General features: G+C 46.1%; 123 protein-coding genes (2 of these 123 cut by a window edge). 77 read left to right on the top strand and 46 right to left on the bottom strand.

The window, feature by feature from the left end; all coding sequences use genetic code 11:
- The 35 genes from rpoB to rplQ form a co-directional block, all read left to right on the top strand.
- On the top strand, positions 1–2,320 hold the 3' portion of the coding sequence (gene rpoB, locus FG11_RS00345) for a DNA-directed RNA polymerase subunit beta (RefSeq protein WP_047532504.1). It extends 1,853 nt beyond the left edge of the window; only the last 2,320 of its 4,173 coding nucleotides appear in the window; the start codon falls outside the window, past its left edge; its stop codon occupies positions 2,318–2,320.
- A gap of 11 nt (positions 2,321–2,331) precedes the next feature.
- A complete protein-coding gene (gene rpoC, locus FG11_RS00350) occupies positions 2,332–6,594 on the top strand; it encodes a DNA-directed RNA polymerase subunit beta' (protein WP_020183646.1) in 4,263 nt (1,420 codons plus the stop codon).
- A 174-nt stretch (positions 6,595–6,768) separates the two neighbouring features.
- Positions 6,769–7,155: a 30S ribosomal protein S12 gene (gene rpsL, locus FG11_RS00355; RefSeq protein ID WP_020183647.1), complete on the top strand. Its 387-nt coding sequence runs from the start codon at positions 6,769–6,771 to the stop codon at positions 7,153–7,155.
- 94 nt (positions 7,156–7,249) lie between these two features.
- Positions 7,250–7,720 (top strand): 30S ribosomal protein S7, encoded by a 471-nt coding sequence (gene rpsG, locus FG11_RS00360; RefSeq protein WP_020183648.1) that lies wholly within the window; start codon positions 7,250–7,252, stop codon positions 7,718–7,720.
- 76 nt (positions 7,721–7,796) lie between these two features.
- Positions 7,797–9,887 carry an elongation factor G gene (fusA, locus tag FG11_RS00365; protein WP_020183649.1) on the top strand — a complete coding sequence of 697 codons (2,091 nt, stop codon included), beginning with the start codon at positions 7,797–7,799 and terminating at the stop codon, positions 9,885–9,887.
- A 37-nt stretch (positions 9,888–9,924) separates the two neighbouring features.
- On the top strand, positions 9,925–11,115 hold the full coding sequence (tuf, locus tag FG11_RS00370) for an elongation factor Tu (RefSeq protein WP_020183638.1): 1,191 nt from the start codon (positions 9,925–9,927) through the stop codon (positions 11,113–11,115).
- 63 nt (positions 11,116–11,178) lie between these two features.
- Positions 11,179–11,487: a 30S ribosomal protein S10 gene (gene rpsJ / locus FG11_RS00375; protein ID WP_020166880.1), complete on the top strand. Its 309-nt coding sequence runs from the start codon at positions 11,179–11,181 to the stop codon at positions 11,485–11,487.
- A gap of 113 nt (positions 11,488–11,600) precedes the next feature.
- Positions 11,601–12,251 carry a 50S ribosomal protein L3 gene (gene rplC, locus FG11_RS00380; protein ID WP_020183650.1) on the top strand — a complete coding sequence of 217 codons (651 nt, stop codon included), beginning with the start codon at positions 11,601–11,603 and terminating at the stop codon, positions 12,249–12,251.
- Positions 12,251–12,877, top strand: a complete 627-nt coding sequence (gene rplD, locus FG11_RS00385; RefSeq protein WP_020183651.1) for a 50S ribosomal protein L4 — start codon at positions 12,251–12,253, stop codon at positions 12,875–12,877. The genes rplC and rplD overlap by 1 nt, the downstream gene beginning before the upstream one ends.
- On the top strand, positions 12,874–13,188 hold the full coding sequence (gene rplW, locus FG11_RS00390) for a 50S ribosomal protein L23 (protein ID WP_020183652.1): 315 nt from the start codon (positions 12,874–12,876) through the stop codon (positions 13,186–13,188). The genes rplD and rplW overlap by 4 nt, the downstream gene beginning before the upstream one ends.
- Before the next feature lie 11 nt (positions 13,189–13,199).
- Positions 13,200–14,033 (top strand): 50S ribosomal protein L2, encoded by an 834-nt coding sequence (gene rplB / locus FG11_RS00395; RefSeq protein WP_020183653.1) that lies wholly within the window; start codon positions 13,200–13,202, stop codon positions 14,031–14,033.
- A 5-nt stretch (positions 14,034–14,038) separates the two neighbouring features.
- On the top strand, positions 14,039–14,314 hold the full coding sequence (gene rpsS / locus FG11_RS00400) for a 30S ribosomal protein S19 (protein ID WP_020183654.1): 276 nt from the start codon (positions 14,039–14,041) through the stop codon (positions 14,312–14,314).
- Between the two features lie 10 nt (positions 14,315–14,324).
- Positions 14,325–14,663: a 50S ribosomal protein L22 gene (gene rplV, locus FG11_RS00405; protein WP_020183655.1), complete on the top strand. Its 339-nt coding sequence runs from the start codon at positions 14,325–14,327 to the stop codon at positions 14,661–14,663.
- 1 nt (position 14,664) lies between these two features.
- A complete protein-coding gene (gene rpsC / locus FG11_RS00410; RefSeq protein WP_020183656.1) occupies positions 14,665–15,387 on the top strand; it encodes a 30S ribosomal protein S3 in 723 nt (240 codons plus the stop codon).
- Complete coding sequence (gene rplP / locus FG11_RS00415; protein WP_020166872.1) at positions 15,371–15,787, top strand: 50S ribosomal protein L16; 417 nt, start codon at positions 15,371–15,373, stop codon at positions 15,785–15,787. Before rpsC ends, rplP begins: the two co-directional genes overlap by 17 nt.
- Positions 15,788–15,803: 16 nt before the next feature.
- Positions 15,804–15,998 carry a 50S ribosomal protein L29 gene (gene rpmC / locus FG11_RS00420; protein WP_015831303.1) on the top strand — a complete coding sequence of 65 codons (195 nt, stop codon included), beginning with the start codon at positions 15,804–15,806 and terminating at the stop codon, positions 15,996–15,998.
- Between the two features lie 2 nt (positions 15,999–16,000).
- The gene (rpsQ, locus tag FG11_RS00425) at positions 16,001–16,258 is read left to right on the top strand and encodes a 30S ribosomal protein S17 (RefSeq protein WP_020183657.1); all 258 of its coding nucleotides are present in this window, start codon (positions 16,001–16,003) and stop codon (positions 16,256–16,258) included.
- Positions 16,259–16,472: 214 nt separating this feature from the next.
- Positions 16,473–16,841, top strand: coding sequence for a 50S ribosomal protein L14 (rplN, locus tag FG11_RS00430; protein ID WP_020183658.1), 369 nt, complete (start codon positions 16,473–16,475; stop codon positions 16,839–16,841).
- A 23-nt stretch (positions 16,842–16,864) separates the two neighbouring features.
- Positions 16,865–17,182: a 50S ribosomal protein L24 gene (rplX, locus tag FG11_RS00435; RefSeq protein WP_020183659.1), complete on the top strand. Its 318-nt coding sequence runs from the start codon at positions 16,865–16,867 to the stop codon at positions 17,180–17,182.
- Between the two features lie 8 nt (positions 17,183–17,190).
- Positions 17,191–17,730: a 50S ribosomal protein L5 gene (gene rplE / locus FG11_RS00440; protein ID WP_047532517.1), complete on the top strand. Its 540-nt coding sequence runs from the start codon at positions 17,191–17,193 to the stop codon at positions 17,728–17,730.
- A gap of 3 nt (positions 17,731–17,733) precedes the next feature.
- Positions 17,734–18,039, top strand: a complete 306-nt coding sequence (gene rpsN / locus FG11_RS00445) for a 30S ribosomal protein S14 (protein ID WP_025223666.1) — start codon at positions 17,734–17,736, stop codon at positions 18,037–18,039.
- 15 nt (positions 18,040–18,054) lie between these two features.
- Positions 18,055–18,450, top strand: coding sequence for a 30S ribosomal protein S8 (gene rpsH / locus FG11_RS00450; protein ID WP_020183662.1), 396 nt, complete (start codon positions 18,055–18,057; stop codon positions 18,448–18,450).
- A 10-nt stretch (positions 18,451–18,460) separates the two neighbouring features.
- Positions 18,461–18,994, top strand: coding sequence for a 50S ribosomal protein L6 (gene rplF, locus FG11_RS00455; RefSeq protein WP_020183663.1), 534 nt, complete (start codon positions 18,461–18,463; stop codon positions 18,992–18,994).
- A 43-nt stretch (positions 18,995–19,037) separates the two neighbouring features.
- Positions 19,038–19,391, top strand: coding sequence for a 50S ribosomal protein L18 (rplR, locus tag FG11_RS00460; RefSeq protein ID WP_020183664.1), 354 nt, complete (start codon positions 19,038–19,040; stop codon positions 19,389–19,391).
- A gap of 15 nt (positions 19,392–19,406) precedes the next feature.
- On the top strand, positions 19,407–19,916 hold the full coding sequence (rpsE, locus tag FG11_RS00465; protein WP_020183665.1) for a 30S ribosomal protein S5: 510 nt from the start codon (positions 19,407–19,409) through the stop codon (positions 19,914–19,916).
- Positions 19,917–19,918: 2 nt separating this feature from the next.
- Positions 19,919–20,116, top strand: coding sequence for a 50S ribosomal protein L30 (rpmD, locus tag FG11_RS00470; protein ID WP_020183666.1), 198 nt, complete (start codon positions 19,919–19,921; stop codon positions 20,114–20,116).
- The gene (gene rplO, locus FG11_RS00475; protein WP_020183667.1) at positions 20,116–20,553 is read left to right on the top strand and encodes a 50S ribosomal protein L15; all 438 of its coding nucleotides are present in this window, start codon (positions 20,116–20,118) and stop codon (positions 20,551–20,553) included. The genes rpmD and rplO overlap by 1 nt, the downstream gene beginning before the upstream one ends.
- 16 nt (positions 20,554–20,569) lie before the next feature.
- The gene (gene secY, locus FG11_RS00480) at positions 20,570–21,889 is read left to right on the top strand and encodes a preprotein translocase subunit SecY (RefSeq protein ID WP_020183668.1); all 1,320 of its coding nucleotides are present in this window, start codon (positions 20,570–20,572) and stop codon (positions 21,887–21,889) included.
- Between the two features lie 11 nt (positions 21,890–21,900).
- Entirely contained in the window at positions 21,901–22,119 is a 219-nt protein-coding gene (gene infA, locus FG11_RS00485) for a translation initiation factor IF-1 (protein WP_020183669.1), read from the top strand.
- Between the two features lie 30 nt (positions 22,120–22,149).
- Positions 22,150–22,263 carry a 50S ribosomal protein L36 gene (gene rpmJ, locus FG11_RS13365; protein WP_081620790.1) on the top strand — a complete coding sequence of 38 codons (114 nt, stop codon included), beginning with the start codon at positions 22,150–22,152 and terminating at the stop codon, positions 22,261–22,263.
- Positions 22,264–22,372: 109 nt separating this feature from the next.
- On the top strand, positions 22,373–22,735 hold the full coding sequence (gene rpsM / locus FG11_RS00490) for a 30S ribosomal protein S13 (protein WP_020183670.1): 363 nt from the start codon (positions 22,373–22,375) through the stop codon (positions 22,733–22,735).
- 55 nt (positions 22,736–22,790) lie between these two features.
- Entirely contained in the window at positions 22,791–23,180 is a 390-nt protein-coding gene (rpsK, locus tag FG11_RS00495; protein ID WP_020166857.1) for a 30S ribosomal protein S11, read from the top strand.
- Between the two features lie 26 nt (positions 23,181–23,206).
- Positions 23,207–23,836, top strand: a complete 630-nt coding sequence (gene rpsD, locus FG11_RS00500) for a 30S ribosomal protein S4 (RefSeq protein WP_020183671.1) — start codon at positions 23,207–23,209, stop codon at positions 23,834–23,836.
- 55 nt (positions 23,837–23,891) lie between these two features.
- Positions 23,892–24,878 carry a DNA-directed RNA polymerase subunit alpha gene (locus tag FG11_RS00505; protein ID WP_020183672.1) on the top strand — a complete coding sequence of 329 codons (987 nt, stop codon included), beginning with the start codon at positions 23,892–23,894 and terminating at the stop codon, positions 24,876–24,878.
- A gap of 37 nt (positions 24,879–24,915) precedes the next feature.
- The gene (rplQ, locus tag FG11_RS00510) at positions 24,916–25,305 is read left to right on the top strand and encodes a 50S ribosomal protein L17 (RefSeq protein WP_020183673.1); all 390 of its coding nucleotides are present in this window, start codon (positions 24,916–24,918) and stop codon (positions 25,303–25,305) included.
- Between the two features lie 65 nt (positions 25,306–25,370).
- Here the strand turns inward: rplQ and FG11_RS00515 are convergent, their stop codons facing one another.
- The gene (locus tag FG11_RS00515; protein WP_047535582.1) at positions 25,371–25,589 is read right to left on the bottom strand and encodes a glutaredoxin family protein; all 219 of its coding nucleotides are present in this window, start codon (positions 25,587–25,589) and stop codon (positions 25,371–25,373) included.
- Positions 25,590–25,704: 115 nt separating this feature from the next.
- Between FG11_RS00515 and mgtE the strand changes: the two genes are divergently transcribed.
- Positions 25,705–27,141 (top strand): magnesium transporter, encoded by a 1,437-nt coding sequence (gene mgtE, locus FG11_RS00520; protein WP_020183675.1) that lies wholly within the window; start codon positions 25,705–25,707, stop codon positions 27,139–27,141.
- Between the two features lie 18 nt (positions 27,142–27,159).
- Entirely contained in the window at positions 27,160–28,440 is a 1,281-nt protein-coding gene (locus tag FG11_RS00525) for a mechanosensitive ion channel family protein (RefSeq protein ID WP_047532519.1), read from the top strand.
- A gap of 72 nt (positions 28,441–28,512) precedes the next feature.
- Here FG11_RS00525 and rpmG read toward each other — a convergent pair whose 3' ends face one another.
- From rpmG to coaBC, 5 genes are all read right to left on the bottom strand, one after another.
- Entirely contained in the window at positions 28,513–28,668 is a 156-nt protein-coding gene (gene rpmG / locus FG11_RS00530; RefSeq protein WP_013441158.1) for a 50S ribosomal protein L33, read from the bottom strand.
- Positions 28,669–28,680: 12 nt separating this feature from the next.
- Positions 28,681–28,917: a 50S ribosomal protein L28 gene (rpmB, locus tag FG11_RS00535; protein ID WP_020183677.1), complete on the bottom strand. Its 237-nt coding sequence runs from the start codon at positions 28,915–28,917 to the stop codon at positions 28,681–28,683.
- 125 nt (positions 28,918–29,042) lie between these two features.
- Positions 29,043–29,495, bottom strand: coding sequence for a dUTP diphosphatase (gene dut, locus FG11_RS00540; protein WP_025223670.1), 453 nt, complete (start codon positions 29,493–29,495; stop codon positions 29,043–29,045).
- Positions 29,496–29,614: 119 nt separating this feature from the next.
- Positions 29,615–31,693, bottom strand: a complete 2,079-nt coding sequence (locus tag FG11_RS00545; protein ID WP_235276310.1) for a TonB-dependent receptor family protein — start codon at positions 31,691–31,693, stop codon at positions 29,615–29,617.
- Between the two features lie 175 nt (positions 31,694–31,868).
- A complete protein-coding gene (gene coaBC, locus FG11_RS00550) occupies positions 31,869–33,056 on the bottom strand; it encodes a bifunctional phosphopantothenoylcysteine decarboxylase/phosphopantothenate--cysteine ligase CoaBC (protein ID WP_025223672.1) in 1,188 nt (395 codons plus the stop codon).
- A 101-nt stretch (positions 33,057–33,157) separates the two neighbouring features.
- Between coaBC and FG11_RS00555 the strand changes: the two genes are divergently transcribed.
- Genes FG11_RS00555 through FG11_RS00565 form a run of 3 tightly spaced genes read left to right on the top strand, consistent with a single transcriptional unit; the run spans position 33,158 to position 35,152 of the window.
- Positions 33,158–33,922 (top strand): hypothetical protein, encoded by a 765-nt coding sequence (locus FG11_RS00555; protein WP_047532525.1) that lies wholly within the window; start codon positions 33,158–33,160, stop codon positions 33,920–33,922.
- 44 nt (positions 33,923–33,966) lie between these two features.
- Complete coding sequence (gene radC / locus FG11_RS00560) at positions 33,967–34,641, top strand: RadC family protein (RefSeq protein ID WP_020183682.1); 675 nt, start codon at positions 33,967–33,969, stop codon at positions 34,639–34,641.
- A 16-nt stretch (positions 34,642–34,657) separates the two neighbouring features.
- Positions 34,658–35,152: a hypothetical protein gene (locus tag FG11_RS00565; RefSeq protein WP_020183683.1), complete on the top strand. Its 495-nt coding sequence runs from the start codon at positions 34,658–34,660 to the stop codon at positions 35,150–35,152.
- Here the strand turns inward: FG11_RS00565 and FG11_RS00570 are convergent.
- The 10 genes from FG11_RS00570 to FG11_RS00615 form a co-directional block, all read right to left on the bottom strand.
- The gene (locus tag FG11_RS00570) at positions 35,149–37,893 is read right to left on the bottom strand and encodes a nitrate reductase (protein WP_052184886.1); all 2,745 of its coding nucleotides are present in this window, start codon (positions 37,891–37,893) and stop codon (positions 35,149–35,151) included. The genes FG11_RS00565 and FG11_RS00570 overlap by 4 nt on opposite strands.
- A 32-nt stretch (positions 37,894–37,925) precedes the next feature.
- Positions 37,926–38,231: a nitrite reductase small subunit NirD gene (nirD, locus tag FG11_RS00575; protein ID WP_025223674.1), complete on the bottom strand. Its 306-nt coding sequence runs from the start codon at positions 38,229–38,231 to the stop codon at positions 37,926–37,928.
- Between the two features lie 35 nt (positions 38,232–38,266).
- Positions 38,267–39,955: a bifunctional protein-serine/threonine kinase/phosphatase gene (locus FG11_RS00580; RefSeq protein ID WP_047532527.1), complete on the bottom strand. Its 1,689-nt coding sequence runs from the start codon at positions 39,953–39,955 to the stop codon at positions 38,267–38,269.
- A 27-nt stretch (positions 39,956–39,982) separates the two neighbouring features.
- Positions 39,983–41,194 carry a nitrate/nitrite transporter gene (locus FG11_RS00585; protein ID WP_025223676.1) on the bottom strand — a complete coding sequence of 404 codons (1,212 nt, stop codon included), beginning with the start codon at positions 41,192–41,194 and terminating at the stop codon, positions 39,983–39,985.
- 109 nt (positions 41,195–41,303) lie between these two features.
- Positions 41,304–43,730 carry a nitrite reductase large subunit NirB gene (gene nirB, locus FG11_RS00590; protein ID WP_020183688.1) on the bottom strand — a complete coding sequence of 809 codons (2,427 nt, stop codon included), beginning with the start codon at positions 43,728–43,730 and terminating at the stop codon, positions 41,304–41,306.
- Between the two features lie 208 nt (positions 43,731–43,938).
- Positions 43,939–45,432, bottom strand: coding sequence for an alginate export family protein (locus FG11_RS00595; protein ID WP_047532530.1), 1,494 nt, complete (start codon positions 45,430–45,432; stop codon positions 43,939–43,941).
- A 76-nt stretch (positions 45,433–45,508) separates the two neighbouring features.
- Positions 45,509–46,345, bottom strand: a complete 837-nt coding sequence (locus tag FG11_RS00600; RefSeq protein WP_047532532.1) for an ABC transporter ATP-binding protein — start codon at positions 46,343–46,345, stop codon at positions 45,509–45,511.
- Positions 46,346–46,369: 24 nt separating this feature from the next.
- The gene (ntrB, locus tag FG11_RS00605; RefSeq protein WP_047532539.1) at positions 46,370–47,245 is read right to left on the bottom strand and encodes a nitrate ABC transporter permease; all 876 of its coding nucleotides are present in this window, start codon (positions 47,243–47,245) and stop codon (positions 46,370–46,372) included.
- A 122-nt stretch (positions 47,246–47,367) separates the two neighbouring features.
- A complete protein-coding gene (locus FG11_RS00610) occupies positions 47,368–48,681 on the bottom strand; it encodes a CmpA/NrtA family ABC transporter substrate-binding protein (RefSeq protein WP_047532540.1) in 1,314 nt (437 codons plus the stop codon).
- 199 nt (positions 48,682–48,880) lie between these two features.
- A complete protein-coding gene (locus tag FG11_RS00615) occupies positions 48,881–49,459 on the bottom strand; it encodes an ANTAR domain-containing response regulator (protein WP_020183693.1) in 579 nt (192 codons plus the stop codon).
- A 328-nt stretch (positions 49,460–49,787) separates the two neighbouring features.
- On the opposite strand from FG11_RS00615, the gene FG11_RS00625 reads away from it, so the two are divergent.
- The 3 genes from FG11_RS00625 to FG11_RS00635 are packed head-to-tail and all read left to right on the top strand — an operon-like array spanning position 49,788 to position 52,285.
- The gene (locus FG11_RS00625; RefSeq protein ID WP_047532542.1) at positions 49,788–51,839 is read left to right on the top strand and encodes a carbon starvation CstA family protein; all 2,052 of its coding nucleotides are present in this window, start codon (positions 49,788–49,790) and stop codon (positions 51,837–51,839) included.
- 12 nt (positions 51,840–51,851) lie between these two features.
- A complete protein-coding gene (locus FG11_RS00630; RefSeq protein WP_047532543.1) occupies positions 51,852–52,031 on the top strand; it encodes a YbdD/YjiX family protein in 180 nt (59 codons plus the stop codon).
- A complete protein-coding gene (locus FG11_RS00635) occupies positions 52,022–52,285 on the top strand; it encodes a TIGR03643 family protein (RefSeq protein WP_020183697.1) in 264 nt (87 codons plus the stop codon). The genes FG11_RS00630 and FG11_RS00635 overlap by 10 nt, the downstream gene beginning before the upstream one ends.
- On the opposite strand, the gene FG11_RS00640 is transcribed toward FG11_RS00635, so the two are convergent.
- Together FG11_RS00640 and lgt are read right to left on the bottom strand one after the other, a co-directional pair.
- Positions 52,282–52,464 (bottom strand): hypothetical protein, encoded by a 183-nt coding sequence (locus tag FG11_RS00640; protein ID WP_020183698.1) that lies wholly within the window; start codon positions 52,462–52,464, stop codon positions 52,282–52,284. The two genes, FG11_RS00635 and FG11_RS00640, sit on opposite strands and share 4 nt — an antisense overlap.
- A gap of 202 nt (positions 52,465–52,666) precedes the next feature.
- The gene (gene lgt, locus FG11_RS00645) at positions 52,667–53,455 is read right to left on the bottom strand and encodes a prolipoprotein diacylglyceryl transferase (RefSeq protein WP_025223683.1); all 789 of its coding nucleotides are present in this window, start codon (positions 53,453–53,455) and stop codon (positions 52,667–52,669) included.
- 59 nt (positions 53,456–53,514) lie between these two features.
- On the opposite strand from lgt, the gene ilvD reads away from it, so the two are divergent.
- The 3 genes from ilvD (at position 53,515) to FG11_RS00660 (ending at position 56,852) form a co-directional block, all read left to right on the top strand.
- A complete protein-coding gene (ilvD, locus tag FG11_RS00650) occupies positions 53,515–55,368 on the top strand; it encodes a dihydroxy-acid dehydratase (protein WP_025223684.1) in 1,854 nt (617 codons plus the stop codon).
- 19 nt (positions 55,369–55,387) lie between these two features.
- Complete coding sequence (locus tag FG11_RS00655) at positions 55,388–56,311, top strand: D-hexose-6-phosphate mutarotase (RefSeq protein WP_088177913.1); 924 nt, start codon at positions 55,388–55,390, stop codon at positions 56,309–56,311.
- Between the two features lie 217 nt (positions 56,312–56,528).
- Positions 56,529–56,852: a c-type cytochrome gene (locus tag FG11_RS00660; protein ID WP_020183702.1), complete on the top strand. Its 324-nt coding sequence runs from the start codon at positions 56,529–56,531 to the stop codon at positions 56,850–56,852.
- A gap of 58 nt (positions 56,853–56,910) precedes the next feature.
- On the opposite strand, the gene FG11_RS00665 is transcribed toward FG11_RS00660, so the two are convergent.
- The 9 genes from FG11_RS00665 to FG11_RS00705 all read right to left on the bottom strand — a co-directional run bounded on the left by FG11_RS00665 (position 56,911) and on the right by FG11_RS00705 (position 67,006).
- Positions 56,911–58,260 carry a sodium-dependent transporter gene (locus FG11_RS00665; RefSeq protein ID WP_047532544.1) on the bottom strand — a complete coding sequence of 450 codons (1,350 nt, stop codon included), beginning with the start codon at positions 58,258–58,260 and terminating at the stop codon, positions 56,911–56,913.
- A gap of 13 nt (positions 58,261–58,273) precedes the next feature.
- Positions 58,274–59,605, bottom strand: a complete 1,332-nt coding sequence (locus FG11_RS00670) for an alanine/glycine:cation symporter family protein (protein WP_020183704.1) — start codon at positions 59,603–59,605, stop codon at positions 58,274–58,276.
- 63 nt (positions 59,606–59,668) lie between these two features.
- Positions 59,669–60,985, bottom strand: a complete 1,317-nt coding sequence (locus FG11_RS00675) for a M18 family aminopeptidase (protein WP_047532546.1) — start codon at positions 60,983–60,985, stop codon at positions 59,669–59,671.
- Entirely contained in the window at positions 60,982–61,914 is a 933-nt protein-coding gene (gene hemF / locus FG11_RS00680) for an oxygen-dependent coproporphyrinogen oxidase (RefSeq protein ID WP_020183706.1), read from the bottom strand. The genes FG11_RS00675 and hemF overlap by 4 nt, the downstream gene beginning before the upstream one ends.
- A 15-nt stretch (positions 61,915–61,929) precedes the next feature.
- Positions 61,930–63,198 (bottom strand): phosphoribosylamine--glycine ligase, encoded by a 1,269-nt coding sequence (purD, locus tag FG11_RS00685; RefSeq protein WP_047532548.1) that lies wholly within the window; start codon positions 63,196–63,198, stop codon positions 61,930–61,932.
- A 50-nt stretch (positions 63,199–63,248) separates the two neighbouring features.
- Positions 63,249–64,832: a bifunctional phosphoribosylaminoimidazolecarboxamide formyltransferase/IMP cyclohydrolase gene (gene purH / locus FG11_RS00690; RefSeq protein WP_047532550.1), complete on the bottom strand. Its 1,584-nt coding sequence runs from the start codon at positions 64,830–64,832 to the stop codon at positions 63,249–63,251.
- 114 nt (positions 64,833–64,946) lie between these two features.
- Entirely contained in the window at positions 64,947–65,180 is a 234-nt protein-coding gene (locus tag FG11_RS00695) for a helix-turn-helix domain-containing protein (RefSeq protein WP_020183709.1), read from the bottom strand.
- A complete protein-coding gene (gene dusB, locus FG11_RS00700; RefSeq protein WP_020183710.1) occupies positions 65,180–66,223 on the bottom strand; it encodes a tRNA dihydrouridine synthase DusB in 1,044 nt (347 codons plus the stop codon). The genes FG11_RS00695 and dusB overlap by 1 nt, the downstream gene beginning before the upstream one ends.
- 147 nt (positions 66,224–66,370) lie before the next feature.
- On the bottom strand, positions 66,371–67,006 hold the full coding sequence (locus FG11_RS00705; protein ID WP_025223692.1) for a TetR family transcriptional regulator: 636 nt from the start codon (positions 67,004–67,006) through the stop codon (positions 66,371–66,373).
- Positions 67,007–67,199: 193 nt separating this feature from the next.
- Here FG11_RS00705 and FG11_RS00710 point away from each other — a divergent pair, with 193 nt between their 5' ends.
- The 3 genes from FG11_RS00710 to FG11_RS00720 are packed head-to-tail and all read left to right on the top strand — an operon-like array spanning position 67,200 to position 73,031.
- A complete protein-coding gene (locus tag FG11_RS00710; RefSeq protein ID WP_047532552.1) occupies positions 67,200–68,387 on the top strand; it encodes an efflux RND transporter periplasmic adaptor subunit in 1,188 nt (395 codons plus the stop codon).
- Positions 68,388–68,398: 11 nt separating this feature from the next.
- Complete coding sequence (locus FG11_RS00715; RefSeq protein WP_020183713.1) at positions 68,399–71,515, top strand: efflux RND transporter permease subunit; 3,117 nt, start codon at positions 68,399–68,401, stop codon at positions 71,513–71,515.
- A gap of 52 nt (positions 71,516–71,567) precedes the next feature.
- A complete protein-coding gene (locus FG11_RS00720) occupies positions 71,568–73,031 on the top strand; it encodes an efflux transporter outer membrane subunit (protein ID WP_235276311.1) in 1,464 nt (487 codons plus the stop codon).
- Here FG11_RS00720 and FG11_RS13370 read toward each other — a convergent pair.
- A complete protein-coding gene (locus FG11_RS13370; protein WP_081623279.1) occupies positions 73,015–73,287 on the bottom strand; it encodes a YkgJ family cysteine cluster protein in 273 nt (90 codons plus the stop codon). The genes FG11_RS00720 and FG11_RS13370 overlap by 17 nt on opposite strands.
- A complete protein-coding gene (locus FG11_RS00725; protein WP_020183715.1) occupies positions 73,269–74,012 on the bottom strand; it encodes a competence/damage-inducible protein A in 744 nt (247 codons plus the stop codon). Before FG11_RS00725 ends, FG11_RS13370 begins: the two co-directional genes overlap by 19 nt.
- Positions 74,013–74,136: 124 nt before the next feature.
- On the opposite strand from FG11_RS00725, the gene FG11_RS00730 reads away from it, so the two are divergent.
- Complete coding sequence (locus tag FG11_RS00730) at positions 74,137–75,306, top strand: diguanylate cyclase domain-containing protein (RefSeq protein ID WP_369751679.1); 1,170 nt, start codon at positions 74,137–74,139, stop codon at positions 75,304–75,306.
- Here the strand turns inward: FG11_RS00730 and FG11_RS00735 are convergent.
- Positions 75,303–75,962 carry an MOSC domain-containing protein gene (locus FG11_RS00735; RefSeq protein ID WP_047532556.1) on the bottom strand — a complete coding sequence of 220 codons (660 nt, stop codon included), beginning with the start codon at positions 75,960–75,962 and terminating at the stop codon, positions 75,303–75,305. The two genes, FG11_RS00730 and FG11_RS00735, sit on opposite strands and share 4 nt — an antisense overlap.
- 90 nt (positions 75,963–76,052) lie before the next feature.
- Positions 76,053–78,815 carry a DNA polymerase I gene (gene polA / locus FG11_RS00740; RefSeq protein ID WP_047532558.1) on the bottom strand — a complete coding sequence of 921 codons (2,763 nt, stop codon included), beginning with the start codon at positions 78,813–78,815 and terminating at the stop codon, positions 76,053–76,055.
- A gap of 185 nt (positions 78,816–79,000) precedes the next feature.
- Between polA and FG11_RS00745 the strand changes: the two genes are divergently transcribed.
- The 4 genes from FG11_RS00745 (at position 79,001) to FG11_RS00760 (ending at position 81,994) form a co-directional block, all read left to right on the top strand.
- Positions 79,001–79,726 carry a TIGR00730 family Rossman fold protein gene (locus FG11_RS00745; protein ID WP_020183720.1) on the top strand — a complete coding sequence of 242 codons (726 nt, stop codon included), beginning with the start codon at positions 79,001–79,003 and terminating at the stop codon, positions 79,724–79,726.
- Positions 79,727–79,809: 83 nt separating this feature from the next.
- Positions 79,810–80,169 carry a DUF2782 domain-containing protein gene (locus FG11_RS00750; RefSeq protein ID WP_020183721.1) on the top strand — a complete coding sequence of 120 codons (360 nt, stop codon included), beginning with the start codon at positions 79,810–79,812 and terminating at the stop codon, positions 80,167–80,169.
- 53 nt (positions 80,170–80,222) lie between these two features.
- Positions 80,223–81,149: a homoserine kinase gene (locus FG11_RS00755; protein ID WP_047532560.1), complete on the top strand. Its 927-nt coding sequence runs from the start codon at positions 80,223–80,225 to the stop codon at positions 81,147–81,149.
- 47 nt (positions 81,150–81,196) lie between these two features.
- Positions 81,197–81,994, top strand: coding sequence for a BPSS1780 family membrane protein (locus FG11_RS00760; protein WP_047532563.1), 798 nt, complete (start codon positions 81,197–81,199; stop codon positions 81,992–81,994).
- A 72-nt stretch (positions 81,995–82,066) separates the two neighbouring features.
- Here FG11_RS00760 and FG11_RS00765 read toward each other — a convergent pair whose 3' ends face one another.
- From FG11_RS00765 to FG11_RS00800, 8 genes are all read right to left on the bottom strand, one after another.
- A complete protein-coding gene (locus FG11_RS00765) occupies positions 82,067–84,232 on the bottom strand; it encodes a UvrD-helicase domain-containing protein (RefSeq protein WP_025223700.1) in 2,166 nt (721 codons plus the stop codon).
- Positions 84,233–84,557: 325 nt separating this feature from the next.
- A complete protein-coding gene (gene ung / locus FG11_RS00770) occupies positions 84,558–85,259 on the bottom strand; it encodes a uracil-DNA glycosylase (RefSeq protein ID WP_442922016.1) in 702 nt (233 codons plus the stop codon).
- Positions 85,260–85,297: 38 nt separating this feature from the next.
- Positions 85,298–85,615 carry a hypothetical protein gene (locus FG11_RS00775; protein WP_020183726.1) on the bottom strand — a complete coding sequence of 106 codons (318 nt, stop codon included), beginning with the start codon at positions 85,613–85,615 and terminating at the stop codon, positions 85,298–85,300.
- Positions 85,616–85,761: 146 nt separating this feature from the next.
- Positions 85,762–86,283 (bottom strand): superoxide dismutase family protein, encoded by a 522-nt coding sequence (gene sodC / locus FG11_RS00780; RefSeq protein ID WP_047532567.1) that lies wholly within the window; start codon positions 86,281–86,283, stop codon positions 85,762–85,764.
- 208 nt (positions 86,284–86,491) lie between these two features.
- A complete protein-coding gene (locus tag FG11_RS00785; RefSeq protein WP_081978161.1) occupies positions 86,492–87,040 on the bottom strand; it encodes an REP-associated tyrosine transposase in 549 nt (182 codons plus the stop codon).
- Positions 87,041–87,204: 164 nt separating this feature from the next.
- Entirely contained in the window at positions 87,205–87,957 is a 753-nt protein-coding gene (locus tag FG11_RS13155) for a HEPN domain-containing protein (RefSeq protein ID WP_052184887.1), read from the bottom strand.
- 157 nt (positions 87,958–88,114) lie between these two features.
- Positions 88,115–89,752: a chaperonin GroEL gene (gene groL, locus FG11_RS00795; protein WP_025223704.1), complete on the bottom strand. Its 1,638-nt coding sequence runs from the start codon at positions 89,750–89,752 to the stop codon at positions 88,115–88,117.
- A 77-nt stretch (positions 89,753–89,829) separates the two neighbouring features.
- Positions 89,830–90,117: a co-chaperone GroES gene (locus tag FG11_RS00800; RefSeq protein ID WP_020183730.1), complete on the bottom strand. Its 288-nt coding sequence runs from the start codon at positions 90,115–90,117 to the stop codon at positions 89,830–89,832.
- Between the two features lie 187 nt (positions 90,118–90,304).
- Here FG11_RS00800 and FG11_RS00805 point away from each other — a divergent pair, with 187 nt between their 5' ends.
- From FG11_RS00805 to FG11_RS00820, 4 genes are all read left to right on the top strand, one after another.
- A complete protein-coding gene (locus tag FG11_RS00805) occupies positions 90,305–90,898 on the top strand; it encodes a hypothetical protein (RefSeq protein ID WP_052184888.1) in 594 nt (197 codons plus the stop codon).
- Positions 90,898–91,956, top strand: coding sequence for an aldo/keto reductase (locus FG11_RS00810; protein WP_047532569.1), 1,059 nt, complete (start codon positions 90,898–90,900; stop codon positions 91,954–91,956). The genes FG11_RS00805 and FG11_RS00810 overlap by 1 nt, the downstream gene beginning before the upstream one ends.
- Before the next feature lie 79 nt (positions 91,957–92,035).
- Positions 92,036–92,377 (top strand): zinc ribbon domain-containing protein YjdM, encoded by a 342-nt coding sequence (locus FG11_RS00815; RefSeq protein ID WP_047532571.1) that lies wholly within the window; start codon positions 92,036–92,038, stop codon positions 92,375–92,377.
- Positions 92,378–92,483: 106 nt separating this feature from the next.
- Positions 92,484–93,608 (top strand): phospholipase A, encoded by a 1,125-nt coding sequence (locus tag FG11_RS00820; RefSeq protein ID WP_052184889.1) that lies wholly within the window; start codon positions 92,484–92,486, stop codon positions 93,606–93,608.
- A 28-nt stretch (positions 93,609–93,636) separates the two neighbouring features.
- Here FG11_RS00820 and FG11_RS00825 read toward each other — a convergent pair whose 3' ends face one another.
- A complete protein-coding gene (locus FG11_RS00825; RefSeq protein ID WP_020183735.1) occupies positions 93,637–95,565 on the bottom strand; it encodes a peptidase U32 family protein in 1,929 nt (642 codons plus the stop codon).
- 102 nt (positions 95,566–95,667) lie between these two features.
- Here FG11_RS00825 and bioA point away from each other — a divergent pair, with 102 nt between their 5' ends.
- The 6 genes from bioA to FG11_RS00855 all read left to right on the top strand — a co-directional run bounded on the left by bioA (position 95,668) and on the right by FG11_RS00855 (position 100,489).
- Positions 95,668–96,987, top strand: a complete 1,320-nt coding sequence (gene bioA / locus FG11_RS00830; RefSeq protein ID WP_047535600.1) for an adenosylmethionine--8-amino-7-oxononanoate transaminase — start codon at positions 95,668–95,670, stop codon at positions 96,985–96,987.
- Positions 96,984–98,381: a D-alanyl-D-alanine carboxypeptidase/D-alanyl-D-alanine endopeptidase gene (gene dacB, locus FG11_RS00835; RefSeq protein ID WP_047532574.1), complete on the top strand. Its 1,398-nt coding sequence runs from the start codon at positions 96,984–96,986 to the stop codon at positions 98,379–98,381. Before bioA ends, dacB begins: the two co-directional genes overlap by 4 nt.
- Positions 98,382–98,554: 173 nt before the next feature.
- A complete protein-coding gene (locus FG11_RS00840; RefSeq protein WP_047532576.1) occupies positions 98,555–98,869 on the top strand; it encodes a hypothetical protein in 315 nt (104 codons plus the stop codon).
- Between the two features lie 117 nt (positions 98,870–98,986).
- Positions 98,987–99,457 carry an FKBP-type peptidyl-prolyl cis-trans isomerase gene (locus FG11_RS00845; RefSeq protein ID WP_025223712.1) on the top strand — a complete coding sequence of 157 codons (471 nt, stop codon included), beginning with the start codon at positions 98,987–98,989 and terminating at the stop codon, positions 99,455–99,457.
- Between the two features lie 199 nt (positions 99,458–99,656).
- Positions 99,657–100,088 (top strand): OsmC family protein, encoded by a 432-nt coding sequence (locus FG11_RS00850; RefSeq protein ID WP_020183740.1) that lies wholly within the window; start codon positions 99,657–99,659, stop codon positions 100,086–100,088.
- Complete coding sequence (locus FG11_RS00855; protein WP_047532578.1) at positions 100,088–100,489, top strand: VOC family protein; 402 nt, start codon at positions 100,088–100,090, stop codon at positions 100,487–100,489. Before FG11_RS00850 ends, FG11_RS00855 begins: the two co-directional genes overlap by 1 nt.
- Before the next feature lie 7 nt (positions 100,490–100,496).
- Here the strand turns inward: FG11_RS00855 and FG11_RS00860 are convergent, their stop codons facing one another.
- From FG11_RS00860 to FG11_RS00875, 4 genes are all read right to left on the bottom strand, one after another.
- Positions 100,497–100,823, bottom strand: a complete 327-nt coding sequence (locus FG11_RS00860; protein WP_025223714.1) for a DUF2322 family protein — start codon at positions 100,821–100,823, stop codon at positions 100,497–100,499.
- A gap of 45 nt (positions 100,824–100,868) precedes the next feature.
- A complete protein-coding gene (coq7, locus tag FG11_RS00865; protein WP_047532580.1) occupies positions 100,869–101,492 on the bottom strand; it encodes a 2-polyprenyl-3-methyl-6-methoxy-1,4-benzoquinone monooxygenase in 624 nt (207 codons plus the stop codon).
- A gap of 9 nt (positions 101,493–101,501) precedes the next feature.
- The gene (locus FG11_RS00870; protein ID WP_047532581.1) at positions 101,502–102,692 is read right to left on the bottom strand and encodes a (Fe-S)-binding protein; all 1,191 of its coding nucleotides are present in this window, start codon (positions 102,690–102,692) and stop codon (positions 101,502–101,504) included.
- A 134-nt stretch (positions 102,693–102,826) separates the two neighbouring features.
- Entirely contained in the window at positions 102,827–104,248 is a 1,422-nt protein-coding gene (locus FG11_RS00875) for a S41 family peptidase (RefSeq protein WP_020183745.1), read from the bottom strand.
- A gap of 137 nt (positions 104,249–104,385) precedes the next feature.
- Here FG11_RS00875 and FG11_RS00880 point away from each other — a divergent pair, with 137 nt between their 5' ends.
- A complete protein-coding gene (locus tag FG11_RS00880; protein WP_047532583.1) occupies positions 104,386–104,688 on the top strand; it encodes a SelT/SelW/SelH family protein in 303 nt (100 codons plus the stop codon).
- Between the two features lie 101 nt (positions 104,689–104,789).
- Positions 104,790–105,251 (top strand): ferritin-like domain-containing protein, encoded by a 462-nt coding sequence (locus tag FG11_RS00885; protein WP_020183747.1) that lies wholly within the window; start codon positions 104,790–104,792, stop codon positions 105,249–105,251.
- Between the two features lie 137 nt (positions 105,252–105,388).
- On the opposite strand, the gene FG11_RS00890 is transcribed toward FG11_RS00885, so the two are convergent.
- Together FG11_RS00890 and FG11_RS00895 are read right to left on the bottom strand one after the other, a co-directional pair.
- Positions 105,389–105,919 carry a C40 family peptidase gene (locus FG11_RS00890; protein WP_047532589.1) on the bottom strand — a complete coding sequence of 177 codons (531 nt, stop codon included), beginning with the start codon at positions 105,917–105,919 and terminating at the stop codon, positions 105,389–105,391.
- 60 nt (positions 105,920–105,979) lie between these two features.
- Positions 105,980–106,267, bottom strand: a complete 288-nt coding sequence (locus FG11_RS00895; RefSeq protein ID WP_020183749.1) for a hypothetical protein — start codon at positions 106,265–106,267, stop codon at positions 105,980–105,982.
- A gap of 182 nt (positions 106,268–106,449) precedes the next feature.
- Here FG11_RS00895 and FG11_RS00900 point away from each other — a divergent pair, with 182 nt between their 5' ends.
- The 11 genes from FG11_RS00900 to FG11_RS00950 form a co-directional block, all read left to right on the top strand.
- Entirely contained in the window at positions 106,450–108,378 is a 1,929-nt protein-coding gene (locus tag FG11_RS00900) for an ATP-dependent DNA helicase (RefSeq protein ID WP_047532590.1), read from the top strand.
- A gap of 4 nt (positions 108,379–108,382) precedes the next feature.
- On the top strand, positions 108,383–109,846 hold the full coding sequence (locus FG11_RS00905; RefSeq protein ID WP_047532592.1) for a hypothetical protein: 1,464 nt from the start codon (positions 108,383–108,385) through the stop codon (positions 109,844–109,846).
- A gap of 13 nt (positions 109,847–109,859) precedes the next feature.
- Positions 109,860–110,276, top strand: coding sequence for an alternative ribosome rescue aminoacyl-tRNA hydrolase ArfB (arfB, locus tag FG11_RS00910; RefSeq protein ID WP_047532594.1), 417 nt, complete (start codon positions 109,860–109,862; stop codon positions 110,274–110,276).
- A 43-nt stretch (positions 110,277–110,319) separates the two neighbouring features.
- Positions 110,320–111,009 carry a tRNA (adenosine(37)-N6)-threonylcarbamoyltransferase complex dimerization subunit type 1 TsaB gene (gene tsaB / locus FG11_RS00915; RefSeq protein WP_047532596.1) on the top strand — a complete coding sequence of 230 codons (690 nt, stop codon included), beginning with the start codon at positions 110,320–110,322 and terminating at the stop codon, positions 111,007–111,009.
- A complete protein-coding gene (gene rimI, locus FG11_RS00920) occupies positions 111,006–111,482 on the top strand; it encodes a ribosomal protein S18-alanine N-acetyltransferase (RefSeq protein WP_047532597.1) in 477 nt (158 codons plus the stop codon). The genes tsaB and rimI overlap by 4 nt, the downstream gene beginning before the upstream one ends.
- On the top strand, positions 111,479–112,087 hold the full coding sequence (locus tag FG11_RS00925) for a hypothetical protein (RefSeq protein WP_047532599.1): 609 nt from the start codon (positions 111,479–111,481) through the stop codon (positions 112,085–112,087). Before rimI ends, FG11_RS00925 begins: the two co-directional genes overlap by 4 nt.
- Positions 112,088–112,204: 117 nt before the next feature.
- Positions 112,205–112,804, top strand: a complete 600-nt coding sequence (locus FG11_RS00930; protein ID WP_020183755.1) for a LemA family protein — start codon at positions 112,205–112,207, stop codon at positions 112,802–112,804.
- On the top strand, positions 112,782–113,708 hold the full coding sequence (locus FG11_RS00935; protein WP_200884588.1) for a TPM domain-containing protein: 927 nt from the start codon (positions 112,782–112,784) through the stop codon (positions 113,706–113,708). Before FG11_RS00930 ends, FG11_RS00935 begins: the two co-directional genes overlap by 23 nt.
- 1 nt (position 113,709) lies before the next feature.
- Entirely contained in the window at positions 113,710–114,219 is a 510-nt protein-coding gene (locus FG11_RS00940; protein WP_047532601.1) for a TPM domain-containing protein, read from the top strand.
- Complete coding sequence (locus FG11_RS00945) at positions 114,188–114,811, top strand: hypothetical protein (RefSeq protein WP_235276312.1); 624 nt, start codon at positions 114,188–114,190, stop codon at positions 114,809–114,811. Before FG11_RS00940 ends, FG11_RS00945 begins: the two co-directional genes overlap by 32 nt.
- An 89-nt stretch (positions 114,812–114,900) precedes the next feature.
- A protein-coding gene (locus FG11_RS00950) for a proline--tRNA ligase (protein ID WP_047532603.1) crosses the window boundary here: on the top strand, positions 114,901–115,343 show its 5' portion. It continues 1,267 nt past the right edge of the window; 443 of the gene's 1,710 nt are visible here — the first part of the coding sequence; the start codon lies at positions 114,901–114,903; the stop codon falls past the right edge of the window.

Here is a 115,343-nt window from a genome sequence, read left to right on the forward strand (position 1 = left end):
TGTAGACGACAATAAAGTCACAGATAACATTGAGTTTTTATCTGCCATTGAAGAAAGCCAATACATGATCGCGCAAGCGAATACAGCATTGGATGCCAAAGGTGGCTTTAAAGAAGAGTTAGTGTCTTCACGTCATCACAATGAGTTTACGATGACGCAGCCTGAACGTGTGCAGTACATGGACGTGGCGCCAAGTCAAATTGTGTCAGTGGCGGCTTCATTGATTCCGTTCCTAGAACACGATGACGCGAACCGTGCATTGATGGGTGCCAACATGCAACGTCAAGCCGTGCCATGTCTGCGCGCTGAAAAAGCCGTAGTGGGTACAGGCATTGAGCGTACGGTAGCGGTTGACTCCGGTACGACAGTACAAGCACGCCGTGGCGGTATTGTGGATTACGTGGATTCAAGCCGTATTGTGGTCCGTGTACACGATGCTGAAGCGCAAGCTGGCGAAGTAGGTGTAGATATTTACAACTTAATCAAATATACACGTTCTAACCAAAATACCAATATTAACCAGCGTCCGTTGGTGAAGGTGGGTGAAGTGATTTCACGTGGTGATGTGGTCGCAGATGGTGCGTCAACAGACATGGGTGAGTTAGCACTTGGCCAAAATATGTTGGTAGGCTTTATGCCTTGGAACGGTTACAACTACGAAGACTCGATTTTGATTTCAGAGCGCGTAGTGGCTGATGATCGCTATACTTCAATCCATATTGAAGAGTTGTCAGTGGTAGCACGTGATACTAAATTAGGCCCTGAAGAAATCACGCGTGATATCTCCAACTTGTCAGAGCGTATGCTCGGTCGTTTGGATGACTCAGGCATTATTTACATTGGTGCTGAAGTAGAAGCTGGCGATGTGCTGGTAGGTAAAGTGACACCAAAAGGTGAAACCACACTGACACCGGAAGAAAAATTGCTGCGTGCGATTTTCGGTGAGAAAGCCTCTGACGTAAAAGATACTTCATTGCGTGTGCCATCTGGCATGAGCGGCACAGTCATTGACGTGCAAGTATTTACGCGTGAAGGTATTGACCGTGATGCACGTGCACAACAAATTATTGATGACCAGCTTAATGATTACAAACAAGACTTGGCTGACCAAATGCGTATTGTGGAAGACGACACCTTTGGCCGTATCAGTCGTTTGTTAGCGGGCAAAGCCGCCACTGGCGGTCCTAATAAGCTAAAAAAAGGGGATGCATTAACACCCGAGTATTTAGCCTCTGTCGGTCGCTATGACTGGTTTGATATTCGTTTAAGCGACGAAGATGCAGCACGTCAATTAGAGCAATTGAAAGACAGCTTAAGCCAAGCACGTATCGAATTTGACAACAAGTTTGAAGAGAAAAAACGTAAATTGACGCAAGGTGACGAATTGCCACCAGGCGTACAAAAAATGGTAAAAGTATACTTAGCCGTTAAACGTCGTATTCAGCCTGGTGACAAAATGGCCGGCCGTCACGGTAACAAGGGTGTGATTTCAAAAATCTGCCCGGTAGAAGATATGCCACACATGGCAGACGGTACACCATTAGATATCGTGCTGAACCCACTAGGTGTTCCATCACGGATGAACATTGGTCAAATTTTGGAAACCCACTTAGGTTGGGCTGCCAAAGGTTTGGGCAAACGCATTGGTGATATGTTGCAAGCGGAAACCAAAGTGGCTGAGATTCGTCAGTTCTTAGACAAAATCTACAACAGCAGCACAGGTAAAAAAGAAGACATTGCATCATTCACTGATAAAGAAATATTAGAACTTGCGCAAAACTTGAAATACGGTGTGCCATTTGCAACGCCAGTATTTGACGGTGCAGCCGAGTCTGATATTAAAGCGATGTTGGATTTAGCATTCCCTGATGATGACGAACACACGAAGAAACTGCAATTCCACGCGGGTAAAACCCAAGTGAAATTGTTTGATGGCCGTACTGGCGATGCGTTTGAGCGTCCAGTGACTGTAGGTTACATGCACGTATTGAAATTGCACCACTTGGTGGATGACAAGATGCATGCACGTTCTACTGGTCCTTACTCACTTGTGACACAACAACCATTGGGCGGTAAAGCACAATTCGGTGGTCAACGTTTTGGTGAGATGGAGGTTTGGGCATTGGAAGCGTATGGTGCGTCATACACCTTACAAGAAATGCTGACCGTCAAGTCAGATGACGTCAACGGCCGTACCAAAGTGTATGAAAATATTGTGAAGGGCGAACACAAAATCGATGCTGGTATGCCAGAGTCATTCAATGTGTTGGTGAAAGAAATTCGTTCACTCGCTATCGACATCGATTTAGATCGTAATTAAGGAGAATTCAGATGAAAGCTCTATTAGACTTATTTAAACAGGTAACACAAGAAGAAGAGTTTGATGCAATTAAGATTGCATTGGCTTCGCCTGAAAAAATTCGCTCATGGTCTTATGGTGAAGTTAAAAAGCCAGAAACTATTAACTACCGTACCTTCAAGCCTGAGCGTGATGGTTTGTTCTGCTCAAAAATCTTTGGCCCGATCAAAGATTATGAGTGCTTATGCGGTAAATACAAACGCTTAAAACACCGTGGTGTGATTTGTGAAAAGTGTGGCGTTGAAGTCACGCTTTCTAAAGTGCGTCGTGAGCGTATGGGCCATATTGAATTGGCTTCACCAGTTGCGCATATCTGGTTCTTAAAATCGCTCCCAAGCCGTCTGGGTATGGTGTTAGACATTGCGTTGCGTGACATTGAGCGTGTGCTTTACTTTGAAGCATTCATTGTGATTGACCCAGGCATGACACCGCTGACACGTGGTCAATTGCTGACGGAAGATGACTATCTCGCAAAAGTAGAAGAGTACGGTGATGAGTTCAATGCAGTGATGGGTGCAGAAGCGATTCGTGAATTGCTCCGCACTATGGACATCAATGACCAGATCGAAATCCTGCGCCGCGATCTAAGCGAAACTGGTTCAGAAGCGAAAATCAAGAAAATCGCTAAACGCTTGAAAGTGCTAGAAGCCTTCCAAAAATCTGGCATTAAACCAGAGTGGATGATTCTTGAAATCTTGCCAGTGTTGCCACCAGAGCTACGTCCATTGGTACCATTGGATGGCGGTCGTTTTGCAACGTCTGACTTGAACGATTTGTATCGTCGCGTGATTAACCGTAACAACCGTTTAAAACGCTTGTTGGAGTTAAAAGCACCTGAAATCATCGTACGTAACGAAAAACGTATGTTGCAAGAAGCGGTCGACTCATTATTAGACAATGGTCGTCGCGGTAAAGTGATGACAGGCGCTAACAAGCGTCCGTTGAAATCGCTCGCAGATATGATTAAAGGTAAAGGCGGTCGTTTCCGTCAAAACTTGCTTGGTAAGCGTGTGGACTACTCAGGTCGTTCAGTGATTGTGGTTGGCCCACAATTGAAACTGCATCAATGCGGTTTACCAAAAAAAATGGCGTTGGAATTATTCAAACCATTCATCTTCCATAAGTTGGAAGTGTTGGGTTTAGCGACCACCATTAAAGCAGCGAAGAAAAAAGTAGAAGAAGAAGGACCAGAAGTATGGGATATCCTCGAGGACGTGATCCGCGAGCATCCGGTACTATTGAACCGTGCGCCTACTTTGCACCGTTTAGGTATTCAAGCGTTTGAACCAGTATTGATTGAAGGTAAAGCCATTCAATTGCATCCACTCGTGTGTTCAGCGTTCAACGCCGACTTCGACGGTGACCAAATGGCGGTACACGTGCCATTGAGCTTAGAAGCGCAAATGGAAGCACGCACTTTAATGTTGGCATCCAACAACGTATTGTCTCCAGCCAACGGCGAACCAATCATTGTGCCTTCACAAGATATCGTGTTGGGTCTTTACTACATGACGCGCGAAAAAGTGGCGGCACGTGGCGAAGGCATGATTTTCAGTGATGTGAAAGAAGTGCAGCGTGTATTCGATCAAGGTTTGATTGATTTACATGCCAAAGTCACTGTACGTATCCGTGAATTCGAGATGGACGTAGAAGGCAATAAAACTGAAAAAATCAACCGTTATGAAACGACGGTGGGTCGTGCCTTATTGTCACAAATCTTGCCTGCTGGTTTGTCTTACAGTTTGATTGACAAAGCATTGAAGAAAAAAGAGATTTCAAAACTGATCAATGCGAGCTTCCGTAAAGTAGGTATTCGTGAAACTGTTATTTTTGCTGATAAATTGATGTACACAGGCTATACCTATGCGACTAAAGCAGGTATCTCCATCAGCATTAACGATATGTTGGTACCACCAGAAAAAGGTCAATTGATTGCTGCTGCAGATGCAGAAGTGAAAGAAATTGAAGACCAATACGTGTCTGGCTTGGTCACGCAAGGTGAGCGCTATAACAAAGTGGTCGATATCTGGGGTCGTGCAGGTGACAAAGTGGCAGATGCCATGATGAAACAACTGCGTGAAGAAGATGTGTTAGACAACGATGGCAACACAGTCAAAAAAGATGGTAAAGCCTTACGTCAAGAATCATTTAATGCGATTTACATGATGGCTGACTCAGGTGCGCGTGGTTCTGCAGCGCAGGTACGTCAGCTGGCCGGTATGCGTGGCTTGATGGCGAAACCAGATGGTTCGATCATTGAAACACCGATTAAAGCGAACTTCCGTGATGGCTTGAACGTGTTGCAGTACTTTATTTCAACCCACGGTGCACGTAAAGGCTTGGCCGATACTGCGTTGAAGACAGCGAACTCTGGTTACTTGACACGTCGTTTGGTGGATGTAACGCAAGACTTGGTGGTGACTGAGACTGATTGTGGTACGGTTGAAGGTTTAGTGACTAAAGCCTTGGTAAAAGGCGGTGAAGTGGTTGAGCCATTGCATGACCGTATCTTGGGTCGTACAGCCGCTTTAGACATCATCCATCCAGAGACGCAAGCTGTGGTATACCCAGCCGGCACACTGTTGACTGAAGATGAAGTAGAGAAAATCGATGCGTTAGGCATTGATGAAGTGAAAGTGCGTACAGCGCTGACTTGCGATACACGTTACGGTATTTGTGCAACATGTTATGGCCGTGACTTAGGTCGTGGTAAGTTGATTAGCATGGGTGAAGCGGTAGGCGTGATTGCAGCACAATCTATTGGTGAGCCTGGTACACAGTTGACCATGCGTACGTTCCACATCGGTGGTGCTGTATCGCGTGCAGCTTCAGTATCACAAGTAGAAAGTAAATCTAACGGTATATTAAGCTTTACCTCTACGATGCGTTACGTGACTAACTCACGTGGCGAGCAAATTGTGATCTCACGTAATGGTGAAGTCATTATTGCGGATGATAATGGTCGTGAGCGTGAGCGTCATAAAGTGCCTTACGGTGCTACATTGACAGTGACCGATGGTAAAACAGTCAAAGCTGGTCAAGCGTTAGCAACATGGGACCCACATACCCGTCCAATTATTACGGAATATGCGGGCCGCATTAAGTTTGAGAACGTAGAAGAAGGCGTGACCGTTGCGAAGCAAATTGATGATGTGACTGGTTTGTCATCCTTGGTGGTGATTGATCCGAAACAACGTGCTGGCCAATCTAAAGGCTTACGTCCACAAGTGAAATTGCTGGATGCTGTTGGTAATGAAGTGAAGATTGCCGGTACAGAGACAAGCGTGAACGTGACGTTCCAACTGGGTTGTATTATTACGGTGAAAGATGGTCAAGATGTAGGCGTGGGTGAAGTATTGGCCCGTATCCCACAAGAGTCATCTAAAACGCGTGATATTACCGGGGGTCTTCCACGTGTGGCTGAGTTGTTTGAAGCACGCTCACCAAAAGATGCCGGTATGTTGGCGGAAGTCACTGGTACCGTATCGTTTGGTAAAGATACCAAAGGTAAGCAACGTTTAGTGATTACAGACTTAGATGGTCAATCTAGCGAATTCTTGATTGCTAAAGATAAGCACGTGACAGCACATGATGGTCAAGTGGTGACTAAAGGTGAGACGATTGTGGACGGCCCAGCTGATCCGCAAGATATCTTGCGCTTACAAGGTCGTGAAGCATTGGCGCGTTACATTATCGATGAAGTGCAAGACGTATATCGCTTACAAGGCGTAAAAATTAACGATAAACACATTGAAGTGATTGTGCGTCAAATGTTGCGTCGTGTACGTGTGACAGATGCAGGTGATACCAGCTTCATTCAAGGTGAGCAAGTAGAACGTGCAGACTTGTTGTCAGAGAATGAACGCGTGATTGCGCAAGATAAACGCCCAGCAACGTTTGAGTATGTGTTGTTAGGTATTACTAAAGCATCGTTGTCTACGGATTCATTCATCTCAGCCGCATCGTTCCAAGAGACTACACGTGTCTTGACCGAGGCAGCGATTTTAGGCAAACGTGATGATTTGCGTGGCTTGAAAGAGAACGTAATTGTGGGTCGTTTGATTCCAGCCGGTACCGGCTTGGCCTACCACGAAGCGCGTAAACGTGCGGCGATTGCAGCGTTGACGCCAACAGTAGCAGAGCCATCGGCAGCAGCGATTGCAGCGGAAGCCCTGTTCACTGGAACAGATGAGGTTGTAGAAGAAACACAAGTGATTGAAACGCCAGCCGAGTAATTGAATGTTTGGGATGTGTTTAGTGGAATTAGCGCTTGACACATCCTGCTGCACTAAATAGAATGCTTGGTTTTTTAGAATAGCCTTATTGTCCGCAATGAGGCCGTTCTGTTTTGATTTAAATATATTTTTTGTAAAAGTTATTTTTATAGATATTCATAGAGGTTATAGGCAATGCCAACCATTAATCAGTTAATTCGCAAACCACGCGTTCAAGTGGTCACCAAAAGCAAGGTGCCTGCATTAGAAGCGTGTCCGCAAAAACGTGGTGTGTGTACCCGTGTGTATACCACAACTCCTAAAAAGCCTAACTCTGCGTTACGTAAAGTGGCTAAAGTGCGTCTTACCAACGGCTACGAAGTTATTAGCTATATCGGTGGTGAAGGCCATAACTTGCAAGAGCACAGTGTGGTGCTTATCCGTGGTGGTCGTGTAAAAGACTTGCCGGGTGTGCGTTACCACATGGTGCGTGGTAGTTTGGATACGGCCGGTGTTAAAGACCGTAAACAATCACGTTCTAAATACGGTGCTAAACGTCCAAAAGCTGCTAAAGCAGCATAGTTACTGTTTGTGTAGTGTTATTACATTGAAAGCGGCTGAGATGCCTTGCTAAAGCACTTGCTAGCAAAACTTATTAAATTGAATAGAGAAAATTATGCCAAGACGTAGAGAAGTCCCCAAACGTAACATTCTTCCGGATCCAAAATTCGGTAGCCAAGAAGTGTCAAAGTTTGTCAATGTGCTGATGACTGGTGGTAAAAAGTCAGTTGCAGAACGTATTTTATACGGCGCATTTGATCAAGTGACCGCAAAAAGTGGTAAAGACGCGTTGGAAGTGTTTACAGTTGCATTGAATAACTTGCGTCCATTGGTTGAGGTAAAAAGCCGTCGCGTAGGTGGTGCTAACTATCAGGTGCCTGTTGAGGTGCGTCCAAGCCGTCGTAGTGCGTTGGCGATGCGTTGGTTACGTGATGCTGCACGTAAGCGTGGTGAGAAATCAATGGGTCTGCGTTTAGCGGCTGAGTTGGTGGAAGCTTCTGAAGGTCGTGGTTCTGCAATGAAGAAACGTGAAGAAGTTCACCGTATGGCAGAAGCGAACAAGGCGTTCTCACACTTCAGATTCTAAGTGTCTAAGTGTGGTTGAAAATTGGTTGTTCGCTCTTTAAGAATTTAGATTGAATTGATAGCAAAGGTATAGAATCGTGGCTCGTAAAACCCCTATTGAACGCTACCGTAATATTGGTATTTCTGCACACATTGACGCTGGTAAAACAACGACAACTGAGCGTATTCTTTTTTACACAGGCGTAAACCACAAAATTGGTGAAGTGCATGATGGTGCGGCCACCATGGACTGGATGGAGCAAGAGCAAGAGCGTGGTATCACGATTACCTCTGCGGCCACGACCTGTTTCTGGAAAGGGATGGCTGGTCAATTCGATCAACACCGTATTAACATCATTGACACCCCTGGGCACGTAGACTTCACGATTGAAGTGGAGCGTTCTATGCGTGTACTGGATGGCGCATGTATGGTGTACTGTGCGGTAGGTGGTGTGCAGCCACAATCTGAAACTGTTTGGCGTCAAGCCAACAAGTATAAAGTGCCGCGTTTAGCGTTCGTCAACAAGATGGACCGTGCTGGCGCTAACTTCTTCAAAGTGTACGATCAAATGCGTGCACGTCTTAAAGCTAATCCTGTGCCGCTTCAAGTGCCTATCGGTGCTGAAGACAAATTCGAAGGTGTGGTTGACTTGATCAAGATGAAGGCCATCTTCTGGGATGAGGCTTCACAGGGCATGAAGTTCGACTATCGTGATATCCCTGCCGATTTAAAAGCAGATTGCGACAAATGGCGCTCAAATATGGTGGAAGCGGCAGCGGAAGCCAATGAAGATCTGATGAATAAATACCTAGAAGAAGGTGAGTTATCAGAAGAAGACATCTTGCTGGGTTTGCGTACACGTACCATCGCTTCTGAAATCGTACCAATGATGTGTGGCTCAGCCTTTAAAAACAAAGGCGTGCAAGCCATGTTGGATAAGGTGATTGAATTGATGCCTGCGCCAACCGATATTCCGCCAACACGTGCAGAAGATGAAGATGGTAAAGAAATGTTCTTGAAGGCGTCTGATGATGAGAAATTCTCAGCATTGGCTTTCAAAATCATGACAGACCCGTTTGTTGGTCAGTTGATCTTCTTCCGCGTGTACTCTGGCGTGGTGAATGCTGGTGACACTGTATACAACCCGCTAAAAGGTAAAAAAGAGCGTATTGGCCGTATTGTGCAAATGCATGCGAATACGCGTGAGCCGCTTGAAGAAGTGCGTGCGGGTGACATTGCAGCTGCAGTTGGTTTGAAAGAAGCAACCACAGGCGATACCTTGTGTGCATTGGGTCAAGAAATTATTCTTGAGCGTATGATTTTCCCTGAGCCTGTGATTCACGTTGCGGTTGAGCCAAAAACAAAAGCTGACCAAGAAAAAATGGGTATTGCTTTAAACCGTTTGGCACAAGAGGATCCTTCTTTCCGTGTGAAAACAGATGAAGAGACTAACCAAACCATTATTTCTGGTATGGGTGAGTTGCACTTGGAAATTCTGGTGGACCGTATGAAGCGCGAGTTTGGCGTGGAAGCTAACGTGGGCGCACCACAAGTGGCTTACCGTGAAGCATTCAAGAAAACGATTGAAATCGAAGGTAAATTCGTTAAGCAATCCGGCGGTAAAGGTCAATACGGTCACGTTTGGCTCAAAATGGAACCAAATGAAGCTGGTAAAGGCTTTGAGTTCGTGGATGCGATTAAAGGCGGTACCGTGCCGCGCGAGTTCATCCCGGCAGTTGAAAAAGGTTTGCGAGAAACCATTCCTTCAGGCGTGTTGGCAGGCTTCCCGGTTGTGGATGCAAAAGTCACCTTGTTTGACGGTTCTTACCATGACGTTGACTCGAACGAAAACGCTTTCAAAATGGCTGCTTCGATTGCATTTAAAGATGGTATGCGTAAAGCAGACCCAATCTTGCTTGAGCCGATGATGGCGGTTGAGGTGGAAACGCCAGAAGACTACATGGGTGATGTGATGGGTGACTTGTCATCACGTCGTGGCATGATTCAAGGGATGGATGACAGCGCCTCTGGCAAAATTATCCGTGCAGAAGTGCCATTGGCTGAGATGTTCGGTTATTCAACTGTAGTGCGTTCATTGTCGCAAGGCCGCGCAAGCTACAGCATGGAATTTAAGCATTACTCTGAAGCACCAAGAAACGTGGCTGATGCCATTATGAACAAGAAATAATTTAATTTTAAAGACATTAAGGTAAAGGAAATCAATCATGGCAAAAGGCAAATTTGAACGTACCAAGCCACATGTGAACGTCGGTACGATTGGTCACGTTGACCACGGTAAGACGACATTAACAGCGGCGATTACTACAGTATTGACCAAGAAATTTGGTGGTGAAGCCAAGGCTTACGATCAAATTGACGCGGCGCCAGAAGAAAAAGCACGTGGTATTACCATTAACACAGCACACGTTGAGTACGAGACAGCCACACGTCACTACGCACACGTAGACTGCCCAGGCCACGCCGACTATGTTAAAAACATGATTACCGGTGCTGCACAAATGGACGGCGCAATCTTAGTATGTTCAGCTGCTGACGGCCCAATGCCACAAACACGTGAACACATCCTGTTAGCGCGCCAAGTAGGTGTGCCATACATCGTTGTATTCCTGAACAAAGCAGACATGGTAGATGACGCTGAATTGTTAGAGTTGGTTGAAATGGAAGTACGTGACCTATTGTCTAAATACGACTTCCCAGGTGACGACACCCCAATCATCAAAGGCTCAGCTAAATTAGCTCTAGAAGGTGACCAATCACCAATCGGCGAACCAGCCATCTTCGCATTGGCTGACGCACTAGACAGCTACATCCCAATGCCAGAGCGTGCAGTTGACGGTACATTCCTGATGCCAGTAGAAGACGTATTCTCTATCTCTGGTCGCGGTACTGTAGTGACTGGCCGTATCGAACGCGGTATCGTTAAAGTAGGTGACGAGATCGAAATCGTTGGTATCAAAGACACATTAAAAACAACCTGTACAGGCGTTGAAATGTTCCGTAAGTTACTTGACCAAGGTCAAGCAGGTGACAACGTAGGTGTATTGTTACGTGGTACAAAACGTGAAGAAGTAGAACGCGGTCAAGTATTGGCTAAATCTGGTTCTATCAAACCACACACAAAATTCACAGCAGAAATCTACGTGTTGGGTAAAGATGAAGGTGGTCGTCATACACCATTCTTCCAAGGTTACCGTCCACAATTCTACTTCCGTACGACAGACGTAACGGGCGCTGTAGAATTGCCAGCAGGTACAGAAATGGTGATGCCAGGTGATAACGTATCGATCACTGTGACATTGATTGCCCCGATTGCGATGGAAGAAGGCTTACGCTTCGCGATTCGTGAAGGTGGTCGTACCGTTGGTGCTGGTGTGGTCGCTAAAGTCATCGCGTAATTTGTAGTTTAATTAAAGCGGCAGGCTGAAGTCTGCCGTTTCGCTCTTTATAAGGAAAAAAACATGGCTGCTCAAAAAATTCGTATTCGCTTAAAAGCATTTGACTATCGTTTGATTGATCAATCTGCTCAAGAGATTGTTGAAACTGCTAAGCGTACTGGCGCTGTGGTAAAAGGTCCTGTGCCATTGCCAACACGCATTGAACGCTTTGATATTTTGCGTTCACCACACGTGAACAAAACATCGCGTGACCAATTTGAAATCCGTACCCACCAACGTTTGATGGATATTGTGGATCCAACAGATAAAACTGTAGATGCTTTGATGAAATTGGATTTGCCAGCAGGTGTAGATGTAGAAATTAAGCTGTAATTACAACTAAATAATAGTTGTAAAATTTATGGGGGTTCGGTATAATCCGGCCTCTTTCATGGAAGTCGGTCAATTGTAATCGGCTTTTTTAACTAATAAATAAGGAATCGATCATGAGCTTAGGGCTTATTGGTCGCAAGGTGGGGATGACCCGCATCTTTACTGAGGAAGGCGCAAGCATTCCAGTAACGGTGCTAGAGGTTGTACCTAACCGTGTGACACAGATCAAGACTGTCGAAAGCGATGGCTATACAGGCCTTCAAGTTGCTTACGGCGAACGTCGTGCAAGCCGCATCAACAAAGCGCTAACTGGGCATTATGCCAAGGCTGGCGTGGCTGCTGGTGCAGGTATCAAAGAATTCAATGTTTCAGCAGATGTGCTTGGCAACTATCAGGTTGGTGGCAATGTTACTGTTGAAATTTTCTCTGCCGGCCAAATGGTGGATGTGACTGGTACGTCGATTGGTAAAGGGTTTGCTGGTGCTATCAAGCGCCACCACTTTAGCTCTAATCGTGCGTCACACGGTAACTCACGTTCACATAATGTGCCTGGCTCTATCGGTATGGCGCAAGATCCTGGTCGAGTATTCCCAGGTAAGCGTATGCCGGGTCATTTAGGTGATGTTAAAGTGACTACACAAAATCTAGAAGTAGTACGTGTGGATGCTGAGCGTAACCTCTTGTTGATTAAAGGTGCAATTCCTGGCTCTAAAGGTGGCGATGTTATTGTTCGCCCAGCTGTTAAAGCGAAAGGGGCTAAATAATGGAACTGAAATTAATCGATCAAAACGGTAAGGTTGCTAAAAAAGGCGTCGCTGTTTCTGATGTGACTTTTGGCCGGGAGTTTAACGAAGCTTTGGTGCATCAAGTGGTAGTAGCCTATATGGCGAATGCCCGTACAGCAACACGTGCTCAAAAAGGCCGTGATACTGTGGCGCATACTACACACAAACCTTATGCGCAAAAAGGCACTGGTAACGCACGTGCAGGTATGACTTCAAGCCCGATCTGGCGTGGAGGTGGTCGTGCATTCCCTAATTCCCCAAACGAGAACTTCAGCCACAAAGTAAACCGTAAGGCTTACCGTGCTGGTATGCAAACGATTCTGTCTGAGTTGGCACGTCAAGAGCGTATCGTGGTGGTGGAGGACTTTAAAGTCGAATCACCAAAAACCAAACAGTTCGTTGAGAAAATCAAGGGTCTTGGTTATGCGGAAGGTGTACTTCTGTTGACGGATGGTTTTGATGAAAACTTATATCTGTCATCACGTAATTTAACTAACGTGATGGTGGTGGAAGCGCAATATGCTGACCCAGTGAGCTTGGTGCGCTTTCCAAAAGTATTGGCCACTGCTGGTGCAGTGAAGAAACTTGAGGAGCTGTTAGCATGATGAACGCTATTACGAAAACTCAAGACCGTCTGTTGCAAGTGATCTTAGCGCCACAAATTACTGAAAAAGCAACTTATATTGCTGATAAGCATCAGCAAATCGCATTTAAAGTGCGCACAGATGCAACTAAAACTGAAATTAAAGCGGCTGTAGAGTTGGTCTTTAAAGTAGAAGTTGAAAAAGTTGCTGTGATTAATGTTGCAGGTAAGACAAAACGTGCCGGCCGCCGTATGGGTCAGCGTAGCGACTGGAAAAAAGCTTATGTAAGCTTGAAGCCAGGTCAAGAAATTAACTTCGCAGCGGGCGAATAAGGAGAGAAGACATGGCATTAGTTAAAGTCAAACCAACTTCCCCCGGCCGTCGTGGTGTATTGAAAGTTGTTACACCAGATTTGTACAAAGGCAAGCCACACGCGCCGCTGTTGGAAAGTCAAAGTAAAAACGCAGGCCGTAATAACAACGGTCGTATTACTACACGTCATCAAGGTGGTGGTCATAAACAGCATTACCGTTTAATCGACTTCCGTCGTAACAAAGATGGCATTCCGGCAACAGTTGAGCGTATTGAGTACGATCCAAATCGTACGGCTAATATTGCTTTATTGTGCTACGCAGATGGTGAGCGCCGTTACATTATTGCGCCGCGTGGTGTAGCTGCTGGCTCACAATTGGTGAGTGGTGCTGAAGCGCCAATCAAAGTGGGTAATGCATTGCCGTTGCGTAATATTCCTGTAGGTAGCACGATTCATTGTATTGAATTGCAGCCTGGTAAAGGTGCGCAAATTGCGCGTTCTGCAGGTACTTCTGTACAGCTATTAGCACGTGAAGGTGCGTATGCGCAGTTGCGTTTGCGCTCTGGTGAAGTGCGTCGCGTACATGTTGACTGTAAAGCAACATTAGGCGAAGTGGGTAATGAAGAGCATTCACTACGTTCAATTGGTAAAGCTGGTGCAATGCGCTGGCGTGGTGTTCGCCCAACCGTTCGCGGTGTGGTGATGAACCCGGTTGATCACCCGCACGGTGGTGGTGAAGGTAAAACAGCTGCTGGTATGAATCCAGTAAGCCCATGGGGTCTTAAAACTAAGGGTTATCGTACACGTAGTAATAAGCGTACTGATAACATGCGCGTTAGTCGTCGTCCAAGAAACGTAAGGTAATCGATATGGCACGTTCAATTAAAAAAGGCCCATTTGTAGATGGGCATTTGGTAAAAAAAGTAGAAGTTGCTGCGGCAGCTCGTGATCGCAAGCCAATTAAAACTTGGTCACGTCGTTCTACCATCTTGCCAAATTTTATTGGTTTAACCATCGCAGTGCACAATGGTAAGCAACATGTGCCTGTGTTGATTTCTGAAAACATGGTTGGTCACAAGCTCGGTGAATTTGCGTTAACACGTACATTCAAGGGTCACGCGGCTGATAAAAAAGCGAAGAAATAAGAGGCTAATGATGCAAGTAACTGCAATATTAAAAGGCGTTCACCTCTCTCCGCAAAAAGCGCGTTTGGTGGCCGATTTAGTACGTGGCAAGAAAGTAGATCATGCTTTGAATATTCTTAACTTCACCCCTAAAAAAGGTGCTGAGATTATTAAAAAAGTAGTGGAATCTGCAATTGCTAACGCTGAACACAATAATGGTGCTGATATTGATGAATTGAAGGTTACTTCAATTTATGTGGATAAAGGTATTGTGTTGAAAAGAATCCGTGCTCGCGCAAAAGGCCGCGCTGGGCGTATTACTAAACCAACCTGTCACATTCATGTGACAGTCGGCGACTCAAAGGCATAACATGGGACAAAAAATTCATCCAATTGGGTTCCGTTTGAGTGTTCAAAAAAATTGGGCCTCACGTTGGTACTCTAATAGCAAAAACTTTCCAGCGATGCTGCAGAGTGATATCAAAGTACGCGAATTCTTAAACAAGAAATTAGCAAGTGCAGCAGTGAGCAAGATTATTATTGAGCGTCCTGCAAAAAATGCAAAAATTACCATTTACAGTGCACGCCCAGGCGTGGTGATCGGTAAAAAAGGTGAAGACATTGAGTCATTGCGTTCTAGCTTGCAAGGTTTGATGGGCGTGCCTGTTCATTTAAATATCGAAGAAGTGCGTAAGCCGGAAATTGATGCGACATTGATTGCACAATCGATTGCACAACAACTAGAAAAGCGTGTGATGTTCCGTCGTGCCATGAAGCGTGCGATGCAAAATGCAATGCGTTTAGGCGCACAAGGCATCAAGATCATGAGTTCTGGTCGTTTGAACGGTATCGAGATTGCGCGTACTGAATGGTATCGCGAAGGTCGTGTGCCACTTCATACATTGCGTGCTGATATTGATTACGGTGTTGCTGAAGCGTCAACAACATACGGTATTATCGGTATTAAAGTATGGGTATTCAAAGGTGAAATTTTTGGTGATAACGCACAAGCACAAGCTGCGCAAGTGACTGCTGATGCTGAGCCAGAAAAAAAAGTAAGAAAGCCGAGGGCTAAAGATGCTACAACCGTCTAGACAAAAATACCGCAAGATGCAGAAAGGCCGTAACAAGGGCATTGCAACAACCGGTAATAAAGTAAGTTTTGGTGATTTTGGTTTAAAAGCCATTGGCCGCGGTCGTTTGACTGCACGTCAAATTGAGGCTGCACGTCGCGTGATGACACGTCACATTAAACGTGGTGGTCGTGTATGGATCCGTATTTTCCCAGATCAGCCAATTTCTAAAAAACCTGCTGAAGTACGTATGGGTAACGGTAAAGGTAGTACCGAGTACTACGTAGCACAAATCCAGCCAGGTAAAATGTTGTACGAAATGGATGGTGTGAGTGAAGAGTTGGCGCGCGAAGCGTTCAGACTGGCTGCTGCAAAGTTACCAATCGAAACGACCTTTATGACACGTCAAATTGGTAGTTAAGGAAAGGTAAGCTAAGATGAAAGCCACCGATTTAAGAGCAAAAAGTGTTGATGAGTTAAATGCTGAGTTGATTGAGTTGCGCCGTGCGCAATTCTCTCTACGTATGCAATTGGCAACGCAACAATTAAATAAAGTAGATCAGCTAGGTAAAGTGCGTAAAGATGTTGCGCGCGTTAAAACTGTATTGGCTGAGAAAGCGAAACAGGCATAAACATGACGGAAACAGCAAAAGTTGTACGTAGCTTAAGCGGTCGCGTAGTTAGCGATAAAATGGATAAAACCGTTACCGTGTTGGTTGAGCGTAAAGTTAAGCACCCAATGATTGGTAAAGTGGTTGTGAAATCAAATAAATTTCATGCCCATGATGAAAATAACGAGTGTAAAGAAGGTGACCTCGTGACTATCGTTGAGAGCCGTCCATTGTCTAAAACAAAGACATGGGTAGTGAGTAAAGTAGACGTAAAGGCTTAAGTCTTGAATGCCTAAAAATAGTTAGATATTCATCTTGCTATAGATGAAATCTATCAGTTATAATGTTGGACTTTTCGGCGCTCGTGTAACTTAATTTTAAGAAGCACATAAAGCAAGCGCCCCAATACTGACCGTGGTCTACTGGCCGTACTAAGATGCTAAGTCTTGTAACGGCCGGTGTTGGTTAAAACGGATTAAGTTGGAGATTATTCTCATGATTCAAATGCAGTCTCGGTTAGAAGTGGCCGATAACACTGGTGCGCGTTCAGTACAGTGCATTAAAGTGCTTGGCGGTTCAAAACGTCGTTACGCTAGCATAGGTGACATTATCAAGGTCAGCATCAAAGATGCTGCGCCGCGTGGTCGTGTAAAAAAAGGTGAGGTCTATAGTGCTGTAGTTGTACGTACAGCCAAAGGCGTGCGTCGTCCAGACGGTTCACTTGTAAAATTTGACACCAATGCCGCGGTTTTACTAAACAACAAATTAGAGCCAATTGGCACACGTATCTTTGGGCCGGTCACACGCGAATTGCGTAGTGAGCGTTTCATGAAGATTGTGTCTCTTGCGCCTGAAGTGTTGTAGTTCTAGGCATAAGGATAGTTAAGATGAGCAAAATTCATAAAGGCGACCAAGTAATCGTCAATACAGGTAAAGACAAAGGCAAGCGCGGTACAGTATTGCGCACGCTCGATTCTGGCCATGTGGTGGTTGAGGGCATTAATGTTGCAAAAAAACATGCCAAACCAAATCCGATGAAGGGTATCACTGGCGGTATCGTTAGCAAAGAAATGCCGATTGATGTTTCAAATGTTGCATTGTTCAATCCGGCGACGCAAAAAGCGGATCGCGTGGGTTTTAAAGTGTTAGAGGATGGCCGTAAGATTCGTGTTTACAAATCTAATGGCGAATCAGTGGACGCATAGGATAAATTATGGCGCGTTTAAAACAGTTTTATAAAGACTCAGTTGTAAACAAGATGACTGAGCAATTTGGTTACACTTCAGTGATGCAAGTGCCTCGCATTGAAAAAATCACCTTGAATATGGGCGTCGGCGAAGCGGTTGCTGATAAAAAAGTGATGGAACATGCAGTGGGCGACATGGAGAAGATTGCTGGTCAAAAAGCGATCGTGACCAAAGCCAAAAAATCAGTAGCTGCATTTAAGATTCGTGATGATTATCCTGTCGGTTGCAAAGTGACTTTGCGTCGTGAGCGTATGTACGAATTCTTAGATCGTCTGATTACTGTTGCTATTCCACGTATTCGTGACTTCCGTGGTATTTCTGGTAAATCTTTTGATGGCCGTGGTAATTACAACATGGGTGTAAAAGAGCAGATCATTTTCCCTGAAATCGAATACGATAAAATCGATGCCCTTCGCGGTATGAATATTACGATTACTACAACGGCTAAAACTGACGAAGAAGCGAAGGCATTGCTTGCTGCGTTTAGTTTCCCTTTTAGAGGTTAAGACATGGCTAAAACATGTATGACAGAACGCGAATTAAAACGTCGCGAAACCGTAAAGAAATTTGCAGCAAAGCGCGATGCTTTGAATGCCATCATCAATGATCAGCAAGCAAGTGCTGAAGATCGTCGTGATGCGCGTTTGAAATTGCAAGGTCTGCCACGTAACTCAAGCCCTGTGCGTTTGCGTAACCGTTGCGCATTAACAGGTCGCCCACGTGGTGTTTTCAGTAAATTTGGTATTGCGCGTAGTAAATTGCGCGATTTGATGATGAGTGGCCAAGTGCCAGGCGTCACCAAAGCTAGCTGGTAACGGAGGAGTAGATTTATGAGTATGAGTGATCCGATTGCCGATATGCTAACGCGTATTCGTAATGCGCAAAGTGTAAACAAATTAACCGTTTCTATGCCAGCATCAAAACTCAAAGGCGCTATTGCTAATGTGTTAAAAGATGAAGGTTACATCGAAGATTTTGCTGTACAAGCAAACGATGGTAAGCCGGTGTTGAATATCAGCTTGAAATACTACGCAGGTCGTCCCGTAATTGAGAAGATTGAGCGCGTAAGTAAGCCTGGTTTGCGTATTTACAAGGGTAGCCAAAACATCCCTAAAGTAATGAATGGTCTTGGTGTGACAATTGTGTCTACATCCAAGGGTGTAATGACAGATCGTAAAGCACAAGCAGCCGGTATCGGTGGCGAAGTGTTGTGCGTAGTGGCTTAAGGAGAAGCAAATGTCTCGTGTTGCTAAGAATCCTGTCGCCATTCCTGAAAAAGTGGAAGTGGTGTTAAATCCAACGCAAATTAACGTGAGTGGTCCATTGGGCAAGTTGTCTCATACGTTAACAGATGTGGTGACATTGACGCGTGATGGCGATGTGATCACAGTAAAAGCAAATAATGATACGCAGCATGCGCGTGCAATGTCAGGTACTTTACGTGCTTTGGTTGCCAACATGGTGCAAGGTGTGTCTGTAGGCTTTACTCGCAAACTAACTTTGGTTGGTGTTGGTTATAAAGCAAGTGCACAAGGTGCTGTGTTGAACTTGGAATTGGGTTATTCACACCCGATTAACCACAAGATGCCAGCCGGTGTCACCGTGCAAACGCCAACAGCAACAGAAGTTGTGTTGACTGGTGCAGACAAACAAGTGGTTGGTCAAGTAGCTGCACAAATTCGCTCATACAGAGCACCAGAGCCTTACAAAGGCAAGGGTGTGCGTTATGCAGATGAAGTGGTAGCTATTAAAGAAACCAAGAAAAAATAAGTAATTAGACTTAAAAACCTAAATTTAAACTAGGGCTTAGAAAATGAATAACGTAAATAACCGCTTGCGCCGTGCACGTAAAACCCGTGCCAAAATCGCCGAGTTAAAAGTTACACGTTTGAGCGTGCATCGAACAAATACGCATATTTATGCGCAAATTATTGCTGAAAGTGGCGATAAAGTGATTGTCAGTGCTTCAACAGTTGAGGCAGATGTGCGTAAAAAAGTTAAAAATGGTGGCAATGTAGAAGCTGCCGCTTTAATTGGCAAGCGTATTGCAGAGAAAGCAGTCAAAGCTGGTGTTACCACCGTTGCTTTTGATCGTTCAGGCTACAAATATCACGGCCGTATCAAAGCGTTGGCAGATGCTGCACGCGAAAACGGTTTGTCATTCTAAAAAGCGAGACAGATAATGGCTAGAGAAGTTGAACAACAACAGCAAACTGATGGTTTGCGTGAAAAAATGATCACAGTCAACCGTGTAAGCAAAACGGTTAAGGGTGGTCGTATCATGAGTTTCGCAGCATTGACTGTAGTCGGTGACGGCGATGGTGCTGTAGGCATGGGTAAAGGTAAAGCGCGTGAAGTGCCGGTTGCTGTACAAAAAGCAATGGACGAAGCACGTCGCGGCATGCTGAAAGTGAACTTGAACAACGGTACATTGCATCACGCAGTGACTGGTGTACACGGTGCGGCAAAAGTATTTATTCAGCCGGCTTCTGAAGGTACAGGCATTATCGCTGGTGGTGCAATGCGCGCTATCTTTGAGGTGATGGGTGTAACTAACGTGGTTGCTAAATGTATCGGTTCTACTAACCCTTACAACTTGGTGCGTGCGACTTTGAATGGTTTAGAGTCTATGAATACGCCAGCTGAAATTGCTGCTAAACGCGGTAAGTCTGTTGAAGATATTAGAGGTTAATCATGGCTAAAGCAAAAAAAGAAGTCTCCACTATCAAAGTGACGTTAGTACGTAGCTTGATTGGTCGTATTGAGGCGCATAAAGCCACTGTAAAAGGTTTGGGTTTACGTCGTATGCACCATACTGTGGAAGTTCAAGATACTCCAGCAATTCGCGGCATGATTAACGCCGTTAGCTATCTCTTAAAGGTAGAAGCATAATGCAATTAAATACGATTAAGCCTGCAGAAGGCGCAAAAAAAGAACGTCGCCGCGTTGGTCGTGGTATTGGTTCTGGTTTAGGTAAAACCGCAGGCCGTGGCCATAAAGGTCAAAAATCACGTACAGGTGGCTTTCATAAAGTAGGTTTTGAGGGCGGTCAAATGCCATTACAACGCCGTTTACCAAAGCGTGGTTTTAATTCCCTGACTAAAGGCAACACAGCGCGCGTACGCACTAGTGAGCTGTTGGAATTGGATGCAGACGTCATTGATATGTTGGCATTAAAAGCCGCTAAATTGGTATCTGGTAGTGTAAAAGCTGTCAAAGTATACCTGTCTGGTGAACTCAACAAAAAAGTGAAAGTACAAGGCTTGTTATTGACCAAGGGTGCACGTGCAGCCATTGAGTCAGCTGGCGGCCAAGTGATTGAAGCGTAATTAAAGAGACTCAGCTTTGGCACAAGACGGTATTTTAAGTACGATGAGTAAAATGAGTGAGCTGAAAAGCCGCTTATGGTTCGTGTTGGGCGCATTGGTTGTTTATCGATTGGGCGCCCATATTCCAGTGCCAGGTATTGATCCAACAATACTTAAGCAGCTGTTCGACTCTCAAAAAGACGGTATCTTGGGCATGTTCAACATGTTCTCGGGTGGTGCGTTGTCACGCTTTACCGTCTTTGCGTTAGGGATCATGCCTTACATTTCTGCATCTATTATTATGCAGTTGCTAACGGTGGTGTCACCTAAGTTGGAGCAGTTGAAAAAAGAAGGTGAAGCTGGCAGACGTCAGATTACTAAATATACGCGTTACGGTACTGTAGCGTTAGCAACCTTTCAGGCCTTGGGTATTGCCATTGCTTTGGAAGGTCAAGCTGGTCTTGTGTTAGACCCTGGCTTTAGTTTCAGATTGACTGCAGTGGTTACTTTAGTATGCGGTACGATGTTTTTGATGTGGCTGGGCGAACAAATTACTGAGCGTGGGATTGGTAATGGTATTTCTATTATCATTTTTGCCGGGATTGTAGCGGGCTTGCCGCATGCAGTAGGCAGCACATTGGAGTTAGCCAAAACGGGTGCGTTTTCAATCCCATTGGTGATGTTCTTGTTTGTGGCTATTTTATTGGTAACGGCGTTAGTGGTGTTTGTGGAACGTGGTCAACGTAAGATCACTGTGAATTACGCTAAACGTCAAGTAGGTAATAAGGTATTTGGTGGGCAAACAACACATTTGCCATTGAAGCTGAATATGGCAGGTGTGATTCCACCAATCTTTGCTTCAAGTATAATTTTGTTCCCAGCCACACTTGCTGGTTGGTTTGGTAGTAGCGAAAGTATGTATTGGTTGAAGGATATCAGCAGCAAGCTTGCACCTGGGCAACCGATTTATATTTTACTGTTCGCAGCAGCGATTATATTCTTCTGCTTCTTTTATACGGCGTTGGTATTCAACCCAAAAGAAACGGCAGATAACTTGAAGAAAAGTGGTGCTTTTGTACCTGGTATTCGTCCTGGTGAGCAGACCGCCAAGTACATCGATAAGATTATGGGGCGTTTGACTTTGGTAGGCGCGTTTTATATCACTTTAGTATGCTTGTTGCCTGAGTTTTTGATTTTGAAATTTAATACGCCGTTTTATTTTGGCGGGACGTCGTTGTTGATTATCGTTGTGGTAACGATGGACTTTATGACGCAAGTGCAATCTCATTTAATGTCTCATCAATATGAGGGGTTGCTCAAAAAAGCTAATTTTAAAGGTGGCGCCACAGCGCGTTAGCTAGAAGAAATATGGCGAAAGAAGACCGTATTGAGATGCAAGGTGAGATTCTTGAGAATCTCCCAAACGCCACTTTCAAGGTAAAACTAGAAAATGGTCACACAGTATTAGGTTATATTTCCGGAAAAATGCGCATGCATTACATTCGCATCCTACCGGGAGATAAGGTGACAGTTGAAATGACACCTTATGACTTAACAAGAGCGCGAATTACATTCCGCGTGAAGTAACTAAATTGATTTGGTAGCGAGAGGTAAATTATGAGAGTTCGTGCATCAGTAAAAACATTATGCCGTAACTGTAAAGTTGTGCGTCGTCGTGGCGTAGTACGTATTATTTGTACAGATCCACGCCATAAACAACGTCAAGGTTAATTGATGGTAACAGGCTGTTGTTAAGAATTGAATTATTCATTACAACCTGTTAAAATTTAAGGCTTTTTATTTGGTCGCTAGACATTGCGATTCGTTTTGGAGTTAAAGTATGGCTCGTATTGCTGGGGTAAATATCCCTAATAACAAACACGCAGAAATCGCGCTTACCGCGATTTATGGCATTGGTAGAAACACTGCTCAAAAAATTTGTGCGGCAGCAGGTGTTCTGGCAACTACTAAAGTAAAAGATCTGAATGACGCAGATGTTGAGAAACTTCGTGATGAAGTGGCGAAAGTTAAAGTTGAAGGTGACTTACGCCGTGAAATTTCTATGAATATCAAACGTCTGATGGACTTGGGTTGCTACCGTGGTGTGCGTCACCGCCGTGGGTTACCAGTACGTGGTCAACGTACTAAAACCAATGCACGTACACGCAAAGGCCCTGTTAAAGCTATTAAGCAAGCTAAATAGTGCATACATTAATCGTATAAATTTAAGTTAGATACATAGGTAAGGACAGTACAACATGGCAAAAGCTAATGTACGTGTAAGAAAAAAGGTTAAAAAGAACATTGCTGAAGGCATTGCCCACGTGCATGCTTCTTTTAACAATACAATTATTACAATCACTGATCGTCAAGGTAATGCGCTTTCATGGGCAACTTCAGGCGGTCAAGGCTTTAAAGGTTCACGTAAAAGTACGCCTTTTGCAGCACAGGTTGCGGCAGAAGTAGCTGGTAAATCAGCACAAGAATCTGGTGTTAAAAACTTAGAAGTGCGTATTAAAGGGCCAGGCCCTGGTCGTGAGTCAGCCGTGCGTGCATTAAATGCAGCAGGATTCAAAATCACGAGCATTACCGACGTGACACCTGTGCCACACAATGGCTGCCGTCCACCGAAAAAACGTCGCATTTAAGCGAATAAAGATTACTGGAGAATATTTTGGCTAGAAATTTAGACCCTAAATGCCGTCAATGCCGCCGTGAAGGTGAAAAACTGTTTTTGAAAGCTGAAAAATGCTTTACAGACAAATGTGCAATTGAAAAGCGCAATTTTGCCCCTGGTCAACACGGTCAACGCCGTAACTCACGTTTGTCAGACTACGGTGTGCAATTACGTGAAAAGCAAAAAGTACGTCGTATCTATGGTGTATTAGAAGCACAATTCCGCAGCTACTACGCTGAGGCAGATCGTAAAAAAGGTATTACAGGTGAAAACTTGTTGCAATTGTTAGAGTGTCGTTTGGACAACGTTGCATACCGTATGGGTCTAGGTGGTTCACGCACTGAAGCGCGTCAAATTGTGCGTCATAACAGTATTTTGGTAAATGGTAAACGTGTCAATATTCCTTCATACCAAGTAAAAGCGGGTGATGTGGTGTCTGTAGCTGAAGCGTCTAAACAACAGTTGCGTATTAAAGCTGCATTAGAAGCTGCAGAACAACGTGGTTTCCCTGAGTGGTTAGAAGTAGATGTGAAATCATTAAGTGGTAAGTTTAAAGCTAAACCACAACGTGATGAATTACCTGCAACCATCAATGAATCATTGGTTGTCGAGTTGTATTCTAAGTAATTTAGTGGTGTTCGTACTTAGTTATTACTCTTAACCTATTCATTCAAGGAAGTTTATGCAAAATAGTCCAACAGAATATTTGAAACCACGTGTTGTTGATGTAGAAGTGATTACACCTTTACGTGCTCGCGTTACGCTTGAGCCGATGGAGCGTGGTTTTGGCTATACATTAGGCAATGCGTTGCGTCGTGTATTGTTGTCGTCCATTCCTGGCTTCGCCATTACTGAAGTGAAAATTGATGGTGTGGTACATGAGTACTCAACAATTGATGGTGTGCAAGAAGATGTTGTAGACATCTTATTGAACCTTAAAGGCGTGGCACTAAAACTCAATACTAAATCAGAAACGATTTTGGTATTGAACAAGTCTGGCGAAGGCGTTGTTACAGCTGCCGATTTTGAAACTGGCCATGATGCTGAGATCGTGAATCCGAACCATGTTATTGCCCACTTAACCAAAGGTGGCAAGCTGAATTTGGAGGTGAAAGTGGAAATGGGTCGTGGTTATCAACCTGTTCCAGCACGCCAAAAAGTGAACCAAGAAGACCGCGTATTGGGCTTCATTATGGTAGATGCATCGTTCAGCCCAATCAATAAAGTGAGCTATCACGTTGAAAGTGCGCGTGTTGAGCAACGTACCGACTTAGACAAGTTGATTATGGATGTTGAAACCAATGGCATTATTGAGCCTGAACAAGCGATTCGCGATGCGGCTCGTATTTTGATTGGCCAATTGTCTGTGTTTGCAAACTTAGAGGGTGCACCTAGCGAAGTGGAAGTGAAATCTGCTCCGCAAGTAGATCCAATCCTGTTGCGTCCAGTAGATGATTTGGAATTGACAGTACGTTCAGCCAATTGCTTAAAAGCAGAAAATATTTTCTACATTGGTGATTTGATCCAACGTACCGAAAATGAGTTATTAAAAGCGCCTAACTTGGGCCGTAAATCACTCAATGAAATTAAAGATGTGTTAGCTTCTAAAGGCTTAACACTTGGCATGAAGCTTGAAAACTGGCCACCAGTTGGCTTAGAAAAAGCTTAATCCGTTTATTTGCAGTTAAAAGTTTAAGGAAGTTACTATGCGTCACGGTAATAGCAATCGTAAGTTAAATCGTACTAGCAGCCATAGAGCCGCTATGTTCCGTAACATGTCAGTTTCATTGTTGCGTCATGAAGTGATTAGAACCACTTTGCCTAAAGCAAAAGAGTTGCGCAAATATGCTGAGCCGCTCATTACTTTGGGTAAAGATGCAACATTGGCAAACCGCCGTTTGGCTTTTAGTCGCTTGCGTGATCGTGATATCGTTACTAAATTGTTCGGTGAATTAGGCCCACGTTACAATGCACGCAATGGCGGGTACTTACGTATCTTGAAATGCGGATTCCGTAATGGCGACAATGCGCCGATGGCCTATGTTGAGTTGGTTGATCGTCCAGACAACACGACAGAAGCAGTCACAGTAGAGTAATTGTTAAATTGCGATGTCAGTAAAAAGCCAGCCTATGCTGGCTTTTTTATTTTATACGCTAAGGTTTATTCTATTAACTTTAAAATATCTGAAGTGCTAAACGGCCAGTTTAATTCAGCCTGAGTGTCTAGACGTTTTAACACTGGGATAGTTGTGCCGTAGCGCGTGACAAGGTCGTCATCGTTAGCAATTTCAATCATTTGCACTGTAAGATTTATTTCATCTAGCATGGCTTCTGCCAACTCACATAAGTGGCAAGCATATGTTGTATAAAGTTGAATCATTAAATGTTGTGGGTTGTCCAAATTGATGCATTATTTCTAGTGGTTTTCATCGATTTTAATCTAAATTAAATCATAATAACGTATTGAGAAAAATAATACCTATCCTGGGATTGTGATGTCAGACAAACAAGAAATCAAAGAAAGCTTAAGCGAGAGCCTGCAACAGGTGATCTCGTTATTAGAAAAGCACAAGTTGGTGGAAAGTCTTGTACATAAGCAGGATATGCCTAAGCACGATCTGGTAGAAAGCTTGGTACATAAGCAAAATCTCAGCGAGTTGCAAAAGAAATTAGATGTACTCCACCCGGCAGACGTAGCCTATATTCTTGAGGCGCTACCCCTTGACGACCGCCTGAAAGTCTGGGATTTGGTTAAAGCTGAGCGCGATGGTGAAATTCTGCTAGAAGTGTCTGACGCAGTGCGTCAGACCTTGATTGCCGACATGGATAGCCAAGAATTGTTGGCAGCAGCAGAGCAGTTAGATACCGATGAACTGGCTGATTTGGCGCCGGACTTACCGAAAGATGTGTTGCAAGACCTGATGTTCAGCCTGGATACGCAGAACAGAGAGCGATTGCAGTCCGCGCTGTCATACCCAGATGATGCAGTTGGCGCGTTGATGGACTTTGATATTGTGACCATACGTGAAGACATCACGCTGGAGGTTGCGTTACGTTACCTCCGTAGATTGGGCTCACTGCCAGACCATACTGATAAACTGTTTGTGGTCGATCGTTCTGATATCTTGCGCGGCGTGTTGCCACTCAAACGTATGGTGGTGCACGAGCTAGATGTGAATGTTGCGGACGTGATGGCTGCCGATGCTGTCGTGTTTCATCCAGAGGATGTGGCGGATGAGGCGGCAAAAGCGTTTGAGCGTTATGACTTGGTGACGGCGCCCGTTGTGGACAGTAATAATAAGTTAGTTGGGCGTATTACGGTGGATGCGGTAATGGACTTTATCCGTGATGAAGCGGAATCCGACAAGCTCTCGATGGCGGGTTTGCGTGAGGAAGAAGACTTTTTTGCTTCAGTGTGGAAATCTGTGCAGAACCGTTGGGCATGGTTGGCCATCAATTTAATTACAGCATTAATCGCATCGCGTGTGATTGGCTTGTTTGAGGGATCTATCGAGAAAATTGTCGCGTTGGCCGCATTAATGCCGATCGTGGCGGGTATTGGTGGTAACTCGGGTAACCAAACCACAACGATGATTGTGCGAGGCTTAGCGCTAGGTCAAATTTCATCACACAATATGAATTCGCTCATTCAAAAGGAATTGGGTGTAGCGCTATTGAATGGTTTGATTTGGGGCGGTGTACTTGGGTTGATTGCCTATATTCTTTATGGAAATTATGAACTAGGCCTTGTGATGATGAGTGCAATGACACTCAACTTATTGCTGGCGGCCATTATGGGCGTCATGATTCCATTGGTCATGAATAAGTTTGGGCGCGATCCTGCAGTGGGGTCAAGCGTATTGATTACCGCCATGACAGATAGTGGCGGATTTATGATCTTTTTGGGCTTGGCCACCATCTTTTTGCTATAAATAACTGATATCACCTTTATGACGAATCCAGAAATAGAACTGATTTGGCAAGAAATTATGGCGGATTTCTCATCGCCAGCAGCGCTTTGGCAGTTGCTAATTATTGTGCTTGCCGTGGGGACTGCATTTGCAATCAATGGTGCATTGCGTGCTTATTTCATGAACCGGTTACAAGACAGTACCAAGCCTGTGCTGGGGGTTGTTAATCGTATTCTGTTCCCAATCAGCGCATTAATCATGGTGGGGCTTGCACGCTACATTTGCGCAGAGTGGATGCATGTCGGCATGCTTAGAATCGCAAGTAGACTATTGTTGGCAATGGCGGTGATTAGGGTGCTGGTGTATGCACTACGCTATATTTTTTCACCTAGCGGTTGGCTTAAAACATTAGAGCATGTGATTGCATGGGGGATCTGGCTACTGGTAGCGCTGCACTTGAGCGGTATTCTGCCGGAAATCGCTTTGGCGCTAGAAGATGTGAAGTTTAATATTGGTAAAAACCCGGTCAATCTATTGGTGGTATTACAAGGGATGCTCACTGTGGTGGCGACTATCTTTGTTGCGCTGTGGTTAAGTCGGCTCATTGAAAATAAGCTGATGCGTGCAGACCAAATCAATATCAATATGCGCGTAGTGCTCAGTAAGCTGGTGCGTATTGTATTCATCTTTCTAGCAGTGTTAATCGCCTTGTCAGCCGTTGGGCTCGATATCACACTGCTTTCCGTATTTGGTGGTGCTCTAGGTGTGGGGCTTGGTTTTGGCTTACAAAAAATCGCCAGCAACTATGTGAGCGGATTTATTATCCTGGTCGACCATTCGGTGCAGATTGGCGATTTAATTACGGTAGCTACGCATTACGGTGTTGTTAAAGAGCTGCGTTCACGCTACATGACACTGCGTAAGTTGGATGGCACAGAGGTGATTATTCCGAATGAGATGATGATTACTGAAGTGGTCATCAATCATACCTCGGCAGAACATAAGGGCCGGATACAAATGCCGATCCAAGTGGCTTACGATGCTGACCTAGATCAAGTCATTAAGCTCATGCGTAGTGTTGCAGAACAGCATTCGCGCACGCTTAAAACCAGTAACGTGGATGTGCATGTGAAAGGGTTTGGTGAAAGTGGTATTGATATGATGCTTTCATTCTGGGTGGCCGATCCTGAAGAGGGTTCTTCGGCATTGCAATCCGAGCTATATCAGAATATTTGGAAGTTATTTAAAGCCAATGGGATTGGTATTCCATACCCACAACGTGAGATTCGTTTGCTGAATACAAGTGTCTCACCAGAGTAATCTGGCGCGGCTGGATATAGATAATAAAAAAGCCCGTTAATTTAACGGGCTTTTTTATGACTTAAATAATGATTATTTAAGTTTAGTTTCCTTGTACATTACGTGTTTACGTGCCACTGGATCAAATTTTTTGATTTCCATTTTTTCTGGCATTGTACGTTTGTTTTTAGTAGTGGTATAGAAATGACCTGTACCAGCACTTGATTCTAATTTGATTTTTTCGCGCATTGCTTATGCTCCTTAGATTTTTTCGCCAGCAGCACGCAATTTTGCGAGCACAGCGTCAATGCCGTTTTTGTCGATAGTGCGCAAAGCCGCATTGGTAATACGCATGCTTACCCAACGGTTTTCACTCTCAACCCAGAATTTACGGTTTTGTAAATTTGGTAAAAAACGACGTTTTGTTTTGTTTTGTGCGTGAGAAACATTGTTGCCCACCATTGGTTTTTTGCCTGTTACCTGACATACACGTGCCATAATGACTCCTGAGACAAAATTGTCTTCAATACTTTGCTTTTTTAGAAAGACGGCAATTATAGTATGAAAACGATAATGTTTTCAAGCTAAATAGCTTAATTTGCTAATTATTTTCGTTACTAGAGTTAATGTTTACCAGTACTACCAAAGCCACCTTCACCACGGTCGCTTTGCGCAAACTCATCCACGATATGAAAGTCGGCCTGCACCACAGGCACAATCACCAATTGAGCGATGCGTTCCATCGGGTTCAGAATAAACGCCTCTTTGCTGCGGTTCCAGCAAGACACGAGCAATTGCCCTTGATAGTCTGAATCAATCAGCCCAACCAAATTGCCAAGCACGATGCCGTGTTTATGGCCTAAGCCGGAGCGTGGCAGAATCAGTGCCGCATAGTAGGTGTTGTCGATATGAATCGCCATGCCTGTTGGAATCATGATGGTCTCGCCCGGTTGTATGCTTTGTGTATGATCAATACAGGCACGCAAATCCAAACCGGCGGAACCGGGAGTGGCATAGCTGGGCATCATATGGTGGAGGCGATTATCAAGAATTTTTAGATCAACGGTAATGGACATAACGATGGTTTTTGTTTGAGCTGATGAGAATGTATTATTAAACACTAATTGCCTGTGAAAAGCACTAGACAATAAAAAAGCCAGTTCAAATTGAACTGGCTGATTTGCAAATTGCTTAATTAAAACTTGTAGGCAGCACTGAGACCCAGTAAATAATTTCTATCGGCGCCTGGTTCAAAATAGCGTTGATTACCATAGTCGTTTACTCGAACGGATCCTATAAATTCTTTATCAAACATATTTTCGATGCGTAAATATTCTTTAAACTGCCAATGGGCAAGACTTTGCTCAAAACCGGCACGTAAGTTGAATACAGTATAGGAAGGTGCAGAGTCATTATTCAGGTCGTTTACATAAACTTTGCTGTTGTGACGACCTTCAAAGGCTGTGTGAAATCCCAAAGGCTCATATTGCCAAGCAATCTCAGCATAAATCTGGCTATTGTAAGTGCCAGGAATTCTGTTTCCTGAGTTAATTGTTCCATTGACCCCAGTAAAATCTGAATCAAATTTTGCATTGAGTAAAGTATATGAAAAATAGGTTGAAATATTGTGGTCAAAATTTGAATCTAATGATAATTCAATCCCTTTTCTGACAGTTTTATTTGCATTTGCAAAAACACTTCTGTTTGCGACATCTGTTGAACTCGTAATAATTTCATCATCGGTTTTAACCAAAAAGAAGGTGATGTTTGCTTGAGTGTTGTCTGTAATAAATGCTTTGGAGCCAATCTCGAAATTCTCGCTTGTACTAGGCTTTAGATTGAGATTTGGCGTTGCACCGCTGGTTGTTGAGTTATACGCAGCCTCAATAAAGGTTGGGGTTTCAAATCCTTTGCCATAATTAGCATACAAGTTAACAGTAGGCGTCACTTTCCAAGTTGCACCAATGACAGGTGTTGTCTTTTCGTAAGAAACTGTACCACTGTTGTCGCCAAACCCTCCTGCTGTAGTGAAGTTGTCTTTTACGCGCAGATTTACTTTCGTTCTTCTTAAGCCCGCATGAATGTCAACTGTTTCTGTGGCCGATATTTTTCCCTGAAAGTATCGATCATAGTTAGTTGAAATATTCTCCTCATCGCGGTTGATGGCGTTTGCAGGAAGACCGCCGACTTGGGTGTTGATATCAAGTCTATCGTCAGAAGATTTGCCGTAATTGACGCCTAAGCTAATGTTATATGTGTGGCCTGCAATTTCACCGATGTTGTCCCAGCGTAAATCGGTACCGTAAAAATCTCTCGAAATTGTACTTGTTCTTGCGTTCGTCCCAGCCGCATTGAACGGCAAGATCTGTTCGTTCTCTCGATTACCAATATAAGGAATAAATGATATTTTATTGTTTGCGTTAAGTGTGTGCTCAAGATTAAAGCCAATTTGTGTGTGTGAACGACTTACACGAGTGTTTGCATTTGTTGCTGCAGGTACTGCTGAACTTGGATTGCTAAAAGCGCGAGCACGATCTAACCCTAATGGGTCTTGCGCATCCTGATCAAACCAATTAATCAAAGTGGTGAGTTTGGTATCTTCACTGATATTGAATTTAAATTTGGCGGTGGCTTGCTGTTTATCGCTCTCGCTATTATCGCGATAGCCATCGCTCTCAAAGTTGGAGCCATTTAATAAGTACTCAACACCGTCTGCAATACCCGCTGCATTGATGACTTGGCGCTTGGTGTTGTAACTGCCAAACATCACTGTGCCACCTATTTCAGGGGTTTTCGGTGCGTCTTCTGTGAACATTTGAATCACACCACCGGAAGAGTTGCCATATAGTGCGGAGAACGGGCCGCGTAATACCTCTATACTTTTGATTGCGGATAAATCCACAACACCAGGCTGACCTTGGCCATCCGGCATAGTGAGTGGAATGCCATCAACGTAAACTCGGACACCACGCACACCAAAGCTAGAGCGTGAACCGAAGCCGCGACTTGAAATTTGCGGGTCTTGGGCTTGTTGTGTTCTATTTTGTGCGGTGATGCCAGGCACTCTAATCAAGCTTTCCGAGAGCGTCATTTGTAGCTGGCCGTTTTGAATATCCTCTTGCTTGACCACGTCAATGGCAATGGGAAGGTCAAAGCTATTTTGCAGCGTGCGGGTGCCAGTGACGACAATCGGTGCGATATGCAAGGTTTTCTCATCCTCCTCTGCATAGGCATCGAGCGCCGGTACCATGCCTAATGCGCTGGCAACAGCCATCGGTAATAGTTTAAATTGGACTGTTTTGTTGTTTGAAATCATGTTGGTTTCATCGGTAGTGAATTAATCGCGCGATAATAACCATAATTAGAAGGATTGGCATCAGCAATATCATGATTTTATGCGATGCGCTCAGAGGGATTGACTTGCATTTGATGCAAGTCAAACGGGCAGGCTATTTAAGCATGCTGGCAAGGTGCTGCAATATTAACAACGCTACTTCTGGTTTTGTACTAAGTGGTAATGCGTGACTGCCGGCATCATCAATCAGCGTGACTTGATTATGGTCTTGCCCCATGGCGATGCTGACATCATTGGCAACGATAAGCGGGAGTTTTTTAGCGATACGTTTTTGTGTTGCATGTTTAATCACATGCTCGGTCTCGGCAGCGAATCCTATGCAAAACGGTGCGTTGGGCAAGCTAGCAACATCAGCCAGTATGTCTTTATTTTTTAGCAAGGTTAAGCTAAGTGTGTCTTCACTTTTTTTGATTTTTTGTGTAGAAACTTGTGCCGGACTGTAGTCTGCTACCGCAGCAACGGCAATCAATACATCTTGATGATGCACTTGCTGCATCACTGTTTGATACATACTTTTTGCATCCAGCGCTTTGATAAAGGTAAGGTTGCTTGGAGGTGTTTGCGTGCTATGCCCACTCACCAAGGTGACTGCTGCACCCATGTCAACTGCTACTTGTGCAATAGCATAGCCCATTTTACCGGAGCTTAAATTGGTGATGGCACGGACCGGGTCAATCGGCTCTAGTGTGGCACCTGCAGTAATGAGGATACGTTTTCCTTGCAGCAACTTGGGCGTAAAGTGCGTAGTCACAGCTTGCATCAGTGCCTCAGGTTCCAGCATGCGACCTAAGCCAATTTCACCACAGGCTTGCTCGCCGGCAGCCGGCCCTAATATGCTAATGCCATCCGCCTTCAGTTGGCTGATATTGCGCTGCGTTGCTGGGTTCTCCCACATCTGTTTGTTCATGGCTGGTGCAACGAGCAACGGACAGTTTCTCGCTAAACATAGGGTAGACAGTAAATCATCCGCACGACCATGCACGAGCTTTGCTAAAAAATCTGCGCTGGCAGGGGCAATCAAAATAGCATCGGCTTGGCGACTGAGTTCAATATGCGGCATACCATTCGGAATAGCGTTATCCCACATATTCATATACACCGGGTTGCCCGAAAGCGCTTGCATCGTCACAGGTGTAATAAATTGACAAGCGGCTTCAGTCATCACAACTTGTACACTGTAACTCTGTTGAATCAGTAGGCGCACCAGTTCGGCCGCTTTATAAGCTGCAATACCGCCTGTGATACCCAGTACAATCGCGCGTTTTGAAGATTGAGATGCCATGCGCGAATTCTATCTGAAACAAGGTGCAATTGCGATGATTGCGCGTACGGCATGAAAGCGGCATAGATTGCTGTTAAGATAATAGAAAAAACAGGTGCCTTATGTGGAAAAAAATACGCATTATCATTCTGCTGTTGATTCTTGCAACGGTGATTCAGCAGACGTTACAAGAAGATGCGGATTTGGATTGGAATAAAAATTTCTATGTAGCGGTATATCCTATCAATGCAGATAATAGCGCGGTAGTAAGCACTTACATTAACACACTCACCCCCCAAGATTTTGAGCCGGTGGCAGAGTATTTTGCAGAAGAAGCACAACGTTATCAGTTAGGCTTGCGTCGCCCATTTGAGATTCGACTCGGGGATAAAATCAATCAAATTCCTCCAGCACCCCCAGTGGAAAGTGGCGTATTGAAAGTCGTGCTATGGAGTTTACAGTTTAGATATTTTGCCTGGAAAAACTCACCTAGCATGTCGGTTAAGCCGGATATCCGGCTGTATTTGCTATACCATGATCCATTAACCAGCCCTCGCCTTACGCATTCAACGGCTTTAAATAAAGGCAGAATAGGGCGTGTGAACTTGTTTGCCGATGCAGCGTATGCCAAAAAGAATTTGGTGATTCTGGCGCATGAGTTACTACATACGGTCAAAGCAACTGACAAGTATGACTTAGCGAACGGATTGCCTAGTTTCCCCGATGGTTACGCCGAACCAGATAAACAGCCCAGATTGCCACAAGATTATGCAGAGCTGATGGGTGGCAGAGTGCCACTGACCGAAAGTACTGCAGAGGTACCTAAGAGCTTGCGGTTAACTTTGATTGGACGCAAAACTGCAAGAGAAATTGGCTGGGTGCGATAATCATCAGATGGTCATTTCATATAAGAAAGAAAAGAAAGCACAGCATGGCGATTACAGATTGGCCTGAAGGGGAGCGCCCAAGAGAAAAGCTGATGCAGCAGGGAGCAGCGGCATTGTCAGATGCGGAGTTGCTTGCCATCTTTTTGCGCGTAGGGGTAACAGGTAAAAGCGCAGTAGACTTAGCGCGTGATCTTTTGCAACAGTTTGGCAGTTTAAATGGCATTTTTTCGGCGTCGCTAGTGCAAATCAACCAAGTGCATGGCATGGGTGAAAGCAAGTATTGCCAGTTACAAGCAATTTTTGAGATGAGTCAGCGGGCATTGGCAGAGCAAATGCAGGTACGCGATGTGTTGTCCTCGCCTAAGCAAGTACGTGATTATTTGATGCTCAAGCTAGGGATATTACCGCGAGAAGTGTTTATGCTGCTGTTGCTGGATGCGCAAAATCGGGTATTGGCACAGGAAGTGTTGTTTGAGGGCACGTTGACGCAAACCAGCGTCTATCCGCGTGAAGTGGTGAAGCGCGCGCTGCATCACAATGCCGCTTCTGTTATTTTTGCACATAATCATCCTTCTGGCATTGCTGAGCCTAGCCAGGCGGATGAAAGCCTGACACAGGCATTAAAACAAGCGTTAGCTTTGGTGGATGTGCGGGTGTTGGATCATTTTATTGTGGCGGGCAATAGTACCTGTTCGTTTGTAGAGCGCGGTTTACTTTAAGAGTGAGGAGCCTGAGATGTCTTTGCAAACTTGGGAATTGTTAAGTTACATTGTGACGGTGTTTGGTTTGCCGTTGGCAATCCTCTCATTTATGCTAGAGCAGCGTAAAGAACGTGAGAACGAAGAAGAAGAGGTGTATCAGCTATTGTCGGATGCCTATACCGATTTTCTCAAGCTGGTGATGGCGAATCCAGACCTTAAATTGCGCTCACAATCCAGTATTGAGCAGCTAACAGAAGAGCAACTGGAGCGTATGTACGTGATGTTTGAAATTTTGATTTCATTGTTTGAGCGCGCATATTTGCTTGCTTACGAGCCCAATATGGCGGGCAAGCAATTGCGGCGCTGGTATTCATGGGATGACTATATGCGCGAGTGGTGCGAGCGCGATGATTTTCGGGAGTGGTTACCACGGCTGTTGCAAGGTGAAGACCCTGATTTTGCCAAGTACATCACAAAAATCGCAAAAGAAAAAGGCCGGGTTGGTACGCCGACCTTGATTGAAGTTTAACCTACCTTAAGTGTGCTATGTGCTTTCACTAAACGTTTGAGTTCTGGCACACAAGAGCCACAGTTGGTGCCGCATTGCAACTTGGCTTGTAGCGTTTGCAAGTCTGCCCCGGCTTCACAGGTGTCGATAATTTCATTCTCCGACACATCAAAGCAGTTACACACAATTTTGCCACGGCTTTTTTGACCGCTAGGTGGCGCACTTAATGGCGCAAGCGCCCAACGTCTGAGTTCATCGGTAAATTGGCCTTGTTGCATCACTTGTTTCAGCCAATCGGCTGCCAGCGTTTCACCTATCAGTTTCACACCAGTCACTTGGCCGGATTCAACCAAAATGCGTTTATGGATACCGCGTTTGGCATCGTCATAATTTAGCATGGGTGCGTCTTCCACCATGCCGAGCATTTGATCAAGGCGCTGAATAATCGCGGCATCAGGCGCAGTATGATGCGATGCACGCAATACGACCATGCCGTGATCGCGACCATACAATCCGCAGGTGGCGTAATCAAACTCTTTAAGTAGGGGGCGAATGTTTTCAACCAAACTTAGATTACTGCAAGTGCGCATGACTGTCATTTGCCAGGGCAGATCCAGCTTTTCAATCTTAATGGCCGTATGTTTTAGCTCAGGTTGCTTGGAGGTCTTATCAAATGCTGGCGGCATCAAGGCATTGACACCCAAGCCACTCATCGTTTGGCTTCCCCAGTGCATAGGGATAAAGGTTTCCGCCGGTTTGACTTCTTCGGATTGCTGCACACGAATATTCAGGCTGCCGCGTTTATTGCTCAGTTTCACAATGTCGCCGGACTTGAGCTGCCGGCGCGTCATGTCATCCTGATTCATGGAAACGACCGGCTCTTCCACATGGTTATAAAGCTGCGCAATGGTGCCAGTGCGGCTCATGCCATGCCACTGGTCACGTAGGCGTCCAGTCAGTAGGTGCAGCGGATGGCGTGCATCGGTTTTATCGGCAGTACCTTTATATACTGCGTTGTGGAATTGCGCTTTGCCGTTAGGTTTCTGGAATACGCCATCGGTATACAGGCGTGCCTCACCTGTCGTTGCACCTTCTTTAAATGGCCATTGTTGCGGGCCTTGTTGTTCCAGCAGCTGGTAGCTAAGTCCGGTAATGTCTAAATCGCGTCCGCGTGTTGTTTCACGGTGCTCGTTGAACACACTTTCCGTGGTGGGATAATCAAATAATGATTTACCCGTGATAGATTTGGATGCGAGTTTTTTCTCTAAACGTTGTGCAAAGTCCACCGCAATTTCCCAATCGTGGCGCGCTTCACCCGGCTTGGGCGATGCACTTTGCAAGCGTGTGATTCTGCGTTCCGAGTTGGTCACGGTGCCTTCTTTTTCACCCCATGTCGTGGCTGGAAAGAACACATCGGCGTATTGGTTGCTGTCGGTGTTGTTAAAGGCATCTTGCAGGACGACGAGTTCGGCAGTATTCAGCGCTTCTAGTACATTATTCAGGTCTGGCATCGAGTGTGCTGGATTGGTGCAGGCAATCCATACCGCTTTGACTTCACCTTTTTTAATGGCATCAAACATTTCAACCGCAGTTTTTCCGGGCTGGGCGGGCACATCATCAATGTCCCATAGTTTCGCCACTTCTGCGCGGTGCTCAGTATTGGCTAAGTCACGGTGGCCAGAGAGTAAGTTGGCCATGCCGCCGACTTCACGGCCACCCATGGCATTGGGTTGTCCGGTGAGCGAGAATGGGCCAGCGCCCGGTTTGCCAATTTGGCCAGTGGCCAAGTGTAGGTTGATGAGTGCCGCATTTTTATCCGTGCCGTGCACCGATTGATTGAGCCCCATACAATACATGGAGAGCGTAGGACCAGCACCAAACCATTTAGCTGCTTGAATAATGTCCTGCTCACTGATGCCGCAAATATCAGCCACCATTTTAGGGGTGTATTCGCGTACGGTTTCTTTTAAGGCGTCAAAACCTTCGGTGTGGTTGCGGATATACTGCATATCCAACAGCCCTTCCCAGAGCATCACGTGTAATAGACCATTGAATAGTGCAACATCGGTGCCCGGTAAAATGGCCAAATGTAAATCAGCAAACTGTGCCGTATCGGTGCGACGCGGATCGACCACCACCACTTTCATGTCAGGATTTTTAGCTTTGGCATCTTCGATGCGGCGGAAAATAATCGGATGTGCAAAAGCGGTATTCGACCCTGCAATAAACAAACACCCGGTATGGTCGATATCTTCATAGCAGGCGGGTGGGGAGTCTGCACCCAATGTGGCTTTGTAACCAGTCACAGCGGAGCTCATGCATAGGCGTGAATTGGTGTCGACGTTATTGGTGCCAATCAAGCCTTTAGCCAGCTTGTTGAACACATAGTAGTCTTCGGTTAGCAATTGGCCCGAAATATAAAAGGCCACGGAGTCCGGACCATGTTGTGCAATGGTGTCGGCGAATTTATCCACCACATAATCCAGAGACGCATCCCAAGTACTACGCTGACGCTCGGCACCGCGCTCGGTACGCAGTTCCGGATATAGACCGCGTGCATCCAATTTGGCCGTGAGGTGCAGGGTTGAACCCTTGGTGCATAGGCGTCCGAAATTGGCAGGGTGGTCGGGGTCACCTTTCACATCAATAATACGTTGATGCTCTGTTTTAATAATCACGCCACAACCCACGCCACAATAGCAACAGGTAGCCTTGGTCTCTTTGACCGCAGGATTGATAGGGGATTGCACTTGATTTGCCATTTGCTACTTTGTCCGTCTTTAAATTACTAACTTCAAATTTCTAAATACACCATACCATCTTCTACTTTGACTGCATAGCAAGCGGTTTGACCTACATCTGGCTCTTCCGCTTTGCCGTCTACCAAGCTGATTTTCCAGCTATGTAGCGGGCAGGCCACTTTGTCACCATAGACAATTCCTTGCGAGAGTGGGCCGCCTTTGTGTGGACAGGTATTGTTCAGCGCAAATACACGGTCATCTTCGGTGCGGAAAATACCAATATCTGTTTTTTCAGTACGCACCAAGCGTGAACCCAGTTTAGGGATTTCGGTTAAGGGGCAAACTTTTGTCCAGCTCATAAAAACTCCAAAATGATATGAAATGCAGTCAACGGTTAGGAGACTATTAGTAAATAAATAAATAAAAAATTAAGAATCAGAGAGAAAATCGCCAGCCACTGCCATTTGAGTAATCGGGCTCTTGCAATCAGTGGTGTGCGTTGCAATGCAATGGGTTTGAGCTCGCCGTATTCCAGCGCATGCAACATTTCGTCTGCTGTTTCAAAGCGTTTATCGCTATCTCGTGCAACGGCTTTAAGAATAATATTTTCTAGCCATGCCGGAATATCCGGACGGTAGCGTGTGGGGCGAATCGGCTCGCCAAAACGTGGCGCTTGAAAAGGCTCGATCTCGCCATAAGGATATTTTCTGGTCAGCAAGTAATACAGCGTGACGCCTGCCGCATAAATATCGGTAGTGATGTCTGCAGACTTACCTTCAAATAATTCCGGTGCCATAAAGCTTGGCGTGCCAGGGTTACTCATGGTTTCCGGTGTGCCGATGGTGGTATTGAGTGCTACCCCTAAATCTAAAATGCGCAAACGCTGGTCTGAGCCAATATGAATGTTGGCTGGTTTGATGTCGCGATGAATAATATTTAAGCGGTGCAACATGCTGATGCCTCGCATCAGGTCTTCAGCGGTCTTGGCTACGCCATTGACCGTAAAATGATGCCCATGTTCAATGCGCTGCTGCAAGGTCGCGCCTTCGTGCCAGGTCATCACATAATACAAATGCTTACGTTGCTCAGCCGTTAACGGCAGCACTTGAGGCACGCATTGCGATACCACGCGTTTAGCCAGCCATTCTTCATTCAATAGCGCTTGGCAACTGTCTTTATCATTGGCCATGATAGGCTGCAGTGTTTTTAATACAAACAATTGCTTGCTCTGGTTTCTGACTTTGTACAGTACGGTAGCGCGTGAGTCATGCAAGATATCCTGCACTTCAAAGCCATCCAGTGCATCGCCCACTTTTAGCTTGGGTGGCACGGCTAAGTTTTGTGCATCCGAGAGTAAATCATTTAGATTGTCGGTGCCAATTTCATCGATGCGCACAATGATTGCCGTTGCATTGTCTTGCCCACCTTTTTCCAACGCCGTTTTGGTGAGGTGGTCACTGATCATTTGCGGGCTGTCGTACAGCATCATGGCATGATGGATCGCTTTCTCACCTAATGGCTCCCATACGCCATCACTCATCATGGCAAAGGTGTCGCCTACTTCTAATAGGCCTTCGGAAAAGTCTACATTAAGCGTGCTATCTAACCCTACTGCGCGCTTGAGCACGTGGCGCATGTCGGGTCTGTCCCATACATGATCGGTCGTGAGTTGTGTGAGCGTTTTGTTGCGCAACCGATAAATACGTGTATCCCCCACATGCGCCAGAATATAACGCTGCCCTTTCAATACAAGTAGCGATAATGTTGTCGCCATGCCAGACATATTGCGATTAGCTGCGGCCTGTGCCAGCACCCAACGGTTGGCGGCACTCAACACTTTTTCTAACGAGATATGGATTTGCCAAGTATCAGGGGTTGCATAGTAATCGGCAGAGACTGTACGCACTGTCATTTCAGCGGCCTCGCGCCCACCCGCGTTGCCACTGACACCATCAGCCACCGCAATGAGCGCACCTTTGGTGGCGAGCACCGCGTGGTTTGGCGTGACCACACCCGCGTAATCTTCATTACGTGTGCGTGGCCCTACTAGGCTACTTTCGCCAACGCTAAATTTCAGTGACATGACAATACTTAACGATTAAAACAGCCACTATACCTTAGCGGTGGTAGCCGTTGCAGCACCCCAGGTAGTTCTCCAGCGTGTTTTCACACCCATTAATCCCACCATGGCTAAGATGGCCAATCCGGCAAATATCAATAAGCCAATTTGATAGCTGCCGGTCACTTGTTTAGAGTAGCCCAAGCTGGAAGCAAGATAGAAACCACCAATGCCGCCCGCCATACCAACCAACCCAGTCATGACGCCAATCTCTCTGCGGAAGCGTTGCGGCACCAATTGGAACACTGCACCGTTGCCCATGCCGAGTGCTGCCATAGCCAGAATGACTACAGTTAAACCTAATGCTTGGGTAGGAATACCAAAACTTAAGATAAATAAGAACAAGGCCGCCAAGATGTACATGATGGTGAGTGAACGAATGCCACCGATACGGTCTGCCAATAAGCCACCAAATGGGCGTACCAATGAACCAGCAAACACGCATGCGGCCGTAAAGTAACCAGCATGGACTGGCGGTAGACCATATTGGTCATTGAAATAAATAGTCAATGAAGAAGCCAAGCCAACAAAGCCGCCAAAGGTCACGCTATAAAAGAACATGAACCACCAAGCGTCTTTGTCTTTTAATACAGCAAGATATTGCCCTAAAGATTTGGCTGCGGGTGCGTCCGGTGCGTCTTTGGCAAAAATCACATACACCAACAAGGCAATGCTGAGTGGGATGAGCGCTAAACCAAACACGTTGTTCCAGCCGAATGCAATCGCTAAGCCTGGCGCAAATAACGCGGCTAACGCTGTACCAGAGTTGCCTGCACCCGCAATGCCTAATGCCGTGCCTTGATGCTCTGGCGGGTACCAGCGTGAGGCCAATGGCAGTGCCACGGCAAACGCTGCGCCGGCAAAGCCCAAGAACATGCCTAATAACAAGGTATGTTGATAAGTATGCACACCATGCAGCCAAGCTACCAGCAGTGCGGCAATCACAATAAACTGGCCCACTAAACCTGCTTTTTTAGGCTTAATTTGATCAACCAACACGCCCATAAAAATACGCAGCAAAGCGCCTGTCAGCACTGGTGTGGCGACCATTAACCCTTTTTGTGCTGGCGTTAGATTCAGGTCTGCCGCGATTTGCACGGCGAGTGGGCCTAACATGACCCACACCATAAAGCTTAAATCAAAGTAGAAAAAGGCAGAAAATAAAGTGGGCTTATGGCCGACTTCCCAAAAACTTTTTTGCATGATCGTCTCCTTGGTGAAGCATTTTGCTTCACCTGTATATTGTTGAGCATGAAACGGGTCGTCTCACGGGCTCTTGATTGAAAAAGAAGCGGTATTAGACCGTGCGGCACTACACTGTAATAGTGTCGAACTCTTTATGCTCAGCACGTTTTTTCACGCGATCTGCCCAAGGGTCTACAGAACCTTGTAAGGCGTACAGCAAGCGCTCATAAGCGGCGGTACGGCCTTCGGCATCTTCTAGAATACGTTTCTTCACGTAATCCAGACCTACACGTTCAATCCAGTGCACGGTACGGTCAAGGTAACGCGCTTCTTCGCGGTAAATTTGGATAAACGCACCAGAGTACTCAATCACTTCTTCTGCCGTTTTAACTTTGCAGAGGAACTGGGCGACTTCGGTTTTGATACCGCCGTTACCACCGACATAGATTTCCCAGCCAGAATCGACGCCAATGATGCCGACATCCTTAATGCCAGATTCCGCGCAGTTACGTGGGCAGCCAGATACCGCAAACTTCACTTTATGCGGTGCCCACATGTGGTCAAACGCTTTTTCAATATCAATGCCTAGCTGTGTAGAGTTTTGTGTACCAAAACGGCAAAACTCAGAGCCCACACAGGTTTTAACAGTACGGATCGATTTGCCGTAAGCGTAGCCAGAAGGCATATCTAAATCTGCCCACATGCTGGTGAGGTCTTCTTTTTTCACACCGAGCAAGTCAATACGCTGACCGCCAGTGACTTTCACCATTGGCACATTGTATTTGTCGGCCACATCGGCAATTTTGCGCAATTGATCAGAGGATGTAACGCCACCATACATACGTGGAATCACAGAGTAGGTACCATCTTTCTGGATATTTGCGTGCACGCGTTCGTTAATAAAGCGTGATTGCGGATCATCTTTGGCTTCGTGTGGCCAGCTGGAAATTAGGTAGTAATTCAATGCAGGGCGGCAAGTTGCACAACCGTTAGGTGTGCCCCAGCTCATGCCTTTCATCGCATCTGGAATATTCAGGTATTTGTTTTTGCGAATTTCTTCACGGACGACCTCGTGGCTCTTATCGGTACAACCGCAAATCGATTTGCTGCTAGAAGGCGGTGCATAACCACCCCCTAAAGTAGAGGCCAAAATTTGCTCGACCAAGCCTGTGCAAGAGCCGCAGCTTGAACCAGCTTTGGTTTGTTTTTTAACGTCGTCAATGGTGAACAAGCCTTTTTCTTGAATGGCTTTGACGATCGTGCCTTTGCATACACCATTACAACCGCAGACTTCCATTTCGTCTGTCATAGCGGCTGCTTTATCTTGACCTTGGTGCCCGGTATTGCCCAGACTATCTTGCCCGAACATGAGGTGATCACGTATCTCATGAATCGGTTTGCTATCACGCAACATCTGGAAATACCAAGCCCCATCCGTCGTATCGCCATAGAGCACGCTGCCGATGATTTTGTCATCTTTAATCACGAGTTTTTTGTACACCCCGCCTACTGCATCGTGCAACACAATTTCTTCGGTATCTTCACCGCCAGAGAAATCTCCGGCAGAAAACAAATCAATGCCTGTGACTTTTAATTTTGTTGAAGTCACGGAGCCTTTGTATAACCCAATACCAAAGTTGGCCAAGTGTGTGGCGCACACCTTAGCCATTTCAAATAACGGTGCGACCAACCCGTAAGAGGTGCCGCGATGTGAAACGCATTCGCCCACTGCATACACGCGCGGGTCGTAAGTTTGCATGGTGTCGTTGACTACAATGCCACGGTTACAATGGATGCCAGCCGATTCAGCCAATGCATAATTCGGGCGAATGCCTACGGCCATGACGACTAAATCGGCGGGGACTTCTTGACCGTCTTTAAATTTGACTGCCGTCACGCGGCCATCTTTACCAATCAGTGATTCGGTATCTTTTTTCAGTAAAAAGTGCAGGCCTTTAGACTCTAGTGATTTTTGCAGCATCACGCCTGCAGTTTTGTCTAGCTGGCGTTCAAGTAACCACTCGTTTTTATGGACGACAGTGACATCCATGCCCTGGATTTTCAACCCATTGGCCGCTTCTAAACCAAGCAAGCCGCCACCAATTACCACTGCATGTTTATATTGTTTAGCAGTTTCAATCATGTCGTTAGTATCTTTAATGTCGCGATACCCCAGCACGCCTTGTAAATCGGCACCGGGAATTGGCAACATAAACGGCTTGGAACCTGTAGCTAACAACAAACGGTCGTATTCTGCACTGGTGCCATCTTCCGCATACACCACGCGATTTTTACGATCAATCTTGTTGATGCGTGCGTTGGTGTAGAGCGTGATATTGTTTTCTGCGTACCATTCGCGTGTATTTAAAATGATGTCATCAATCGTTTGCTCGTTTGCAAGCACCGGCGACAGCATAATGCGGTTGTAATTGGGATAAGGTTCATCGCCAAACACTGTAATGTGATAGATATCCGGCGCTATTTTGAGTAGCTCCTCTACCACGCGCATACCTGCCATCCCGTTCCCGACCACCACTAAATTCATTTTTTTCATAGTACACCTACCTTGTTTAATCTATCGCGTTTAAGCAATTTACGAGCCATGTATATAACCATAGCGGAATCAATGCATTACATATCGTCTATACGTCATTTAACGTAGTGATGACCATTAATAGTGCATATGCACCAAGATGTGATTTATCTTGGTGCATGCGCAAAAACCTATCTCGCTACCCACTTTTTGTGGGTAGTGATGTTAGTTAAAATGTGTACATGGCAGTGAGCCATAGTTTTTCTGTATCTCTCACACGGCCGCGGTTTCCAGCCACGTTGTTTGCAACATTGGGCGTTGCTGCATAGTGGTCATCTTCTGTAAATTTGCCGTACTCTAGTTTAGTCATGATGTTCTTATTCACGTTATATGTGACTGCTGCATTCCACTCTTTACCGTATTGATTGCCATTTCTGCTTGCACCACCGCCGACCGTATTAAAATCTTCATCAGAGTTAATGACGTGATAGTCGGCAAAAAATAAGAAATCGTCGTAACGATAAGTCGCGGTCACAAACGTATCTTTAATCCCAGATCTTGGCGTGGCTAAGAACTTATCGACCCAACCTTGGAACAAGTGATTCGTGCCATAAGGGGTTTGGAAAGCGTACAAATTGTCATTGCTGGATAGCAGCTCTTGGTCGATACGCATATTGAAGTTATCCCAACCTAAGCCGCCGCCCAGTTTGTAGTAGTGCGCATCAATGCGTTTGTCGCCGCCGGAATAATCCGTTTGTTTAGCGTATTCAGCCGTGTAATGTGCTCTAAAGTTAGGGTTGAACGGATGCGTGCCATCCAAACGTACACCAAAGGTTTTGTTGGATTGGTCAGCCGTTAAATTTGCTCTGCCGTTATTATTCAAGGTACCTGCGCCAAACCAAGCATTGCCATAGCCTAATTCATCCATGTTAGATAAGTAGCCATAACCCACCAAGAACTCGGTAGGTGAAATGCGGTAGCGGATATTCGCAATGTCTACATCGCCACCACGCTGCACTGTAGTAATTTGTGTGACCTCTTCAAAGTGCGCTAAAAATACTTCGGTGTCTGTAATGGTTTTGTTGAAGACTGAAATACCATCAAACACTTGCATGACTTGGCGGAAAGCAATATCGCCAATAAAGCGTACGTTGTCTAAGTTAACAGCTTGGCGACCTAAGCGGACACGCGTGTTCTTTACCCCGGTCCAGTCAATATAGGCTTGGTTGATGTCGGTAAAATCAGGGTCGACGATTTTTGCGTATTCAATTTTGCTGTTTTGATTGGTGGCACCATTGATGCGGAAACCGTTAGTGCCATCATTAAAACTATCGTCAAGTTTGGAAACATTAATAAACTGTACGGCAAAGCTAAAGTTTTGGTACGGTGCAGTTTGCCAGCCCACTAAGCTACGCAATGTAATGCCATCCGCATCTTTGAGCTCTCGATTAGCGGTTGGGTTGGCTGTGTTAGCTGCATTCGTATAGTTGGTCGGTTGTAGACCATCTTGCTCTACGTGTTCATAGCGCAATCTGAAGCTGGTCATATTTTTGCCAGTTTTAATCGCATCCATAAAAGTGTATTCAGGAAGCGCTTCCTCTTCGGCCATTGCATTGAATGATAGCGAGGCAAATCCCAATAACACTGCAAATGCAACTGGACTTAACTTTAACGCTTGGCTTGATAAGACTTGACTTGGCTTACACTTGCTATTACTTTTCATACTGTTACTCCTATTCTCAAGATGGGGTGATACGTACCTTGGTACGTGGGTCTGTCCTGGTCGACAGACCCTTTTTTTATGCTGCTTTTTTCGCGTGGCGCTCGTATAAAAACTTCAGGACTTCGCTGCGTAAATGGTTGTAGTGCGGATATTCAGCTAAATCCAAACGCTTTCTTGGGCGTTCTAAATCTACCGTTAATATTTCACCTATCGTCGCAGCCGGGCCATTCGTCATCATGACGATTTTATCGGAGAGCAACACAGCTTCATCCACATCGTGTGTGACCATGACTGCGGTACAACCGGATTTCGCCATGATTTTCATCAACTCGTCTTGCAAGCCAGCACGTGTCAACGCATCCAATGCCCCAAACGGCTCATCAAGTAATAACACTTTGGGTTCCATCGCCAATGCTCTGGCAATACCTACGCGTTGTTTCATGCCGCCGGAAATTTCGTTCGGACGTTTTTCCGTTGCATGGGTGAGGCCTACCAGCTCCAATGCAGCTTTGGTGCGTGCTTGCAATTGTGCTTTGCTTTCAGTGCTGCCAAATACGCGGTCCACCGCCAAATAGACATTCTCAAAGCAAGTCAGCCAAGGCAGTAACGAGTGGTTTTGAAACACCACAGCGCGCTCAGGCCCAGGTTTGGCAATTTCTCGCCCGGCACAAAATAAATGCCCAGCAGTTGGGGTAAGCAAGCCGGCAATCAAATTCAATACCGTGGATTTACCACAGCCGGAGTGGCCGATAATCGAGACAAATTCGCCTTCTTTGATATTGAGGTTAATGCCTTTGAGTGCATCAAACGTGCCTTTTTTGGTGACAAAGGTCATGTCTATATTCTCTAGTTGCACATAACGCTCTTGCAATGGTCTTTCTTGCACCGGTCTCTCTTGTAACAGTGTTTCCATATTGTTCTCCCTAAAGTCCGTGCGTTATTCGTAACTAAAGCGTTTGGCTAACAGCGTCAGGCCTTGCTCGAGCAATAAGCCCACCACGCCGACAATCACAATAGCGATGATGATGTGTTCCACATTCAGGTTGTTCCATTCATCCCACACCCAGAAGCCAATGCCCACGCCACCGGTCAGCATTTCTGCTGCCACAATCACCAGCCAAGCCACGCCGATAGAGAGGCGCACACCAGTCATCATGTAAGGCAGCACGTACGGGAACAAGATTTTGGTCACGACTTTCCACTCAGATAAGTTCAGCACTTTGGCCACATTCATATAATCTTGCGGCACTTTGCTCACGCCCACAGCGGTGTTGATAATCATCGGCCAAATAGCGGAGATGAAAATCACCCAAATCGCTGCTGGGTTGGCGGCTTTGAATACCAGCAAACCAATCGGCAGCCAGGCTAAAGGTGACACCGGTTTAAGTAGACTGATAATTGGCGCAGTCATGCGTGACATAAACTCATAACGGCCAATAATAAAGCCCATCGGAATGCCCACTAACGCAGCCAACCCAAAGCCGGTCGCTACACGCTGCAATGAATTCAGGATGTTCCAACCAATGCCCACGTCATTCGGGTTGTTGATGTAGAACGGATCGCTGAATAAAATCATTGCTGCTTTAAAGGTGGAGATGGGGCCAGGCAAGCCTTGTGATTGATGTGAAATCAACGTCCAAACCGCCAACATCAGCGCCAAGCCAATGACAGGCGGAATGGCCCAGGCAAAGAATTGGCGTGCTGATTTAATCAGCTTGCTGTCGCCGCGGGGTGCACTCACCGATGGCGCTGGTGCGATGCTGTCAGCATTTGCGGCTGGCATGGCCACCTTGTCGGAAGCTTGTACATCCATGGTGTTATCCTTGCTTTCTGCTAAGGGTATAGGGGTATCGCCGGAGGTATGCGCACCTCCTTTAAGGGGGGCGATATTCTTGATAGTCAATGTGCTCATAGGAATGTCTCCAGTAGGGTTGATTACACTTTGACTTTGAAGCCGTTAGCGTAGGCAGCAGGATTGGTGCCGTCCCACACTACGCCGTCCATTAATTTGCTAGCACGCATTGGGCTGCTTGGTACGCTTACACCAAGTGATTTTGCAGCTTCGGTGTAGATATCAATGCGGTTCACTTTTTTGGCCACGGCTAAATAATCTGGATCTGACTTGAGCAAACCCCAACGTTTATGTTGGGTGAGGAACCACATACCGTCTGATAAGTACGGGAACGTCACTTTGCCGTCGTTAAAGAACTTCATGTAATTCGGGTCTTCCCATTTTTTGCCAATGCCGTTGTCGTAGTGGCCAACAAAGCGGCCGGCAATTACTTCTTCCGGTGCATTTACATAGGCTTTGCCGGAAATGAGTTTGGCGACTGCAGCACGGTTAGCGGTGGCATCAATGTAGCGGCAAGCTTCCAAAATCGCTTTGGTCATGGCCAACGCAGTTTTTGGGTTTTGCTCAACAAACTCAGCAGTACAGCCTAATACTTTCTCAGGATGGTCCACCCAAATATCTTGAGATGTCGCCACGCTAAAGCCGACTTTGTCGTAAATTGCACGTGCATTCCAAGGCTCACCTACGCAGTAACCATCCATATTGCCGATACGCATGTTGGCGACCATTTGCGGTGGAGGCACGACAATGGTTTTCACGTCTTTCATTGGGTTAATGCCGTACGAGGCTAACCAGTAGTACAACCACATGGCATGGGTACCGGTAGGGAAAGTTTGCGCAAACGTAAAGTCTCGGTTTTCGTTGTCGATCAAACGTTTCAGTGTTGCACCACTGGTCACGCCTTTGTCTTTTAATTGGCTGGCCAAGGTGATGCCTTGACCGTTATTGTTCAATGTCATCAGCACATTCACGTCTTTTTGCTTGCCGCCAATGCCCATTTGTACGCCGTACATCAAGCCGTACAGCACGTGTGCTGCATGCAACTCACCGTTGACTACTTTGTCGCGAATACCTGCCCATGACGCTTCTTTGGAAGGCAGAATTTTGATGCCGTATTTTTTATCAAAGCCCATTTCAGCAGCAACCACAATCGGTGCGCAATCTGTCAGTGGAATAAAACCGATTTTGACTTCTTTTAATTCTGGCTCATCGCTACCTGCTGCCCATGCATTGGTGCTGACTGAAGGTGGAACAATATTCATCATCGCGGCTGCTCCTAGTGTCCCTGCTACAGCATGTTTAAAAAAGTTACGGCGGCTAGCATTGATGCCGGATTCAGCCGTATTGGTTGGCAAGGGGTCACTCAACGGTGTGTTATCCAACTCTGAATTACGCATTAAAACTCCTTCATTCACATAAAAAATAAACAATAAAAAAGGCGTCTACCGGGCAAGATAAATCTTGCTGGTAAGACGCCTTTGTCTTTAATTTACTGCAACAGAACTACCGACTTTGGTACTCTGTTTTAACTAGCAACGTTCCGCCGTTGGAGGCTGCTATGGGTTGTCTCTAATACTAACTGTTAGTGTGTACTGACTACACAATCAACATTTTTGCTGCTTCAATCAACTGGTTAGATAAATCCGCCAGCTTCATATTTCGTTTCATTGCCATCTCACGCAACATCGCGTAAGCATCTTCTTCATCCAAATTACGTTGACGCATCAAAATGCCTTTTGCCCGCTCTACCAATTTGCGCTCTTCAAGCTTCAAATTGGCGACACTCAACTCTTCTTTAAGCTGCTTTGTTTCTTCAAACCTGGCAACTGCTGCATCAATCACTGGCGTTAACCTTTCACTCGGAATCGTTCCTACTACGTAAGCACATACACCTGCTTGCGTTGCGGCTTTAATCTTTTGTTTGTCACCATCATGCGTAAACATGACCACCGGTCTGGGGTTGTGTTGCGACAACACACAAATGTTTTCTAGCGTATCTCGGTTGGGCGACTCGGTATCGATAATGACAATATCGGGTGACATTTCACAACACACATCATGTAGGTTTACTCCATCCTCCACATGTGCAATCACATCAAACCCATTTTCTATCAATGATTGCTTCAATGGTTTGCTACGCGATAAATCATTGTCCACAATCAATACCTTTAACATGGTTGAGCTTTAGCAAAGGTTGTGCCAATAAATTAAGTATTTTTAACTGTTTGATTTTAAATGACTTGTTTAATGATGTTAAGGGGCGTTATTCAGTTTTATGAAATTCATTCCTGCACAATCGCGGTGCGTGTGCACCAAATCTATCATATGTAAACCTGCAATTTCCTGAGTTTGAATGTTCAAGCAGTCACTTAACGCAGGCAAAGGTATAGTTGTCAGCCAGCGAAACACAGCATGTGATGTTTGCGTTCTATCAGCAGTGTTCATCTTTGGTATGTCGTGATTTATACTGTGATGCTTATTCATACATCATTAAAAGTGCATCATGTCGATCAATAAAAAAATCATGTGGGGGTTGGTGGCAGTGTTGGGTGCTTATGCCATGAGCACCATTGCTACATATCGTGGTGAAACCATTAATGCGTTGTGGTTGATAACCGCTGCTTTGTGTATCTATGCCATTGCTTATCGTTTTTATGCCGCATGGATTGCCGCCAAAGTACTGGTAATCGATGAAACACGTGCCACACCTGCAGAGCGTCTGGATAATGGGCGTGATTTTATTCCTACGAATAAGTGGATTGTGTTCGGACATCACTTCGCCGCCATTGCTGGCCCCGGCCCATTGGTAGGCCCCACTTTAGCGGCACAGTTTGGTTACTTACCGGGTACGTTGTGGATTTTAGTAGGCGCGGTATTGGGTGGTGCAGTGCAGGATATGGTGACCTTGTTTCTCTCCATGCGTCGCAATGGTCGTAGCTTAGGCCAAATGGCACGTGATGAGATTGGTGTGGTAGGAGGCTCTGCCGCGCTGGTAGGCACATTTATGATCATGATCATTTTGATTGCCGTGTTGGGCTTGGTGGTGGTCAATGCCATGAAACATAGCCCGTGGGCAACGTCTACCGTGGCGGCAACGATCCCCATTGCCATGCTGGTAGGTGTGTATATGCGTCATATCCGTCCGGGACGCGTGCTTGAGGCATCCGCCATTGGTGTTGCGCTGCTGTTGTTTTCTGTACTCGCAGGTGGCTGGGTCGATCATCATGAGACGCTGCGGGTGTGGTTTGATCATGATGGCTTGCCATTGGCCTACGCCATTATTGTGTACGGCTTTGCTGCCGCGGTATTGCCGGTGTGGTTGTTGTTAGCCCCGCGTGATTATCTCTCTACCTTTATGAAGTTGGGTACGGTGCTACTGTTGGCGGTGGCCATTGTGATTTTGAGGCCCGACATTCATATGCCTGCAATTACGCAGTTTACCGATGGCACTGGGCCGATTTTTGGCGGTAAGTTATTTCCATTTGTATTTATTACCATTGCCTGCGGTGCTATTTCAGGCTTTCATGCGTTGATTGCCTCCGGTACCACACCCAAACTGCTGAGCAATGAGCGTGATATTCGCATGATTGGCTATGGCGGTATGTTGCTAGAAAGTTTTGTGGCGATTATGGCGATGATTGCCGCCACCGTTTTAGAGCCGGGTGTATTCTTTGCTATTAATAGTCCGGCAGGTGTAGTGGGCAAAGAAGCCATTGAAGCTGTGGCCAAAATCAACAGCTGGGGATTTGCCGTGACGGTTGAGCAAATGGAACAGCTGGCGAAAGACATGGGAGAAAGCACCTTGTTTGCTCGTACCGGTGGTGCGCCAAGCTTGGCAGTGGGCATGGCCAGTATTTTTGGGAGTGCATTCGGTAAGCATTTACTTGCACTGTGGTACCACTTTGCCATTATGTTTGAAGCGATATTTATTTTGACCACACTGGATGCCGGAACGCGCGTGGGGCGCTTTATGCTACAAGATATGCTGGGCAACTTTAATAAGAAGTTAGGTGAGACGTCTTACACCCCTTCAGTGATTCTCACCAGCAGTATTGTGGTGGCAGGCTGGGGTTACTTTTTATATATAGGCGTGATTGATCCCAACGGCGGCGTGAATATTCTGTGGCCACTGTTTGGCATTGCCAATCAAATGTTGGCAGCCATTGCATTGAGTGTGGCGACTGGCATTTTGGTGAAATCCGGTAAATTGAAATACGCATGGATTACTGCGTTACCGCTGACATGGCTGGTGGCGATCACCACGGCGGCGTCATACCAGAAGGTGTTTTCTGAGGATGTGCGGGTAGGGTTCTTTGCCGCCGCCAACGATTTAAGCACTAAATTGGCGAGCGGTACACTGCCTGCCGATAAAGCCGCAGTAGCGCCGCAACTCATTTTTAATCAGCATTTAGATGCGTATCTCACCTTGTTTTTTGTGGTGGTGTTGTGGGTGGTGGTGATTGATATGCTGAGAGTCACTAAGCGGTATATACAAGGCAAGCCTACCTTGCCTGTCAGCGAAACGGCTTACGTGCAAACTAATTTACTCACTTAACGTCAAACGGATATGTTTAAAAAACTAACGCAATTTTGGTCTGCTATTCGCCAGCTTTCTGGTGATGACGCCTATGAGCGTTATTTGCAGCATCATGCCGAGCATCATGTAGAAACGCCACCACTGACTCGTGAAGCGTTCTTTAAGCAATGGCAAGATGGTAAGTGGAAAGGTGTTAAGCGTTGTTGCTAACAGAAGCGGACGTGGCACGTGTGATTGAAATGGCTTGGGAAGATCGCACGCCATTTGAAGCAATTCAATATCAGTTTGGTTTGAGTCAGGATGGTGTGATCAGGCTTATGCGTGATCGGTTAAAACTTAGTTCGTTTAAACTTTGGCGCAAACGCACACATGGCCAGAAAACAAAGCATGGTCAGCTGCGGTCATCAATGGTCGTTAGGCATCAATCAAAAGAGCACAATAAAGCAAACCGATTAGCCAATTAGTTGTTTTGGTGTAAACGGTCAATTTGCATATATTCACCAGTGGCGTTTTTGTCAGTCTCAAAGTCGTTCTCAATCGGATCGTCTTTCACTGAGCGTCTCTTTTTGGTGGTTGCATGGTATTCCGCAATAATATAGTTAACTTGATCGTCGTGATCGGTTAATTTTTGAAACGTATTCATAAGCCAGTTAATCATTTTGCGTCACACATCACTAGGTTGTAGATGATTTGAGATGTGCAACTTGTGTGCCAATCAACGCAACAAAATTTTACTTTATAGCTTGTTGATTTTTATGGATTTTTTGTAGCTTTGTTTTTGTTTGAAGAAAAGCTGGCGTTGGGAATTAGAGCATCTCGTCAGCTTTTCAACAATGGACAGTGATTTATTTGACGCTTGACCGTTTTGTTGCCAAAAAGAGTGCAACTCCAATCAACATCATGGGTAAGCTTAACCATTGCCCCATGCTCAAGCCTAGCCCCAACAGCCCTAAATGCGCATCTGGCTCGCGTGTAAATTCCACTAAAAAGCGGAAGCTGCCGTACATGATTAGGAATAGTGCCGAGATTTGGCCGACAGGCCTTTGTTTGCGTGAGAACCACCATAGTACCGCAAACATGACGATGCCTTCCAACATGAATTCATAGAGTTGCGATGGGTGGCGGGCAATCGCATCTACTTGTGGAAAAATCATGCCGTAATCACTGCCGGTCGGTCGCCCCCACAACTCACCATTAATAAAATTGCCCATGCGCCCAGCGCCCAAGCCCAGCGGTACCAAAGGCGCTACAAAATCCATGATTTTGAGCCATGGCTGTGGGTGTTTTTTGGTGAAGCAAAACATGGCGACCAGCACGCCCAAGAATCCGCCATGGAAACTCATGCCGCCTTGCCAAATTTTCAATAAATTGAGTGGGTGCGCAATGAGATCGGGGAACTGATAAAACAGCATATAGCCAATGCGGCCACCCAGTATCACGCCCAGTGCGCCATAAAATAGCGCGTCATCCAGCATTTGTGTATTCCAGCCAAACCACGGTTTGTGCTTAATTTGATATTTTCCTAGTAACAAAAACGCAACAAAACCAATCAAATACATTAAGCCATACCAATGAATGCCAAAGCTATCGGTGATTTGTATGGCTACGGGGTTAAATTGTGGGTGGGTTAACATGAAACGCCTTAGAATGCGGTAAAATAATATTATACGTTTTAATTGCTTTGAGGTTATACATGCCAGTTTATCGTTCTCATACTACAACACAAGGCCGCAATATGGCGGGTGCACGTGCGCTATGGCGCGCTACGGGCATGAAAGATGAGGACTTTAGCAAGCCTATCATCGCAATTTCCAACTCATTTACACAGTTTGTACCTGGCCATGTGCACTTAAAAGACTTAGGCCAATTGGTCGCGCGCGAGATCGAGCGTGCAGGCGGCGTCGCCAAAGAATTTAATACTATTGCGGTCGATGATGGCATTGCCATGGGGCATGGCGGCATGTTGTACAGCTTGCCCAGCCGCGACTTGATTGCTGATAGCGTGGAATACATGGTCAATGCACACTGTGCTGATGCGTTGGTGTGTATTTCCAACTGTGACAAGATCACCCCGGGCATGTTGATGGCCGCTTTGCGTTTGAATATTCCGGTAGTGTTCGTGTCCGGTGGCCCAATGGAAGCGGGTAAAGTCAATTGGCAAGGGACGACACATAAGCTGGATTTAGTGGATGCCATGGTAGCCGCGGCTGACAGTAAAGTGTCTGATGCCGAATCCGACGCTATTGAGCGTTCTGCTTGCCCAACGTGTGGTTCATGTTCGGGTATGTTCACTGCCAACTCGATGAACTGTTTAACCGAGGCTTTGGGCTTGAGCTTGCCTGGTAATGGCTCCACTTTGGCTACCCATGGTGCGCGTAAGCAATTGTTTTTACAGGCGGGTCGCTTGATTGTGGATTTGGCTAAACGCCATTACGAGCAAGATGATTACACGGTGTTGCCACGTTCAATCGCAAATTTTAAAGCGTTCGAAAATGCCATGAGTCTAGATGTGGCCATGGGCGGCTCAACGAATACAGTGTTGCATTTGTTGGCAGCTGCGCATGAAGCCGGCGTGGATTTTACGATGAAAGATATTGATCGTATTTCTCGCCATGTGCCGTGCGTATGTAAAGTAGCGCCTGCGACAGCGAAATATCATATGGAAGATGTGCACCGCGCGGGTGGTGTGATGGGGATATTAAGCGAGTTGAATCGTGCGGGCGTGATTCATGGTGATACGCCGACCGTACATAGTCCAACCTTGTCAGCCGCTTTGGAAAAATGGGATATCACTACTACGCAAGACGAAGAAGTGAAGAAATTCTTCCGTGCCGCACCAGGGGGTATTTCTACCACCATTGCATTTTCACAAAGTATGTTATGGCCTGAGTTGGATATAGACCGCGCCGAAGGCTGTATTCGCGATAAAGCGCACGCTTACTCGCAAGATGGCGGCTTGGCTGTACTTTACGGCAATATTGCACTGGATGGCTGTATTGTGAAAACGGCCGGGGTGGATGACAGTATTCTTAAATTTACAGGCCGTGCGCGTATTTTTGAAAGCCAAGATGCCGCAGTAGAAGCGATTCTTGCGGATAGCGTTGTTGCGGGTGATGTAGTGGTGATTCGTTATGAAGGCCCACGCGGTGGCCCTGGCATGCAAGAAATGTTGTACCCAACCTCTTACCTGAAATCTAAAGGACTTGGCAAGGAATGTGCTTTGCTTACAGATGGTAGGTTCTCAGGTGGTACATCAGGGTTGAGTATCGGTCATGCCTCACCAGAGGCTGCAGAAGGTGGGGCCATTGGCTTGGTAGAAGAGGGCGATACGATAGAGATTGATATCCCTAACCGCACCATTCACTTGAATATCAGTGATGCAGAAATGTCGGACCGCCGTGCGCACATGGAAGCCAAAGGCAAGGATGCCTGGAAGCCGCAAAATCGCGAGCGTTATGTCTCACCAGCATTGCGTGCTTATGCCGCCATGAGTACTTCTGCCGCCAAAGGTGCGGTGCGTGATGTCGCACAAATTGAAAGAAATTAATACTATGGCCAAAAACAGTATGGAAAATATTTTGCTAGCCACACAAGCTAACCTAGAGGGCACGGTAGCACACCCGCATCTTACATTTACAGAAGATGAAAATGGTTTGCAGTATATTGAGGTCGATAATCAATATGCAAAGGCTAAAATTGCATTACAGGGTGGTCAGGTCATTCAATGGCAGCCAAAATCAGAAAAGCATCCTGTATTATGGCTATCCGATCATGCAAGATATGTAAAAGGCCGTTCCATCCGTGGTGGTGTACCTATCTGTTGGCCGTGGTTTGGTGCACATCCTACCGATAGCACTTTATGTCCGCATGGATTTGCGCGTGTGATCCCTTGGCAATTCATTGATGCAGATACTACTTATTCCGGTGCAACGCGTATTGCATTACAAATGCTACACACGCCAGAGGCGCAACGTCAGTTGTCTTACCCTTATGTCTTGACCTTGATGTTGACGATTGGTCGCCGCCTTAAAATCGATTTGGCGACTACCAACAAAGCGGCACACCCGTTCATGATTGGCGAAGCATTTCACACTTACCTTAATGTCAGCGATATTGAGAAGATTAGAATCACAGGCTTGCAAGAGTGTTTGTATGCCGACAAAGTAAGGCAGTATGAGCGCCATGTAGAACATAGCCTGCTGAAATTTAATGGTGAGTTTGACCGTGTTTACCTTAACCACAGTGCTGACTGCATTGTGCACGACTCTGACTATAACCGATTGGTACGTGTGTCCAAATCCGGCAGTAACACCACGGTGGTATGGACGCCTTGGGAAGAAAAAGCGCATGCACTTGGCGATATGGGTAATGACGATGAATGGCGTAAAATGATTTGTGTAGAGTCCGCCAATGCCATGGAAAACTCGATTGTGATTAACCCTGGTAGAACACATAATTTCTCTGTGGAATACAGTGTCGAGTCTCTCTAGATCTTGATATCGATGGCTAGCGTTGTCCAATATTTTAATGTTGGGTCAACCTAGTCCCTTGGTATCACGTTAAAGGTTTGCAACCCAAGTGTTTAGTGCATGCAGCCGTTTAAAAACTCCAACAGACTATTGTAGATTTTTAAATTATAGGTATGATGCTGCATGCAAAAAATATTGCAGATGTAATATAAATTTAACGGTAATTCAAGGAGATAGCATGAAAGTTTTATTATCAACAATCGCGGCGGCCACCATGTTATTAGCTGGTCAGGTCAATGCTGCAGATGCAGAAGCCGCTAAAGCACTTGCACAAAAAAGTGGCTGTTTAGCTTGCCATAGTATCGATAAAAAAGTATTAGGCCCATCTTACAAAGATGTTGCTGCCAAATACAAGGGCGACAAAACTGCAGAAGCTAAATTAGTAGAAAAAGTGAAAAAAGGTGGTAGCGGTGTTTGGGGTCCTATGCCTATGCCAGCCAATAGCCCACAAGTGAAAGACGACGACATCAAAACAATCGTACAATGGGTATTATCACTGTAATTTAGCACGACGAATTTTAAAGCCAGCTTTTCAGCTGGCTTTTTTATTGTCTATTCACTTAACTCACCAGCCCGAGTAGGTAGATAAATACGGCAAAAATGGCGATAGGAGCAACATAGTTATTGGTGACTGTCCAGATTTGATAGGCCTTCCGCTTCAGGTTTAGCTCATCTTGTAAGTGGTTTTTCTTCATTACATATCCAGAAAAAATGGCCATCATTAATCCACCCAGTGGCAGCATGATGGTCGATGTTAATTTATCTAACGTATCAAAAATACCTAAGCCAAATATGATGGTGACTGTTTTCCACGTGCTAAAAGAGAGTGATACCGCGATACCTAATAGCCAGATGGCAATACCCAAGACCAATGTAGCATGTGTGCGTTTGACTTGCGTGTTCTCCACAACCCAAGCAATCGTTGGCTCTACTAAAGAAATGGCGGATGTCCACGCTGCAAAGGCCACCAGCGTGAAAAACAATACCGCGATAAAACTGCCACCGGGCATATGACCAAATGCGATAGGCAGTGTTTGGAATATCAGTCCGGGCCCCGCATTAGGCGCAAGATGATTTGCGAATACAAGTGAATAGATCGCCAGACCAACCAATAACCCTAGCATGGTGTCGGCAATCGCGATGTAGATGGTGGTTTTGGCAATAGAAACATTGCGTTGCAGATAGGAACCGTACACCATCACAGCACCCATGCCTAAGCTTAATGAGAAGAATGCGTGTCCGAGTGCAGAAAGCACTGCCACGGGTGTGATTTTTGTGAAATCAAAGGTAAACATAAATTGATAAGCTGCATGCATATCACCCACTGACATACTGTACCCAAGCAATATGAGCAGAATCGCAAATAATGCAGGGATTAAAATATTATTGGCTTTTTCTAAACCAGCGCTTACTCCCCGTGCAACGACGCTCATCGTCATTACCATAAACAGGCTATGCCAGAAAATGAGCGTGATTGGGCTGTTAAGGAGTGCTTCAAAATTCTGAGCGGATTGTGTGGCAGAAATATTGTGAAAAGTACCTTGCGTGGAAACAGCGATATAGCTGAGCACCCAGCCCCCAATTACGCTGTAAAAGCCTAATATCAGCACTCCGGCTAGCATGCCGGCAGCACCAAGGTATTTCCAATAGGTAGAAGCATTCGCCTCTAAGGCCAATTGTTGCATGGCATTAAACGGGTTTTTTTGTGCGCGGCGACCGAGCATGATTTCGGTCATCATCAGTGGGATACCCACAAAGAAAATACAAGCAATAAACACCAGCACAAATGCGCTACCACCGTTCACACCAATCATATAAGGCAGCTTCCATATGTTGCCTAGCCCAATGGCAGAGCCAGCGGTGGCGAGCATAAAGGTCCAACGGTTTTTCCATGCACCACGATGCTGCATTAAAAACTCCTTGTTACTTTTCCTTACTTGAGAAGTAGCGGTCTGTTTCTTGTTTAATGATTTTTGATAGCAACAATAAGCCGATGAGGTTAGGAATCGCCATCATACCGTTCATCAGGTCTGAGAAGTTCCACACGAATTCCAAGCTGGTGACAGCACCTACCATGACTGCAATCGTAAATACCACGCGATAGATTTTAATCGCGCGTGGCCCAAACAAAAATTCAATCGCTTTTTCGCCATAATAATTCCAGCCGATAACAGTGGAGTAAGCAAATAACGCAATAGAGATAGCAACTAGCACATTGCCGGCAGGGCCTAAGGTTTCAGCCATGCTGGCGCTGGTGAGCTCAGCTGGGCCAACGCCTTGTGTCCAGCTATTGGCCGTGAGGATGACCAAAGCGGTCATAGAACAAACCACTAAGGTATCAATAAACGTTTGTGTCATGCTCACCAAAGCTTGCTTGACTGGGTCGTTAGTGCGCGCGGCTGCGGCTGCAATTGGAGCCGAGCCTAGTCCGGACTCGTTGGAAAAAACGCCACGAGCAATACCATAACGCATGGCAGCGGCAATAGTGGCACCGACAAATCCGCCAGTGGCTGCAGCAGGATTGAAGGCATGGTAAAAGATTAAGCCAAATGCATGTGGAATTTCACTGGCATTGAGTGCCAACACAAACAAGCTGCATCCCACATAAATTGCAATCATGACCGGAACTAAGTACGACGTAAATTTACTGATGCTGCGGATGCCTCCTAAAATCACTAGTCCGGTCAATAAAGTCAACACAATGCCGGTAGTGACTACGGGGATATGAAATGTAGCCTCAAATATTTTGGCAGTGGCATTCACTTGCGTCATGTTACCAATACCAAATGCGGCACAGGCTGTGAATATGGCAAATAATGTGCCTAGCCAAGGCAGGCCTGCCCCATGTGTAAGGTAATACATGGGACCACCACGCATGCCATGCGGGCCTTTTTCGCGGTATTTTACTGCCAACACAGCTTCGCTGTATTTAGTGGCCATGCCAACCAGACCGGTGACCCACATCCAAAACACGGCGCCTGGGCCGCCCATGGTAATGGCGGTTGCTACACCAACGATGTTGCCAATACCGACAGTCGCTGCCAGTGCAGTCATCAGCGCTGCAAAATGGCTAATATCACCTTCATGGTGATGATCTTTTTGGAAAATCAGGCGAAAGGCGTGGGGCAGTGCGCGAAATTGCATGCCTTTCAGTAGGATGGTGAGATATAAGCCGGTGCCGACCAATAAGGTCAGCATAACAGGCCCCCATACAATACTAGATAACGTGGCGACGAGTTGTTCAATAGCTTGCATGGATGGCTCCCTTTTTAACGGATTATAGTCACAAATGGCGCCAGATTGATAGTGAATGCTGGTTTAGCTCTTAAAGTGATGTGCCAGTACGGTCGTCATAGATAAGTGATCGGCCACGCCAGCACTTTCACGCACGCTATGCATCGCCCACATGGCATTGCCTACATCCACACTGGCAACACCTAAGCGAGAGGCGATGATAGGGCCAATCGTGCTACCGCAACCTAAGTCAGTGCGATGTGCATATTGCTGGTACGGCACGCCTGCGCGCTCACATAGCTGGATAAAATGTGCAGCGGTATCTGCGTTGGTGCTATAGCGTTGGTTGACGTTGGTTTTAATGACAGGGCCTTGATTCACTCTGACATGGTGGCATGGTTCGTACACGCCAGCGTGATTCGGGTGAAAAGCGTGTGCCATATCGGCGCTGATAAAGAAACTATTGGCCAACGCGCGCAATCGACCCTCTTCATTGGTGTCGGTAGCGCTACATATGCGCTGGATAATATCTTGCATGAAGCTACCGCCAGCACCGGTCGCACTCTCACTGCCCACTTCTTCATGGTCAAATAAAGCGCAGATAGCGGTGGCCTCTTGATCGTGGGTGTCCAACAACGCACATAAAGCGGCATGACAAGAAGCCAGATTGTCTAATTGGCTGTTGGCAATAAAATCTTCATCCACGCCCCAGAAACTGCCTTTTTGGGTGTCGTAGACATTCAAATCCCAGGTAAGGATATCCTTGGTTGCGATGTTTAATTGTTGCGCGATTTTATTGGTAAATAAGGCATAGGCTTCTTCATGATTAGGCGATAAGCCAAAAATTAATGGTAGGCCGGTTTGCTTGTTGAGTACTAATCCTTTGTCGTTGACTTCCCGATTCATATGAATGGCTAGGTTGGGTAAGCGCACTACAGATTGGTCAAATTGAATCAGATGGGTATCAAAGCCGTTGCCATTTCTTACATTCACACGGCCTGCCAAACTTAAATCACGGTCGGTAAATGTAGCGAGAATCGGGCCGCCATAGACTTCCACCCCAAGTTGCGCGATACCCTCATTGCTTTGCGCTGCTTTTGGTTTGATACGCAACCCCGGGGAATCGGTATGTGCGCCCACCATGCGAAAGCCTGCCTCGGCGGTAGGTTGTTTGCCGAGCACAAAAGCAATGATAGACGCGCCATCACGTACTACAAAATAGCGTCCATTTTTTTTAAATTGCCAAGGTTCGTTTTCACGTAAGGACTTAAAGCCGTTGGCTTTAAGCATGGCTGCCGTGGTTGCCACTACATGCCATGGGCTTGGGCTGATGTCGATGTAATCGAGAAGCGCTTGCGCGGAGGCCTTGGCTTGGGGTGTGATGTTAAGTTGAAGCGTCATGGCTGCACCCACTGTTTGTCGATGAGGAAGTCTGTATAAAGTTTTGCTTCTGGTGTACCAGCTTCTGGCTTCCAATCGTAACGCCATTTCACAATCGGTGGCATAGAAAGCAGTATAGATTCAGTGCGTCCATTCGACTGCAAACCAAATAAGGTACCACGGTCAAATACCAGATTGAATTCGACATAGCGCCCACGGCGATAAGCTTGGAAGTCGCGCTCACGCTCACCATATGGCGTATCTTTTCTGCGTTGTGCAATCGGTAGATAGGCGTTTAAAAATGCATCGCCCACCGCTTTCAGCATGGCAAAACTTTGTTCAAAGCCCAATGCGTTGAAGTCGTCAAAGAAAATACCACCAATGCCGCGCGGCTCTTTACGATGTTTCAAATGAAAGTACTCATCGCAATGCTGCTTAAATTTTGGGTAGAGTGCTTCGCCAAAAGGCGCAAGTGCATCGCGACAGGTGCGATGGAAATGCACGCAATCTTCTTCAAAGCCATAATAGGGTGTGAGGTCCATGCCGCCGCCAAACCACCAGATATCTTCTGTTGATTGTGAGGCGGCTTCGTTGTTTTCACTAGGGGCTTTTGCCACAAAGAACCGCACATTCATATGCACTGTAGGAATGAATGGATTACGCGGATGAAATACCAAAGAAACACCCATGGCTTCCCATGTTCTGCCCGCTGCTTCTGGATGTGCCAAGCTGGCAGATGGCGGCAGTTTGTTGCCCATCACGTGAGATAAGCCTACGCCGGCGCGCTCAAATACATTGCCTTCTTCTAATAGACAAGAGTTGCCGCCGCCACCTTCTGGGCGCTGCCAGCTATCTTGCAAGAAGTTTTTGCCATCGACCAGTTCAATGGCTTCTACAATTTTACTTTGTAGGCTTTGCAGATATTCAAAAACCGCTTGCGGATCAATCATAGCGTAAGTGTTTTTCTAGCCTTTGACGGCACGATAGCCGATATCTTTACGGTACTGTGCGCCCTCAAAATGAATGCCTTCTGTAATTTGATAAGCGCGTTGCTGCGCAAACTTAACGGTTTCACCTAATGCCGTGACACACAATACGCGACCGCCACTGGTCACGGCTACGCCATCTTTTAAGGTGGTGCCTGCATGAAATACATAGGCATCTTCCAGTTGTTTGGGCAGACCGGTAATTTCATCGCCGAGTTTTGGCGTATCTGGGTAGTTGGCGCTAGCCATCACCACGCCTAATGCAAAGCGTCTGTCCCATTCTGCTTCTGCTTGGTCCAGCGTACCGGCAACGGCATGTTCAGCCAGCGTTAAGAAATCAGACTTTAAGCGCATTAAAATAGGTTGAGTTTCCGGATCGCCCATGCGGCAGTTAAATTCTAATGTTTTCACTTCGCCATTGGGGCTAATCATTAACCCTGCATATAAAAATCCAGTGTAAGGAATGCCATCTTTGGCCATGCCTTCTACGGTGGGTTTAATGATTTCACGCATCACTTTGGCATGGATGGCTGGTGTGACAACAGGTGCGGGTGAGTAGGCACCCATGCCTCCGGTATTGGGGCCAAGGTCAGCATCTAACAAGCGTTTGTGGTCTTGACTGGTGGCTAACGGTAAGATGTTTTTGCCATCGACCATCACCATAAAGCTGGCTTCTTCGCCGGTTAAAAACTCTTCAATCACCACGCGCGCGCCAGCGGCGCCCAGCTTATTGTCACCCAACATCATATCAATGGCAGCATGTGCTTCATCTTCATGCATGGCGACCACTACGCCTTTACCAGCCGCTAAACCATCGGCCTTAATGACGATAGGCGCACCTTGCGCACGCACATAAGTATGTGCAGCTTCCGCATCGGTAAATGTGCCGTAGGCTGCTGTTGGAATGTGATGGCGCATCATAAAGGCTTTGGCGTAATCTTTAGAGGATTCTAACTGTGCCGAAGCTTTGGTTGGGCCAAAAATTTTCAGGCCTTTGGCGCGAAACGCATCGACCACACCTTGTGAAAGCGGTGCTTCCGGTCCCACTACTGTAATCGCGATATGTTCTTGAATAGCAAAATCTACCAAGGCATCTACCGCAGTAATCGGTACATTCACCATATCAGGATTAGTGGCTGTGCCCGCGTTGCCAGGCGCCACATACACGCGGCTGACCTCTTTGTTTTGCGTGATTTTCCATGCCAATGCATGCTCACGACCACCGCTACCAATGACTAATACTTTCATATGTTTACTTTCAATCGGCAAATCACACTGGTGTGTTTGCGCTATAGTTTTTAATGTCTAAAGTGGCGGATGCCAGTCACTACCATGGCCAAACCACGTTCATCGGCTGCGGCAATCACTTCATCATCACGCATGCTACCACCTGGGTGAATCACGCAGCTCGCGCCTGCATCGGCCAGCACATCTACACCGTCACGGAATGGAAAGAATGCATCGGAAGCGACCACTGATCCTTGCAGACTCAAGCCAGCGTTTTGTGCTTTGATGGCGGCAATTTTTGTACTGTCCACGCGACTCATTTGCCCGGCACCTACACCTAAGGTCATGCCATCTCCACAGAACACAATTGCATTCGATTTCACATATTTCGCCACATTCCACGCAAACAATAAATCACTGAGTTGCTGTGGTGTCGGCTGCTTTTTGGTGACGATTGTTAAGTCGGCTTGGCTAAGCTCGTGATTGTCTGCGGTTTGCAATAATATGCCGGAGCCAATGCGTTTAGAGTCCATAGCGTTACGGCCATTTTCCCAAGCAGTCTTCCCACCTTTTGGCAGCGCGATTTTTAATACGCGTACATTAGCTTTGGCTTTAAATATGGCTAAGGCTTCAGCCGTAAAGTCGGGCGCAATCAGTACCTCAACAAACTGTTTGGCAACCGCCTCTGCGGCAGTACCATCCACCGTGCTATTAAACGCGATGATGCCGCCAAAAGCAGAGGTCGGGTCAGTTTTAAATGCTTTTTGGTACGCCTCAAGTGTCGTCGCACCTAAGGCAACACCACATGGATTAGCATGTTTGACGATTACGCAGGCAACACCAGTAAACGATTTAACGGTTTCCCAAGCGGCATCAGCATCTGCAATGTTGTTATAGCTGAGTTCTTTGCCTTGCAGTTGTTCCGCAGAAACCAGTGAGCCGGGCGCTGGATACAAATCGCGATATAACGCAGCCTGCTGGTGTGAGTTCTCGCCATAGCGTAGATCTTGCACTTTGACAAAGTGACCGTTCACTTGGTTTGGGAAAGGGTTGCGTGTGCCATCTGTATTGAATGAAGACAGGTAATCTGAAATTGCACCGTCATAATTACTGATGCGATTAAACGCGGCAACGGATAAAGCAAATGTGGTTTGTTGCGATAGCGCACCAGTAGATTTGAGTTCGGCCAATACATCGGCGTATTGGTTGGCATCAGTGAGCACAGCAACATCTTTCCAGTTTTTAGCGGCTGAGCGCACCATGGCTGGGCCGCCAATATCAATGTTCTCAATCGCCTCTTCTAAGGTGCAATCAGCCTTGGCCACGGTCGCCTCAAACGGGTAGAGGTTCACGATGACCATGTCGATATTTGGAATGCCTTGCGTTTGCATGGCTTGCACGTGTTCTGGTAAATCTCTGCGGCCTAAAATGCCGCCATGTACTTTCGGATGTAACGTTTTAACGCGGCCATCCAGCATTTCGGGGAATCCGGTGTAGTCACTCACTTCGATGACTGGGATACTGTTGTCACGAAACAACTTGGCTGTGCCGCCTGTAGAGAGTAACTCTACGCCCAGTTGGCTAAGTGCCTGTGCAAATTCAATAATACCGGTTTTGTCTGATACGCTGATGAGCGCGCGTTTAATAATCGCCATTGATGGATTCCGTGAGACTAATGATAAATGGGTGTTTGCTTGCCTGAATCATCGCAGCTAGGTATTGGCTACCAGCCGTGTGTTCATGTTCTTGGTTTTGCGAGTTTGTGTTAATTACAGGCCGTATTCCGCCATTTTTTTACGTAAGGTATTGCGGTTGAGCCCTAGCATCTCAGCGGCTTTGCTTTGATTGCCCCCCACCTTGTTGAGGACATATTCAAGCATCGGTTTTTCAACGCAGCCCAGTACCATCTCGTAGATCGCGTGTGGCGGTTGGCCATCCAAATGCACAAAGTACTCATCTAGCGACTCGTTAATCGCGTCACTCAGTTTGCAGATATTTGCCATTATGCCGCTATTGCCTCGCTAGATACTGTGGTGTGCTCGTCGGTATCCGTGTCTGCGTATACCAAGCGCTCGTGTTTTGATTTGAGTTCATTAAAGAAATCATCAATTGCATTTAACTGCAACTCGATGGTTTGTAAGGTGTTCATGTGATGGCGGAAGTTGGCTGAGCCGGCTAGGCCCTTTGTGTACCAAGAGATATGCTTACGCGCCACACGCATGCCAGTGAGGTCGCCATAAAAATCATACAAATCATGTATATGCTCAAGCATGACTGTGTGAATTTCATCTACGGTAGGCGCCAACATGTGTTCGCCTGTGAGTAGGTAATGCTCTATTTCACGGAAAATCCAAGGGCGTCCCTGCGCGGCGCGGCCAATCATCACGGCATCGGCGCCAGTGTAATCTAAAACGAATTTGGCTTTTTCTGGGGTGGTAATGTCGCCATTGGCGATGAGTGGAATGTTGATGGCTTGTTTAACGGCGGCAATCGTATCGTATTCTGCATCGCCCATATATAAGCATGCGCGGGTTCGGCCATGCATAGCCAGCGCTTGAACGCCAATATCTTCGGCCATTTTGGCCACGGCAATGGCATTGCGATTTTGCTTGTCCCAGCCGGTGCGGATCTTCAGCGTGACGGGAACATCCACAGCATTGACTACTGCTTTAAGGATTTGCGACACCAATGGCTCATCTTTTAATAGCGCAGAGCCTGCCATCACATTACAGATTTTCTTGGCTGGGCAGCCCATGTTGATATCAATGATTTGCGCACCGTTATCTACATTGTATTTGGCTGCTTCGGCCATCATTTTGGGGTCAGCACCAGCAATCTGCACAGAGATTGGGTCTACTTCACCTTCATGATTGGCGCGGCGGCGTGTTTTTTCGCTGCCATATAATAAGGAGTTGGACGTCACCATTTCAGACACGGCCAAGCCTGCGCCCATTTTTTTGCACAGCTGGCGGAAAGGGCGATCTGTCACGCCTGCCATGGGGGCAACGACTAAATTATTTTTAAGGATGTGCGAACCAATTTGCATACAAATTTGGCAGTGTGGAAAAGCTGCCTATTTTATACGCAATTGCGGGGTGTGGAAACCCATTCTAGTGATTATTGTGACGAAATTGTTGAATGGCCGTGACAGAATGCAACTTTAAAAAACATTTAAAATTCAATCAGTAAGGACTTACTTTCTACGGAGATTAACGTGCGAGCTGATGAGGGTGTGTGCTTGGTTTCTGAAACGAGAGCCATCAGTATCTTTGACCCACATATGTAATAAGCCAGAAAAGAACAAATGCGTATCCATGGCAAGTTGGATTGGGCTATGTGTTGGATTGATCAGGTCTTTTTGTAACGCTCTTGCGTATACCTGTTCTAGTTTATCTACCATACCAGAGCAGTTATTCAAGATTTGTTGCAATACCGTGGCAAATTCATCCACATATTCGCACTTAGTCATCATGATTTCGTAGGTTTGGCGAGTTTCTTGGTGATCGTTGAGGATTTGAATAGTACCTTGCAGAAAATTTTCAATACGTTTCAACGGATCCGCCACTGGATCATTTGTTTTGTCGATATCTGCGAGCAGCGTATCGTCCATACGATCAATCAGTGGTAGAAACACCTGCTCACGCAATGCATAGAATAGTTGTGACTTGTTTTCAAAGTGCCAATAGACCGCGCCGCGTGTAACGCCGGCATGCGAGGCAATTTGTTCTAGACTGGTGCGACTCACACCCTTTGTCAAAAATACTTCACGGGCAGCGTCAATAATACGCTGGCGAGTGATTTCTGCGTCTTCTTTCGTTTTTCGTACCATAATATACTGTGTGCTCGATATTAAAAATGTGTACGTTTTGAGTGGCTTGCGACACTTTTTTCAAAATACGTACAAAAACTTATTTACATACATTCATGTTTGTATATAATATACATTCATGCTTGTATGTATGCAAGCAATTTAATTAAACTAATATTTTAAACTTCATCAAGGCATTCACCTAGAGGCAGCTATGGCAAAAAGAACAATGCAATACACTCACACACTACTGGCAGTCATGCTCAGCACGCTGATTGCAGCATGTGGTCAACAAAAACAAGACGCTGCTGCTGGTGGAATGCCAGCCTTGCCTGTAGGTGTCATTGAAGTGCAACCGACTTCTGTTCCAATTCGGGCGGAAGCTGTGGCACAGACTGAAGGTGCAAAAGAGGTGGAAGTGCGCCCAAGAGTAGGCGGCATACTGCTGAAGAAGATGTTCCAAGAAGGTGAGCCGATTAAAGCGGGTCAAACCATGTTCTTGATTGATCCGGTGCCATTCCAAATTGCGGTGCAACAGGCTGAAGCGCAATTAGCGCAACAAAAAGCACGCATTACACAAACGCAACGTGAAGCAGACCGTTTAAAAGGTTTGTTAGATACGCAATCGATTAGTCAGCGTGAATATGACAATGCGCTTTCTGATAATTCTGTCGCTTCTGCGACATTACTGCAATACGAAGCGATGTTGCGCGAGGCTAAGCTCAACCTTTCCTATACCAGTGTAACGGCACCCACCAGTGGTATCGCGGGGCGTTTCGAGTTTTCAGAGGGTGCATTGGTATCAGCGAATACAAGTCTGCTCACTACTATCGTTCAATTGTCTCCAATTTGGGTACGCTTTAGTTTGTCCGATTCTGAATTAGCGTCATTGGGCGGTCAATTAACTAGCCGTAACGTAAAAAACATTCAATTGGTGTTGCCTGATGGTACTGACTTTCCTGAGTCAGGAAAGTTAAACTTCTCAGCGAGTGAGATTGACCCGGCATTAGGCACGCAGCAACTGCGTGCGGTATTTGAGAATACCAACCGTAGTCTATTGCCAGGTCAATTCGTGCGTGCACGTGTGACCACTGGTACACGTGATGGTGTATTTATCATCCCGCAAACAGCGGTATTAACTGGTGACCAAGGCAAGTTTGTTTATGTGGCAGAAAAAGATGCTTCAGGCAAAACAATTGCAGCAGTAAGACCTATCCAAGAAGGCGGCTGGGAAGGTAAAAACTGGGTGATCTTAAGTGGCCTAAAAGCAGGCGATAAATTATTAGCCGATAATTTAATTAAGGTACGACCAGGTGCGCCTGTGGACCCACATCCATTGGGTGAGCCCCCTGCGGCAAATCCAAAAACTTCAGCTAAAGCACCAGCTAAAACTTCTGCATAAGGTAACGATTCATGACCAAGTTCTTTATTACAAGGCCCATTTTTGCCTCGGTGCTGTCGATTATTATCGTACTGGCAGGTTTGGCAGCATCATTCCAATTGCCGATTGCACAATATCCACAAATTGCACCACCTACGGTGATGATTACGGCCACCTATCCAGGGGCAAGTGCCGATACACTCACTAAAACTGTTGCGGCACCGATTGAAGAGCAGCTCAGTGGCGTAGACAATTTGCTGTACTTTAACTCTAGTGCAGACTCCAGTGGTACGTTGACAATTACTGCGACCTTTGAAGTAGGTACTAACGTGGACCAAGCGACGTTTAACGTGAGCAATCGTGTGAATATTGCTTCACCGCGCTTGCCAGAAGAGGTGAGAAGAAACGGCGTAGTCGTACAGAAAAGATCGAATGATATTCTGTTAGTGACGATGTTCACTTCTAAAAATCCAAAACACGACCGCTTATTTTTAAGTAACTATGCCACGCTAAATGTTGTGGACGAATATAAGCGTGTAAAAGGTGTTGGCGATGTCACCGTATTTGGTGGTCAAGATTATGCGATGCGTATTTGGTTACGACCAGATCGTATGGCGCAACTTGGCGTAAGCACAAGTGATGTAGCAGCGGCGATTAACGCACAAAACAATCAGTATGCGGCGGGTAAAATTGGGCAAGAGCCAGCACCTGCCGATCAACAAATCGTCTATACAGTGACAGCTAAAGGTCGTCTGGTAGATCCTGCTGAATTTGCCAATATTATTGTGCGTGCCAATGGCCCGAAAGGTGTGTTGTATCTTAAAGATGTTGCACGGATTGAGTTGGGTGCACAAACCTATAATGTAGCCTCTGCGCTCAATGGTAAACCAGGCGTTGCCGTGGCCATTTTCTTGCAAAACGGTGCAAATGCGTTAGATACTGCTGCAGCGATTAAAGCGAAAACGGAAGAGTTAAGACCGCGCTTTCCTGAGGGGATAGAAACAACAATTCCTTATGATACCAGTGACTTTGTGAAGGCAACGATTGAAGAGGTATTCAAAACCTTTGGTGAAGCCTTGGTGTTGGTGGTATTGGTCGTGTTCCTGTTCTTACAGAGCTGGCGCGCAACGTTAATCCCGTTGATTGCGGTGCCTATCTCGCTGATTGGTACATTCGCTGGCCTATATATGTTTGGTTTCTCCATTAACTTGCTGACCTTATTTGCCATGATTTTGGCCATTGGTATTGTGGTGGACGATGCGATTGTGGTGTTGGAAAACACGGAACGCCTGATGTCCGAGGAAGGTTTAGATCCATTCCCAGCAGCGGTTAAGTCAATCCAACAAGTGTCTGCTGCCGTGGTGGCGATTGTGCTGGTGTTGTGCGCAGTGTTTGTGCCTGTGGCGTTCCAAGGTGGTATTGCTGGTGAGTTGTATCGTCAGTTTGCAGTAACCGTTGCCATTGCAGTGGTGATTTCTGGCGTAGTGGCTTTAACGTTAACGCCTGCACTGTGCGCGATGATTTTGAAAAAATCGCATGGCGAAAATGCCTTCTTTAGAAAGTTTAACCAAGGTTTTGGCGGGCTGACTAAGTTTTATACAAACACGGTTAACCTGACGTTACACCACAAAATTATCGGTGCCATTGTATTTTCTGCGATAGTTGCAGCGGTTGTATTTTTGTTCAGAATAGTGCCAGGTGGCTTTGTGCCTGCGGAAGATCAGGGCTATGTGGTGACAGTCGTGGTCATGCCAGATGGTGCAACCTTGGGGCGTACAGTTAAAACGACTGAGAATATTCGTGCGGAAATTGCAAAAGACCCTGCGGTGGCACATGAGTTTGCAGTGAATGGATTTGAGTTGCTCACAGGTGCCAACAAAACCAATGCTGCAACGATGTTTGTGCGTATGACCGATTGGAAAGAGCGTACATCCTCGGCTAATGACATTGTGGGTAAATTATTTGGTATTGGCATGAGTCAGACAGATGGTATGGCGTTTGCCGTGAACCCGCCTGCGATTCGTGGTTTGGGTTCTGCAGGTGGCTTTGAGGTCTATGTACAAAGCCAGCGCGATACTGATCCAATTAAGTTGGCAGCTGTGATGAACAACTTTATGGACGCGATGCGTGCTGATCCAACGCTGACTGGTATCAACAGTTTCTTTAGACCGACAGTGCCGCAATTAATGATTGAGGTGGACGAAGCTAAGGCGATTTCACAAAATGTGAAAATTGCAGATATCTACACGACATTGCAAAGTACGATGGGCTCGTTTTATGTGAATGACTTTAACCGTACAGGCCGTACATATCGTGTGCAGCTACAAGCGGAGCCTGAGTTTAGGATGAAGCCAGAAGACTTAGGCAAAGTGTATGTGCGTAGCCAGCCAACTGCTGAGAGTCCTAATGGCAACATGATCCCGTTGTCTGCGCTTAGCACGGTCAAAAACATTGTGGGTGCTGAGCAATTAGAGCGCTATAACGGTTTGTTATCTGCCAAAGTGTTTGGCGGTGGTGCTGCAGGAGTTAGCTCAGGCGATGCGATTGAAACAGTAGAACGTATTGCCAAAGCGAATTTGCCAGATGGTTACCAAATTGCGTGGACAGGCCAAGCGTACCAAGAGAAACGTACGGGTTCAGCGGCACTATTTGCCTTTGGCTTTGCCATCATCATGGTGTTCTTAATTTTGGCAGCACAGTTTGAAACATGGGCGTTGCCACTGGCTGTGATTATGGCGGTACCGTTTGCGCTAGCGGGTGCTTTAACTGCAGTGCTTACACGCGGCATGACCAATGATATTTACTTCCAGATTGGTTTGATTACCTTGATTGGTTTGGCGGCGAAAAACGCGATTCTGATTGTGGAGTTTGCGAGCCAAAAAATGGAAGAGGGCATGCCGATTGCAGAAGCTGCACTAGAAGCCGCACGGTTACGCTTTAGACCGATTGTGATGACGTCAATGGCCTTTATCTTAGGGATTATCCCGCTAGTATTTGCAACAGGTGCAGGTGCTGCAGCAAGGCAATCTATGGGTACCGGCGTGTTGGGTGGGATGTTGTTGGCTACGTTTGTGGCTACCATTTTCATCCCGTTGTTCTTCACGTGGTTAAGTAACCAAAATACAGTGAGACACCATGGTGATGTTTAGAGAACAGGTGATGTTTAAAAAACAAGTGATGTCTAATAACAAAGGAAACGGTATGCAACCGTCAAATATTATGAAACCAACCATGAGAACCATTGCGCTATTGGTGTCGATGACATGGCTAGCAGGCTGCACTTTGCTTGGCCCGATGTATCAGCGTCCGGAAGCCAAAGATGTGCGCTTGCCTGAGCAGTTTAGACAAGCGGATGATGCTAGTGCGGTACAAGCACCCAACCAATGGTGGACGCTGTATCAAGATGCGCAGTTGAATGCGCTGATTGAGAAAGCACAACAAAACAATACCAATGTGCAGCTGGCGGTAGCTCGTATTGAAGAAGCCGATGGCTATATGCGTGAAGTAGGCGCTTACTTGCTGCCAACTATAGACTTAGATAGCTCAGGTGTGCGTAATCGCGTGACACAAGCTGGTATTTTTCCGGTATTTGGGCAAAACCCGCGGAGTACCTATAAATTGGCGCTTAACTCATCCATAGAGCTGGATTTTTGGGGTAAGTTAAGACGTGCCAAAGAGGCGGCACGTGCAAGTTATCTCTCTACCCAATACGCTAAAGAAACCGTGCTATGGTCTTTATCTAGTTTGGTCGCCAATAATTACTTGATTATCCGCAGTTTAGATTCACAACTTGCGGTCAATAAAAGTAATCAGGCCATTAGTGAAGAAAGCTTGGCGCTGACAAAACGTCGTTTAGCGGGTGGGGTGGTGTCGGTGCTGGATGTACACCAGGCGGAACTGGCGCTAGATAACCTAAAATCACAGCAAGTGGAATTGCAGCGTCAACGTGCAATCAGCGAGCAACAATTGGCGGTGCTCACGGGTGAGCTTGACACTCAAATTGCAGCGGCTGATTTGTTGACGTTGCCAATTCCGCCGATTCCGCCCGCTGGTTTGCCATCCAGCCTAATGGAGGCAAGGCCGGATGTACGTGATACGGAGCAGCAACTTATTGCCGCCAATGCCAATATCGGTCTTGCCAAAGCAGCGCTTTACCCTAGCATCACTTTGACCGGTGCCTTCGGTGGTGAAAGTGTAGAGTTGGGTGATTTGCTGAAATCAGCTGCACGCGTGTGGTCGTTGGGCGTAGGCTTAAACTTGCCTATCTTTAACGGTGGTAGGTTGAATGCCAAAGTAGACCAAGCCACAGCTAAGCAAAAACAAGCGTTAGCAAGCTATCAGGGTGCTGTACAAACAGCTTTCCAAGAAGTGAATAATGCGCTGGTCAATTTGCGTCAGTACAAATCGGTAGAAGCGATTGCGCAATCTAAACAAGAGACAGCCAAGAAAATTTTAGAGGTTTCACAAAACCGCTATAAATCTGGTTACTCTGCTTATTTAGAAGTGCTGGATGCGCAACGTAGTTATTACGAAGCCACGCAAAGCTTTGTACAGAGCCGTCAAAATGTATTGACCGCATCGGTGGATTTATTCAAGGCATTGGGCGGTGGTTGGCAGCCAGTAGAAAAAGCGGCTAGCGCAGAGCCAGTTAAGAAGGCTGAGTAAGTTGTTCTAATCGGGTCAGCCAAGTGAGTGCTTGCACTTGGCTGTTTCCACACATTTCGGTGCTGGGTTGTAACCCGGCACAAAACACGGGCCGTTCTGGCCGACCAAAAATCATACACCGATTGTCTGCATCTAATTGAACACACCTAACACCCGCGGGCTTGCCATTGGGCATGCCGGGAATCGGGCTGTTAATGGAAGGTGCGATGCAACATGCGCCACATCCTTCTCGGCACGCTAAGGCAGCGGTGACCAAGGAAAACCTAGCGCAGAAATGTGTTGTTGGATATCGTGCATGGCACGTGTGACCGATTGGTTGGCGCCTTTGACGCCTAATTCGATGGTGCGACGCGTATCTAGCTTAGGCAGGCTAAATAATTTGATGTCCGGATATTGTGCCAAGATCTGGTGCATCATATCCAATAGCTGGCTTTCGCCTGCATCCAATACCAAAATAGAAGACTCGAGATAATCTTGCTGATGAAATAGATGTGGGTAATAGGTATCGAGTACCCATTCCACCATCGGGTGTGCCATTTCTGGAAACCCCGGTACAAAATAGTGTTGCTGAATGCTAAAGCCAGCCACGCGATTAACTGGGTTAGGAATCAAATCGGCGCCTTGCGGAAAGTCTGCCATCAATACACGTTTAGGGTAGGCCGCCTCACCAAATCTGGCTTCTAGCTCAGCCACTGCACCTGCGTGACGCTCAATAGGCACACCGAGTGCATCCGCCGCGCATTGACGCGTGTAATCGTCAGGTGTTGCGCCGATACCACCAAAGCTAAACACAATATCACCGCGCGCCATGCTGGCACTTAAGGCTAGGGTAATCTGTGCCGGAATATCGCCCAAGTAGTTAGCCCAACTAAGCTGTAAGCCACGTGCCGAAAGCAATTCAATCACTTTGGCCAAATGTTTGTCTTGGCGTTTTCCGGAGAGAATTTCATCGCCAATGATGTAAATGCCAAAATTTTGCATAAAAATTGCTTAAAAATACTTTGATGCGACGTATTTTAACTGTTGCACTAATAGTTGTCCTATTGAATAATTAAGGTGAGGGTAGGAAAAGTGAATGCAAAAAAATAATGGCATACAGGTTTGAGTGTCTTTGGAAAATAATAATGTAGCAATTCAATCAGCACAATTAACGCACTTACTGGCAGTCAGTGCGCGGACAGTCTTTGCCAGTTGTTTACTGGCTATCGTCCTTGTGGTGATGCAAGGTGACGAGATTCCTAGGCAAATTCTGCTAGGTTGGCTGTGGATTATGCTTGCCGTAAGTGCCACCAGAATTTTGGTGACTCGCTTTCATGCCAAGCACCATACGGACGATCCGCATGAAATTAGACGCCGCTTGACCATGTTTAGAAGCGGCTTAATATTGAGCAGTATGATATGGGGTGCGGTGGGGCTGCTGATGATCCGTTATGGCCAGCTCGAGCAGCAGCTGTTTGTGAGTTATCTAATTGCCGGACTGTCGGCTGGCTCAATCGTCTCCTATTCTATTGACCGGATTAGCGCGATGACGTATATCGCATTTGCGGTATTGCCGACATTATTAGGGTTTGCCGTGCTCGGCCATAGCATTTCGGTGCCGATGGCTATTGCTGGTATTGTCTACGTCATTTTTTCTATTTTTAGTATCCAATCGTTTTATCGCAATTTGCTAGAAAGCGTTTTATTACGACAACAAGCAACTGAACGTGAGGAAGAAATTAAGCGATTGGCTTTTTATGATGCGCTGACCAATCTGCCCAATCGCAGGCTGCTCATGGATAGATTGCACCATGCGTTGGTGCTGAGCCGTCGTTCTGGCAAGCGTGGCGCGTTGCTGTTTCTGGATTTAGATCACTTCAAAATGCTCAATGACACGCTAGGTCATGATATGGGCGACTTACTGCTTAAACAAGTGGCTGAACGTTTGAAATTGAGTGTGCGCGAAAGTGATACGGTTGCACGTTTAGGCGGCGACGAATTTGTAGTGATGCTAGAGGATTTGAATGAGGAGCAGCTTGCTGCGACCAAGCAAGTTGAGCATATCACCAGTCAAATGATTGCTAGGCTTAACGCGCCTTACCAATTAAATCAGTTTGAATATATCAGCACCCCCAGCATCGGCATTGCTATGTTTGGAGACCATGGTGAGTCGCACGAAGACTTGCTTAAACATGCAGATATTGCCATGTACCAAGCCAAGAAAGCGGGACGCAATATCATCCGCATGTTTGATTTTAAGATGCGAGATACTTTGCATTTGGAACGTGAGCATTAGTATTGGCCTGCAGACTGCATGTGCTGTAAACGCTGTGTGTAGACGTTGCGCAATAATGGCGGTAAGTGCTCAATGCGCAGCGCATACTCCAGTGTGCTGGCATCGCCTTCTTCCAGCTTTTGTAGACCCAATGCCATTCTGATGCTGATGCTTTGCGATTGACGTTCTACCAGTGCAATCGAATCACCAGCAGCCACGTCACCTTCTTGAAGTACTTTGTGATAAAAACCGCTGCGTCCACTGTGTAAAAACATGGATAAGATATCCGGTTTGCCCACTTTGTGTCCAAATTTAAAACAGGGAATCCTAGGCATGGTCGCTTGTATCACTGCGCTACCTACGGAAAATATATCCCCTACATAGACTTCATCCTCTAGCAAGCCTGAGACAGTAAAGTTCTCGCCAAACGTACCAAAGGGCAGTGCAGGTTTGCTCAAGACTTTTTGCCAATAAGCATAATGCTCAACTGGATAGCTATACACCGCCTGAAATTCGCCACCATGTACTGTTAAGTCGGCTTGACCATCTCCGGCTAGGTTGGTTTTGCTTAGCCGGACCTTTCCGGATTGTGGGGTTTTATAAATGCCAGTGTTGACCGAGTTTCCGTTGATTTCAACGACGGTGGGCATGGCCGTATTGACAGAGATTAACTGCATGAGATGTACGCTCGCTCAAGTAACGATGAGTGCTATTTAACCGTAAAAGCGCCGCTGACCATATGCGTTAATTTGCGTATGTGCTTGGGATTAGTGTGCGCTTTCCCAGTTATTGCCTACGCCTACTTCTGCTAATAGTGGCACATCAAGTGTCGCTACGCCCTGCATCAGTTTCGGCAGTTCTGCTTTTACCAGCGCCAGCTCATTGTCTGGTACTTCTAATACCAATTCATCGTGTACTTGCATAATGAGTTTGGTCTGTAGTTTTTCTTGTGTCAGCCAGTCTTGTACTGCAATCATGGCGAGTTTGATCAGATCTGCCGCAGTGCCTTGCATAGGCGCATTAATAGCAGCGCGTTCTGCGCCGTTGCGTCTTTGTACGTTAGGGCTATTAATTTCTGGCACCCATAAGCGTCGTCCAAAATAGGTTTCGACATAGCCCTGCGCCTTGGCAAGCTCGCGTGTGTTTTGCATGTATTGTTTTACGCCGGGGTAGCGCGCAAAGTAGCGTTCAATATAGCTAGCGGCAGCGCTGCGCTCAATGTTGAGGTTCTGCGCCAAGCCAAAGGCGCTCATGCCATAAATTAAACCAAAGTTAATCACTTTGGCGTATCGGCGCTGTTCGTTATCGACTGCACTGCGTTCTACGCCAAAAATCTCGGCAGCGGTAGCGCGGTGAATATCCTCATTGTTGGTAAAAGCTTGCAACATGCCGCTATCTTGCGACAAATGCGCCATAATGCGCAGTTCTATCTGTGAATAGTCGGCAGAGACAATGTGGCTGCCTTCACGCGCAATAAATGCTTCGCGGATACGGCGACCTTCGGCCGTGCGTACTGGAATGTTCTGTAAATTGGGGTCGGAGCTGGCTAAGCGCCCCGTGATGGCTACAGCTTGGTTATAGCTAGTATGCACACGCCCGGTTTTGGCGTTAATCATTTTTGGCAGCTTGTCGGTGTAGGTGGACTTGAGCTTAGCTAAGCCGCGATACTCCAGCAACACTTTGGGCAACGGGTAATCTAGTGCTAGCTCTTGCAAGACGTCTTCATCGGTACTGGGGGCGCCGCTAGGCGTTTTTTTGGTGGGCTTGATGCCCAGCTTGCCAAACAGAATCTCTTGTAGCTGCTTAGGTGAGCCTAAGTTAAATGGTTGGCCGGCTAATTCGTACGCTTGCTTTTCCAGTGCTACCAGTTTCAGGCCAATTTCATTGCTCTGACGGTTGAGTTGATTCGCGTCAATCAGTACGCCATTGCGTTCGATAGTGAATAAAATCTCCATCGATGGCATTTCAATTTGGCTGTAAATAAAGTTGAGTTTGGTGTCTGCTTCCACTTGCGGATGCAGTGCCTGATGCAGTTGCAACGTAATGTCAGCATCTTCTGCGGCGTATTCGGCGGCAGTTTCTACTGTCACCTGATTAAAGCTGACTTGCTTGGCGCCTTTGCCTGCTACCTGTTCAAAACTGATGGGCGTGATGCCCAAATGGCGTTCACTTAACTCATCCATGCCATGACCGCGATGGCTTTCCAATACGTAAGATTGCAGCAACGTATCGTGCGCAATGCCGTTGAGTGCGATGCCATGGTTGGCTAACACGTGTTTATCGTATTTTAAATTTTGCCCGACTTTTTTGAGCGCAGGGTTTTCTAAAATGGGCTTCAGTTTGGCAAGCGTTGCATTGCATGGTAGCTGCGTCGGCGCATCAAAATAATCGTGAGAGAGTGGCAAATAAGCTGCCTCTCCCGATTGCACGCTAAACGAGACGCCCACGATTTGTGCGGTCATCGGGTCAAGCGAAGTAGTTTCTGTATCGAAACAAAACAGTGAAGCTTGTTGCAGTTTGTCCAGCCAAGCATTCAAGTCGGCTTCGTTCAGAATCGTATGATAGTCACGGCGCGTATCTGCTTGATAGTGAAAGTCAGTGTCAGCTTTAGTAACGGGTTGACTAACAGGCGGATGCCCAGAAGAGGCGTTGGTAGTGTGGCTAGGCATATTGTCCAATTCACGCTTCCAGCTTTTGAATTCAAAGTGATCGAATAATGCAGTGAGTTTCGCTTTGTCTGGCGCTTGCGCTACCAGCTCATCAAAGTGTTCGCGGATGCCGATATCGCAGCGGATAGTAATCAGTTCGCGCGCAGTGGGTAGCCAAGGCAGTGCTTTACGCAAGTTCTCGCCCACCACACCTTTGATATTGTCTGCATTGGCTACGATATTTTCCAATGTACCGTATTCCTGCAACCATTTAACCGCAGTTTTGGGGCCGACTTTTTCTACGCCGGGCACGTTATCCGAGGTGTCGCCGATGAGCACTAAATAATCAATGATTCTTTCTGGCGGCACGCCAAATTTGTTTTGTACACCAGCAATATCCAACACATCATCGGTCTTGCGGAAGGCGTCACGCATGGTGTTGACCACGGTGATATGTTTGTTGACCAATTGTGAAATGTCTTTATCGCCAGTGGAGATAATGGTGTTGATGCCTTCACGTTCCGCCTGTTTGGCCAGCGCACCAATCACATCATCCGCCTCTACGCCATCTTCAATAATCAGTGGCCAGCCCATGGCGCGGATAGTTTCAAACAGTGGCTCAATTTGCACACGTAAATCATCTGGCATGCTGGCGCGGTTGGCTTTGTATTCCGGGTAAATATCATCGCGGAAGGTCTTACCCTTGGCATCAAACACGCATGCACTATATTCGGCCGGATAATCTTTATGTAGACGGCGTAGCATGTTGAGCACGCCCTGAATGGCACCTACCGGTTCGTTTTTGCTGTTACGCAAATCCGGCATGGCGTGAAACGCGCGGTACAAATAAGAGGAGCCATCTACCAGCAATAATGTTTTCATACGGGTTCCAAAAAGCGAGTAACAAAGTGACTAAAGCAAACTTAGTTAAGTCGGTTATTCTAGCTTTTATCGCTATAAAACACATGGCGTTGTTTAAAAATTGTTTTCCTGTTGTGTTCCGCCAATTGAATTTAGCTGTGCATGGTAGAATCAAATGCATATATTGAGTAGGGCGAGTTTGTAAGATGACGACAAGAAAATTACCACTAGTGACAGCGCCTGAGCTATTGAACGGCGATTCTGCCAGTTATGGCTCTTGGCATGCATTTGAAATCATGGCCGAGTTTGTAGGGGCGACCGAAAAACTCAAAGAAATTACCCCGGCCGTTTCTATTTTTGGTAGCGCCCGTACCAAGCCGGATCATCCTTACTTTAAGCTCACCGAAGAGATTGCCCGCCTGCTATCCGACTCTGGTTTTAGTGTGATTTCCGGTGGTGGCCCAGGTATTATGGAAGCTGCAAATCGCGGCGCATTTGCTGGCATAGGCCCTAGTGTCGGCTTGAATATCGAGCTGCCGTTTGAGCAGAGCGGCAATCCGTATCAAGACATTAGCCTGACGTTTAAATACTTTTTTATGCGCAAGGTGATGTTTGTAAAATATGCATCGGCCTATATTGTGATGCCGGGTGGCTTTGGTACCCTGGACGAACTCATGGAAGCGATTACACTGGTGCAGACTGGTAAATCTCGCAAAATTCCTATTATTTTGGTTGGCACCAAATTTTGGGCTGGCCTGATCGATTGGCTGAAAAATACACTGATTGCTGAAGGTATGGCGTCGCCAGAAGATATGTTGTTGATTCAGTCTATTGATGACCCCAAGCAGATTGTGGAAACCATTTTTAGACATTATGAATCTACAGGGTTTGAGCTCACACCGGCAGAGCGCAAAATCCAATTATATTTGTAATGCCCAGCATTTTATTTATCGTGCCCAGCACTTATGGCCGGTGTAATTTGTTAAAATAATTAAAACTGTTAAGGAGAAGAAAAGTGCACCGTTTAAAGTTACTGTCTCATGTGATGTGCATTTTCTTAGTCAGTGGATTTGCAATGACCAGCACGGCTGCTGAGCCAGCCAAAGCGCCACAGCGTGAGTTGTTAGAAGAAGTGCCGCCACCTCCCAAAGTAATTGAGGGTGAGCCGATGGAAGAACCACAAATCACCATCCGCAAAAAGGGCACAGAGACCATCGAAGAGTACCGTATTAACGGTGAGCTATACATGATGAAAGTCACCCCGCAAGGCGGCACGCCTTATTTTCTGCATAAAGATGATCCTAACGGTGGTTGGGTGAATATCGGCCCTAACCCACCTTTATCTGTACCGCATTGGATACTATTCCGCTTTTAACCTGAAGAGGGCCATGCCCTCTTTATTATTTTGGTGATTTTTGTTTAACCAACATGTCTGTTTTTACCACACTCACATCTGACGATGTTCGCGATTGGCTGACGCAATTTAGTATCGGCCAATTTCAGTCACTTAAAGGGATTGCTGCTGGCATTACCAATACTAATTATTTTGTGACAACAGATGCTGCGCGCTATGTGCTGACCATTTTTGAAAAAAATGATTTTGATGAGCTGCCATATTTCGTCAATCTGATGGCGCACTTGGCGCAACACGGGGTACCGTGTCCAGCACCTATTATGGATAAGCAGGGAATCGCGCTGCATCGCCTGAAAAGCAAGCCTGCATTGATGGTGAGTTGCCTGCAAGGTCGGGATATTAGTACACCGAATGTTGCACAATGCCAGGCAGTGGCAACTACGCTGGCCAATATGCATTTGGCTGGGTTAAGTTTTCATCAACAATCACACAATCAACGCGGGCAGGGCTGGCGCACCATGACCGCGCAGCAAGTCATGCCTAAAATGCAAGCCGATCAAAGCGCTTTGTTGCAGGCAGAGTTAGATTATCAACATGGGTTAGACCTGACAGCACTGCCCCATGGCGTGATTCATGGCGATTTGTTTAGAGATAACGTGTTGTTTGATGGCGACCGGCTTGGCGGCTTTATTGATTTTTACTATGCGTGTCATGATGTGCTGGCTTATGATGTTGCGATTGCTGCCAATGAGTGGTGCATCAGTGAACATGGCAGTTTTGATACAGCGAAACGCGATGCATTTCTAGCGGCGTATCAAGCAGTAAGACCGTTTGAGCTGGCGGAACAGCAGCATTGGCAAGCTTTATTGCGTCGTGCGGCTTTGCGTTTCTGGTTATCGCGTTTATATGATTATCATTTTCCTGTAGCAGGCGAGTTAACGCATGCTAAAGACCCCATGCATTTTGAGCAAATCTTGAGACAACGCATTCAGAGCGTATAAACTAGCAGCAAGCACACCATTAATAGAAATACATTGGCAAGGTACCTATGGCAATTTTAGAATCTCGCACCAAAACCGGATTAAGCTGGGTCAAAGAAAGTCTGGAGTTGTTTAAAACACAACCATCCAGATGGATGCTATTGGCTATTGCTTATGTCGGGATTTTTATGATGTTGCCTTCTATTCCGGGCTTGGGTATTTTTGCCTTGCTCACAGTATTAATTTGGCCAGTATTTATTGCATTTGCCGTGATGTTGTACCGCAACGCAGAAATGGGCAAGCAAGAAACCGTACAAGCTGTACTGGCAAAAATTCAACCTAAATTCACGCTGCTGATGTTATTGGGGCTGGCCTGTTTGGTCTATGCCACATTGGCTACTTTTCTATTGAATTCTGATATTCAAGGGCTAATGAGTTTTGCGGATAAAGGCGCGCAGATGAGTGAGTCAGAATATGTAAAATTCATGGATAAATTTATGCCGTTTATCCTCAAGCTGCTGTTGCTGTTATTCCCTTTGTTTATTGCCACCTGGTTTTCACCAGTGCTTATCGTTATCAATAACTACACATTGGTCAAAGCCATTAAATCCAGCATCGCCGGTGTGTTGCAATACACGGTAGCCATGGGTGCCGCGTGGTTAGTGCTATCAGCTGGCGTGATGGGCTTGATGTTAATCGTAGGTCTGGTGATTGGGGTGGTAGGCGCGCTGCTGCCAGCATTGGCACAGGCGCTGATGCCCATGTTGGTATTTGGCTGCTTACTGCTTGCTACAGCGCTCATGTTTGCGTTTCAATACGTCAGCTATCGCGATGTGTTTAGAGCCGCACCAGTTGAGTTACCCTAAACCTTAACTGCATTATCCTAATTGAGTAATCTTGAGCAAGCTGATACTGGCTCAAGCTGATACTGGCTTGTGTTAAATCTTTTCCAATTTAGCGTATTCCATCATCAACGTCTTTAAGCCTTGGTGGCCAAAATTGATTTTGATGGCTAGGTCACTGGCATTGCCTTCGTAGCTCACCACTACGCCATCTCCAAATTTTGCATGCCGCACACTTTGCCCGATTTTAAACGGGTACTGCTGGCTTGCGGAAGGCTTGGCCTGGTAGTTACCACCAGTCGCATAAGCTTTAGGCGTAGGCTTGCTGTTTAGCCGTTTGAGCAGTTCGTCCGGGATCTCATCCAAAAAGCGTGATGGAATGCCATAGCGCACTTGGCCGTGCAACATGCGGCTTTGCGCATGGCTTAAATACAGGCGTTGACGCGCGCGCGTCACCGCCACATACATCAAGCGGCGTTCTTCTTCTACGCCGCTGTTTTCATAAGTACTTTGTTCGTGTGGAAATAAGCCTTCCTCTACGCCGCTAATAAATACCGCTTTAAATTCCAAGCCTTTGGCAGCATGCACGGTCATCAACTGTAGCGCCTCACGCCCAACGTCTGCTTGATGTTCGCCGGCTTCTAAACTGGCATGGTTTAAAAACTGTGTAAGTAAATCGGCATCTTCTTCTACGTTGTTGTGGTTACCAAAGTCTTGGTTGCTAAAGGCTACCGCCGCGGTGACCAACTCTTCCAAGTTGGCAATGCGGTCTTCCCCTTCTTTATCAGCTTGGTAATGCGTTTTTAAGCCAGACATTGTAGTGGCTAACTCTGCTAGCTCTGGCAACTTAATGCCATAGGCTTGATTCACCATCTCACGGATTAGCCCAACAAAACCATCGATACCTTTACCGCCTAATGTGCCATTGCCCACCTTATTGATAGCGGCTTGCCATAGGCTGCAGTTTTGCTGACGCGCTGCTTCTTGCAGTTGCTCTAAACTACGTGCGCCAATACCACGCGCAGGAAAATTGATGATACGCAACAGTGCCGTATCGTCATTAGCGTTGGCAATCAAGCGCATATAGGCCAATGCATGTTTGATCTCTGCACGTTCAAAAAAGCGTAAACCGCCATATACGCGATACGGGATATTGGCTGAAAATAGGGTGTGTTCCAAGATGCGCGATTGTGCATTACTGCGATAGAGTAAGGCCATATCCCCTAAGCTGGTGCCTTCGTTCTGCAGCATATTCACTTCATCTACAATAAACTGCGCTTCGTCCGTATCGTTATAGGCATCATATACACGCACAGGCTCACCTTTGCCGGCGGTGGTCCATAAATTTTTGCCTAAGCGATGTTTGTTGTGCGAGATAATCGCATTCGCAGCATCCAAAATATTGCTGTGCGAGCGATAGTTCTCCTCCAGCTTCACAATATTTTCCACATGAAAATCAGATTCAAAATCACGCATGTTGCCCACACGTGCACCGCGGAAACCATAGATAGATTGGTCGTCATCACCTACTGCAAAAATACAATTGCTGGTGCCGGCCAAGAGTTTTAACCACAAGTATTGCAGACGATTGGTGTCTTGAAACTCATCCACCAGAATGTAGTGGAAGCGGCTTTGGTAATGCTGGCGAATATGCGCATCGCGCTCCAGCAGTTCGTAACAACGCAATAGCAATTCGGCAAAATCAGCAACGCCTTCGCGGTTGCATTGTTTATCGTATTCTTCGTAAATTTCACGTAACTTTTGCGAATGCGCATCGTAGGCATCTACCGCATGCGCGCGTAGACCTTCTTCTTTGCAGCTATTGATATAGCCTTGCACTTGTTTTGGTGGATATTTCTCATCGTCCACATTCATCAATTTCATCAAGCGCTTGATGCTAGAAAGCTGATCAGCGGTATCTAAAATTTGAAACGTACTAGGTAAGCCAGCCTCGCGATAATGTGCACGCAATAGACGATTACATAAGCCGTGAAAGGTGCCAGCCCACATGCCACGCGTGTTGATCGGCAACATAGCGGTCAGGCGCGTCAACATCTCTTTAGCCGCTTTGTTGGTAAAGGTCACCGCCATCAACCCCATGGGCGATACCTGTCCGGATTGAATCAACCAAGCAATGCGGGTGGTCAGTACACGTGTTTTTCCACTGCCTGCCCCAGCTAAAATCAGTGCGGATTGTCGGGGGAGGGTAACGGCTTCCAGTTGTTTATTATTGAGGCCGGATAAGATTGAGTCGGTGTCCATAGCGGTATTATCGCATGGCTACCGGTTTCAATTAACTGTGATAATAAAAATAGAAATTTAGACTAAAAAAGTTGGAACTAAGCCCGAAAAGGCTTAGTCATAGAGTACATGATGTGCAAGTTGACGCTTGCCATCTTTCCGCTTCTTTCCTCCCTGAGCGGAAGCCTTAGACGATGAGGCTATTTGCCCCGATTTAATCCCCTTAATCGGGGCTTTTTTTGTGCGGCGTTTATTTGTAAATAAATCTTAATTAAGTGTAAACAAGTTGTAATGCCATGACAAGCGGTTTATGTGCGTGCGCTCATGACACACACCACTCACAACGTTAAAGCTGCCAATTAATAGGCGCTTGTCCATGCTCAATTAAATATTGATTAATGCTAGAAAACTGGTGGTTGCCAAAAAACCCACGATGCGCAGAGAGTGGCGATGGATGCACAGATTTAAGCACCAAATGGCGTTTTGCATCAATCACACCGCCTTTTTTCTGTGCGTAACTGCCCCACAATACAAACACCAAACCTTCCCGATGCTTGTTTAATGCAGCAATCGCTGCATCGGTAAACTGCTCCCAGCCTTTGTTTTGGTGTGCACCTGCTTTGGCTTGTTCTACTGTCAGCGTGGCATTGAGCAACAACACACCTTGATCTGCCCACGGCGTTAAGTCACCATTTCTGCTCATCTTAATATTTAAATCGGCTGAGATTTCTTTGAAAATATTGAGGAGGGAAGGGGGTAAATCCATGCCTTGCGGCACCGAGAAGCTTAATCCATGCGCTTGTGGCTGTCCTTTATTATCTTGCCCGTGGTAGGGGTCTTGCCCAATAATCACCACGCGTACTTGATCAAACGGCGTGTGATTAAAAGCATTAAAAATCAGCGGTCCTGGCGGGTAGATAATTTTGCCGGCCGCCTTTTCTTGCTGAAGAAAAGTACGCAAGGCTTCCATATAAGGTTGATGGAGCTCGTCACCAATGACGGTTTGCCATGAAGGGTGGAGCTGTCCGGATTTTTGGAGTGCTGTCAAAATAATACTTCTTGGGTTAGACGTGAATAATGTTTTGCTTATTGAACGCGTTTAAGCGTGCCCAGCTCCGTCACAGCAGAATCGTCGCCAGTGATGGTGTATTTTACAACGGTGCCTTTTGCTACCCCTGTTTTGTAAGTCACCAATATATCTCGCCCCTTGGCTTCGTATGTGACTTTCTCTGTGATATCGAGCGCGGTTACTTCACCTTGTTTGAATTCCATGGGGATGGAGATCAATCCATCCAAACGCCACTTCCCTGCTAACTCTCCAGGGTTATCCAGAGTATTGTTTGCGCAGCCAATGAGTAGCGCAATGCAATAAAACGTAGTGAAAAAATATTGTTTGAATGGCATAGTGCCGAGCCTTAAATGTGTGGAGACTGCAATAGATGCCCGTATCGTAATTGACGCTGTATTAATCGTCAAACTTAACGGTTTGGTAGGTTTATGTATATTGCATGCGGCGCACTGAAATTGAGTGCGCCTAAAGTGCTACTGTTTTAATTGCCAATTACCCCGCACGCCACGCGCGCGCCACCACCGCCAAGAGGCGCAGGGTGATCGGAGTGGTTATCACCACCGGCATGAATCATCAACGAGCGGTTTTTGACATCTGCCAGCTTTAGTCTTGGTGCAAGCACTGCATTGCTTGCGCTTCCATCAGCAGCTACGTATAGCGGCGGAAGGTCGCCAAGATGCCCGTCACCCCAAGGCTCGCCATGACGCTTTGTTGCTAGTGGGTCAAGATGAGCGCCCGCACCCAATGCAGCTACCAGAGCACCATCTTTTTCTGCTGGTGCGCATGACGGTTTCTCGTGCACGTGAAAGCCATGAAGCCCAGGCGCAAGGCCTTTGAGGGTTGGGTAAAAGGCTAGGCCATAAGGTGTTTCAACAATACGGATGGTGCCTATATCTGCACCTGTTCCTTGTGTTTCTGCTATGTTTAACGCAACTGTTATCTCAGCAGCGGTTGCTAAAGCGCTGGAGAGCAGGAGTGTAGAAAATACTACTTTGTTCTTCATGATGTTTCCTTTGTGATAATTAAAGACTAACGTCTGGATTAAGGTGTGTTGTTAGGAGTCCCGTTTGATTGATGGGGTAAGTGACTTGAGGTGCACGGTGACTTGCTAAGAAAGGCCACTTAACCATGTCTTTAGATTGACCACGCTGGCCCACCAAGTCTCTACAGTGAGCGTAGGGTGGGTTCTCGAACCCACGCGAAACACACTATCAATCATCACCAAATTGACCTGCTTCCCCCAATCCCTCTCCAGCCCAGTCACTCGGGTGTAAGCCTAAGTTAACATGTTTATGGAAAGACGAGTGCTCCCAATCACGCACGTGTTTAACCAAACCATGCTTAACAGGATTAAAGTGACAATAATCCATGTGTGTTTGGTAATCGCTTTCGTCACGTATTTGATGCTCCCAAAACCTACGCTGCCACAGCGTCGCTTCTTGGTGCTTTGCTTTAGAAGCGCTATGAAATTCAGGGCGATTCAAATAGCTACCACATTCATGTGTGACGTAGCGTTTGATTAATTGCCAACGCAATGAAAAGTTAGCATCGTTTTCAGGCAGTGTCCAAATAGTGTGTATATGGTCGGGTAACAATACCCAAGCATCAATTTTAAAAGGATATTGCGCTTTCACTTTAATAATTGCCTTTTTTAGCGCATGACGCACAGGCTCATCACACAAAAAGCGTTGCCGACGGTAAGTCACCACCGTGAAAAAGTAAGTGGCATTAGGCGTATTAGAGCGTCGATAGTGTGACATGCATTGATTTTAGTGTGTTTTTCCAACAGGTCAAATGCAAACAAAGTGATTGATATGCATTGGGTTTAGTAGGGTGGGGTTTTAACCCCACGCGGATGAGATAAGTTGAACCGATGCAACGCGTGGGTCACGAGTGACCCACCCTACGATGGCTTTTGTATGCGTTATGCGTTAGTAAATTCTTTAGATACAAAAATGTATTTTTCTACCTCTTCAATAATTTCTGGGTATAAATAAAATGGTGCATTTTCAAACATCATAATTCTTTTCATTAATACTGATTTTCTGTTGGAGTTTGAGTAATATAGATTGCACCATACTAAATCAGGCCTTGTTTTAGATTGTTTGCTGTCTAGCGTTTTCTCAATAAATCCGCCAGATATGAATGTATTTTGTTTGCTAGGTTTATCAATCAATTGTATTTTTTTATATTTTTCTGAATTAACTGCAGAAAATTGACTTTCCAAATAGATATATAGCTCAGAATTGCAATATCTACGTAATTCCCAAACGGCACGATCTAGAATTGCTAACTCAGGATCATAGATAAACCAAGAATTTTCTAAGTATCGGTCATTTGCCCTATAGTCTTCGAGTCGTCTAATAAAATTTACTGTCTGATCAGATAGTTTTATATCAACTCGCTCACTGATAAGTTTTAAAGACTTTGTAACTTCATGTTTAATTGGTTTTTTTGGCTTTAGTATCCGAGTAAGAATTGCTATGCATTTAGCATATTTTTCTAATGCATGAAGTGAAGACCAATGAAATTGAGGAAATAGCTCAGCCTTGTATGCCATACGCGCATGTATATAATCCTTATCAGCTGTATCCCTAAAAGCCCTTAATGCATAAGTGTTTACTTTCTGCATCATGCTAGGAATCATGGTTGCTGTTTGAGTAATGTCTTGATCCATATTTCAATCGTAATTGACTCGCCCTGTCTCGTCAAACAGCCATAAACAAACAAAAACCTCGCCGAAGCGAGGTTCTAATATTACGGAGTAGCAAGTTTACACTTCGTGATTGCATCAACCCGCCGCGAGGCGGAAAATTGATGCAACATCAAAGAGCCTACATCATACCGCCCATGCCACCCATACCGCCCATATCCGGCATTGCTGGTGCGTCATCTTTTGGCAATTCAGCAACCATACAGTCAGTCGTTAACATTAAGCCAGCGACTGAACCTGCATTTTGCAATGCAGAACGGGTGACTTTAGTTGGGTCAAGAATACCCATTTCAATCATATCGCCGTAAGTTTCGTTAGCAGCGTTATAGCCATAGTTGCCTTTACCAGCCGCAACGTTGTTGACTACTACAGATGGCTCAACACCAGCGTTGGCAGTGATTTGACGTAATGGCTCTTCTACCGCGCGCAATACAATTTTAATGCCTGCTTCTTGATCTAAGTTATCGCCTTTTACTTTGCTGATTGCATCACGTGCACGGATCAATGCAACGCCACCGCCAGCCACAATGCCTTCTTCAACTGCAGCACGTGTTGCGTGTAATGCATCTTCTACGCGTGCTTTTTTCTCTTTCATTTCGATTTCAGTCGTCGCGCCAACCTTAATCACTGCAACACCGCCAGCTAATTTAGCTACGCGCTCTTGTAGTTTTTCACGGTCGTAGTCGCTTGAAGCTTCTTCGATTTGTGTTTTGATTTGTGTAATGCGTGCTTTGATGTTTGCTTCAACGCCATGGCCATCAATGATGATGGTGTTTTCTTTGCCCACTTCAATACGTTTGGCTTGGCCTAACATTTCAAGCGTTACGTTTTCAAGTTTCAAGCCCACTTCTTCAGCAATCACAGTGCCGCCAGTTAAGATAGCGATATCTTCTAACATGGCTTTACGACGGTCACCAAAACCAGGTGCTTTCACAGCAACAGTTTTCAAGATACCACGGATGTTATTCACTACCAATGTTGCCAATGCTTCGCCATCTACATCTTCTGCAATGATTAATAATGGGCGACCTGCTTTAGCCACTTGCTCTAATGCTGGTAATAAATCACGGATGTTTGAGATTTTTTTGTCATGCAATAACACAAATGGATTGTCCATTAAAGCGATTTGACGCTCTTGGTTGTTGATGAAGTATGGAGATAAGTAGCCACGGTCGAATTGCATACCTTCTACTACGTCTAGTTCGTTGGTTAAGCCTGAACCATCTTCTACGGTAATCACGCCTTCTTTACCAACTTTGTCCATTGCGTCTGCAATGATTTGGCCTACTGATGTATCTGAGTTTGCTGAAATTGAACCTACTTGTGCAATTTCCTTGCTTGTCGTACATGGTTTTGATTGTGCTTTTAAATCAGCAACAGCAGCTTCAACGGCTTTGTCGATACCACGTTTTAGATCCATTGGGTTCATGCCGGCGGCTACAGATTTCATGCCTTCACGGATGATGGCTTGTGCTAGTACGGTTGCGGTTGTTGTACCGTCACCTGCGATGTCATTGGTTTTAGAAGCCACTTCTTTCACCATTTGTGCGCCCATGTTTTCGAATTTGTCTTTTAATTCGATTTCTTTCGCTACTGAAACGCCATCTTTAGTGATGGTTGGTGCGCCGAATGAGCGCTCTAACACTACGTTACGGCCTTTAGGACCTAGTGTTACGCGTACTGCATTGGCTAATACGTTTACGCCATTTACCATTTTTTGACGAACGTCATCGCCGAATCTTACGTCTTTTGCTGCCATGTTAAATTCTCCTGAATACTATATTTGATCAATAGATGTTTTAAATTTGATTATTCAACCTTAAATTTCCGTTGAAATTATTCAACAATCGCCATGATGTCTTCTTCGCGCATCACCAATAATTCTTCGCCATCCACTTTTACAGTTTGGCCAGCGTATTTACCAAATAACACTTTGTCGCCAACTTTAACGTCTAAGGCATTCAATTTGCCGCTGTCGTCGCGTTTGCCATTGCCTACTGCTTGTACAATGCCTTGATCAGGTTTTTCTGTTGCACTGTCTGGAATCACAATGCCAGAAGCCGTTGTACGTACTTCTTCAGAACGTTTAACAATCACACGGTCATGTAGTGGACGAATTTTCATTAGTTTTCTCCTTGGTGTATGCTTAAACTATCAATAGTTTAAAAACAATAGTTTAAAAATGCGTTAGTAATTACGGTGCGTGATTTTAGCACTCACCTACCTTGATTGCTAATTTTGGGATGATTTTTATAAATTCAAGTGTAAAACTTAAAAAATCAGTCTTCTTTTTTGAGGTTGGAACATTATTTTGTCGATAGAACCAAGTGAACAATCCCCAGGCGCAGAGATTGCGGTACAGCAGTTAAATTTGAGCTATTCGCAGGAGCAAGATCGCTTGCTGCTGAAAGTGGGTTTAAGTGACCAGACTGAAATCTTATTATGGTTAACGCAACGTGTTGCACGCATGATTTGGCAGCTGTTAAGCGCGGAATCGCATTTGCCTGCTACGGTTGTCAGTCAAGCATCCTCAGCAAATATAGCGCCGCAACAGGCAGTGCAACAATTTAAGCAAGAAGTCAAAGCAGTAGAAACGTTGCAGAAGCTCGATTTTGAAACTGCGTACCAGCCCAGAAAAGAGGCATTGCAAGCGGGTGGTACGTTAATTAAAGAGGTACAGTTACTGCAGGCAGATGCTTCAACACATCTCAACACGCAAGCCTTGGAAATGCAAAGCGTTGATGGGGTGAATCTGCGTTTGAATCTCACCAGCGAAACCGTTGTGGCAATATGCAATATGCTGCAACTCAGTACAAAAGAAGCAGGGTGGACGTTGAGCGCATCGGCCAGTGCAACTGCATCCATCGCCATCACTTCAACCGATCAAAAACAGGTATTACATTAATGGATTACACCTTACTCGGAAACACGGATATTCGCGTGTCTAAAGTATGTTTAGGCACCATGACCTATGGTGACCAAAACACGCAGGCCGATGCCAATGATCAGCTCGATTATGCGCTTAGCCAAGGAATCAATTTTATCGATACGGCAGAGATGTATCCGGTGCCGCCGCGCGCTGAGACGGTGACGCGTACCGAAACCATTCTCGGCCATTGGATTAAGACCAAGCCGCGGGATAGCTTTATTTTAGCGAGTAAAATTGCCGGGCCCAGACGTGGCATGCATTGGATACGTGGCGGTCCTACTGGGCTGGATAGAGACAATATTCGCGCTGCCGTACACGATAGTTTGCAACGGCTGCAAACCGATTACCTGGATCTATATTATTTGCATTGGCCCGAGCGCAATGTGCCGATGTTTGGCCAATATCAGTTTGACCCCCAGGCAGAATTAGACAAAGACGGTAACCCAATCGCTTGGGTCAGCATGCAAGCGCAGTTAGAAGCGCTAGATGAGCTGATTAAAGAGGGGAAAATCCGTGCGGTTGGCTTGAGCAATGAGCAGCCGTGGGGATTGATGGAGTTTTTACGCATTGCCAAAGAACGTAATCTACCAAGAGTAGCCGCACTGCAAAACTGCTATAACTTGATGAATCGCGGTATGGAGTTTGGCATGACAGAAGTGCTGTACCGTGAGGGCATCAGCCTCATGGCGTACTCACCACTTGCATTCGGCCATCTCACAGGTAAGTATGTGGATGACCCACAAGCAGTGGGCCGTGTAACGCAATTTTTGGGCTATGCCCAACGTTACAAAAAACCAGGTGTGCCCGAAGCCAGCAAACGTTACACGGCGCTTGCTCGTGCGCATGGTTTGTCACCTACTCAGCTTGCGCTGAGCTTTGTCTATCACCGCTGGTTTGTGGGCAGTACTGTGATTGGCGCTACCAGCATGACGCAGTTGGCAGAAAATGTATCGTCTTATTTTGTGAAGCTAAATGCAGATGTGCTGGCAGAAATCGAACAGATTCATCTGACCATGATGAATCCTGCGCCGTAGCGCGCAGATGACGTGGTTACATTAACCCTGTAACATATAGGGTTTTTATTGCCTCTGACCATTCGTCAAGAAAGTCTGCATGTCACCACTCCCCAATTGCCCGCAATGCCAATCCGAATACACCTATGAAGATGGTGACCAGTATATTTGCCCCGAGTGTGCGCACGAGTGGAGCAAAGCTGCGCGTGCTGATAGCGAAGACACTACAAAAGTAGTGCGCGATGCCAATGGCAATGTGCTGCAAGATGGCGATAGCATCACCGTGATTAAAGATTTGAAAGTCAAAGGCTCTTCATCTGTGGTGAAGGTGGGGACCAAAGTCAAAAATATCCGCTTGGTAGAAGGTGACCATGACATTGATTGCAAGATTGATGGATTTGGTGCAATGAAGTTGAAATCTGAGTTTGTGAAAAAAGCATAAAGTTAAATCCCTTTGTAGGATAAGCACTGATAGTGCGTGTAGGCGTGTGGTGATACATTCTTAACTATCATACTGGTAGTACTTTTGTCGAATAGGGATGGTCATCATGCAAGGAATTAAAAATAAAACGGCTCAAGCATGGGCTGTAGTAATGCTTTGTTGGCCAGCGCTATTATTTGCACAAACGCCCGTCACGGTTGAGCAAGCACTAATCAATTGCAAAAAATTATATCCCTCTGAATTTGAATCAAAAAAGCGCTTAGCTTGTTTTGATAGCATCAGTACACCAACAGAGTTTGTAGCAGAAACCACGCCAACCAACACTGTTACTGAAGGGGATGCACCCAACGCCATTGCAAAAACAGCACCGCCTATTGCCATTGAAAAACCCAGTACGCTTAGTTATTTAGAGAGAAAGTGGCGGTTAACATCTCAGGGCGATTGGAGCATCAGCGATTTTGAAACGTATAAATCCAATTATTTGTTGGTGACCAAAACGAATAATACGAACGATACACCGCAATCCCCAAGCTATATCAATACAGAAGATCGACATTTGGATGATAAAGACTTGCGGTTTCAAATCAGCTTAAAAACGGAGATGATGAACAACATTCCCATCGTGCGTGAGCTGCCTTATGTCACCAGCTCCCGTATCTGGGCAGCTTATACCCAGCAATCTAATTGGCAGGTATTTGATTCTGCAGCTTCAAGGCCACTACGTGAGAATGTATATGAGCCGGAGATTGTGCTGTCATTGGGTATCGATAACGAAGTGGATGGCGAAAAGAAACACTATATTCCTAGGATGCTCAATGTTGGCTTGGTGCACCAATCCAACGGACGTTCAAACCCAACGTCTAGAAGTTGGAATCGCTTTTATTTGGAAAGTGGTTGGGAGCTGAGCGATAGCCTCTCGTTAATGGTGCGCCCGTGGTGGCGCATTCCTGAATCAGAAGACGATAACCCAGACATTGAAAAGTACATGGGTTATGGTGATATGAGTATTCGCTGGGAAGACCGTAAGCGTAAAAACGCAGCGACGTTATTGCTACGAAATAATTTACGCAGCGACAATAAAGGATTTGCGCAATTGGATTTACAACGGCAAGTGATGAACAATCCTTACCTTAAGTTGCATCTGATGGCTTCTAGCGGCTACGGTGCTAGCTTGTTAGATTATAACCATAGCCAAACTATATTGGGTGTGGGTATCTCTTTAGGGGAGTAGGTCACGGTTAAACTTAAATGAGATAAGTTTAACTGGGCGTGTATGCGCCTTTGGGGAAAAAGTTGATCGCTTGCGGCGGCCCCAATTTTAAAATGGGTTTTCTAATCTGACCCATCACGTGCATCTCGCACGGTTTGCAATCAAACTTCAGAGTGTAACGATCGTTGCCACTAATCAACGTCATGGGTTCTGCCGTGACGGTGCCTTGTACACCAATCACGCCTTTGGCCTCTTTCGGGCAAAGCCCGTGGCTAAAACGTAAGCAGTGTTTGGTGATCATCACTGGCACTTCGCCTAATTCTTCATTGGCCTCGTACGCTTTGGCGATAATTTTTACGCCGTGCTTGTGGTAAAAGTCACGCGCTTTTTGGTTATAGACATTGGCTAAGTAAGTCAGGGTGTCCTCTGGATAGATTGCAAGCGGCACATTGGATGGGCGACGCAGCGGGCGCTGATAACTTAATGCACGCGTCTGAATCAGCTGTTCAATGGCTTCACGGCGAAGATTGTTGATAATTGAAGCAGGGATAAACCAAGCTTGTGCAAGCTCCAAGTGTATGTCTTTGGCTATAAAGTCAGTGTTGCCGAGTTTGCCTAGATTCTCACGTACGCTTGTTTCTGCTTTTGCAGTGTCGTTAGCTGCTTGTTTTTCCGCCGTAATTTGCGCTGTTGCACTCAAGCCCTGTGCATCCGTGACGGTGAGTGCAAAGCCATCGCGTGTTTCATAAACAGTCATGCTCACTTCAATTTTGCGTACGGCAGAATCTTTTTCGAGTAAACGCATAAACGCGTGGTCGCGATTTCTATACATCAAGGTGTTGTTACGGATATCGACTGGCATTTCATTTGGAAAAATACGCTTGCCTTCCACCGTGTTGACTCGCAACCCCACCAACTCTTTATGCACATCAAAAAAGCATACGCCATCACCGTTATGTAACTCAACGTCGGTGGATATTTCAATAAAGTCTTTGCCTACTTTAGTGACTTTACCTAGTACTTCACCCGAAAATTTTGGCGTATCAAATGCACCAATATCGGCCTGACGGCCATTGGCAAAGTAGTCGGTGGCGCTACGGTTAAACGTCTTTTCTGGTTGCGGGGTAAAGGTATAAGTGGTATTGCCCGCTGAGGATTTTTGATACTCAGGATAATGATCTAGGATTTCATCCAATAGCTGGCGGTAGTGTGCGGTAGCATTTTTAACATAGGGTAAATCTTTATAACGGCCTTCAATTTTGAAAGAGCTCACGCCTGCATCAATCAGGGCGCGCAGATTGGCGCTTTGGTCGTTGTCTTTCATGGATAGAAAGTGTTTATCTTTGCCCAAGATACGACCTTTTTGGTCCTCTAGTGTGTATGGCAAGCGGCACTCTTGTGAGCACTCACCACGATTAGCGCTACGCCCGGTATGCGCGTGGCTGATAAAACATTGCCCGCTGAATGCCACGCACAATGCGCCGTGGATAAAGTATTCCAAGTTGCAAGTGGTGGCTACTGCAATTTTTTTGATGGTAGGAATATCTAGCTCGCGCGCCAACACAATTTGACTAAAGCCGACTTTATCTAAAAATTGAGCTTTTTCTACCGTGCGGATATCCGTTTGCGTGCTGGCGTGGAGTTGGATAGGTGGTAAATCCATTTCCAATAAGCCCATGTCTTGCACAATCAGTGCATCCACTTCTGCATCATAAAGCTGATGCACCAACTGACGTACGCCCTCTAATTCGTTATCGTGAAAAATCGTGTTCAGCGCGACAAACACTTCTGCATGATAGCGATGCGCATGTTTTACTAATCGCGCAATATCGGCCACCGTATTGGGTGCTTTTGCGCGCGCACCAAACGCTGGGCCGCCAATATAGACAGCATCGGCGCCATGGTTGATGGCTTCAATACCGAACTCTGCATTTTTGGCAGGGGCAAGTAGTTCTAAGTGGCGACGCGTTTTTAGCATGTGGAACAAAAAAATATTTAAAAAACAGCATTTTAGACCAAAGTACTGTTTTGCACGACATTTTGCATGAATGTACGTGTGAAAACATCGTACAATTTGCGCATGAGTGAAAACCAATCTTTAATTGCGCGTAGCTTACAAGCAGTGTGGCACCCCTGTACGCAAATGAAACATCATGAGCAATATCCGCTTATACCCATCGCGCGTGGAGAAGGGGTTTGGTTATACGATACAGAGGGCAAGCGCTACTTAGATGCAGTCAGTTCTTGGTGGGTCAATTTGTTTGGACATAATCATCCCACCATCAAAGCCGCTATTAAGCAGCAACTGGATACGTTAGAGCATGTGATGTTGGCTGGTTTTACGCATGAGCCGGTGGTTGCGCTGTCTGAACAGCTGGCCAAGCTCACAGGTTTAGGCCATGCGTTTTATGCCAGTGATGGTGCGAGCGCTACAGAGATTGCGCTCAAGATGAGTTTTCACTATTGGCGCAACAGTAGTAAGTCTAGTAAAACCAAGTTTATCAGCCTGCAAAACAGTTATCACGGTGAAACATTAGGTGCGCTGGGCGTGACCGATGTGGCGATTTTTAAAGACACATATGGGCCTTTGCTCATGCAATCGGCACAAATGCCTAGCCCGGATTTTAGGTTGGCCGAAGTTGGGGAGAGTGCCGAGCAGTTTGCGTTGCGTTGTGCAGATGCGTTAGATACTTATATCTCAGCACACCATGATGAGTTGGCGGCATTTATCATAGAACCAATCGTGCAATGCGCTGCTGGCATGGGCATGTATCACCCCGTGTATTTACAACGTGCTAGGGAAATTTGCACGCAGTACCATGTGCATTTAATTGCAGACGAAATTGCGGTGGGCTTTGGGCGTACCGGAACGATGTTTGCCTGTGAGCAAGCCGCGCATCAGGTGAGTGATATTGCAGATTTCGTATGCTTATCTAAAGGCATTACTGGGGGCTATTTGCCGCTTTCTGTGGTGCTGACGCGCGATGCAATTTATCAAGCATTCTATGATGACCGCACGGCAAAAGGGTTTTTGCATAGCCATAGTTATACTGGCAACCCCTTAGCCTGTAGTGCTGCGCTCGCAACCTTGGCGATTTTTGAGCAAGAGCAGGTGTTGCTCAAAAATCAGGCCACTTCACAGGCGATACAAGCGAAAATGCAAGCACTTACTCACTTGCCTATTCAATATCTACGTCATCAAGGTATGATGCATGCGTTTGATGTGCAAACACATAACCCACAGTTCTCACGGGATTGTTACGCAGGCGGATTAGCCCATGGTTTGTTGTTAAGGCCTATCGGTAACACCGTTTACTTTATGCCGCCCTATGTGATCTCTGCAGATGACATTGATTGGATGGTGACGCAGACCGCATTGGTGGTGCAACAAGCTTTATGAAACGTTTAACCCTATTTTTCGTCCTCAGCTTGCTGCATGTATTGGCCTATGCAGCATTGCCAACCGCGGTATCCGATGCATTAAAACATGCAGGTATTCCACAAGAAAATGTGGCCATATATGTACAAGCTGTCGATGCTAATATGCCGGTACTCAGCCTGAATGCAGATAAGTCGATGAACCCTGCGAGCGTGATGAAGCTGGTCACGACTTATGCTGCTTTAGAAAAACTCACGCCTGCGTATCGCTGGAAAACAGAAGTGTATCGTGATGGTGAGGTGAAGCAGGGGGTGTTGTATGGGGACTTGGTCATCAAAGGCTATGGCGATCCTGATTTTCAACCCCACCATTTTTGGCAATTGCTGATGCAATTACAACAGCTAGGGATTCGCAAGGTTACTGGCGATTTGGTCATTGATAAAACCTACTTTACTCCACAAGCAAACAACATAGCTTTCGATGATGAGATATGGCGTGCCTACAACGCTCCGCCTAGCGCATTCTTGGTGAATGGCCGTAAAACTAGCTTGCAATTTCAGGTGTTGGACAATCAGGTCTATGTTCATCAAGAGTTTCCATTGCCGCAAGTCAATGTTGAGCAACATCTGACGTTACGTGCGGGCGAGTGTGGCGATTGGCGTAGCAATATCGACTACAAAGTGGTGCCGGAAAAAAGCCGTGTCAATGTGTATATCACAGGTAGCTACGCTGCAAGTTGCGAGTCTCGTTATTTGGAGCTGAGTTTGTTCAATGATGAAGAGTATGCGCTGTATACATTTAAGACTTTGTGGAAAGAGTTGGGCGGTGCCTTTGGTGGAAAGCTTAACATCCGCCCAACCCCAGAACGTGCAGTCAAAATGCTTGAGCACTGGTCAGCGCCTTTGGGCGAGCAAGTGCAAGACATCAACAAATGGAGCAATAACTTAATGGCTCGGCAATTATTGCTTACTTTGGCGGCGGTGGATGATGCAACCTTGGCTACAGAGCAACACGGCGCTGAAGTCATCAAGCAACAGATGGTAAAGCTGAATATGCCGATGGGCGCATTGGTGGTGGAAAACGGCTCTGGCTTGTCAAGACTAGAACGCGTGAGTGCAGGGCAGTTAGGCGGTATGTTGGTGCGTGCGTTTCATCGCCCTGTCATGCCCGAACTGATGGCCTCGTTACCCATTCTGGGTTTGGATGGTACAGTAAAAACTAGAATGCAAGCTTCTGATGTGCAAGCAAAAGCCCATCTCAAAACAGGCTCTATTAATGGTGTCAGTGCAATTGCGGGCTACATACTGGGCCAAGATCAGCGCCGGTATGTCATGGTGATGCTGGTGAATGATGCAAAATCTGCGCAAGCAAGAGCCGCCCAAGATGCATTGATCACATGGGTCTATCAGCATTAAAAAACATGCCAGTCTCATGCGTCAAAATTGACCCACACGGGCTATTGTGGCGTGGTCAATAAAGTCCTAAATTGGTTTATGCGTTAAAGGTTAATCGAATCTAAATCAGCATAACAATAATCAAAAATAAATATAGTGTTGACGCCAAATAATCTGATTATTCGGGAGGAGCTATGTTTAACAATGTGTTTCTTCGTATCGTACTTCTTTGCGGTTTACTACTTGCATTCACCGCCCATGCGGCAATCGATGGGTTTGTAAACGCGTCAAAGCCTCGCCCGGCAAGTACTCAAGTGTCTAGCAGTGACAATGTCGGCAATGATTATTATCAAGTAGCGCTTGCTGTAAAAATGATGGATGTGCGTACTGACGCCAATGCTTATTTGGCTACAGCCAGTATGCAAGACCAAGGCTTACCTAGACCAGTTTGGGCGCTTGCTTGTGGCTTGGCTTTTCTGAGTGTAATGAGACGACGTTTGAGTAGATAGAACCTACAGATGATAAAAAAGGGAGCTAAGATAGCTCCCTTTTTTATTGTGAATTATCAGTCAATTCCGAATTTCAAGTATCATATTGGATTGCTTATTATTCAAGTGAACTCTCGTATGAAACGCATTCAAAGTAGATGGTTCTTAAGCTTATGTGCAGCCCTTGTTGTCTCTGGCTGCCAAGCAGAGACAGCTCCCACCAATAACACTCAAGAAGGAAAACCTGCGATGACAACGCAAATTACAGAACTACAGAAAATTGATACACAAGTGGGCACTGGCCGTGAAGCTGAAGTTGGCTTCAACGTGACTGTGCATTACACCGGCTGGTTGTATGACCCAGCGGCAGAAGACAAAAAAGGTAAGAAATTTGATAGCAGTGTCGATAGAAAAGAGCCGTTCAATTTCTTTTTAGGTGGCGGACAAGTGATTCAGGGCTGGGATGAAGGCTTTGCTGGCATGAAGATTGGTGGTAAGCGTACGCTCATCATTCCACCAGAAATGGGCTATGGTGCACGTGGTGCGGGTGGAGTGATTCCGCCGAATGCTACTTTAGTATTTGATGTAGAACTGCTCGACGTTAAATAAAGTCAACACTTTGCGAGCACCCGCTTTGAGAATTGCTTGCTTAAAGCATTGCGTTGCCATATGGCGTTGCTAGGTCGAAAAATCCTGCTTACACACTACATGTATGCCGCGCAGGCTTTTTCGATCTCGTGTCTTATCTGGCTTAGAAATTGATGGTTTTGCGGCTGGAGACTGTCATCAATAGATTTAGGGTTCAATCATGAAAGTAAGAATCAAATGGGTGGAAGGCGTGAGTTTTGTCGGTGAATCCGAAACTGGTCACGCGGTGGTATTGGATGGCGCGCCAGAGAATGGTGGCCGTAATATCGGCATGCGTCCCATGGAAATGTTGCTGATTGGGATGGGTGCTTGCACCTCCTTCGATGTAGTCGCCATTCTAAAAAAAGCAAGACAGCCCATTGTGGATTGTGTGGCGGAAATTCAAGCTGAACGTGCAGCGGAGATTCCCAAAGTGTTCACCAAAATACATGTGCACTTTGTGATCACGGGCGATGGCTTGAATGAATCCCAAGTGGAGCGTGCAGTTAAACTATCTGCAGAGAAATATTGCTCAGCGTCCATTATGCTGAGCAAAAGTGTGGACATTACACATGACTTCGTTATTCAACCAACGACTCAACAGGGCGCATAATGCATAGACCATCCGGGATGGTGGGTATTCGCCATGTCGCCTTGTTTGTGCAAGACCTGAAATCAGCCATTGATTTCTATACACGCATTATGGGGATGCACATTGAGTGGCAACCAGATCCAGACAATGTGTACCTGACCAACCAAGGGGATGTATTTGCGTTGCACCGTGTGGATTACACCCCGCAAGCGCAACAGCGCTTAGATCATATTGGGTTTGTGCTAGATAGTCCTGAAGCCGTCGATACTTGGCACGCCTATTTTTTATCGCACCAAGTACGTATTACTGAAGCGCCCAAAACGCACCGAGATGGTTCCCGCGGTTTTTACTGCTTGGATAGCGTTGGGCACTTACTTGAGTTGATTTATCATCCGCCTATCATGCGCAGCTTGATAAAATAGGGATCGTTTAGTTGGATGGATTGTCTGTGATTTTGACAGTCAGCGGTGCTTCGTTTTCTAGAATATTTAATAAACGGTCTACATTGGGGTGTTTGCCTGGACAGTTTTCCGCATCCTCGGTGTGTTCTGCATACAATGACAATCCCTCTACCGCAGCATCTAGTGTAATTGCCCCGTACATCTTGTAAAGATGGTGATAGACCTTGAGTGAGCCTAGGCTACCAGGCTTGTTCTCAATGACGCCCGCCGGCTCGTTATTTTCGTCAAATAACTCAATGCGCTGCACATGGTCGGCACTGTCAAGCGTTAATAGAATGTCGCTAAATTTTTGCATGGTTTACCTAAATCTTGTAGAAATAAAAGTCTTATAGAAATACTATTAAACATAGTAAGCAGTTTTGGTCATGATTTTAGAGGCGAATTTCATACCAAACTGTACAGGAATCGGCAGTGCCACGCCGCCCAATTGATGCGCAGTATCTGCATGCTCGCGTTCGTCAGCTTGCATTTGTGCTACGATTTTTCGCGTTTTGTGGTCTGCGGGTGATAGTACCTCCAAGTGGCTAGCCAAATGTGCTTCCACTTGTTTTTCGGTTTCTGCCAAAAACCCCAAATTCCAACGGTCACCTAATAATCCTGCTACTGTACCCAAGCTAAAACTGCCCACATACCACAACGGATTTAACAAGCTTTTGCGTCCGCCCAGTTCATGAATGCGACCTTCACACCAAGCCAAATGGTCGGTTTCTTCGGTTGCCGCTTGCTTTAACGCATTGACGATGGTGGCGTCACGCGATACAAAGGCTTGGCCGCTGTACAGCGCCTGTGCACACACTTCGCCTACATGATTAATGCGCATTAGCGCCGCAGCTTGATTTTTTTCTGCAGTTGAAAGTGGTGCTTCTTCGGTATTGCCATCTGGTCTGGCACGTGAGGCAACTGGCTGCGCAAAGAGCGTACGCAATCCAGTGTCAAATGTAGTAATCAATCGATCTATCATCATATGCGTAGTTTAATCTAATTCGGATTTAAACCCCATCTGTTTTGCAATCAGCACAACGGGATGCAGGATTTTAATCGGCATCGCTTGTTGTCGAATACCCGAACCTAGCTGCATGGCACAGCCAATATTCGAGGTCGCTAAATAATCGTAAATATCCCCCTCTAGCGCCACCATTTTGTCTGCCAACAGCGCTTGCGCCATTTCCGGTTGTTGTAGCATGTAAGTGCCAGCGCCGCCACAGCACTGCATATTGCCTTTCATCGCAGACACTTGAATCTGCGGAATGCGATGCAGCAATGTGGTTACGGATTTTCCGGATTTCATGACATTGCGTAAGGTACATGGCTCATGTAATGCAACATGGGCGGATAAAGGGCTTAACGTAATGTCATTCCAATCGCATTGCGTCAAAAAGTCACTGATGTCTTGCACAGGTAGCTGTGTGTAATCTTTTAAGCCAGCCCCACATCCGCTGGCTGTCGTGAGTACAGGTAGACCATTCTCAAAAGCATCCACGTTATTGGCGATCAATTGCTCTGCAGTTGTACTCTCCCCTTGTTGGCGCGCAATGCCCCCACAACAGCTTTGTGCTGGTGGAATGTGTACGTCATACCCAAGGCGTGTGAGTACATGAATGCTCGCCCTTAGGGTTTCGGCATCAAAAGCATTGGTGATGCAACCTAAGAACAAATTCACAGCCCCACGTTTGGTCTGCGTTGCGGGGTAAAAAGCTTGCCAAGTTTGTGTGTGTGTCAGTGGCGGCAGCAATGCAATTTTGTGTGAAATATTTACATTCAGTTTACTTAGTATTGCTAAACCGCCAATACGCTGCACTATTCGTAATAGTTGGCTACTAAGGCGCAAAGCGAATGGCTTTTGCGTCAACCAGTATAGCCAATTCGCGAGTGTATTCGGCTGTTGGGTAATGCTGCGTGTACTATCAATCAGTGCACCATAATGTACGCCATTGGGGCATGCTGTTTCACAGTTACGGCAACTTAAGCATGCGTTGATATGCGCTTTAAAGCGTGCATTGTTGGGGATGATTTCTTTGGCAACGGCACTGATGAGTTGAATGCGTCCGCGTGGCGAGTCTGCTTCTGAGCCGGTTTTAAAATATGTGGGGCAATGTGGCAAACACAGTCCGCAGGCGACACATCGATCGGCTTCCTGAATGGTGTGTTGGATAGATAAGGTCATGTCTACTTACAAAATAAAGCTTGCTACCATAGTAAAACAAAGCCCCGCAGCTTTCTACTTGTTAAGTGAAAAACATACAGGGCATTGTTCAGTCCAGCCGGATGTCAGTCCGGTGTAATCATTGAGTGAGCCGGTTATTTTTTGGTGTCGCTCACTTTTGCCGGCTCAGGGGCTTTTTGTACTGGTAAGCCTTTCAATACGTTCATGGCTTGATTAAATTGGAAGTCATCTTTGCTGGCAGGCTCAATCGGGCCTTTAGCTTCTGCAAATTTTTTCTCATTCAATTTTTCTTTGGCTACAGGCGCTTTAGCTGCATCTTCCTCTTTTTTAGCAGCATTATTATCGGTTGGGTTAGATAAGTGCTTGCTCAAATCTGCCTCGTGCAGGCTGAGAGAAGGGTCAGAACCATCTTCTACCACAATGTCCGGCACAATGCCTTTGGCCTGAATAGAGCGGCCATTTGGCGTGAAGTAACGTGCAGTGGTTAACTTGATTGCACTACCATTGTTCATCGGCAAAATCGTTTGCACGGAACCTTTACCAAAGCTTTGAATGCCCAAGATCGTGGCGCGTTTGTGATCTTGCAATGCGCCCGCCACAATTTCTGAAGCTGAAGCGGAGCCTGCATTGATGAGCACGACCATTGGAATTTGTTTGTATTCTTCAGGCAAGTCTTTTAAATAGTCCGTTTTTCCGCGACGTGCATAGTCACCCGGCGTGGCAGATAAGCGCATTTTAGAATCCGCTACACGGCCTTCTGTATATACCACTAAATCATTTTTAGGTAGAAATGCGGCAGACACGCCGACCGCTGCATCCAGTAAACCACCTGGATTGTTACGCAGATCAAGCACCAAGCCTTTAAACGGGCCTTTGTTTTGTTCACGTAATGTTTTCAGTGTTTTGGCTAAATCTTCACCGGTGTGTTCTTGGAACTGGCTGACTCGCACATAACCGTAGTCTTTTTCAATCAGTTTGTTTTTCACGCTTTGTGATTTGATGATGGCGCGGGTCAATGTAAAGCTCAGTGGCTTTTCCTCACCTTTACGTATCACAGTCAGCGTAATTTTAGTGTCTGGGGTGCCGCGCATTTTTTTCACGGCATCATTTAATGTCAAGCCCCGTACTTGCGTTTCGTCCAACTTCATAATCAAGTCGCCAGATTTTAAGCCTGCTTTGTAAGCTGGGCTGTCTTCAATCGGTGTGACTACTTTGACTAAGCCGTCTTCCATCGCCACTTCAATGCCTAAGCCGCCAAACTCGCCTTGTGTACCCGCCTGCAAGTCTTTGTAGGCATCTGCATCCATAAACGTAGAGTGCGGGTCTAAGCCTTGTAGCATGCCGGACAACGCTTCGTTGATGAGTTTTTTGTCTTCAACGGATTCGACATAATCGGATTTTACTTTGCTAAACACTTCTGCAAATACACGCAGTTCATCAATGGGTAATTGAGGGGCTAAGTTTTTTTCTGCCCAAGCAGAGATATTTAAACTCACCAATACGCCAATGAGCACGCCAGAACCAATCAGACCGAATTTTTCTAATGAAGAACGCATGTAAAACCTTTATAGTGAATAGGTAAATAGAACAGCTAGAGTAAGAGTTGCTTACAAAACAATAGGTTCATTTTCCGCTATTTCAATATAATTGCATATACCCAATGCGCAGAATTTAATGAATTTTAAGGTGAGACATGCAAAAACATGTAGTAGAGATTGAGTTTTGTACCCAATGCAGATGGCTGCTACGCGCGGCTTGGCTGGCTCAAGAGCTATTGATAACATTTGAACAGGACTTGGCTTCTGTGAATTTAGTGCCGGGCACTGGCGGCATATTAGAGGTGCGTTTAAATGGCGCAGTGTTGTACTCACGTAAAGCAATGGGACGGTTTCCAGAGGCCAAAGAGCTCAAGCAATTGATACGAGATGTGATTGATCCAGAACGCAGTTTGGGGCACAGCGATGGCCATCAGGCCGATAAACCGGGTGCTTCTTAACTGAGACTCGCAATGTGAACTATTCTCAATTCTGCAAGGGTTGAAAAGTTTGGTTACACTGCGGTTGTCGTATCGAATAATCAGGTGCAAAGGAGCATAAAATGGCAACAGATCACGCAGCAAGTACCCCGGTAGTCAAAGCATTGAATACTATTTTAGAGTTTGAATTAGCCGGCGTAGTACGTTATACACATTACGCATTGATGGTGTTTGGTTACAACCGTATTCCAATTGTATCCTGGCTGCGTAGCCAAGCAGCAGAATCGCTCACACATGCCGATAAAGCGGGTGAGCTCATTACGCACTTAGGTGGACATCCCTCATTATCGATTGGGCCTTTGCTAGAAACGCATAATCACGATATCGGCGATATTTTGCGCGAATCATTGGCGCATGAAACCGCTGCACTCAATAGCTATAAAGCTTTGCTGAAGCTGGTAGAAGGCGAGTCTGTCATGCTGGAAGAATATGCGCGTGAAATGATTTATCAAGAAGAATTACATTTGGGCGAAGTGGATAAAATGCTGCGTAAGCCAGGTGAAATTGCAAAATTTCATGAGTAAGTGGTGAATGCAAGGCGTTATTCCAAGGCGTTATTCTAGGCACAATATTTTTCCGTAATATTTTTCTAGAAGCAATACTTAAAGCCTGATAAAAAAAAGCAGCTTCAGTTGGCTGCTTTTTTGTTGCGTGTGGTGTCTTAATGCGGGTTTTCCGGAGCGGCTTCAATGCGCTGCGCACCGTTAAAACGCTTGTTCCAGTATGCGCTGTCCATACTTTCCACGCGCACGCTGCCACCAGCACTGGGCGAGTGAATGAATTTGTTGTCGCCCATATAAATACCTACATGTGAGAACGCAGTTTTTAATGTATTAAAGAACACTAAATCGCCGGGCTGCAATTCATCTTTTTTAACGGTCTTACCCATTTGGCTAATGGCGCGCGCGGTTGGGGGAAGTGTGATTTTGGTGGCTTGGCTAAACACATAGCGCACAAAGCCACTACAATCAAACCCAGTTTCGGGCGATTTTCCGCCATATTTATATTGAATGCCGGTTAGGCTAAGCGCTTGCATCAAGACTTCTTGTGCTTTATCCGACCAAGTTGGTGTGGTGTTGACTATCTCTGGCGTTTCTTCAGCCGTCGAGGCGTGGTTTGCAGCTTTAATGAGATCATCTGCAAGGCAGATGTTGCAGCATAACAAGCTCATCAGAAAGAGTAATTTGTACATAGAAACTGATCAATAAAAAAGCCTATCTGTCATTGTCTGCAGATAGGCTTGAGTGATTGATTATTGTTTTGCCATTGCGTTTTTGACTGCGCCGACAATAGCGAGTAATACTGCGCCACCCACTCCGCCACCTGCCACTTGAGTGATGATGGTGCCAATATCCATGCTACCAGCTGCAGCAGCACCGCCAACGCCTAACATGCCGAGTAGCTGACCACCAATACCACCACCTAAAATACCCACCAATGAGTTACCAAGCGTGCCTAAGCTTGCATTTTTCATTAGATTGCCTGCAATGTTGCCACCTACTGCACCACTAATTAACTGAATAATAAGACCTAGATCCATACAACCTCCCAAAATAATATTGATACAAGGTACAAAAAATGTGATTTGGTGAAACGTACAGCATGCTTAGGCTAACAGGCTATTATTCGTATGACAAGATTATTTTTGCAGATTAAATGTGAAAAAGCCTTAAATAACAGGATGTTTGCGGAAAATTTACATATTCATGGGATAATTTTGGGATGTCAGTTCCATCATCATTACACGACGTTTTTAAAACGGGTGGTGCATTAGCACAAGCAATCGAAGGTTTCAGCGAGCGCACGCAACAGCTTGAAATGGCGTTGGCGATTGAGTCCGCAATTCAGGAAAACAAGCAATTGGTAGCAGAAGCAGGCACCGGTACCGGCAAAACCTTTGCCTATTTAGTCCCTGCGCTACTTTCCGGGGGTAAGGTCATTATTTCCACCGGGACGAAAACCTTACAAGACCAATTATTTAATCGTGATTTACCCAATGTGCGAGATGCGCTCAAAGTGCCAGTCACGGTAAGTATGCTCAAAGGCCGTGCCAATTATGTCTGCCATTATCATTTGGCACGGGCCAGCCAAGAAGGGCGCTTTGCCTCGCGCGAGGATGCGCAATATCTCCCAATCATTCAAAGTTTTGCAGAAAACTCACCCACTGGTGACAAAGCTGAACTAACAACTGTGCCTGAAAACGCGACAGTCTGGCAGCAAGTCACCTCCACCCGTGATAACTGCTTGGGGCAGGAGTGCCAATATTACAAAGAGTGCTTTGTGATGGAAGCGCGCAAACAGGCGTTGGCTGCGGATGTGGTGGTGGTCAATCATCATTTGTTTTTTGCCGATGTGATGTTGCGTGATGAAGGCGTGGCCGAACTGCTGCCTAGCGCCAATACCGTCATTTTTGATGAGGCACACCAGCTGCCGGAAGTGGCTGGCTTGTTTTTTGGTGAGGATATTTCTACCAGCCAGTTGATGGAGTTAGCGCGCGATTGCATGATGCTGTACTTGAGTATTGCCAAAGACTGTGCAGCGTTGGGTGATGCTGTGCCTGTGCTGGAAAAAGCCTGTAAAGATTTTAGGCTGGTGTTCCAATACGAAGGCTCGCGTATGCCGGTGCAAAAAGCATTAGCATTGAAAAAATTTGAAACTGCTTTTAGCGATATGCAAGCGGCGTTGGGCCAACTCAATGCCGTGCTAGATACGCAAGCAGCACGCGACCCGGCGCTGGAAAAATGCTGGCAACGTGGTGAGGCCTTGTTAGCGCAACTCGAAAGTTGGCTGAAAGCCAGCAATACCAATTTAGTGCGCTGGGTTGAGGTGTTTACGCAAAGCGTGCAATTGCATGCTACACCGCTGAGTGTGGCAGAAAGTTTTGGTAAACAATTGAATGCGCAGCCGCGTGCCTGGATATTTACATCGGCTACGTTGGCGGTGAAAAGTGATTTTAGCCATTACATTGCCCAAATGGGCTTGCATGCTGCGGCTACTGGGTTTTGGGAGAGCCCGTTTGATTATGGCAACCAAGCCTTGTTATATGCACCAGCCAATATGCCAGATCCGAATAGCTCTGCCTATACTGCCGCCGTGGCTGCAGTCAGTTTGCCTGTGATTCAAGCCAGCCGAGGGCGGGCGTTTGTATTATGTACCTCACTCAAGGCCATGCGCGAAGTACACGCGCTACTAAAAGAAGCTTTTGCCGAACAGGGCATGGAGTATCCGTTGTTGATGCAAGGCGAGAGTACGCGTACTGAGTTGCTGGACCGTTTCCGTACACATGGTAATGCCGTGTTGGTCGGCTCTCAAAGTTTTTGGGAGGGCGTGGATGTGCGTGGCGAAGCACTGAGTGCAGTGATTATTGATAAGTTGCCATTCGCACCGCCCGATGATCCCGTACTGTCTGCGCGCATTGACAAAATGAACGAGGAAGGCAAAAACGCCTTTATGGAATATCAATTGCCGTATTCCGTGATTACCTTAAAGCAGGGTGCCGGCCGATTGATTCGAGATGAACAAGACCGAGGCGTATTAGTGATTTGCGATCCCCGCCTAATTACCAAACCCTATGGCAGACGCATCTGGCAAAGCTTGCCGCCGTTTAAGCGCACTAAAGAGTTGGCGGACGTAGAGGCGTTTTTTACATAACTGTATGGATAACGCCATTAGAATCGGCAGTCATTTGAGCGACCAGCTCTACGCAAATATGGTTAAAACCATAAGAAATAAAATGCGTAAATATCGGTATGAGACAGTTTTGGAATTACTGCTGCAATATCTCAACTCACCAGTTTTGCCTGAAGGCAATGTAGAACAGCTGCAAAAGCTACCTTGGGTTACTGAAAAGCTAATGTTATGGCTCTTGGCAGATAATCCTATTTTGTATCAACATAAGAAGCTAGCTAATGAGAAAGATATAGAAGAATTAATTCGATATGCTTGGAATTCGGCTGATGATTTATACGTCAAGAACCTACATAGTAACTCAATAAAACTCTTTGTTAGAGCTGCAATACTGCCTCAAATACCATACCAAACTGGTCTTGATACTTATGCTTTTTTACTTCAAGTATTTTTATTGTCGAAAATAGATGCTAACAGCAAGTTGCGTAGGTATTTGGATGAGTCTGCGGGTATGTCTATCTATCAATATTTTCAGTTAGGTGTGTTATGTTACACACATACTGTAACTGAGAAACCTTGGTTCAATGCTCATTATATTCAGAGCTTGAAGCATATATTTTCTGCAGAAGATCTAATTACTTTTTTTGAATCAATTTCATTTGATAGGGCGGCCTTAAACAGGCTTTACCAAGAGCGGGAAATAAAATTTGATGAGTGGTTTCAGCCAGTAATTCTTTACAAGACTCCATGCATACGCCATGAAGGTGCAATAGTCTCATTTGGAAGGCCAACTTTAAGACGTTACTTTGAGAATTTAATAGGGGATTGGCTAGAGGACGAAAATGGAGAGTGTTTAAGTCAATACAATAACGTCATTGCAGGCTACGTAGAATTTGCATTGAGTCGTAGTGATGCTGCATGTTTAGATGAAGCTAAAATCAGAGCGCTGACAAACACAACAAAGCAAGTGTGTGATTTTTTGGTTGAGGAAGATGGATGTTATCTACTAATTGAGGTGAAGAATAAATCTTTAACACAGAAAATCCCAGCAAGTTTGCGCTCATCGCCAATTGTTGCAAGACTGAAAGCAACAGTTATAAAGGCTAGAGAGCAGTTGGATGCTACTCGTGATGAATGTCAAAAACTGTTGAGGTTTAAGGGTAAAGTTTGCTATCGGCTAATAGTTACTAAAAGTGATTTGTGGTTGGGTGACATTAGTTCAATCATTCAAGATTATGATGACCAGTATCCAATATGGCTACTTAGTTTAAGTGATTTAGATCAGCTAGTAGAGTTGGTGATCAGCAAGGTCACTACTTTTAATGATTTTTTTAATCACTTGCATGTAAGTAATAGCAACCCGCAAACCTCCGTATTCACTGTGAGTATGTTACTAGATAAAGCTCCATATAAGTCAAGTAAGCTACCAGCACATTTGCAGAATGAGGCGGACAAGCTGTTTGAGTTAATTAAAAGTAAGATACAGTCTTAGTTAAACTAAAGTTATGTCATTAATTATCATCCCTGAAATTCAATACGAACTCACCGCCATACGCGCACAAGGGGCGGGCGGGCAAAATGTGAATAAAGTGTCCAGCGCGATTCACCTGCGTTTTGATATTCATGCTTCATCTTTAAGCGACTGGCTGAAGACGCGTTTACTAGAGAGCAAAGATAGCCGGATTACGGAACAGGGCGTGTTGATTATTAAGGCACAACAATACCGCACGCAAGAAGCCAATAAAAAAGACGCGTTTAAACGCTTGCATGAGATAGTGAATGCCGCGAATTTTGTGCTGCCAACACGTTATGCCACACGCCCTACACGTGCTTCACAAAAACGCAGAGTCGAGGGAAAAGTACAGCGCGGTAAAATCAAGCTAGGGCGCGGTCGTGTAGATTATGGCAAAATAGGCGAATGATTTTTCACATCTGTTTTGCAGATGGCACAGCCCACACATACCAATGAATTTACTCGCTTTTGATACCTCTACTGAATTTTTGTCTATTGCCCTACAGGTAGGTGTGCAGTCTTGGGCGTTTGATGTTGAGGCTGGTGCAACCGCCTCTCAGCGTATTTTGCCGGAGATTCACGCCCTATTACAAAGCGCTAATATTGAATTAACCGCGCTGGATGGTGTTGCATTTGGCGCCGGGCCTGGTGCATTTACCGGTGTGCGTGTTGCTTGTGGCGTCGCCCAAGGCTTAGCATTTGGTGCAAACCTGCCAGTAGTAGGGGTGCATACTTTAATGGCAGTCGCGCAAGCCAGCGGGCAAGATAAAGTGATTGTTTGTCAGGATGCGCGGATGGGTGAGGTGTATTTTGCTGCCTATGAGAAAGTTACGGATGTGTGGACAACGATCTCTCCGGCAATGGTATGTAAGCCAGAGCTAGTGCCAGCGCTCACAGGCAGCGATTGGGTAGGCGCGGGCAGTGGTTGGGGGGTGTATGCGCCACAATTAACGGCTATATATACAGATCAGTTACGTAAAATACTGCCAGCCGTGACGCCGAATGCGCAAGCTATTTTGGCATTGGCGCAACCTATGTTTTTGGCTGGATTAGCACAAGCGGCAGAAGACATTGCACCGATTTATATTCGGAATCGTGTTGCTTTAACCACGCAAGAGCGTGCACAGGGGTTGCGTATATGAGTGCGGTATTAGCGCAAGCATTGGCATTGCGGCCCATGCAGATGGAGGATATGGAGGCTATTATGGTGATTGAGCCTACTATTTACTCGCATCCGTGGACACGTGGCAATTTTGTAGATTCGCTCAACTCAGGATACAGCGCTTGGGTGCTGTTACAACAACAAAAAATCATTGGCTATGCTTTAATGATGATGGTGCTGGATGAAGCGCATTTGCTCAATATTAGCGTGGCTAAGCCCCAACAAAAACAGGGCTTAGGCCGCTATCTGCTCACACATATGATTGAAATTTCCAAGCGTCACAAGGCCGCCAATATGTTTTTGGAAGTGCGCACGAGTAATCTTTCTGCCATCACTTTGTACGAAAGTATGGGTTTTTGCGAGATGGCGATACGCCGAGGGTATTATCCTGCTGACCCGGTTATCTTTAAATCGGGGCGTGAGGATGCGATGTTAATGGGGCTGGCCTTATGAGTGTAACGCGTGAAGATATATTCCGTGAGTTAGAACTACTGCCAGTATGGCAATTGAATTCTGCACAGGTGGCGGCACCTCGGCCTGTGTCTCAATCTATTGCTACACCTAAAGTGGCTGATGTGCCTGAACCCCCGCAAATCATTTTGCCACCGGAAATTGAAACGCCTCATTCAACGCTGTCTCCAGTATCGGCAGAACCGCCGCTAGAAAAAGTGGCGGTGACATGGCTATTGTATTGTCCGTTACCAGATACCAATATTGAAGCGCCTGCCAGTGCAGACATGCTGACGTTATTGAAGAATATGATCAATGCCATGCAACTATTGTCTACTGACTATCAACTGGTACATGATGAGCAAGTGTTGCTGCGCTATCAACCTGAGTACGCACTGCTGTTTGGTTTAGCCGCCGCCAATACTTTTTTGGGCACGCAAGCGCCAGACGTGGAAACTTTAGGCAACCAACCTGTTCTGCATGCACAAAGCAATTGCTGGGTGATCGATCATCCAGCAGATCTACTGCAAACCCCCATGCTTAAACGCAATGCATGGCGTGTGATGTGTGATGCTAAAGCGTATGCAACGCAGAAAAATACGCAGTAAACGCGTATAGTGCATCATCAGGCAATATAGCTTAGGCTTGAAATTGCTAGCTTAACCGCCATCTTTTAATCAACGATCATTGCACAAACATATTCCACACTAATTAAGGAGTGAATCATGCGTCAACTTTATACCAAACTACTTCCGTTGTTACTGGTGCTGGGTTTGTCCGGCTGCGGATACAATGCATTTCAAACGCTGGATGAAGAAACCAAGGCCAGTTGGTCAGAAGTGCTCAACCAATATCAACGCCGTGCCGATTTGGTACCTAATTTAGTGGAGACTGTAAAAGGTTATGCTGAACACGAAAAAGAAGTGCTGACTGAAGTGGCCGATGCACGTTCTAAAGTAGGCAGCATTCAAGTGACCCCAGAAGTGCTGAACGACCCGGAAGCGTTTGCTAAATTCCAAGCGGCTCAAGGTCAATTAACAAGCGCACTATCACGCTTAATGGCGGTGGCTGAGAATTATCCTAACTTGAAAGCAGACCAAGGCTTTAGAGATTTACAAGCGCAGTTGGAAGGCACGGAAAACCGTGTGACCGTGGCACGTAATCGCTATATTGAATCAGTGAAAGAATACAATATTTCAGTGCGTAGCTTCCCCAATAACTTAACGGCCATGATGTTTGGCTACAAAGCAAAACCTTCATTTACCGTAGAGAATGAAAAAGCCATTTCCTCTGCGCCTAAAGTTGATTTTGGAAACACTAAATAATCTGCGTGATGGTAGTGAATTACACGGCATTATGCAGGTGAACGTCATGTTGAAACTAGTGCAGTGGGTGCTGCTAGTGTTGAGTTGGATTGCACTGCCGGCATTTTCTGCGCCTATGGCAATCCCGGCACTGATTTCACCGGTCACGGATTTAACACAGACCTTATCTCCTCAAGCGCAGCAGTCGCTTGCACAAAAGCTTAACCAATTGTCGAAAGAAAAAGGCAGTCAGATCGCGGTGCTGATAGTGGATACGACACAGCCAGAAGACATTGCCCAGTTTGGCATACGTGTCGCTGAGGCTTGGAAAATCGGGCGTGACAAGCAAGATGATGGTGTGATTATTATTGTGGCCAAAGCAGACCGTAAAATGCGCATTGAGGTAGGTTACGGATTAGAAGGCGCTATCCCGGATTTAACTGCCAAACGCGTGATTAGCGAGACCATGGCACCGCGTTTTCGCCAAGGTGATTTTGAGGGTGGCCTCAACGCTGCGATCGATCAATTAACAGCGTTGATTGCAGGTGAAGCGCTGCCTGCGCCGCAAAAACAATCGTCACAAAGCGGTGGGCTGTTAGAGTGGTTGCCTATTTTGATGTTTGTGGCCATTTTTACCGGTATGGTGCTGCGCAGTATGTTTGGTACCTATGCTGGCAGCGCGCTCAATGGTGGCGCACTCAGTGTGTTGGTGTGGGTGTTGGGCGGTGCATTGCTCACGGTAGGATTAGTCTTTATTGCCGCATTTATTTTCACACTAGCCATGGGTGGTAATCGCGGTGGTGGTTATGGCGGTTACCCAACTGGCTATGGTGGCGGCTATGGCGGTGGTGGTTTGAGTGGGCGTGATATTTTTAGTGGTGGCGGTGGTGATTTTGGCGGCGGCGGCGCTTCTGGAGATTGGTAATATGAAGAGACTGCATCCCATTCTGCGTTTTATGCGACACGCACTGAGTACGCCGTGGCATGTGCGCCGCCATTTCTCGCCACAAGCGCTTCGGCGCATTGAGGCCGCCATTGCCAATAGTGAGCGCCTGCATGCAGGGGAGATGCGCTTTGTTGTTGAAGCTGGCTTGCATCCTATGGATATTATTTGGAAGAAAACTCCCAAGCGACGTGCGCTGGAATTATTTGGGCAATTGAATATCTGGGATACCGAACACAACAATGGGGTGCTGATTTATTTGCTATTGGCTGACCGTGATGTGGAAATCGTGGCCGACCGTGGCATTCATCGCTTGGTGGGAGATGATGGCTGGGAGTCAATCTGCCACCATATGGAACAGCAGTTTAGACAAGGTGCTTTTGAGGAAGGTGTTGTGAGTGGCATCGCCGAAATCGGCGCATTATTGAGCCAGCATTTTCCCACGCAGAATGAGCAGCGTAATGAGCTCTCAAATCGTCCAGTGGTGCTGTAGTTTATATTGTTTAGTATTGGCGCTCGGCGCACATGCCGATATGGCCGACATTAACCGTATTTTTCGCCAGTCTCCTAGTTTGGATCGTATGGAGATTTGTCATGGCGGCGGTTGCGCAAAGTTATCGCTGACCCAACTCTCGCAAGCGGAGTGGGATCAAATCACGTATTTATTTTCACCAATGCCAGAAGACGCGCAGCAAGAACGTTTGATGATTGCGCGCGCAGTAGGTAAGTTGGAGTCACTGATAGGCGTCAATATTGGTACCGCTGGTGATAAAGCAGGTACTTTTAATAACGCCAAGTTTCCTGGTCAATTGGACTGTAATGACGAGTCCATCAATACCACCACTTATTTGCGCTTGCTCGTCCAAGCTGGGTTGGTGAGGCATCACGCAGTGGAAGATACCCGCACTCGACATTTCTTTTTTTCTGGCTGGCCACATACCACTGCGGTGATTCGCCAAACCGATACTGGGCAGCGCTATGCGGTAGACAGTTGGTTTTATGATAATGGGCAGCCTGCGACGATTGTACCGTTTGAAGTTTGGAAAGATGGGTATGTGCCGGAGGATAGTCCGGTACCGCGCTAACGGTCGTCCACAAACTCTGCTGACTAATTGATCGATTCCCTATAAAATTCATCCTTCTCAAGATTTGCTAGTTAAAGGCTATATTCGCTATGCGCGCTTCAAAATTTTTTATTGCCACTCAAAAAGAGGCTCCTGCCGATGCAGAACTCATCAGCCACAAATTGATGGTACGTGCAGGCTTAATCAAAAAGCTAGGCAGTGGCCTGTATAACTGGATGCCGCTTGGCTTGCGTGTGTTACGCAAAGTTGAAAACATTGTGCGCGATGAAATGAATAAAGCCGGTGCGTTGGAGTTGCTGATGCCTGCCGTACAACCTAAAGAACTGTGGGAAGAGACAGGTCGCTGGGCAGTATTCGGGCCACAAATGCTCAAAATTCAAGATCGCCATGAGCGTGATTTCTGTTTTGGCCCAACGCATGAGGAAGTGATTACCGATATTGCACGTAAAGAAATCAATAGCTATAAACAATTGCCGTTGAATTTTTATCAAATTCAAACCAAATTCCGTGATGAGATTCGCCCACGTTTTGG

This window comes from Methylotenera sp. N17 (assembly GCF_000799155.1).
Classification (GTDB): Bacteria; Pseudomonadota; Gammaproteobacteria; order Burkholderiales; family Methylophilaceae; genus Methylophilus.

Coding starts and splice junctions, on each gene's coding strand:
- rpoC (WP_020183646.1), top strand. CDS start 2,332: ATGAAAGCTCTATTAGACTTATTTAAACAGGTAACACAAGAAGAAGAG.
- rpsL (WP_020183647.1), top strand. CDS start 6,769: ATGCCAACCATTAATCAGTTAATTCGCAAACCACGCGTTCAAGTGGTC.
- rpsG (WP_020183648.1), top strand. CDS start 7,250: ATGCCAAGACGTAGAGAAGTCCCCAAACGTAACATTCTTCCGGATCCA.
- tuf (WP_020183638.1), top strand. CDS start 9,925: ATGGCAAAAGGCAAATTTGAACGTACCAAGCCACATGTGAACGTCGGT.
- rpsJ (WP_020166880.1), top strand. CDS start 11,179: ATGGCTGCTCAAAAAATTCGTATTCGCTTAAAAGCATTTGACTATCGT.
- rplC (WP_020183650.1), top strand. CDS start 11,601: ATGAGCTTAGGGCTTATTGGTCGCAAGGTGGGGATGACCCGCATCTTT.
- rplD (WP_020183651.1), top strand. CDS start 12,251: ATGGAACTGAAATTAATCGATCAAAACGGTAAGGTTGCTAAAAAAGGC.
- rplW (WP_020183652.1), top strand. CDS start 12,874: ATGATGAACGCTATTACGAAAACTCAAGACCGTCTGTTGCAAGTGATC.
- rplB (WP_020183653.1), top strand. CDS start 13,200: ATGGCATTAGTTAAAGTCAAACCAACTTCCCCCGGCCGTCGTGGTGTA.
- rpsS (WP_020183654.1), top strand. CDS start 14,039: ATGGCACGTTCAATTAAAAAAGGCCCATTTGTAGATGGGCATTTGGTA.
- rplV (WP_020183655.1), top strand. CDS start 14,325: ATGCAAGTAACTGCAATATTAAAAGGCGTTCACCTCTCTCCGCAAAAA.
- rpsC (WP_020183656.1), top strand. CDS start 14,665: ATGGGACAAAAAATTCATCCAATTGGGTTCCGTTTGAGTGTTCAAAAA.
- rplP (WP_020166872.1), top strand. CDS start 15,371: ATGCTACAACCGTCTAGACAAAAATACCGCAAGATGCAGAAAGGCCGT.
- rpmC (WP_015831303.1), top strand. CDS start 15,804: ATGAAAGCCACCGATTTAAGAGCAAAAAGTGTTGATGAGTTAAATGCT.
- rpsQ (WP_020183657.1), top strand. CDS start 16,001: ATGACGGAAACAGCAAAAGTTGTACGTAGCTTAAGCGGTCGCGTAGTT.
- rplN (WP_020183658.1), top strand. CDS start 16,473: ATGATTCAAATGCAGTCTCGGTTAGAAGTGGCCGATAACACTGGTGCG.
- rplX (WP_020183659.1), top strand. CDS start 16,865: ATGAGCAAAATTCATAAAGGCGACCAAGTAATCGTCAATACAGGTAAA.
- rplE (WP_047532517.1), top strand. CDS start 17,191: ATGGCGCGTTTAAAACAGTTTTATAAAGACTCAGTTGTAAACAAGATG.
- rpsN (WP_025223666.1), top strand. CDS start 17,734: ATGGCTAAAACATGTATGACAGAACGCGAATTAAAACGTCGCGAAACC.
- rpsH (WP_020183662.1), top strand. CDS start 18,055: ATGAGTATGAGTGATCCGATTGCCGATATGCTAACGCGTATTCGTAAT.
- rplF (WP_020183663.1), top strand. CDS start 18,461: ATGTCTCGTGTTGCTAAGAATCCTGTCGCCATTCCTGAAAAAGTGGAA.
- rplR (WP_020183664.1), top strand. CDS start 19,038: ATGAATAACGTAAATAACCGCTTGCGCCGTGCACGTAAAACCCGTGCC.
- rpsE (WP_020183665.1), top strand. CDS start 19,407: ATGGCTAGAGAAGTTGAACAACAACAGCAAACTGATGGTTTGCGTGAA.
- rpmD (WP_020183666.1), top strand. CDS start 19,919: ATGGCTAAAGCAAAAAAAGAAGTCTCCACTATCAAAGTGACGTTAGTA.
- rplO (WP_020183667.1), top strand. CDS start 20,116: ATGCAATTAAATACGATTAAGCCTGCAGAAGGCGCAAAAAAAGAACGT.
- infA (WP_020183669.1), top strand. CDS start 21,901: ATGGCGAAAGAAGACCGTATTGAGATGCAAGGTGAGATTCTTGAGAAT.
- rpmJ (WP_081620790.1), top strand. CDS start 22,150: ATGAGAGTTCGTGCATCAGTAAAAACATTATGCCGTAACTGTAAAGTT.
- rpsM (WP_020183670.1), top strand. CDS start 22,373: ATGGCTCGTATTGCTGGGGTAAATATCCCTAATAACAAACACGCAGAA.
- rpsK (WP_020166857.1), top strand. CDS start 22,791: ATGGCAAAAGCTAATGTACGTGTAAGAAAAAAGGTTAAAAAGAACATT.
- FG11_RS00505 (WP_020183672.1), top strand. CDS start 23,892: ATGCAAAATAGTCCAACAGAATATTTGAAACCACGTGTTGTTGATGTA.
- rplQ (WP_020183673.1), top strand. CDS start 24,916: ATGCGTCACGGTAATAGCAATCGTAAGTTAAATCGTACTAGCAGCCAT.
- FG11_RS00515 (WP_047535582.1), bottom strand. CDS start 25,589: ATGATTCAACTTTATACAACATATGCTTGCCACTTATGTGAGTTGGCA.
- mgtE (WP_020183675.1), top strand. CDS start 25,705: ATGTCAGACAAACAAGAAATCAAAGAAAGCTTAAGCGAGAGCCTGCAA.
- FG11_RS00525 (WP_047532519.1), top strand. CDS start 27,160: ATGACGAATCCAGAAATAGAACTGATTTGGCAAGAAATTATGGCGGAT.
- rpmG (WP_013441158.1), bottom strand. CDS start 28,668: ATGCGCGAAAAAATCAAATTAGAATCAAGTGCTGGTACAGGTCATTTC.
- rpmB (WP_020183677.1), bottom strand. CDS start 28,917: ATGGCACGTGTATGTCAGGTAACAGGCAAAAAACCAATGGTGGGCAAC.
- dut (WP_025223670.1), bottom strand. CDS start 29,495: ATGTCCATTACCGTTGATCTAAAAATTCTTGATAATCGCCTCCACCAT.
- FG11_RS00545 (WP_235276310.1), bottom strand. CDS start 31,693: ATGGCTGTTGCCAGCGCATTAGGCATGGTACCGGCGCTCGATGCCTAT.
- coaBC (WP_025223672.1), bottom strand. CDS start 33,056: ATGGCATCTCAATCTTCAAAACGCGCGATTGTACTGGGTATCACAGGC.
- FG11_RS00555 (WP_047532525.1), top strand. CDS start 33,158: ATGTGGAAAAAAATACGCATTATCATTCTGCTGTTGATTCTTGCAACG.
- radC (WP_020183682.1), top strand. CDS start 33,967: ATGGCGATTACAGATTGGCCTGAAGGGGAGCGCCCAAGAGAAAAGCTG.
- FG11_RS00565 (WP_020183683.1), top strand. CDS start 34,658: ATGTCTTTGCAAACTTGGGAATTGTTAAGTTACATTGTGACGGTGTTT.
- FG11_RS00570 (WP_052184886.1), bottom strand. CDS start 37,893: ATGGCAAATCAAGTGCAATCCCCTATCAATCCTGCGGTCAAAGAGACC.
- nirD (WP_025223674.1), bottom strand. CDS start 38,231: ATGAGCTGGACAAAAGTTTGCCCCTTAACCGAAATCCCTAAACTGGGT.
- FG11_RS00580 (WP_047532527.1), bottom strand. CDS start 39,955: ATGTCACTGAAATTTAGCGTTGGCGAAAGTAGCCTAGTAGGGCCACGC.
- FG11_RS00585 (WP_025223676.1), bottom strand. CDS start 41,194: ATGCAAAAAAGTTTTTGGGAAGTCGGCCATAAGCCCACTTTATTTTCT.
- nirB (WP_020183688.1), bottom strand. CDS start 43,730: ATGAAAAAAATGAATTTAGTGGTGGTCGGGAACGGGATGGCAGGTATG.
- FG11_RS00595 (WP_047532530.1), bottom strand. CDS start 45,432: ATGAAAAGTAATAGCAAGTGTAAGCCAAGTCAAGTCTTATCAAGCCAA.
- FG11_RS00600 (WP_047532532.1), bottom strand. CDS start 46,345: ATGGAAACACTGTTACAAGAGAGACCGGTGCAAGAAAGACCATTGCAA.
- ntrB (WP_047532539.1), bottom strand. CDS start 47,245: ATGGATGTACAAGCTTCCGACAAGGTGGCCATGCCAGCCGCAAATGCT.
- FG11_RS00610 (WP_047532540.1), bottom strand. CDS start 48,681: ATGCGTAATTCAGAGTTGGATAACACACCGTTGAGTGACCCCTTGCCA.
- FG11_RS00615 (WP_020183693.1), bottom strand. CDS start 49,459: ATGTTAAAGGTATTGATTGTGGACAATGATTTATCGCGTAGCAAACCA.
- FG11_RS00625 (WP_047532542.1), top strand. CDS start 49,788: ATGTCGATCAATAAAAAAATCATGTGGGGGTTGGTGGCAGTGTTGGGT.
- FG11_RS00630 (WP_047532543.1), top strand. CDS start 51,852: ATGTTTAAAAAACTAACGCAATTTTGGTCTGCTATTCGCCAGCTTTCT.
- FG11_RS00640 (WP_020183698.1), bottom strand. CDS start 52,464: ATGAATACGTTTCAAAAATTAACCGATCACGACGATCAAGTTAACTAT.
- lgt (WP_025223683.1), bottom strand. CDS start 53,455: ATGTTAACCCACCCACAATTTAACCCCGTAGCCATACAAATCACCGAT.
- ilvD (WP_025223684.1), top strand. CDS start 53,515: ATGCCAGTTTATCGTTCTCATACTACAACACAAGGCCGCAATATGGCG.
- FG11_RS00655 (WP_088177913.1), top strand. CDS start 55,388: ATGGAAAATATTTTGCTAGCCACACAAGCTAACCTAGAGGGCACGGTA.
- FG11_RS00660 (WP_020183702.1), top strand. CDS start 56,529: ATGAAAGTTTTATTATCAACAATCGCGGCGGCCACCATGTTATTAGCT.
- FG11_RS00665 (WP_047532544.1), bottom strand. CDS start 58,260: ATGCAGCATCGTGGTGCATGGAAAAACCGTTGGACCTTTATGCTCGCC.
- FG11_RS00670 (WP_020183704.1), bottom strand. CDS start 59,605: ATGCAAGCTATTGAACAACTCGTCGCCACGTTATCTAGTATTGTATGG.
- FG11_RS00675 (WP_047532546.1), bottom strand. CDS start 60,985: ATGACGCTTCAACTTAACATCACACCCCAAGCCAAGGCCTCCGCGCAA.
- hemF (WP_020183706.1), bottom strand. CDS start 61,914: ATGATTGATCCGCAAGCGGTTTTTGAATATCTGCAAAGCCTACAAAGT.
- purD (WP_047532548.1), bottom strand. CDS start 63,198: ATGAAAGTATTAGTCATTGGTAGCGGTGGTCGTGAGCATGCATTGGCA.
- purH (WP_047532550.1), bottom strand. CDS start 64,832: ATGGCGATTATTAAACGCGCGCTCATCAGCGTATCAGACAAAACCGGT.
- FG11_RS00695 (WP_020183709.1), bottom strand. CDS start 65,180: ATGGCAAATATCTGCAAACTGAGTGACGCGATTAACGAGTCGCTAGAT.
- dusB (WP_020183710.1), bottom strand. CDS start 66,223: ATGCAAATTGGTTCGCACATCCTTAAAAATAATTTAGTCGTTGCCCCC.
- FG11_RS00705 (WP_025223692.1), bottom strand. CDS start 67,006: ATGGTACGAAAAACGAAAGAAGACGCAGAAATCACTCGCCAGCGTATT.
- FG11_RS00710 (WP_047532552.1), top strand. CDS start 67,200: ATGGCAAAAAGAACAATGCAATACACTCACACACTACTGGCAGTCATG.
- FG11_RS00715 (WP_020183713.1), top strand. CDS start 68,399: ATGACCAAGTTCTTTATTACAAGGCCCATTTTTGCCTCGGTGCTGTCG.
- FG11_RS00720 (WP_235276311.1), top strand. CDS start 71,568: ATGCAACCGTCAAATATTATGAAACCAACCATGAGAACCATTGCGCTA.
- FG11_RS00725 (WP_020183715.1), bottom strand. CDS start 74,012: ATGCAAAATTTTGGCATTTACATCATTGGCGATGAAATTCTCTCCGGA.
- FG11_RS00735 (WP_047532556.1), bottom strand. CDS start 75,962: ATGCAGTTAATCTCTGTCAATACGGCCATGCCCACCGTCGTTGAAATC.
- polA (WP_047532558.1), bottom strand. CDS start 78,815: ATGAAAACATTATTGCTGGTAGATGGCTCCTCTTATTTGTACCGCGCG.
- FG11_RS00745 (WP_020183720.1), top strand. CDS start 79,001: ATGACGACAAGAAAATTACCACTAGTGACAGCGCCTGAGCTATTGAAC.
- FG11_RS00755 (WP_047532560.1), top strand. CDS start 80,223: ATGTCTGTTTTTACCACACTCACATCTGACGATGTTCGCGATTGGCTG.
- FG11_RS00760 (WP_047532563.1), top strand. CDS start 81,197: ATGGCAATTTTAGAATCTCGCACCAAAACCGGATTAAGCTGGGTCAAA.
- FG11_RS00765 (WP_025223700.1), bottom strand. CDS start 84,232: ATGGACACCGACTCAATCTTATCCGGCCTCAATAATAAACAACTGGAA.
- FG11_RS00775 (WP_020183726.1), bottom strand. CDS start 85,615: ATGCCATTCAAACAATATTTTTTCACTACGTTTTATTGCATTGCGCTA.
- sodC (WP_047532567.1), bottom strand. CDS start 86,283: ATGAAGAACAAAGTAGTATTTTCTACACTCCTGCTCTCCAGCGCTTTA.
- FG11_RS00785 (WP_081978161.1), bottom strand. CDS start 87,040: ATGTCACACTATCGACGCTCTAATACGCCTAATGCCACTTACTTTTTC.
- FG11_RS13155 (WP_052184887.1), bottom strand. CDS start 87,957: ATGGATCAAGACATTACTCAAACAGCAACCATGATTCCTAGCATGATG.
- groL (WP_025223704.1), bottom strand. CDS start 89,752: ATGGCAGCAAAAGACGTAAGATTCGGCGATGACGTTCGTCAAAAAATG.
- FG11_RS00800 (WP_020183730.1), bottom strand. CDS start 90,117: ATGAAAATTCGTCCACTACATGACCGTGTGATTGTTAAACGTTCTGAA.
- FG11_RS00810 (WP_047532569.1), top strand. CDS start 90,898: ATGGATTACACCTTACTCGGAAACACGGATATTCGCGTGTCTAAAGTA.
- FG11_RS00815 (WP_047532571.1), top strand. CDS start 92,036: ATGTCACCACTCCCCAATTGCCCGCAATGCCAATCCGAATACACCTAT.
- FG11_RS00820 (WP_052184889.1), top strand. CDS start 92,484: ATGCAAGGAATTAAAAATAAAACGGCTCAAGCATGGGCTGTAGTAATG.
- FG11_RS00825 (WP_020183735.1), bottom strand. CDS start 95,565: ATGCTAAAAACGCGTCGCCACTTAGAACTACTTGCCCCTGCCAAAAAT.
- bioA (WP_047535600.1), top strand. CDS start 95,668: ATGAGTGAAAACCAATCTTTAATTGCGCGTAGCTTACAAGCAGTGTGG.
- dacB (WP_047532574.1), top strand. CDS start 96,984: ATGAAACGTTTAACCCTATTTTTCGTCCTCAGCTTGCTGCATGTATTG.
- FG11_RS00840 (WP_047532576.1), top strand. CDS start 98,555: ATGTTTAACAATGTGTTTCTTCGTATCGTACTTCTTTGCGGTTTACTA.
- FG11_RS00845 (WP_025223712.1), top strand. CDS start 98,987: ATGAAACGCATTCAAAGTAGATGGTTCTTAAGCTTATGTGCAGCCCTT.
- FG11_RS00850 (WP_020183740.1), top strand. CDS start 99,657: ATGAAAGTAAGAATCAAATGGGTGGAAGGCGTGAGTTTTGTCGGTGAA.
- FG11_RS00855 (WP_047532578.1), top strand. CDS start 100,088: ATGCATAGACCATCCGGGATGGTGGGTATTCGCCATGTCGCCTTGTTT.
- FG11_RS00860 (WP_025223714.1), bottom strand. CDS start 100,823: ATGCAAAAATTTAGCGACATTCTATTAACGCTTGACAGTGCCGACCAT.
- coq7 (WP_047532580.1), bottom strand. CDS start 101,492: ATGATGATAGATCGATTGATTACTACATTTGACACTGGATTGCGTACG.
- FG11_RS00870 (WP_047532581.1), bottom strand. CDS start 102,692: ATGACCTTATCTATCCAACACACCATTCAGGAAGCCGATCGATGTGTC.
- FG11_RS00875 (WP_020183745.1), bottom strand. CDS start 104,248: ATGCGTTCTTCATTAGAAAAATTCGGTCTGATTGGTTCTGGCGTGCTC.
- FG11_RS00880 (WP_047532583.1), top strand. CDS start 104,386: ATGCAAAAACATGTAGTAGAGATTGAGTTTTGTACCCAATGCAGATGG.
- FG11_RS00885 (WP_020183747.1), top strand. CDS start 104,790: ATGGCAACAGATCACGCAGCAAGTACCCCGGTAGTCAAAGCATTGAAT.
- FG11_RS00890 (WP_047532589.1), bottom strand. CDS start 105,919: ATGTACAAATTACTCTTTCTGATGAGCTTGTTATGCTGCAACATCTGC.
- FG11_RS00895 (WP_020183749.1), bottom strand. CDS start 106,267: ATGGATCTAGGTCTTATTATTCAGTTAATTAGTGGTGCAGTAGGTGGC.
- FG11_RS00900 (WP_047532590.1), top strand. CDS start 106,450: ATGTCAGTTCCATCATCATTACACGACGTTTTTAAAACGGGTGGTGCA.
- FG11_RS00905 (WP_047532592.1), top strand. CDS start 108,383: ATGGATAACGCCATTAGAATCGGCAGTCATTTGAGCGACCAGCTCTAC.
- arfB (WP_047532594.1), top strand. CDS start 109,860: ATGTCATTAATTATCATCCCTGAAATTCAATACGAACTCACCGCCATA.
- tsaB (WP_047532596.1), top strand. CDS start 110,320: ATGAATTTACTCGCTTTTGATACCTCTACTGAATTTTTGTCTATTGCC.
- rimI (WP_047532597.1), top strand. CDS start 111,006: ATGAGTGCGGTATTAGCGCAAGCATTGGCATTGCGGCCCATGCAGATG.
- FG11_RS00925 (WP_047532599.1), top strand. CDS start 111,479: ATGAGTGTAACGCGTGAAGATATATTCCGTGAGTTAGAACTACTGCCA.
- FG11_RS00930 (WP_020183755.1), top strand. CDS start 112,205: ATGCGTCAACTTTATACCAAACTACTTCCGTTGTTACTGGTGCTGGGT.
- FG11_RS00940 (WP_047532601.1), top strand. CDS start 113,710: ATGAAGAGACTGCATCCCATTCTGCGTTTTATGCGACACGCACTGAGT.
- FG11_RS00945 (WP_235276312.1), top strand. CDS start 114,188: ATGAGCTCTCAAATCGTCCAGTGGTGCTGTAGTTTATATTGTTTAGTA.